At 52.1% G+C, this 107,751-nt stretch carries 103 protein-coding genes and 6 pseudogenes; 66 read left to right on the forward strand and 43 right to left on the reverse strand.

Going from position 1 to position 107,751, the window contains the following annotated elements:
- The 25 genes from AC0IXI_RS23560 to AC0IXI_RS23680 all read left to right on the forward strand — a co-directional run.
- The coding region (locus AC0IXI_RS23560; RefSeq protein WP_471683291.1) for a lytic transglycosylase domain-containing protein at positions 1–348 on the forward strand (348 nt) is incomplete at its 5' end.
- 2 nt (positions 349–350) lie between these two features.
- The gene (locus tag AC0IXI_RS23565) at positions 351–989 is read left to right on the forward strand and encodes a prepilin peptidase (RefSeq protein ID WP_471683292.1); all 639 of its coding nucleotides are present in this window, start codon (positions 351–353) and stop codon (positions 987–989) included.
- Positions 986–2,428: a shufflon system plasmid conjugative transfer pilus tip adhesin PilV gene (gene pilV, locus AC0IXI_RS23570; RefSeq protein ID WP_471683293.1), complete on the forward strand. Its 1,443-nt coding sequence runs from the start codon at positions 986–988 to the stop codon at positions 2,426–2,428. The genes AC0IXI_RS23565 and pilV overlap by 4 nt, the downstream gene beginning before the upstream one ends.
- Before the next feature lie 195 nt (positions 2,429–2,623).
- Positions 2,624–3,076, forward strand: a complete 453-nt coding sequence (locus AC0IXI_RS23575) for a DotD/TraH family lipoprotein (RefSeq protein WP_471683294.1) — start codon at positions 2,624–2,626, stop codon at positions 3,074–3,076.
- Positions 3,073–3,858 (forward strand): type IV secretory system conjugative DNA transfer family protein, encoded by a 786-nt coding sequence (locus tag AC0IXI_RS23580; protein ID WP_471683295.1) that lies wholly within the window; start codon positions 3,073–3,075, stop codon positions 3,856–3,858. Before AC0IXI_RS23575 ends, AC0IXI_RS23580 begins: the two co-directional genes overlap by 4 nt.
- The gene (gene traJ, locus AC0IXI_RS23585) at positions 3,855–5,012 is read left to right on the forward strand and encodes a plasmid transfer ATPase TraJ (RefSeq protein ID WP_471683296.1); all 1,158 of its coding nucleotides are present in this window, start codon (positions 3,855–3,857) and stop codon (positions 5,010–5,012) included. Before AC0IXI_RS23580 ends, traJ begins: the two co-directional genes overlap by 4 nt.
- Positions 5,009–5,269 carry an IcmT/TraK family protein gene (icmT, locus tag AC0IXI_RS23590; RefSeq protein ID WP_471683297.1) on the forward strand — a complete coding sequence of 87 codons (261 nt, stop codon included), beginning with the start codon at positions 5,009–5,011 and terminating at the stop codon, positions 5,267–5,269. Before traJ ends, icmT begins: the two co-directional genes overlap by 4 nt.
- Positions 5,270–5,280: 11 nt before the next feature.
- Positions 5,281–7,098, forward strand: coding sequence for a hypothetical protein (locus AC0IXI_RS23595; protein ID WP_471683298.1), 1,818 nt, complete (start codon positions 5,281–5,283; stop codon positions 7,096–7,098).
- Positions 7,082–9,328, forward strand: a complete 2,247-nt coding sequence (locus AC0IXI_RS23600) for an LPD7 domain-containing protein (RefSeq protein WP_471683299.1) — start codon at positions 7,082–7,084, stop codon at positions 9,326–9,328. The genes AC0IXI_RS23595 and AC0IXI_RS23600 overlap by 17 nt, the downstream gene beginning before the upstream one ends.
- Before the next feature lie 7 nt (positions 9,329–9,335).
- Positions 9,336–9,767, forward strand: a complete 432-nt coding sequence (locus tag AC0IXI_RS23605; protein ID WP_471683300.1) for a hypothetical protein — start codon at positions 9,336–9,338, stop codon at positions 9,765–9,767.
- A gap of 87 nt (positions 9,768–9,854) precedes the next feature.
- Positions 9,855–10,469, forward strand: a complete 615-nt coding sequence (locus AC0IXI_RS23610) for a DotI/IcmL/TraM family protein (RefSeq protein ID WP_471683301.1) — start codon at positions 9,855–9,857, stop codon at positions 10,467–10,469.
- A gap of 23 nt (positions 10,470–10,492) precedes the next feature.
- The gene (locus AC0IXI_RS23615) at positions 10,493–11,509 is read left to right on the forward strand and encodes a DotH/IcmK family type IV secretion protein (RefSeq protein WP_471683302.1); all 1,017 of its coding nucleotides are present in this window, start codon (positions 10,493–10,495) and stop codon (positions 11,507–11,509) included.
- Positions 11,510–11,511: 2 nt separating this feature from the next.
- Positions 11,512–12,720 (forward strand): conjugal transfer protein TraO, encoded by a 1,209-nt coding sequence (gene traO / locus AC0IXI_RS23620; RefSeq protein WP_471683303.1) that lies wholly within the window; start codon positions 11,512–11,514, stop codon positions 12,718–12,720.
- A 300-nt stretch (positions 12,721–13,020) separates the two neighbouring features.
- Positions 13,021–13,473, forward strand: a complete 453-nt coding sequence (locus AC0IXI_RS23625; protein WP_471683304.1) for a hypothetical protein — start codon at positions 13,021–13,023, stop codon at positions 13,471–13,473.
- Complete coding sequence (traQ, locus tag AC0IXI_RS23630) at positions 13,473–14,000, forward strand: conjugal transfer protein TraQ (protein ID WP_471683305.1); 528 nt, start codon at positions 13,473–13,475, stop codon at positions 13,998–14,000. The genes AC0IXI_RS23625 and traQ overlap by 1 nt, the downstream gene beginning before the upstream one ends.
- A gap of 25 nt (positions 14,001–14,025) precedes the next feature.
- Positions 14,026–14,418 carry a DUF6750 family protein gene (locus tag AC0IXI_RS23635; RefSeq protein ID WP_471683306.1) on the forward strand — a complete coding sequence of 131 codons (393 nt, stop codon included), beginning with the start codon at positions 14,026–14,028 and terminating at the stop codon, positions 14,416–14,418.
- 61 nt (positions 14,419–14,479) lie between these two features.
- Complete coding sequence (locus AC0IXI_RS23640; protein WP_471683307.1) at positions 14,480–14,680, forward strand: hypothetical protein; 201 nt, start codon at positions 14,480–14,482, stop codon at positions 14,678–14,680.
- Positions 14,677–15,621 carry a hypothetical protein gene (locus AC0IXI_RS23645; protein WP_471683308.1) on the forward strand — a complete coding sequence of 315 codons (945 nt, stop codon included), beginning with the start codon at positions 14,677–14,679 and terminating at the stop codon, positions 15,619–15,621. The genes AC0IXI_RS23640 and AC0IXI_RS23645 overlap by 4 nt, the downstream gene beginning before the upstream one ends.
- 12 nt (positions 15,622–15,633) lie before the next feature.
- A complete protein-coding gene (locus AC0IXI_RS23650) occupies positions 15,634–18,711 on the forward strand; it encodes an ATP-binding protein (protein WP_471683309.1) in 3,078 nt (1,025 codons plus the stop codon).
- An 11-nt stretch (positions 18,712–18,722) separates the two neighbouring features.
- Positions 18,723–19,919: a conjugal transfer protein TraW gene (gene traW, locus AC0IXI_RS23655; RefSeq protein WP_471683310.1), complete on the forward strand. Its 1,197-nt coding sequence runs from the start codon at positions 18,723–18,725 to the stop codon at positions 19,917–19,919.
- Positions 19,916–20,038, forward strand: a complete 123-nt coding sequence (locus tag AC0IXI_RS23660) for a hypothetical protein (RefSeq protein WP_471683311.1) — start codon at positions 19,916–19,918, stop codon at positions 20,036–20,038. Before traW ends, AC0IXI_RS23660 begins: the two co-directional genes overlap by 4 nt.
- A complete protein-coding gene (gene traX / locus AC0IXI_RS23665) occupies positions 20,035–20,421 on the forward strand; it encodes a conjugal transfer protein TraX (RefSeq protein WP_471683312.1) in 387 nt (128 codons plus the stop codon). The genes AC0IXI_RS23660 and traX overlap by 4 nt, the downstream gene beginning before the upstream one ends.
- A 58-nt stretch (positions 20,422–20,479) precedes the next feature.
- Entirely contained in the window at positions 20,480–22,621 is a 2,142-nt protein-coding gene (locus AC0IXI_RS23670) for a DotA/TraY family protein (RefSeq protein WP_471683313.1), read from the forward strand.
- 67 nt (positions 22,622–22,688) lie between these two features.
- Entirely contained in the window at positions 22,689–23,360 is a 672-nt protein-coding gene (locus AC0IXI_RS23675; protein ID WP_471683314.1) for a hypothetical protein, read from the forward strand.
- Between the two features lie 95 nt (positions 23,361–23,455).
- The gene (locus tag AC0IXI_RS23680; RefSeq protein ID WP_471683315.1) at positions 23,456–24,715 is read left to right on the forward strand and encodes a secretion/conjugation apparatus DotM-related subunit; all 1,260 of its coding nucleotides are present in this window, start codon (positions 23,456–23,458) and stop codon (positions 24,713–24,715) included.
- A gap of 11 nt (positions 24,716–24,726) precedes the next feature.
- Here AC0IXI_RS23680 and AC0IXI_RS23685 read toward each other — a convergent pair whose 3' ends face one another.
- Positions 24,727–25,062, reverse strand: coding sequence for a hypothetical protein (locus tag AC0IXI_RS23685; RefSeq protein ID WP_471683316.1), 336 nt, complete (start codon positions 25,060–25,062; stop codon positions 24,727–24,729).
- Between the two features lie 48 nt (positions 25,063–25,110).
- Here AC0IXI_RS23685 and AC0IXI_RS23690 point away from each other — a divergent pair, with 48 nt between their 5' ends.
- From AC0IXI_RS23690 to AC0IXI_RS23705, 4 genes are all read left to right on the forward strand, one after another.
- A complete protein-coding gene (locus tag AC0IXI_RS23690; protein ID WP_471683317.1) occupies positions 25,111–25,716 on the forward strand; it encodes a DsbC family protein in 606 nt (201 codons plus the stop codon).
- 12 nt (positions 25,717–25,728) lie between these two features.
- Positions 25,729–28,062, forward strand: a complete 2,334-nt coding sequence (trbC, locus tag AC0IXI_RS23695; protein WP_471683318.1) for an F-type conjugative transfer protein TrbC — start codon at positions 25,729–25,731, stop codon at positions 28,060–28,062.
- Positions 28,004–28,522 carry a phospholipase D family nuclease gene (locus AC0IXI_RS23700; protein ID WP_471683380.1) on the forward strand — a complete coding sequence of 173 codons (519 nt, stop codon included), beginning with the start codon at positions 28,004–28,006 and terminating at the stop codon, positions 28,520–28,522. Before trbC ends, AC0IXI_RS23700 begins: the two co-directional genes overlap by 59 nt.
- 594 nt (positions 28,523–29,116) lie before the next feature.
- Positions 29,117–29,314, forward strand: coding sequence for a hypothetical protein (locus tag AC0IXI_RS23705; protein ID WP_064519576.1), 198 nt, complete (start codon positions 29,117–29,119; stop codon positions 29,312–29,314).
- 131 nt (positions 29,315–29,445) lie between these two features.
- On the opposite strand, the gene traI is transcribed toward AC0IXI_RS23705, so the two are convergent.
- Positions 29,446–31,362 (reverse strand): TraI/MobA(P) family conjugative relaxase, encoded by a 1,917-nt coding sequence (gene traI / locus AC0IXI_RS23710; protein ID WP_471683319.1) that lies wholly within the window; start codon positions 31,360–31,362, stop codon positions 29,446–29,448.
- A gap of 1 nt (position 31,363) precedes the next feature.
- On the reverse strand, positions 31,364–31,708 hold the full coding sequence (mobA, locus tag AC0IXI_RS23715) for a plasmid mobilization protein MobA (protein WP_064556358.1): 345 nt from the start codon (positions 31,706–31,708) through the stop codon (positions 31,364–31,366).
- Positions 31,709–31,991: 283 nt separating this feature from the next.
- On the opposite strand from mobA, the gene AC0IXI_RS23720 reads away from it, so the two are divergent.
- Positions 31,992–32,327 (forward strand): molybdopterin-guanine dinucleotide biosynthesis protein MobC, encoded by a 336-nt coding sequence (locus AC0IXI_RS23720; protein ID WP_471683320.1) that lies wholly within the window; start codon positions 31,992–31,994, stop codon positions 32,325–32,327.
- Between the two features lie 90 nt (positions 32,328–32,417).
- Here the strand turns inward: AC0IXI_RS23720 and AC0IXI_RS23725 are convergent, their stop codons facing one another.
- The 4 genes from AC0IXI_RS23725 to AC0IXI_RS23740 all read right to left on the reverse strand — a co-directional run bounded on the left by AC0IXI_RS23725 (position 32,418) and on the right by AC0IXI_RS23740 (position 35,127).
- A complete protein-coding gene (locus AC0IXI_RS23725) occupies positions 32,418–33,251 on the reverse strand; it encodes a DUF932 domain-containing protein (RefSeq protein ID WP_471683321.1) in 834 nt (277 codons plus the stop codon).
- Positions 33,252–33,695: 444 nt separating this feature from the next.
- Positions 33,696–34,259 carry a DUF5983 family protein gene (locus AC0IXI_RS23730; RefSeq protein WP_471683322.1) on the reverse strand — a complete coding sequence of 188 codons (564 nt, stop codon included), beginning with the start codon at positions 34,257–34,259 and terminating at the stop codon, positions 33,696–33,698.
- Positions 34,260–34,368: 109 nt separating this feature from the next.
- A complete protein-coding gene (locus tag AC0IXI_RS23735; protein WP_471683323.1) occupies positions 34,369–34,614 on the reverse strand; it encodes a hypothetical protein in 246 nt (81 codons plus the stop codon).
- Between the two features lie 84 nt (positions 34,615–34,698).
- Positions 34,699–35,127, reverse strand: coding sequence for a hypothetical protein (locus AC0IXI_RS23740; RefSeq protein ID WP_471683324.1), 429 nt, complete (start codon positions 35,125–35,127; stop codon positions 34,699–34,701).
- 726 nt (positions 35,128–35,853) lie between these two features.
- On the opposite strand from AC0IXI_RS23740, the gene AC0IXI_RS23745 reads away from it, so the two are divergent.
- Positions 35,854–36,123: a helix-turn-helix domain-containing protein gene (locus AC0IXI_RS23745; protein ID WP_471683325.1), complete on the forward strand. Its 270-nt coding sequence runs from the start codon at positions 35,854–35,856 to the stop codon at positions 36,121–36,123.
- A 44-nt stretch (positions 36,124–36,167) separates the two neighbouring features.
- On the opposite strand, the gene AC0IXI_RS23750 is transcribed toward AC0IXI_RS23745, so the two are convergent.
- The 10 genes and pseudogenes from AC0IXI_RS23750 to AC0IXI_RS23795 form a co-directional block, all read right to left on the reverse strand.
- Entirely contained in the window at positions 36,168–36,470 is a 303-nt protein-coding gene (locus tag AC0IXI_RS23750) for a hypothetical protein (protein WP_471683326.1), read from the reverse strand.
- An 82-nt stretch (positions 36,471–36,552) separates the two neighbouring features.
- Positions 36,553–37,059 (reverse strand): antirestriction protein, encoded by a 507-nt coding sequence (locus tag AC0IXI_RS23755; RefSeq protein WP_471683327.1) that lies wholly within the window; start codon positions 37,057–37,059, stop codon positions 36,553–36,555.
- A gap of 482 nt (positions 37,060–37,541) precedes the next feature.
- Positions 37,542–37,664 (reverse strand): type I toxin-antitoxin system Hok family toxin, encoded by a 123-nt coding sequence (locus AC0IXI_RS23760; RefSeq protein WP_471683381.1) that lies wholly within the window; start codon positions 37,662–37,664, stop codon positions 37,542–37,544.
- Positions 37,606–37,758: a DUF5431 family protein gene (locus tag AC0IXI_RS23765; protein WP_471683328.1), complete on the reverse strand. Its 153-nt coding sequence runs from the start codon at positions 37,756–37,758 to the stop codon at positions 37,606–37,608. The genes AC0IXI_RS23760 and AC0IXI_RS23765 overlap by 59 nt, the downstream gene beginning before the upstream one ends.
- Before the next feature lie 169 nt (positions 37,759–37,927).
- Positions 37,928–38,737 (reverse strand): plasmid SOS inhibition protein A, encoded by an 810-nt coding sequence (locus AC0IXI_RS23770; RefSeq protein WP_471683329.1) that lies wholly within the window; start codon positions 38,735–38,737, stop codon positions 37,928–37,930.
- Positions 38,698–40,011: a DGQHR domain-containing protein gene (locus AC0IXI_RS23775; protein ID WP_471683330.1), complete on the reverse strand. Its 1,314-nt coding sequence runs from the start codon at positions 40,009–40,011 to the stop codon at positions 38,698–38,700. The genes AC0IXI_RS23770 and AC0IXI_RS23775 overlap by 40 nt, the downstream gene beginning before the upstream one ends.
- Before the next feature lie 716 nt (positions 40,012–40,727).
- Positions 40,728–41,030 (reverse strand): annotated as a pseudogene (locus AC0IXI_RS23780) (antirestriction protein ArdA); the annotation flags it as partial.
- Positions 41,031–41,521: 491 nt separating this feature from the next.
- Positions 41,522–42,640, reverse strand: a complete 1,119-nt coding sequence (locus tag AC0IXI_RS23785; protein WP_471683331.1) for an NADH-dependent flavin oxidoreductase — start codon at positions 42,638–42,640, stop codon at positions 41,522–41,524.
- Between the two features lie 6 nt (positions 42,641–42,646).
- A complete protein-coding gene (locus AC0IXI_RS23790; RefSeq protein ID WP_471683332.1) occupies positions 42,647–43,711 on the reverse strand; it encodes an alpha/beta hydrolase in 1,065 nt (354 codons plus the stop codon).
- 192 nt (positions 43,712–43,903) lie between these two features.
- The gene (locus tag AC0IXI_RS23795) at positions 43,904–44,794 is read right to left on the reverse strand and encodes a LysR family transcriptional regulator (protein ID WP_471683333.1); all 891 of its coding nucleotides are present in this window, start codon (positions 44,792–44,794) and stop codon (positions 43,904–43,906) included.
- 812 nt (positions 44,795–45,606) lie between these two features.
- On the opposite strand from AC0IXI_RS23795, the gene AC0IXI_RS23800 reads away from it, so the two are divergent.
- The 3 genes from AC0IXI_RS23800 to AC0IXI_RS23810 all read left to right on the forward strand — a co-directional run bounded on the left by AC0IXI_RS23800 (position 45,607) and on the right by AC0IXI_RS23810 (position 48,164).
- Positions 45,607–46,287, forward strand: coding sequence for an SOS response-associated peptidase family protein (locus tag AC0IXI_RS23800; RefSeq protein WP_471683334.1), 681 nt, complete (start codon positions 45,607–45,609; stop codon positions 46,285–46,287).
- A gap of 174 nt (positions 46,288–46,461) precedes the next feature.
- On the forward strand, positions 46,462–46,890 hold the full coding sequence (umuD, locus tag AC0IXI_RS23805; RefSeq protein ID WP_154156200.1) for a translesion error-prone DNA polymerase V autoproteolytic subunit: 429 nt from the start codon (positions 46,462–46,464) through the stop codon (positions 46,888–46,890).
- Positions 46,890–48,164 (forward strand): Y-family DNA polymerase, encoded by a 1,275-nt coding sequence (locus tag AC0IXI_RS23810; protein WP_471683335.1) that lies wholly within the window; start codon positions 46,890–46,892, stop codon positions 48,162–48,164. The genes umuD and AC0IXI_RS23810 overlap by 1 nt, the downstream gene beginning before the upstream one ends.
- Positions 48,165–48,999: 835 nt before the next feature.
- On the opposite strand, the gene AC0IXI_RS23815 is transcribed toward AC0IXI_RS23810, so the two are convergent.
- Positions 49,000–49,962 (reverse strand): ParB/RepB/Spo0J family plasmid partition protein, encoded by a 963-nt coding sequence (locus AC0IXI_RS23815; RefSeq protein ID WP_471683336.1) that lies wholly within the window; start codon positions 49,960–49,962, stop codon positions 49,000–49,002.
- Positions 49,962–51,128, reverse strand: coding sequence for a plasmid-partitioning protein SopA (gene sopA / locus AC0IXI_RS23820; RefSeq protein WP_471683337.1), 1,167 nt, complete (start codon positions 51,126–51,128; stop codon positions 49,962–49,964). Before sopA ends, AC0IXI_RS23815 begins: the two co-directional genes overlap by 1 nt.
- A 744-nt stretch (positions 51,129–51,872) precedes the next feature.
- On the opposite strand from sopA, the gene AC0IXI_RS23825 reads away from it, so the two are divergent.
- The 3 genes from AC0IXI_RS23825 to AC0IXI_RS23835 all read left to right on the forward strand — a co-directional run bounded on the left by AC0IXI_RS23825 (position 51,873) and on the right by AC0IXI_RS23835 (position 53,609).
- Positions 51,873–52,601, forward strand: a complete 729-nt coding sequence (locus AC0IXI_RS23825; RefSeq protein WP_157092126.1) for a replication initiation protein — start codon at positions 51,873–51,875, stop codon at positions 52,599–52,601.
- Positions 52,602–52,710: 109 nt separating this feature from the next.
- Positions 52,711–53,154 carry a type II RES/Xre toxin-antitoxin system antitoxin gene (gene parS, locus AC0IXI_RS23830; protein ID WP_471683338.1) on the forward strand — a complete coding sequence of 148 codons (444 nt, stop codon included), beginning with the start codon at positions 52,711–52,713 and terminating at the stop codon, positions 53,152–53,154.
- Complete coding sequence (locus AC0IXI_RS23835) at positions 53,151–53,609, forward strand: RES family NAD+ phosphorylase (RefSeq protein WP_471683382.1); 459 nt, start codon at positions 53,151–53,153, stop codon at positions 53,607–53,609. Before parS ends, AC0IXI_RS23835 begins: the two co-directional genes overlap by 4 nt.
- Positions 53,610–53,635: 26 nt before the next feature.
- Here the strand turns inward: AC0IXI_RS23835 and AC0IXI_RS23840 are convergent, their stop codons facing one another.
- From AC0IXI_RS23840 to AC0IXI_RS23860, 5 genes and pseudogenes are all read right to left on the reverse strand, one after another.
- Positions 53,636–54,391 (reverse strand): tyrosine-type recombinase/integrase, encoded by a 756-nt coding sequence (locus AC0IXI_RS23840; RefSeq protein WP_471683339.1) that lies wholly within the window; start codon positions 54,389–54,391, stop codon positions 53,636–53,638.
- A gap of 399 nt (positions 54,392–54,790) precedes the next feature.
- Entirely contained in the window at positions 54,791–56,806 is a 2,016-nt protein-coding gene (locus AC0IXI_RS23845) for a hypothetical protein (RefSeq protein WP_471683340.1), read from the reverse strand.
- Between the two features lie 101 nt (positions 56,807–56,907).
- A pseudogene (locus AC0IXI_RS23850) lies at positions 56,908–58,613 on the reverse strand (YobI family P-loop NTPase).
- A gap of 640 nt (positions 58,614–59,253) precedes the next feature.
- A pseudogene (locus tag AC0IXI_RS23855) lies at positions 59,254–59,715 on the reverse strand (IS6 family transposase); the annotation flags it as partial.
- A gap of 198 nt (positions 59,716–59,913) precedes the next feature.
- The gene (locus AC0IXI_RS23860; protein WP_471683341.1) at positions 59,914–60,258 is read right to left on the reverse strand and encodes a hypothetical protein; all 345 of its coding nucleotides are present in this window, start codon (positions 60,256–60,258) and stop codon (positions 59,914–59,916) included.
- A 526-nt stretch (positions 60,259–60,784) separates the two neighbouring features.
- Between AC0IXI_RS23860 and vapB the strand changes: the two genes are divergently transcribed.
- Positions 60,785–61,015, forward strand: coding sequence for a type II toxin-antitoxin system VapB family antitoxin (vapB, locus tag AC0IXI_RS23865; RefSeq protein ID WP_471683342.1), 231 nt, complete (start codon positions 60,785–60,787; stop codon positions 61,013–61,015).
- Positions 61,012–61,428, forward strand: a complete 417-nt coding sequence (locus AC0IXI_RS23870; protein ID WP_471683343.1) for a type II toxin-antitoxin system VapC family toxin — start codon at positions 61,012–61,014, stop codon at positions 61,426–61,428. The genes vapB and AC0IXI_RS23870 overlap by 4 nt, the downstream gene beginning before the upstream one ends.
- A 40-nt stretch (positions 61,429–61,468) precedes the next feature.
- Here the strand turns inward: AC0IXI_RS23870 and AC0IXI_RS23875 are convergent.
- The 3 genes and pseudogenes from AC0IXI_RS23875 to AC0IXI_RS23885 form a co-directional block, all read right to left on the reverse strand.
- Positions 61,469–62,371: pseudogene (locus AC0IXI_RS23875) on the reverse strand (restriction endonuclease).
- 721 nt (positions 62,372–63,092) lie between these two features.
- Positions 63,093–63,308 (reverse strand): hypothetical protein, encoded by a 216-nt coding sequence (locus tag AC0IXI_RS23880; RefSeq protein ID WP_471683344.1) that lies wholly within the window; start codon positions 63,306–63,308, stop codon positions 63,093–63,095.
- A 287-nt stretch (positions 63,309–63,595) separates the two neighbouring features.
- Complete coding sequence (locus AC0IXI_RS23885; protein ID WP_471683345.1) at positions 63,596–63,730, reverse strand: hypothetical protein; 135 nt, start codon at positions 63,728–63,730, stop codon at positions 63,596–63,598.
- A 520-nt stretch (positions 63,731–64,250) separates the two neighbouring features.
- Here AC0IXI_RS23885 and AC0IXI_RS23890 point away from each other — a divergent pair.
- Positions 64,251–64,490, forward strand: a complete 240-nt coding sequence (locus AC0IXI_RS23890) for a biofilm development regulator YmgB/AriR family protein (protein WP_471683383.1) — start codon at positions 64,251–64,253, stop codon at positions 64,488–64,490.
- A gap of 844 nt (positions 64,491–65,334) precedes the next feature.
- Positions 65,335–65,994, forward strand: a complete 660-nt coding sequence (locus AC0IXI_RS23895) for a helix-turn-helix transcriptional regulator (protein ID WP_471683346.1) — start codon at positions 65,335–65,337, stop codon at positions 65,992–65,994.
- 98 nt (positions 65,995–66,092) lie between these two features.
- On the opposite strand, the gene AC0IXI_RS23900 is transcribed toward AC0IXI_RS23895, so the two are convergent.
- The 3 genes from AC0IXI_RS23900 to AC0IXI_RS23910 form a co-directional block, all read right to left on the reverse strand.
- Entirely contained in the window at positions 66,093–66,596 is a 504-nt protein-coding gene (locus AC0IXI_RS23900; RefSeq protein ID WP_471683347.1) for a YciE/YciF ferroxidase family protein, read from the reverse strand.
- A 69-nt stretch (positions 66,597–66,665) separates the two neighbouring features.
- Positions 66,666–67,880 (reverse strand): zinc-dependent alcohol dehydrogenase, encoded by a 1,215-nt coding sequence (locus AC0IXI_RS23905; RefSeq protein WP_471683348.1) that lies wholly within the window; start codon positions 67,878–67,880, stop codon positions 66,666–66,668.
- 253 nt (positions 67,881–68,133) lie between these two features.
- Complete coding sequence (locus AC0IXI_RS23910; protein WP_471683349.1) at positions 68,134–69,129, reverse strand: hypothetical protein; 996 nt, start codon at positions 69,127–69,129, stop codon at positions 68,134–68,136.
- 266 nt (positions 69,130–69,395) lie between these two features.
- Here AC0IXI_RS23910 and AC0IXI_RS23915 point away from each other — a divergent pair, with 266 nt between their 5' ends.
- Together AC0IXI_RS23915 and AC0IXI_RS23920 are read left to right on the forward strand one after the other, a co-directional pair.
- Entirely contained in the window at positions 69,396–70,271 is an 876-nt protein-coding gene (locus tag AC0IXI_RS23915; protein ID WP_471683384.1) for an SDR family oxidoreductase, read from the forward strand.
- Positions 70,272–70,391: 120 nt separating this feature from the next.
- Positions 70,392–71,357 carry a magnesium and cobalt transport protein CorA gene (locus AC0IXI_RS23920; protein WP_471683350.1) on the forward strand — a complete coding sequence of 322 codons (966 nt, stop codon included), beginning with the start codon at positions 70,392–70,394 and terminating at the stop codon, positions 71,355–71,357.
- A gap of 147 nt (positions 71,358–71,504) precedes the next feature.
- Here AC0IXI_RS23920 and AC0IXI_RS23925 read toward each other — a convergent pair whose 3' ends face one another.
- The 7 genes from AC0IXI_RS23925 to AC0IXI_RS23955 all read right to left on the reverse strand — a co-directional run bounded on the left by AC0IXI_RS23925 (position 71,505) and on the right by AC0IXI_RS23955 (position 79,557).
- Entirely contained in the window at positions 71,505–71,732 is a 228-nt protein-coding gene (locus tag AC0IXI_RS23925) for a hypothetical protein (protein WP_471683389.1), read from the reverse strand.
- Positions 71,733–71,758: 26 nt separating this feature from the next.
- Complete coding sequence (gene treY, locus AC0IXI_RS23930) at positions 71,759–74,314, reverse strand: malto-oligosyltrehalose synthase (RefSeq protein WP_471683385.1); 2,556 nt, start codon at positions 74,312–74,314, stop codon at positions 71,759–71,761.
- A complete protein-coding gene (treZ, locus tag AC0IXI_RS23935) occupies positions 74,314–76,101 on the reverse strand; it encodes a malto-oligosyltrehalose trehalohydrolase (protein WP_471683351.1) in 1,788 nt (595 codons plus the stop codon). Before treZ ends, treY begins: the two co-directional genes overlap by 1 nt.
- A 127-nt stretch (positions 76,102–76,228) precedes the next feature.
- The gene (locus tag AC0IXI_RS23940; protein ID WP_471683352.1) at positions 76,229–77,149 is read right to left on the reverse strand and encodes a manganese catalase family protein; all 921 of its coding nucleotides are present in this window, start codon (positions 77,147–77,149) and stop codon (positions 76,229–76,231) included.
- Positions 77,150–77,214: 65 nt separating this feature from the next.
- Positions 77,215–77,721 carry a ferritin-like domain-containing protein gene (locus AC0IXI_RS23945; RefSeq protein WP_471683353.1) on the reverse strand — a complete coding sequence of 169 codons (507 nt, stop codon included), beginning with the start codon at positions 77,719–77,721 and terminating at the stop codon, positions 77,215–77,217.
- Positions 77,722–77,803: 82 nt separating this feature from the next.
- Positions 77,804–78,277 carry a YciE/YciF ferroxidase family protein gene (locus AC0IXI_RS23950; RefSeq protein WP_471683354.1) on the reverse strand — a complete coding sequence of 158 codons (474 nt, stop codon included), beginning with the start codon at positions 78,275–78,277 and terminating at the stop codon, positions 77,804–77,806.
- Positions 78,278–79,047: 770 nt separating this feature from the next.
- The gene (locus AC0IXI_RS23955; RefSeq protein WP_471683355.1) at positions 79,048–79,557 is read right to left on the reverse strand and encodes a DUF1003 domain-containing protein; all 510 of its coding nucleotides are present in this window, start codon (positions 79,555–79,557) and stop codon (positions 79,048–79,050) included.
- A gap of 332 nt (positions 79,558–79,889) precedes the next feature.
- On the opposite strand from AC0IXI_RS23955, the gene AC0IXI_RS23960 reads away from it, so the two are divergent.
- The 3 genes from AC0IXI_RS23960 (at position 79,890) to AC0IXI_RS23970 (ending at position 82,644) form a co-directional block, all read left to right on the forward strand.
- A complete protein-coding gene (locus AC0IXI_RS23960; RefSeq protein ID WP_471683356.1) occupies positions 79,890–81,212 on the forward strand; it encodes a cation:proton antiporter in 1,323 nt (440 codons plus the stop codon).
- Positions 81,213–81,537: 325 nt separating this feature from the next.
- Positions 81,538–82,113: an SDR family NAD(P)-dependent oxidoreductase gene (locus AC0IXI_RS23965; protein ID WP_471683386.1), complete on the forward strand. Its 576-nt coding sequence runs from the start codon at positions 81,538–81,540 to the stop codon at positions 82,111–82,113.
- 141 nt (positions 82,114–82,254) lie between these two features.
- The gene (locus tag AC0IXI_RS23970) at positions 82,255–82,644 is read left to right on the forward strand and encodes a YdeI family stress tolerance OB fold protein (RefSeq protein ID WP_471683357.1); all 390 of its coding nucleotides are present in this window, start codon (positions 82,255–82,257) and stop codon (positions 82,642–82,644) included.
- 1,072 nt (positions 82,645–83,716) lie between these two features.
- On the opposite strand, the gene AC0IXI_RS23975 is transcribed toward AC0IXI_RS23970, so the two are convergent.
- The gene (locus AC0IXI_RS23975) at positions 83,717–84,028 is read right to left on the reverse strand and encodes a hypothetical protein (protein ID WP_471683358.1); all 312 of its coding nucleotides are present in this window, start codon (positions 84,026–84,028) and stop codon (positions 83,717–83,719) included.
- Between the two features lie 1,022 nt (positions 84,029–85,050).
- On the opposite strand from AC0IXI_RS23975, the gene AC0IXI_RS23980 reads away from it, so the two are divergent.
- The 6 genes and pseudogenes from AC0IXI_RS23980 (at position 85,051) to AC0IXI_RS24005 (ending at position 90,693) form a co-directional block, all read left to right on the forward strand.
- Positions 85,051–87,672: a TrlF family AAA-like ATPase gene (locus tag AC0IXI_RS23980; protein ID WP_471683359.1), complete on the forward strand. Its 2,622-nt coding sequence runs from the start codon at positions 85,051–85,053 to the stop codon at positions 87,670–87,672.
- Positions 87,673–87,903: 231 nt separating this feature from the next.
- Positions 87,904–88,515, forward strand: coding sequence for a DNA-binding protein (locus tag AC0IXI_RS23985; RefSeq protein WP_471683360.1), 612 nt, complete (start codon positions 87,904–87,906; stop codon positions 88,513–88,515).
- Complete coding sequence (locus AC0IXI_RS23990) at positions 88,512–89,132, forward strand: hypothetical protein (protein WP_471683361.1); 621 nt, start codon at positions 88,512–88,514, stop codon at positions 89,130–89,132. Before AC0IXI_RS23985 ends, AC0IXI_RS23990 begins: the two co-directional genes overlap by 4 nt.
- Positions 89,129–89,320 (forward strand): annotated as a pseudogene (locus tag AC0IXI_RS23995) (hypothetical protein); the annotation flags it as partial. The gene AC0IXI_RS23990 and the pseudogene AC0IXI_RS23995, both read left to right, overlap by 4 nt.
- Before the next feature lie 15 nt (positions 89,321–89,335).
- Entirely contained in the window at positions 89,336–89,917 is a 582-nt protein-coding gene (locus tag AC0IXI_RS24000; protein WP_471683387.1) for a DUF2971 domain-containing protein, read from the forward strand.
- A 35-nt stretch (positions 89,918–89,952) separates the two neighbouring features.
- The gene (locus AC0IXI_RS24005; RefSeq protein ID WP_471683362.1) at positions 89,953–90,693 is read left to right on the forward strand and encodes an abortive infection family protein; all 741 of its coding nucleotides are present in this window, start codon (positions 89,953–89,955) and stop codon (positions 90,691–90,693) included.
- A 140-nt stretch (positions 90,694–90,833) separates the two neighbouring features.
- On the opposite strand, the gene AC0IXI_RS24010 is transcribed toward AC0IXI_RS24005, so the two are convergent.
- The gene (locus AC0IXI_RS24010) at positions 90,834–91,418 is read right to left on the reverse strand and encodes a hypothetical protein (protein ID WP_471683363.1); all 585 of its coding nucleotides are present in this window, start codon (positions 91,416–91,418) and stop codon (positions 90,834–90,836) included.
- Between the two features lie 348 nt (positions 91,419–91,766).
- Between AC0IXI_RS24010 and AC0IXI_RS24015 the strand changes: the two genes are divergently transcribed.
- Both AC0IXI_RS24015 and AC0IXI_RS24020 read left to right on the forward strand, forming a co-directional pair.
- Positions 91,767–93,104 carry a HEPN/Toprim-associated domain-containing protein gene (locus tag AC0IXI_RS24015; protein ID WP_471683364.1) on the forward strand — a complete coding sequence of 446 codons (1,338 nt, stop codon included), beginning with the start codon at positions 91,767–91,769 and terminating at the stop codon, positions 93,102–93,104.
- Between the two features lie 251 nt (positions 93,105–93,355).
- Positions 93,356–94,045: a DUF4145 domain-containing protein gene (locus AC0IXI_RS24020; RefSeq protein WP_471683365.1), complete on the forward strand. Its 690-nt coding sequence runs from the start codon at positions 93,356–93,358 to the stop codon at positions 94,043–94,045.
- Positions 94,046–94,198: 153 nt separating this feature from the next.
- On the opposite strand, the gene AC0IXI_RS24025 is transcribed toward AC0IXI_RS24020, so the two are convergent.
- The 4 genes and pseudogenes from AC0IXI_RS24025 to tap form a co-directional block, all read right to left on the reverse strand.
- Positions 94,199–94,771 carry a hypothetical protein gene (locus AC0IXI_RS24025; RefSeq protein ID WP_471683366.1) on the reverse strand — a complete coding sequence of 191 codons (573 nt, stop codon included), beginning with the start codon at positions 94,769–94,771 and terminating at the stop codon, positions 94,199–94,201.
- 155 nt (positions 94,772–94,926) lie between these two features.
- A complete protein-coding gene (locus tag AC0IXI_RS24030) occupies positions 94,927–95,322 on the reverse strand; it encodes a ProQ/FINO family protein (protein WP_471683367.1) in 396 nt (131 codons plus the stop codon).
- Between the two features lie 873 nt (positions 95,323–96,195).
- A pseudogene (gene repA, locus AC0IXI_RS24035) lies at positions 96,196–97,214 on the reverse strand (plasmid replication initiator RepA).
- Positions 97,207–97,278 carry a RepA leader peptide Tap gene (tap, locus tag AC0IXI_RS24040; protein ID WP_471683388.1) on the reverse strand — a complete coding sequence of 24 codons (72 nt, stop codon included), beginning with the start codon at positions 97,276–97,278 and terminating at the stop codon, positions 97,207–97,209. Before tap ends, repA begins: the two are co-directional and overlap by 8 nt.
- A 1,081-nt stretch (positions 97,279–98,359) precedes the next feature.
- Here tap and AC0IXI_RS24045 point away from each other — a divergent pair.
- From AC0IXI_RS24045 to AC0IXI_RS24100, 12 genes are all read left to right on the forward strand, one after another.
- Positions 98,360–98,923, forward strand: coding sequence for a transcription termination/antitermination NusG family protein (locus AC0IXI_RS24045; RefSeq protein ID WP_471683368.1), 564 nt, complete (start codon positions 98,360–98,362; stop codon positions 98,921–98,923).
- On the forward strand, positions 98,907–99,131 hold the full coding sequence (locus AC0IXI_RS24050) for a TraR/DksA C4-type zinc finger protein (protein ID WP_471683369.1): 225 nt from the start codon (positions 98,907–98,909) through the stop codon (positions 99,129–99,131). The genes AC0IXI_RS24045 and AC0IXI_RS24050 overlap by 17 nt, the downstream gene beginning before the upstream one ends.
- 53 nt (positions 99,132–99,184) lie before the next feature.
- Positions 99,185–99,409: a hypothetical protein gene (locus AC0IXI_RS24055; RefSeq protein ID WP_471683370.1), complete on the forward strand. Its 225-nt coding sequence runs from the start codon at positions 99,185–99,187 to the stop codon at positions 99,407–99,409.
- Positions 99,406–99,684: a hypothetical protein gene (locus AC0IXI_RS24060; RefSeq protein ID WP_471683371.1), complete on the forward strand. Its 279-nt coding sequence runs from the start codon at positions 99,406–99,408 to the stop codon at positions 99,682–99,684. Before AC0IXI_RS24055 ends, AC0IXI_RS24060 begins: the two co-directional genes overlap by 4 nt.
- The gene (locus AC0IXI_RS24065; RefSeq protein ID WP_471683372.1) at positions 99,684–100,448 is read left to right on the forward strand and encodes a TcpQ domain-containing protein; all 765 of its coding nucleotides are present in this window, start codon (positions 99,684–99,686) and stop codon (positions 100,446–100,448) included. The genes AC0IXI_RS24060 and AC0IXI_RS24065 overlap by 1 nt, the downstream gene beginning before the upstream one ends.
- 8 nt (positions 100,449–100,456) lie before the next feature.
- Positions 100,457–100,888: a type IV pilus biogenesis protein PilM gene (gene pilM, locus AC0IXI_RS24070; protein ID WP_471683373.1), complete on the forward strand. Its 432-nt coding sequence runs from the start codon at positions 100,457–100,459 to the stop codon at positions 100,886–100,888.
- A 29-nt stretch (positions 100,889–100,917) separates the two neighbouring features.
- Entirely contained in the window at positions 100,918–102,567 is a 1,650-nt protein-coding gene (gene pilN / locus AC0IXI_RS24075) for a PilN family type IVB pilus formation outer membrane protein (RefSeq protein ID WP_471683374.1), read from the forward strand.
- On the forward strand, positions 102,536–103,813 hold the full coding sequence (gene pilO2, locus AC0IXI_RS24080) for a type 4b pilus protein PilO2 (RefSeq protein ID WP_471683375.1): 1,278 nt from the start codon (positions 102,536–102,538) through the stop codon (positions 103,811–103,813). Before pilN ends, pilO2 begins: the two co-directional genes overlap by 32 nt.
- A complete protein-coding gene (gene pilP / locus AC0IXI_RS24085; protein WP_471683376.1) occupies positions 103,800–104,309 on the forward strand; it encodes a type IV pilus biogenesis protein PilP in 510 nt (169 codons plus the stop codon). Before pilO2 ends, pilP begins: the two co-directional genes overlap by 14 nt.
- 5 nt (positions 104,310–104,314) lie before the next feature.
- The gene (locus tag AC0IXI_RS24090; RefSeq protein WP_471683377.1) at positions 104,315–105,832 is read left to right on the forward strand and encodes a GspE/PulE family protein; all 1,518 of its coding nucleotides are present in this window, start codon (positions 104,315–104,317) and stop codon (positions 105,830–105,832) included.
- Entirely contained in the window at positions 105,822–106,937 is a 1,116-nt protein-coding gene (locus AC0IXI_RS24095; RefSeq protein ID WP_471683378.1) for a type II secretion system F family protein, read from the forward strand. Before AC0IXI_RS24090 ends, AC0IXI_RS24095 begins: the two co-directional genes overlap by 11 nt.
- A 93-nt stretch (positions 106,938–107,030) precedes the next feature.
- Positions 107,031–107,612: a type 4 pilus major pilin gene (locus AC0IXI_RS24100; RefSeq protein ID WP_471683379.1), complete on the forward strand. Its 582-nt coding sequence runs from the start codon at positions 107,031–107,033 to the stop codon at positions 107,610–107,612.
- Positions 107,613–107,751: the final 139 nt, after the last annotated feature.

Here is a 107,751-nt window from a genome sequence, read left to right on the forward strand (position 1 = left end):
CGCCAGGAAAGCAGTCTGAATCCGAAAGCCGTCAACATTAACCGGGATAAAGCCGGGAAGGTGGTGAGCCGGGATTACGGTGTCATGCAGGTCAATGACACGCATGTGCCCAGACTCATCAGCATGGGTGTCCTGAAGTCAAAAGACGAGTTGCTCACCAACCCCTGCCTGAATGTGCAGATTGGGGCGTGGGTACTGGCCACCCATCTGCAAAAATGTGGTATCAGCTGGTCATGCCTGGGCTCCTATAACGCTGGCTTTGCCGCCACGCCGACACAGGAAACCCGGCGCATGAACTACGCCCGCAAAATCTATGACCGGTATCGCCGGGAGCTGGGTCAGGGGTGATGATGAATGACCTGCTGCTGTCGATGCTGGGCCTGCCATTACTTTACAGCGCCGGGCATCAGGTGCTGCGCCTCGCGGCCCGCTACATTGCCCGGGCTGAGAACGGAGCCCTGCCTGACCTGCCACTGCGATCAGTGTTGCTGGCGTGTTGGCTGACATTGAGCATCGCCGTACTCAGTGCAGGCCTGGCGGGATTACTCACGCCGGTGCAGATGGTCCGGGCATTGATGGTCGGCGCCTGGTGCCTGCTGCTGGCATCGTTAGATCTGGCCCGTTACTGGCTGCCGTTTGCTTTCACCGCCCCGATGGCGTTTACCGGGGTGGTTTTTTCCCTGACGGTGTTACCCGACCGGGCCGCCAGTCAGTTACTGGCTGAAGGGCTCTGTGTATTTTTCCCGTTATTACTGATACGCCAGATAGCGGGCCGTCTCTGCGGGTATGAAATGTTTGGCCTGGGGGATATCTGGCTCATTACCGCCCTGGTGATGTGGTATCCGCTCGATGATGTCCTGACCGTCACCTTACTGGCGTTACTGCTCGCCCTGCCGGCGGCACTCAAACAGCGTGACCTGCCGTTTGGTCCGTTCCTCTGTCTGTTCGCCGCGCTGCCGGCGTTCATTTCGCTACAGGAAGTCTTATGAAAACCAGAAAGATCCACCGGGGCGTACTGAGCATCGAACTGGCCATCGTCCTCGCGGTGGTTGTCTTTGTCAGTATTTTTGGCCTCACCCGCTACCGCCAGTATGTTGATGAAATTGAGTGGACCCTGCAGGCCCGGCATATGAACGCGGTCACCGCAGCGGCCAAAAGCTATGTCCGGGATAAACGCAATACGCTGATCAGTCAGGTCTCCGGGGGCGGCACGGTGAGACTGACCGGCGCCCAGCTGCAGCAGGCCGGCTATTTACCCGATGGGTTTTCGCTGACCAATACCGCAGCCCAGACCTTCGAAGTGGCCATCACGCGTAACCCGAAAGCCACACAAAAATTGATGGCGTTTGTCTTCACCCGGGGCGGGATAGCGCTGCCTTATAAAGGGATGCGTTATATCTCTCAGGCCCAGGACGGTGCCGGTGGCTATATCCGGACCGCCAACCTGGCTGAAGGTGCGCAGGGGGGCTGGAAATACAATCTGGCCACTTACGGTCTGACCGGTGAGTCCGGAAGGCTGGCCAGCTTCCTGTCCTCGGACGTGCTGGGCACCGATGACCAGGAAAGTGACCGCCTGTACCGCTACGCCATTACCAGCCGGCCGGAGCTGAACCGGATGTATACCGCCATCGACATGAACGGCAATAACCTGAATAACGCCGGTACGGTCACCGCCGGCACCGGCACGTTCTCCGGGAACGTCAACGCCCGGGACGGCGTGTTTTCAGGGAATGTGACGGGCCAGAACGGTGCGTTTTCGGGAAATGTTACCGGCAGGAACGGCACCTATACCGGCACCCTGTCGGCCCCCACCATCACGGCAACCAACCTCAATGCACAGACGACCCGGACAACGGGTGAAACCTATACCGGCGGCTGGTACAGGACGACCGGTGATACGGGTTGGTACAACGAAAAGCACAACGGCGGTCTGTATATGTCCGACAGCCAGTGGATCAGAAGCTATGCCGACAAAGGGTTTTACACCGGCGGTCAGGTTCAGGCGGGTTCCCTTCAGTCCAACAGCACCATTGTGGCCAGCGGGAGTATTCAGGCAAACGGCAGACTGACAACCGGCGAGTTTGTGCAGGTGAATGGCGTGGCGGTGGCGGGCACCGCGTGTCCGTCAAATGGCCTGATAGGCCGTGATGCAGCAGGTGGCGTACTTTCCTGTCAATCCGGTGTGTGGAGCAGTTCGTCATCTTTGGGAAGTCTATCCACCTACACAGTGACGTACAGGGACCCAAGCGTGACAAAAAACATAGGACAGCATTCATTCTGTTCCTTGCTCGGCGTCCAGTTTTATGATGGAACAAGTTCAGTTGCAACATCCTGCCTGCTGTCAGTTGACACGCAAAAAAACTGGATACTGAAAGGATCACCCGCGAACATGACGACGACTAAATGCGACGCAGTATGTATTAACTGAGCCATGTTGTACCTGGCTGTCAATCTGGTGCGTGGAAAGGCATCGGTTCAAACGCACCTACTGTAGATAGATTTTCGATCATGCCCATCCCCAGCGACATGATATCGGCCGGCTACCACTACACCATCATTTCGCCTCTTTCATCACAGCGCCGGCCTGCGTGCCGGCACTCATTAGCCTTTCACGGACTTCACCATGAAACGACACGTACTCGCGGCGCTGTTGCCGCTGCTGGCTGGCTGTCAGTCAGCGCCAGTCAGTTGTCTGACTGACACATCCGACTCGATCAGGCAGGCCACCCAGGCTCGCCAGACTGACCTGTACCGTCTTCATCAGGCGGGCGCCATTAATCAGATTTCCAACACGCTGCCGGGGCAGATAACGGCAAACAGCCAGCGGATCACGCTGTCGTGGGAGGGCGATGCAGTGGAATTGCTGCACACGCTGGCCAGACAACGCGGATACCGTCTGGCCTATTCAGGCACCCGCCTGCCTCTGCCCGTCAGTGTCCATGTGACCGACATGACCTTTAACCAGGTGCTGGATTTGATACGCGTTCAGACAGGCTGGCGCGCCACACTCACTCAGGATGGTATCGAGCTGCGCCTGCACTTTTCCCTGCCGGATAAAGGAGATCGCACCGTATGAGGCCTTATCTGTTGATTGCCGCCTTACTGCCTGGCGTAGTGTTGCCGGCACTGGCGCTTGAGGCTCCGCCGGATATTTCGACCTACCTCAGTCCGCAGAAGAACGACTTCAACGGGCTGAGCGAAACGGAATGGCAGATGATTAATGACGCCGGGCACACCGTCGGCTTCCAGGGTGGAAAAGCCCAACGCGCTTACGAGCTGCGTCAGGCCCTGGTCAACCGGGACGATGTGCTCAGCCGGGCCTATGACTTTCGCCCCCTTATCAGCCGGCAGGGGTATCTGCCCCCGGTGATTGTGACGGCCAAAGACACCGCCCACATCACGCCCGACCAGATACGCACCGCGTACCGCACCTACAACATTCTGTCTCCGGCCCGTTTTGTCAGTAACCCGCCAGGCTGGCGTACCTGGCTGTTAACCGGTCTTGCCGTGCAGCCTGAACGACCGGACCCGGGGGTTATCCCGAAAAACAGCAAAGAGCGTGATGTCTGGCAGACGGCCATTCGCACCGGCTGGGAGGAAGGCCGCCAGAGTGCCGACCGCACGCTGGAGTCCAACTTTAACCGCCTGACGAGGGATTACACCGGCATGCTGCGTTATTCCACCCTGCGCCAGCAGGGCATGATCAGCGCCCCGGATGTGAAAGAAACCCAGCAGACCGTGACCGGCACACATGAAGAACTGATGCTCGGCGACAAGGTGAAACAGATTGAGAAACACAGTGGTTTTGTGCTGGACAAAAAAGCCTGGAAACCTGCGGTCCGTAAGGAGAGCCAGTGACCTTTATCCCCTTTGATTTTCAGGCACACGGCGGGCTGAACAGCGAGACGTTCTGCCAGTTTCTGGTCCACTGTGCCCGCCATCATGTATCAGACATCTTTATTCAGGGCGGCGGGCCGCTGGTTGTGGATTTTTATGGCCGTAAGGTCAGGGCCAGCGCCTTCCGCGTCGAACCACCGCAGTTACAGCGCCTGATGGATGAGGTTTTTTCCGAACAAATTAAAGGAGAGCTGAAGGCCGGTCGGGGTATCGACCGTACCCTGCAGCTGACCGGCGATATGGCGCAGCGACACGGACTGGCGCGCGGCGAGCGGCTGCGTTTTCGCTGCAACTTCGTGCAGGCCACCATCGGGGATTACGACACGGTGCCGGCACTGACGCTGCGAACCATTCCGACCGTGATACCGGCGCTGGAAACACTGGGGCTGGAAACCGATTTGTTTCCGGCCCTGCTGCCCCATAAGGGGATTGGCCTGGTGGTCGGTGAAACCGGCTCCGGCAAATCGACGCTGCTGGCGGCCATTTATCAGTACTGTGCCCTGAACGACCCGGACCGCAAAATTGTGACGGCAGAAGATCCGATTGAGTTTCTGCTCAATTTCCCCGGCGCCGTGCTGATGCCCGAACAGTCCGAAATTGGCCGCGATATCCCGACCTTTGCCGAACACCTTCGCCTGACCCTGCGCCGTGCGCCTGGCGTTATCGGCGTGGGCGAAATCAGGGATCCGGAAACCCTCAGCGGGGCGGTGATGAATGGTCAGTCCGGTCACCTGTGTCTGTCCACCATGCACACCAACTCACCCGGTGAAACCATTCCCCGTGCCCTGATGCTGGTTCCGGAAGGACAACGTGAAGCGATGGCCGGCAACCTGCTGAGCAACCTGCAGTACGTCATTGCTCAGCGACTGCTGCGCACCACGGACGGCAAGCGTCAGGCTGTCCGTGAATACCTGGTGTTTGATGACCACGTCCGCCATGAACTGGGGAAACTGCCTTACACCCAGTGGCGAAACTGGATCGATAACCATCTGGCCGGACTGGGGCGACGCATGAGTGATGTTGCCTGGCGTCTGTACCGGGAAGCGCGTATCGAACGCCGCGAGCTGCTGACGGTTATCAGCGAGCGGGAAATAGCACGGAGGGAAGCACAATGAATATCTGCCCATGGCGGGATGCGGGACGGCGCCTGGAAGTATTCGGGATACCGGTGATGCTGGGTGCGCTCTACTTCGCCTGGTTTCAGTGGCCTGAGACGATGACGCTGTGGATAGTCACCGCCATCATCGCCTTCTTTAAAGTCATCTCCTTGTTTGGTTTCACCCTGACGGTGCTCTGGCAGCGTCTTTTCTACTTCCTGCGGGGCCAGCGTTTGTCCGGTCGGCCGTGGTGGTATCGCAAATTCTATGAATAGCGGAGGTCGTTATGGAAAAACGCACGTACCTCACCATTCTGCCGGACAACCGAACTGTGGCGCTGCGGGCCGCAGGAAAGCTGGCAAACGGTGAAAATGCTCTTGAATATGATCGCTCACAAAAACTCTGGTTTGCGAAAGACGGCGCGGACCTGGAACGGATAAAAGATTGGTTGCCGGAAAACACAACCACCGGTAATACCGTCACGGTGGGGACAGACCTGTCTCCCCGGGAAGAGTTCGCTAAGGTTCTGGAAGAGGCCGGGTTCGTTCTCAGTGACCTTCCTCATATGGACGGCAAAATGCACCGGGTGGCCACGAAGGAAGATACCCACGGTAAAAAATCGGGGGTGTATCGGGGTTATCTCGATGGCCGCCCGGCAGGCTGGTATCAGAACCACCGCGCCAGTGAAGGCAAGGTGAACTGGACCTCCACCGGCAGCTTCACCTGGGACCCCGCCGACGCCGTCCGCCAGAAAGCGCTGCAGGCACAAAAGCGCTGGGACCGGGAACAAAAGGAGCAGACAGACTTTGCCCGTATGTCCGCCACCCTGACCCGCCAGTGGGAAAAAATGCCGCCCCCCGCCCCTGACCATGCTTACCTGGTCAGAAAAGGCGTCCCGGCCACCGACGGTGTCAGACAGGATAAGTACGGCAATCTGGTTATCCCCCTGCGCAACACCCACGGCGATATTCGCTCGCTGCAGTACATCGATCCGGAAGGCAAAAAGAACCTCAAGAAAGACGCCGAGAAGACCGGCAACTTCTTTGTGGTGGGAGGCGCGCTGGTCCCGGGGATGCCGGTGCTTTATGCAGAAGGTTATGCCACGGCCGCCAGCCTGAATATGGCCACCGGCCTGCCCGTGGTGATGACGGTCGATGCCGGCAACATGGTGACAGTGTCACAGAAAATCAAAGATGCTCACCCGGATGTGCCACACATCATTCTGGGTGAAGACGACTTTACCCGTAAGGACAACAAAGGCCTGCTGAAGGCAGAAGAAGCCGCCCGCAATATTGGCGGCATGTACGTCATCCCGACGTTTACCGACAGTGAACGCGCCCAGGCTTTTGCCGGCACCGCCTCCTTCAGTGACTTCAACGATATTCATGCCGCCCGGGGACTGGATGCTGTCCGGGACCAGCTGGCACCCGTTCTTGACCCACTGCTCCCCCAATGGCGTCAAATTTTCTCAGAGGAAAACACCATGCCAGGTAATTTTAAGGAAGGTCAGCCTGAAACGCCTGTGTCTGAAACGACTACAGGTCTGGAGCCGAATAAAGTAGAGCTACCGAAAGCTGAGCATGAAACGATAACTTTGTACCACGGTTCACCTGCCACCTTTAGTGCCATTGACTCTGAAAAAATAGGGTTAGGTCAAAACTTTGTGGGGCGAGGTTTTTATACAGATACGTCGATTTTAGGCGTGCACTATGCGATGGAGGAAATAAATCATAAGGACTATCACGTTTATGAATTAGAAATCCCTTCTACTGCGATTATTTTAGATCGTTCTGATAGTTCATCATTAACAGATGAACTGCGTGAGCGAATCAGAGAGGCAGGGAAAACGGTTCATCAACGACTTACAGAGAATGGTGAGGCTTCACGCTCAGAGCTCGGGGAAAAACTCGCTGACAGCAAGAATATAGATGAAACATTTCTTATGTTCGCCAGCAGCCCCCAGGGTATGAGCATTCTTAAAGAGGCAGGGATTGATGCATTGAAAGACAATAGCTATGTCGCCATTGTCAACACAGACCTCATTGATAACGTTCGTTTACGCTCTGCGGGGGAATATAAAAGCAGAAATGACGCAATATATTGATAAGGCGTTAGGTGATGTCGCTCAGGACGACTCAAGATTGTCAAATATCTTGCAAGAAGAACCGATTTTTTCAAAACACTATGATGCCATCCGTTCAGAACTCGTAACGCTGGCCACGGCTCAAAATAAGCCAGAAGAAGCTGAAAGGTTGACGTCTCTACTTACACACACACTCGTTGAAACTATTGATAGCAACCCTGACAGAAAAACACATATTACCCCGTTAAACCGACTTTATGCGGAAGCAATAAGAAGCCTGGACCTGAATCATAATAATAGTGCTGCAACGCTTGGTCACTTGATTGATAGCGCTGTTGTAAACATGAGCCCTGACCCAAAACGAGTTGCTGAACCTGATAAACCAGAACCAGCGGCACCTGAACCAGTACCACTCGCAGAACCCGATAAACCCGAACCAGCGACACCTGAACCAGTACCACTCGCAGAACCCGATAAACCCGAACCAGCGGCACCTGAACCAGTACCACTCGCAGAGCAAAATACACAAGAATCCACGCCAGAATCAGAAGTCCCTGAACAACCACGTCCAGATCCAACACCTTTATCCGCGCCAAAAACTGAAGACCTCAAACCATCTGAATCCGCAACATTAGCGCCTGAAAATGTGTCGCCGGTTGTAGAAAACGGTTTTGCCTTCACTTTTGGCCGCCAGCCGGGTGATGTATCCCCGGACACGGACACCCCGGTCGCCACCCGTCTCGATCTGGATGAACTGCTTCAGGGCCTGACCAGCCGTCAGGACGGTAACACCTGGATTTACGCGCTCGACGGACAGGATGCGTTCCGTGATTACGGTGACCGTATTGTCATGGCCACTCCGGAAGCCAGCGACAACGACCGCATGATTGTGGCCGCCCTACTGTCTGCGAAAGCGAATCACCGGGGCGCGGTGGAGGTGACCGGCTCGCCGGAGTTCATTACCAGAGCGCTGACCCTGATTGCCGATAACAACATTGAGGTCCACCTCAAAAATCCGGAGCAACGGGCACAGTTTGACGCGTTGCTGGCCAGCCGGGATGAACAGAAGGTCCCGGAAAATGGCATGACGATGACACCACAGGAACCCGGCCCGGTCAGTGAGGCGGCACCGGCACCGGCTACACAACCTGTCACCGCCCCGACGGCCACCACCGCGCCTGTGGATACCGCGCCTGTCGCACCGGTGGCCGCTGACACGCCTGCGCAACCCGTACCACCCATGAGCGTCATCGAGCGTGAAACCCTGCGCGCGGGACTGACCGGCAAACTGATGGAGGCCGGCCCGGCGCCTTATCAGTTTGATCCGAAGAACACCCCCAGCTATTACGTGACATTGCGGACAAAGCAGGGGGCGAAAACCTACTGGGGAGTGGAGCTCGGGCAGGCACTGGCGGACAGCGGCAAGCAACGCGGCGACATGATCAAGCTCCAGCATCTGGGCAAAAAGCCGGTGACCGTTAACGTGCCGGTGAAAAATGAGCAGGGCGTGGTGACCGGCTTTACGCCCCACGAAACTCACCGTAATCAGTGGACCATCACCCCGGCGGTCAATAACCAGTTACTGACCGACAACCCGGACAAAGTCGCCCCGGCTCAGCTGGCGGCGTATGACGGTAACGCGTTCTGGCAGGTTCAGGCGCAGGTGGTGCAACAGGCTAACCTGCCATTGGCCACGCCGGACGCACAGGGACACAGCCTGCTTTATACCGGTCCGGATGGCAAAGGCCAGCCCGCACCTGAGCAACCTCCGGCTAATACTCCGGTTCCCGCGCCGTCGAAAGCCGCCGGCTCGCTGGTCATGCAGGCTTTTGATGACAACGGTCAGCTGCTCGCCCATCTGGTCAAAGGCAACGGTGATTACCTGCAGGGCGTGGTGCGCCATGAAAATGAACTGCAGCATGTGCTGGCCCGTCTGTGTACCGCATCAAACGGCGATCGCTTTCTGGCGCTTAATACGGTGCGCGACGACGGCTCACTCTCGCTGATAGGCCACGCCTCACCGGTCAATCAGCTCAAGGGCGCCGAGGTGAATTACGACACCTTTGCTTTCCGGCTCACCGGTAAGGACGCACCGAAATTTGCCGTCCCGCTGGTCAGCCCGGAAAAGATCCCGCCGGCACTGCACAGCAAACTGGGGTTCACGCAGGCATACACGCCACCGAAAGCGGAAGAGGCTGCCCCACAACCGCGTCAGCAGGCTAAGCCGGCCATGCAGCATCAGCCCATGTGAGGAAATGATGAACAAATTACTGATAACGACACTCGTTCTGGCGTTAAGTCCGGCCGCAGAGGCGGCCTCCTGCCGGGCCGCGACCGCCGCGCAGGTGGGCAGTGAAGCCGGGTATAACCGGGCCAAAGCCGCCGCCGATGCCTGGGCTCAGCGCCAGCAGACAGTGTCCAAATCTCTGGGGGACTGTCTGGGAAATATCTCGACCACCATTACCGCCCCGACGTTCCCGAACTTATCAAACGTACTCAACCAGATTGGCCAGAAAATCTGTAAGACCGCGCGCGATAAAATTAACGACTATGTGCCGTCAACGATTGACCCGTGGGGCAACCTCCCCACGGCCTCGCTGTCCTCGTACCGTGTGCAGACCACCCCGGTGGCCACCCAGGCCGCGCCGGTGAGTCAGGCCGTCGGCAACACGTTTATTTCCCTGAACTGAAGACACCACTATGGATAAACATCAGGCCTCCCCCGGGGAGGCTTCACCCCGGATGACATCGTCACCAACCCGTTTATGGACGCCCTTGTGCTCCAGCAACAAAATCAGCTTAACGCCGGCTTTGCCCGCCGTTCGCTGTCCGTCGCCCTGGTGGCCAGCACACTGTGTCTGCTGCAGTTGCCCGTCACCGGCTTTCTCGCCTGGCAGGTCGCTCACCCGCCGGTGAAATACTTTGCCACCTATAACGGCAGTATTCTCAAGCAGGTCCCCACCTCAGAGCCGGCCTACCGGGATGATGAGATTGTGGCCTTTGGTGACCGGCTGATACGCGATGCCTTCCAGCTCGACTTCCGCAATTACCGCACCCAGATAAGCGGTCTGCAGCAGAAGTTCTCAGAGGCTGGTTTTGCCAGCTACTACAGCGCCCTGACCAGCTCAAACCTGTTCACGGCCGTGAAAGACCAGAAGATGCTGATGTCAGCCAACGTCACCCGCAAAGGGGTGATACAAAAACGCGGCCGACTCGGTGATGGCCCTTACATGTGGGAAATCCAGTACCCGGTCACGTTAAGCCTGGACGGTCAGACCCGCAGCCTGCCGGCGCAGAACTTTATCTTTACGGTCCGTATTCAGCGCGCCGACGTCAGTCAGAAGCCGGAAGGCATCGAAATGGCCTCCATCGTCACCCGCGACGCCCGCTAGTTCATTTTCACAGGATAAACATCATGTTCAGACACTCCCTGATGGCGGTGGCCCTGCTGCTGCCTGCCTTTACCGTGTGCTCAGCAGACTGGGAGCCGGCCCGTACCGCAAGCTCCGGCCAGAAACCCACAACGGCACTGCCCGCTGCACCGGCAGGCGCACAACCCACCACTGCCAGCGCAGCCCCGGCACCGGGGGCCAACGGGGCAGATATCACCGCGCCGCTGCGCCAGACGCCGCCACCACCTTCACCGTCGGAAGCGGAAGCCTGGGCTAAAGGTCAGGTTGCGCCGCTCAGTCGTGCCGAAGTGGAGAGCGTGAGCCAGGCCATTGATGAAGGTGTGCGCGGTCGCGCCTGGCAGGCCGCCGACGTGGTCCCGCGTATATCCACCCAGACAGTGAATCTGTCGCCGGGCGGCTCACTTCCGGTGGTCCGCACGGCCATTAACCAGGGCAGCACGGTGATGTTTACCGACAACACCGGTGCCCCGTGGCCGATTTCTGTCCCGCCATACAACAGCAATGAAAAAGGCTTCAGCGTCACCTACATCCCTGAGAGCAGCCTGATGACCGTGCAGGCGCTGCGTCAGTACGACAAGGGCAATATTACGGTGTACCTCAAAGGGCTGGCGGTGCCGGTCATCATCAACGCGATGAGCGGTGAGCCGGAAAATGCCGCCGCCTCACGCATTGTGGACAGCCGACTGGATCTGCGCATTCCGCAACGGGGCCCGGCGGCCCGTGCCATGCCGTCCGGTCAGACCAAAATAGACCTGAATAACCCGACGCTGCAGGCGTTTCTCGATGGCGTCCCACCCGCTGGCGCTAAGCGGCTCAAAACACAGGGCGATGTCCCGTCCACGCAGGTCTGGCAGATGGGCGATGACCTGTTTGTCCGTACCCGCAGTGAACTGCGCGATCAGTTTGAACTCACTCAGGCGTCCGGCGACGGCACGCTCTTTTACAAATTGCCCCTGGCACCGGAGCTGGCCTTTTCTGTGGCCGGTAAAACGGTCTGGCTGGGCATTTCTCTGGAGTAATTATGGCTGCTGAAAAAGACGTGGGCCGGGACATGAAAAAAACCGGTCTGGTAATAGGCGGTGTGCTGTTTGCCGTGATTGCCGGCGGGTTTCTGCTGGCCACCTGGCTGAGCGCCCCACCGGAGCAGGCCTCACGCATTGCGGTGGATAAGGCGGCGAACGGCACCGGCACCGCCACCCCGGAAAGCCCGCAGTACAGCAAAGTGCTGAAGGCCAACAATGAAGATGGCGCCCGACAGGCGCATGAAGAAAATGGCAGTTTTATTGCCTCAGTCGGCAGTGGCAACGTGCATGAGGAGCCCATTGCGCCTCCGCCACCGCCCCCACCATCTGAGCCGGTCCAGACCGTGCAGCAGGTGAATTATGTGCCACAACAGACGATGGATCCGGACAAGAAGAAGGCGCTGGAGACATTACTGATGGCGCTGATGGAGCAGCGCCAGCCGGCCACCGGGCAGCTGGCCAGTGTGGCTGGCGCGCCGGCAGGACAGTCCGGGCAGGCACCGGGAGGGGCGAATGCACAGAACACCGTCTGGTCAGCCTGGACCGACAGCCTGTCAACGCAAACGGCCACCGCCGGGGTGACAGGTGCGCCGGCCACCGTCACCGAGCGGGTGCTTATTCCTGCCGGTTCACGCCCGGGTGGCGTGATAGAAACCGCCATTGACTCGGACAACACCCGTTCACAGGTGCTGGCGCGTATTCCCTCCGGGCCTTACGCCGGGGCGACATTGCTGGCCAACGGGGTTCAGTTGGCAGGCGACGGGGTGAGCATTAACTTCAACCGCATGGAATGGCAGGGGGACACCTGGAATGTGGACGTGTGGGCCGCGATGCCCGACACCCTGCAGTCTTCGGTCGCCAGCGACGTCAACAACCGTTACACCTCACGCATCATCGTGCCGGCCCTTGCCGCCGGCCTCGGGCTCGGGGGTCAGCTGTATGCCAGCGCGAACACGCAGATCCTGAGTAACGGCTTTAACAATATTGAAGGGCGCGTGGGAATGCCGGATGCGACTGCCGTGGCCGGCACGGTACTGGGTGGCGCTGCCCAGCAGGGAGGACAGGTGATTGCCAGCGATGCGCAGCGTCTGCCAGTGAAACAGGTACTGGTCAACCGGGGCCAGACAGTGGCCCTGCTGTTTATGAGTGCCGTCAGAACCACAGACAACGTGACCCGGGCGGCGCAGGCCGCCACTCCACAACGTTAAGGATACCCCATGAGTCAGCCATTTTTTGACACCGGCCCTGAGCCGGAGGCCACCCCATTGCCGGAAGACACGCCAGAACCTGCCGTCACTACACAGGAACGTGTGGCACCCGCGAAACCGGTTAAGCCGAAGCGCCAGATTTTCGGTTACGACCTGTTCACCCTGCTGGGAGGGGCTGGCGCCATTATCGCCCTGCTGGTTTACGCCTTCTGGCCGGAGCCCTCCCCTGTGCGCCAGCTGACGGAGGAGCCGGTGATTCAGCAGGCAGCCCCGGAGGAGCCCTTTGCCCCGGAGCCCGTGGTGTCACCGCCACCGGTCACGCCGGAGGTGATAACACCTGAACCGTCGCCGCTTCCGGTCCCGGAAAGCAACCCGGCACTGGAAGCCTCGGTAACGACGCTGTCCGGGCGCCAGGACAACAGCGAAAAGCGTATTGAGGCACTGGAAGCCCGCCTCAAAGCCCTTGAGCAACAGCCCCGACCGCAGGCCACACCGACCGCACCGGCACGTAAAGCCACGCAGCCCAAACCGGTGGCCAGAAGTGCGCTGGCACGGACAACCCCGGCACAACGCAGCGGCGTGAAAGGCTGGCGCATTAACTCGGTGTACCCGGGCATGGCGTGGCTGTCAGACGGTAAAAGCACCTGGGCGGTCTACCCGGGTGACACCCTGCACGGGATGCGTATTGAGGCCATCGATGCCGCTCGTCGTGAAGTGCGAACCAGCCAGGGCGTGATACGCCAGGGGGACTGATGGACGTCGTTCAGATACTCGTCAGCGTCGCCGGCGGACTGAAAACCAGCGGGATCAACCTGATCCTCTCACTGGGGGTGTTTGTCGGTCTGGGGGGCTGCATCGTCGCCCTTGTCTCCACCATTACCCGCACCCGGTCCGGTAAGCCGGTCAACGGCATGAAAGCCCTCATCGCTGCCGTCACCGGGGCGGCACTGATTGCGCTGCAGCAGATGATGAACAAAGCCGCCCACACGCTGGGGTTCGGGGATGTGTCCTTTGACGCCATCGCCTACGCCCCGGAGTCCCTCGGTTACGCAAAGCTGTCGGTGGATGCGGTTCTCACCCTGCTGCGGGCCGTCGGCGCGCTGTTTTTTTACATGGGCCTTGTCAGGGCCCGTCGTGCCCTGGTGGATGGCCACACCGGCCTGTCCGCCCGGCAGGACATCGGCACGGGCATGGTGATGGTTATCACCGGCATCCTGCTGCTCTGCAATCCCCAGTTACTTGATGCACTGCAAAAAACTCTGGGTCTGACCTGGAATTAACCTTTAAAACAATGGAGTAGTAAATATGCGTAATTTCATTCTGTCCGTTTCTGTTCGTCTGTGGGTCCGTATCTGGCTGGCACTGGACGCGCTGCACACCCGTCTCGCACTGGCGCTGACCGCCCTGCTCGGCACCGTCACCTTACCCGCTCATGCCGCTGACGACGTGTTTGGCATGTTCGATAACGTGGCGAAAGGGGCCGAAGGCTCCACCAAAAGCCTGATGATGGTGGCCAAGTTTGGCGGCGTCGCTTTGGTGATTCTGGGGATCGGTCTGTGGGTGGCCAAAAAGAAAAACCCGCAAATCACCTGGGGCTGGATCCTCACCCCGCTGGGTGCCGGCTGCATCCTGATTGCCATCGACCAGTTCATCAAGAAAGGTCAGTCCACCCTGCAACTCAACCCGGTTGACCTCTGAGTTAACGCTCATCCTCCCGGCAGCTCTGCTGCCGGGTCTTTCTTATTACCCCGGAGTGCCTATGGAAATCGTCATTTACCATTCAGAAAAACATGACCTCATCTTCGCCGCTGAAAAGGGCTCGCGTCGGGAAACGGACGTCACCGACCAGGTGCTGCGGGCGGTGGCGGACCATATCGGAATGGGGTTTAAGATGCCCTTGCAACAGCAGGGGCGTGTGGTGGCAGAAATCGGTGTCTTCACACCAGGGCAGGATAAATGAGTACTTTCTTACGCCATGCCCTGCTGCGCTGGCCCGTCACCCTCGCCCCCTGTACCGAAGACATGGACGAGCCGGTGTTGAGCTGGGAGGCACCACACAACGCCGCCGGTGTCGCCCTGCTGGCCCCGCTGGAGACTGACTTTTACCATTGCGGTCGCATCGCGCATGACCACGGTTATGACGCCGACGTCTGGCTCATTCCCGTGGACCGTCTGTGTGAACTGCTGGCCCGGACCTTTCCGGCTGGCGATGTACGCGAAGCCGTGCGCAAACAATTGCACAAACCCGCGCTGCGCTGGCAGCAGAGCCACACGGAGATGGTCCGCCTGACCGTGGCGCACCGTTATGAAACCTTCAGTACCGAACAGCAGGTATGGGGACATGAAAGCGAACCCCATCCACCGGCACTGGTGAAACGTGCCCGCGAACTGACCGCCGGTCAGTGTGACACCTGCGGGTGTGTCCATGAGGCGAACACCCTGGTGTTTCGCGACGGTAATCCGGAACACCACGGCGACAGCAATCTGGGGGTGAGTTGCCCCGTCTGCCACTTCAGCCATCGGCTGAACACCCTGGGGGCCAATGACGGCGTGATGGTGTACCTGCCGGAACTGTCCGCCGCTGATGTCAGCCTGCTGCTGCGCGCCGTGATTCTTGCCCGCGCACACGGCAATGCCCGCCAGAAAGAGGGCGCCACGCAGATCCTGAACTGGCTCACCGGTCACCGGGAAGAAACGGAAGCCTTCTGGGGCACCAGTCATCCCGGTGAGTTTGGCCAGGCGCTGATGCAGGCCAGTCCGCCGATGCGGGAAGATTTACAGCAACGCCTGCGCCATATGGCCCTGATTATTAACCCCACCCTGCTCAGCCACCCGGTCCTCTCCGGTCCGGCACCGGACACCTGGTCTGACACGCTGAACACGTACCACAGCCAGAACTGACGAGAACACGCCATGAAAAACCCGTTAATCACTGCCCTGGAAGGGGTGGAGAGTGCCATTGCCTGGGCGTCACGTTACGCACTGGGCCAGGACTTTGCCCGCTACTGCGATTTACGCACCACCATCGGCCTGACAGACGACGACCGCAAACGCCGACCGGACATGAGCTCTCCGTATATTTTCGTCACGAACGATGGCCACTACGCCAGCGTATTTGAAATTGAGGGAAGCTACTGTCAGTTTAACGAGCAGGAGGCCGTGACGGAGGAAGAACGCCGCGACCCGGCGCTGTTCTCCGCCTACATTGCCCGTCTGCACACCATCCTGAGCAGTGAATTTCAGGCGGTGGGCCATAAAGTCAGCTTCATCTTTGAGCGGGATCCGGAAAAAGGACGCGAAGAGCTGCGCCGCCTGCTGGCACACCAGTACCGGGGCCTGAAGCGCATGGGGCTTGACCTGTCCGATATTCTGGATGAGCGCATTGAGAAGCTGGCCCCGTTTATCGCCCGGGAGCGCGCGTTTATGGTGGTGTACACCGCCAAAAACGCCCTGAGCACCACTGAAATTCGTGATGAAGAGAAACGCCGCGAGGCCCTGCTCAAAAAGGCACCGGGCGCGCGCTTTGGCCAGAATCCGGAATTTCAGGCACTCGAAGGGCTGAAAATTCGGCACGATGCCTTTATCACCACGCTGGAAAACCAGCTGGCGCGCGGGGATTTCAGCACCCGTATCCGCCTGATGACGGCGCATGAGTTTGGTGGCCATCTGCGTCAGCAAATTGAGCGTGAAAGTACCTCATCCGACTGGCGTCCGTTCCTGCCCGGTGATGTCCGCTGGCCTCACGGCCTGCCCAAAGGCGAGGATCACTCCTGTCTGCTGGCCCCGCACCTGAACTACCAGCTGTTTAACTCAGAACCAGAGCCTGCCGGTAATCTGATGCACCTCGACGGATACTGGCATGCCACTCTGGCGTTATCCCTGGGGCCTCAGAAACCGGAAACCTTCAGCCAGCTGTTTGCCAAAATCAGCCCGAAACTGCCCTGGCGGGTCCGGATGGACATCATGCCGGGCGGGCTGGATGTCCTTGGCGGCAAGCGCATGGTCCTGAGCCTGGCCGCCCTCGCCCCGCCGCTACGCAGAGTGTATGAATCCGTACAGTGGCTGGAAGGCACACACCAGAGCGATCCGGTTTGTGCCATGGCCATCAGCGCCAGTACGTGGGGACGCACCACGGAAGAGGTGAAGCGTAACCGTACTCTGCTGAAAAAAGGGCTGGAGTCCTGGGGGGTCTGTGAAGTGACGACCACGTTCGGGGATCCGCTGCGCGCATGGGTGGCCACACTTGCTGGCTCCAATGCGCTCAGCATTCCGTCCCTGCTCTTCCCGCCGCTGTCTGCCGCCCTTGCTCTGCTGCCGCTGCAGCGTCCGGCCACACCGTGGGACGATGATGCGAGTATTGTGTTCAGCAGCACTGACGGCAAACCCATTCCGGTCCGTCTGGCCAGCAGCCTGCAGACCAAATTCACCGAAGTGGTCGCCGGCGAACCCGGCACCGGGAAATCGGTGATGCTCGGCGCGCTCAGTGAGGCCATTTTGTTCTCAGGCCAGAATCAGCTGCCGTACCTGTCGTATGTGGATAAAGGCTTCTCAGCGCAGGGACTTATCCGGCTTATCCGTGACGCCCTGCCCCCTGAGCGCCAGGACGAAGTGGTGGGGGTGGTGCTGGAGAACAGCCGCGAGTTCTGTAAGAACCCGTTTGATGTCCAGCTCGGTGCCCGCTACCCGCTCTCACCGGAGAAGGAGTATCAGCTCAATATCTGCGAAACACTGTGTATCGATCCGGAAACGGGGATGCCGCCCAATGCCCAGGACTGCCGGCAAATTCTGAGCAAGGTTATCGATATCGCCTTTAAAAATAATGCCGAGGTCACCCCGATACGCTATGCGCCGTCGGTGGAGCCGGGGGTGGATGAGGCGCTGGAGAAAACCGGCCTCAACAGCGAGTTTGATGCGTCATGGTGGGCAATGGCGTCCTGGTATGAAGTGCGTGACCTGCTGTTTGCACGCGGCGAAATTCAGGCGGCCACCCGCGCGCACTACCAGGCGATGCCGGAACTCAGTGATCTGCAGGCACAGCTGAACAGCCAGGATATCCGTACCGAGTACGGCAGTATCACCCGCAAGGGCAGCGATGAGTCGCTCATCTCCTATATTGGCCGCTGCCTGTCCGATGCGCTGCGCTCCTACAAAATGCTCGCCGGTCGTACCGCTTTTGAACTCAACCCGAACACCCGGGTGATTGCCATTGACCTGAACAACGTGGTGGGAGGCAAAACCCGCGCCGGTCAGTTACGTACCGGGCTGATGTACCTGTTTGCCGGGCAGATTGCCGCCGGGCATTTTGAGCTGCCGCAGTACCGTAACGAACTGAAGGATCTGCTCGCCCCGGCCTACCGTGAATTTCATCATGACCGGCTTACCCAGCTGGCGCAGGAGGTGAAAACCAAAATCTATGATGAACTGCACAACGTAAAAGACATTCCCTTCATCATGGAAAAACTGGAAACACAGGATCTGGAGAACCGGAAATTCTTCATCCGTACCGTACTGAGCTCGCAGTACCTGAACCACTTCCCGGCATCGATACTGAAATCGGCTAACTCCCTGTACCTGATGCAGGTATCCCATGAAGATCTGCCGTTGCTGACAGAACATTTTGGCGTTCCCCTGCATACAGCGGAAGCCTTCCGCCGGTTGGGCAGTGGCGCTGCACCGGACGGCAGCGGCACCGCGTTTCTGGCGTGTTTTCGTCTGAAGACGGGCAGGATGGTACAGATACTGAAAAACACGCTCGGCCCGAAAGAGCTGTGGGCACTGAACTCCACCCCGGAAGATGCCGCCCTGCGTGACCTGCTGTATGACCTGCTCGACGGGCGCACGGCGAGGGCTATCCTCGCGGAGCACTTCCCGTCAGGCAGTGCCGCACGACTGATTGCGCTGCGCAAGAAAGAAGCCCGTGAGTCCGACCACACAAACATCATTAACCGACTGGCCAGTGAGCTGATTGCTTCCCGTGGCCTGAACATCTGACAGGTAACCCTATGCGAAAATTGTTACTGACCACCTGTGTGGCCAGCCTGATGCTGCCGGCCGTTCAGGCGCTGGCGTACACGGTCAACGTCAACAGCAGTATCCCCATCACCACCCAGGTGGTGCCCCAGTTAACCACCGCGAACGGCACACTCACCGGTATCCTGACCACCACCCGCGAACTGGGTGGTGCGGTCAGTTCGGGTAACGACAAAATTGCCGCCATGATCCAGCAGTCAAACGAGAACATGCAGCAGTTCGCCACCTACGCGCAGCAGGCGCAGAGTCTGGAAACGGCCCGCCGCAGCTACACCGTGCCGGCGTCCATCTGCAGTGAGTCCGGCTCCGGACAGGCGGCGCAAATTGCCCGTCAGTCCGGATCAAAACAGGGCCAGCTGTCCAGCGGCAAAGCCGTGAGCAATACAGCGGTGAAAAAGGTGCTGGAAAACAAGGCAGCGGCACCCGATCAGGACCTGTTTGCCACCACCAGTGTCCACAGCCAGTACTGCACGGCCGCCGATGTCCAGGCCTGGGGGGAGCTGTGTAAACGGGAATCGGACCTGCCGGGCGGGGACAAACAGCTGCGCTCGGTCCTCGCCGGGGCAGGCAAAGAGGACAAAGCCCCTGAGCTGACGTTCACACCTGAACAGACCGATGCCGCGATGATGTACATGAAAAACTCCGTGCGTAAAAGCGTGGGGCGCACGCTGAAGAAAGGGGAAATTAAAACCGACGTCGGACGCCAGTATCTGGGACTGGTCACCCAGCATGACGCGATACAGAGTGCGGCCGAGCAACCGCAGCTGGCGATGATTGCCGACAGCCAGCCGAACGAGGCGACAAAAGCCGTGCTGGCTGAAGCCCTGCAGTCACCGTCAAGCCAGGCGTGGTTTGATGAAAACGCCTCTCCCGAGGCAAAACGCACCGGCATGATGTCCCGGCGTGAATTTGAAGCCTTTGAAGTCAACCGCCGCTATGCCAACACCGATTACCAGACGGACTTACAGGAAATGGACGGCGACAATCTGGTGCGCGAATCCATCCGTATCCAGAGTCTGCAGAATGCCCTGCTGCTCAGCATCCGCCAGCAGCTGCAGGAGAACGCCATTCTGGCCGGTCAACAATTGAGTCTGGCTGGCGCTGATTATTACGAACCCCGCCTGGTGCAGAAGCTGCAACAGGTATCAACCGGAGCGGCCCGCGAATGAAACCTGAAACCGTCAAGAAAGTCAGCTGGCGTGCGGCCAGCATCCTGCTCCCGCTGCCGGAAGCCCGCACCATAATGCGCACCCTCAGCTACGCCGGGGAAAAAAACTGGAACAGGTGAAAGAACTTCGCCGCCGACATCGTGAAGAGAAAGCCCTGGAACTGACCTTTGATGAAGCGGTGAGCGCCAGTGGTCGCACCCGGGAGGAACTGACGACCCGCTTTCGTCTCGGAAAACGGCTGTGGTTACTGCTGTTTGTCCCGACTGCGCTCTTCACCCTGGCGTTGCTGTTTGCCGTACTGGTGAACGCCGCCACCCTGGACAGTCTGATCCTGTGGCGCGCCGGCAGCATGGTGTTTGCCCTGACGGGCTTCAGCGCCCTGCTCTTTTGCGGTGCGCTCAGAAGCCAGCTGCGACTGTGGCAGCTACAGACCGGTCACCTCGGCACCTTCCAGGCATGGCGCGCAACGGGTCGCTGGCTGATTTCCACCCTGAGCTGGTAACCCCTCAAACCTTTTTCTCTGCCCCGATAGACCGGGGAACTGCTATCAGGAAATCCCTATGAAACTGCTTCTCAGACTGCTGCCGGTCATCGCACTGGCGGCATTGTCGTGGCCTGCACTGGCCAACAGCATTGGTTATGACTCCATTAACTCGGCCGCCACCCGTTCGACCGACCTCTCCCGTCAGATGATGGTGATGGTCTTCGGGGATGTAGTGAATAATCCGCTTCAACCTGCCACCGCCAGCTTTATCGGCGTGCTGTACGGGGTGTTTAATGGCATCGTCTCCGGCATGGCGTTTATGTGGTTTGTGGCCATTGCCCTGCGGGCAACCGTGCTGTCCGGCAACCGGGGCCGCGTATTCGGTGAAGGCAACACGGTGATGGCCCCCGTCTCCTCCCTGGTGGGGTTTATGTCGCTCATCCCCACACCGTCAGGCTGGTCCATTTCCAATCTGGTGTTTCTGTGGACCGCCAGCATCATGGGGGTGGGCAGCGCCAACCTCCTGGTGGACAGTGCCGCCGACACGATACTGTCCGGTCAGTCCATGATTGTTCAGCCCGTTGCCGGACAAACCGTGGACGCATCCCGGGGTATCTTTGGCATGTACCTGTGTCAGGAGGCCACCAACACTGAACAGGCAGATATGCACCAGTACGGCAGCAGCAGTACGCCGCCGATGGGCACCCAGACCTCCGGTGACGGGCGTGAAATTCGTGTCACCAATGGCAGTGCCATATGCGGCACCGCCCGCATTCCGGCATCAGCGGATGACAGCACCTGGTACAATTTTAAAACCACGGCCACCACGGCGCCGGTCGAATCCGCCCAGCTCAGTGCCTTCCGGACCATGAACGCCACGCTCTCTGCGGCCGCGAAGAACTATGTCAGTGCGTACCGCAGCTACCAGGACGGTAATGGCACTAAAATGCCAGATTCAGAGAAAATCATTTATCAGGCCGCCCAGGAATATGAAAACACCATTAACCGGGCGATTACCGGAATTAATGATGAAAACAAAATCCGCAGTGAGATGAATGACTATATTAAGAAGAATGGCTGGATAGTGTTAGGTGCGTGGTATCAGTCATTTGCCACCGCCAATAATAAGGTCAATGAAATCGCAAAGAAAAGCCCGATAGTTTCCGGGATGTCGAACATCGGTGAAATTGGCGTCAGCGGATTAAATAAAGAATTAAATATGGTTGTCGCGACACAGCGACAAAATTCCACTTACACGCCGCCACTGGGTTCAGCAAACCACCGGATTAATGATTCTACGGGTGAGGCAAGTACAGCCAATTCTGCATTGATAGAATTAATGCCGTTTGGACAAAAGCGTACAAATTATGTCATACAGTCGGTAATGACAGACAGTGGCAATCCATACGGGCAACAGGTCAATCCGTTATTAAAAATGAAAGCTATTGGTGATTACACCTTAACCTCGGCTGAAATAGTATTTGCCACGTTTACGACTGCAAAGGCTATCGTAAGCGGGGCCACTGGTAAAAACCCAGCTGCTATTATAATAAATTCATTAACAGGTGCCGGTGATATCGCAAGCGGCGTACTCTCAGCAATTGCACCCGTGGTGTATTTCATTCTTTTTTTACTGTTAAGCATTGGGTTTTCACTGTCCATTTTTCTGCCTTTTATTCCGTTAATTTACTGGATAACAGCGTGTACCTCCTGGCTTGCCACGGTACTCATTGGCACCACGGCAGGCACTCTCTGGGCCTGGACACACATCGGAACGGAGTCGGATAAAGGCAGCAGGGCAACCTATGGATACATCTTTCTTATCGATGCCGCGATTCGCCCCGGCCTGATGGTGTTTGGCTTTTTCTTTGCAAGCCTCGTGGTGGTTGCCATCGGAACCCTGCTCAATATCCTGATTGTTCCGGCGATGGCCAACGTACAGGTGGATTCAATTACTGGTCTGGCGAGCTTCATCGGGATCCTCATGATCTACGCCCGCATTTGTACCATGCTGGTTTCCTCTGCTTTTAGCTTACAGGTTTATATGCCGGACTACGTTATTGCCTGGCTGGGTGGAAGAGAAGCAGCACAAATAATGAAAGGTGCGGTGGAATCTACAAAAAATATGTTTGTAGGCTTTGGTGGAAAAATGGGTTCTGCACCGGGACTTAAGAAAATAGGCGATAACTCACCAGAGTCACAAGATGGCTTTAAATAATGATGTAATTTGTTTATTTCCCTTAGCAATAATTATATAATCGGAGCATATACATAAGGAGATTTGTATGGCGATAAAACACAGCAATCCCTATTCAGGAACTTTTACGTACAAATTATCAAGAGCATTACTTGGAATGTATGCAGTCTTTATTATTCCCTATTTGATGTTTGATACTTATTTCTTATATATTTTTAGCCGTGAGGGGCATAAAGACTCTGTGTTTTGGTATCCTATATATTCCAGCGCCTTATTAATAAGCATGTTAACTATATTGTATGTAACCTATAAGCAGAGAAGACATATTAATTCCTTCCTCAGTCATTTTAAAAATGTTGAGGCATTTTCTCCTTTAAAGAGCTGTGAATGCACGTCGCTGTTTGGCACCAACTACGCGGGTCTGGATATTGATAAAGGGGTTCTGTTAATTATCGCGCATACAGAATCAGGAATGCGAAACCTGCTGGCACCTAAAGACATTGTGGTTATGGGGTTTGACGTCAAAAGCTTCAAATCGGCTGAACTGTCCGGCCAGAAGCTGACGATTTATACTGGCAAACCTGACATTCCGTTCCTGGTCATCAGCCACCGTAAGATGCCGGCTCTGTTTGAAAGCCTGTCAGCCATGCGTAACCGTCCGTATGGTTATGATCACAGCTTCCCGCACTATGTGACCCACAGTGCCAAACGTATCGCGGAAGAAAATAACCTGAACCTGGTGCTTTCACGCTTCAACTGATATCCCGCATCGCTATACCCACAATCTCCTGAACACAGGGCGCCTCTTCGCAGGTGCCCTTTCTTTTGCCTTCAATACATACACCGGAACCTCTTATGGCGCCTCCCAACCGTGAAGTCCAGTCTTCTAACGACTGGTCGCTGGCCGCTGTCGGCCTGATTGTTGTTCTGATTGTCCTCGCCATCTTCTTCAGGGAAACCGTGGTCGAGTACACCTCCTGGCTGCTTTATTTTCTCTGGACGCTGGCCGATATCCCCCAGACCCACCACCTGGCTGCCTGGCGTATTAACCTTCTGGCCAGTACGCACAATAATGCGCAGAACGTCTCCTGGTCTGAGTTCTTTACCGTCATGGACCTGACGGCCGGCATTCTGCTGCTGTTCCTCGTCCCGATGGCGCTGGCCGGTGTGAAAGCCGTGCGTGACCATCAGGCCAGCAGAACGCGGCGTGACCTGTCCATCAGCACCCTGCCCCGCATAATGTCGGCCTTTTCACCCGCCATTATTCCGGCACTGAGCTACGGCGATAAAAAGACCCAGCTGCTCAACGTGGACCCCGAAGAGCACCGAAGCGCGGCCTCCTCGGAAGAGTTTGCAAAAGAGCATCGCCTTGTCGTGAACCGGCAGTTGCGCCACGACCTGGCAGAAGCCTGCTTTCTGGCGCAGCTCGGCCAGCCGTTTTCACCCGGCAGCACACCAGCTCAGCGATTTGCGCAGTTCACAGACGAGGAACGCGCCATGTTCGCCGCCTTTGGCCTGCAACACTTCCTCGACAAGCGTAAAGAGGCAGAAGCGCTTATCGACACCCTGAACCGCTCCACCCTGAAAAGGGATCGTAAATACCGCAACAAAGTCGGTTACCCCAACCTGTCTCTTGCCGGTGAAGCCTTTAACCGCGTCACCGCAACACAGGAGGCCACTGACTGGGTAAAGCGCTACCGCTATCCCCGAACCGCGATACAGGCACTGCATGACAACGACCTGCACCTTCCCATCCGGCGTTATCGCTGGCTGAAAGGCCTCGACCGGACACTCTGGTATGCCCTGGCGTCAACCGGGCGACCCTGGCCGTTTATTGAAGGGGCCGCTGTCGTCAGTCAGGCCCACTGGGAAACGCTGGCAGCACAGTACGGCATTCATCTGGACCGCCCCGTTCTGACACTGGCCATCGAAGGACTGGAAGCTGACCTGCGCAACCTTGGCGCCGTGGCAGAAGAAATGAGCGCCCCACCGGTCACTGCTGCACACGCCAGTGATGAAGATGAAGAAGACGATGAAGACGAGTCGCTTTCCGCCTCAGATCAGGAGCCGCACGTTCACCGCCATGTCCACACATTCAGACCAAAGATGAGATAACCATGACCGATTTAATCGATACCTGGACCACCCACACATCTGGCCGCCAGGTGCGTGTACTGAAAAATAACACCGAACAGTTCACTGTCTCCCGCCTCCATAAAGCGCCTTACCATCTGGTCATTGAAGAGCAGGAGGGCAAATACGGGCTGTGGTTGATGGAAGAATATGCCCACACCCGCCTCTTTTTGGCCACCAGTGAAACGCAAGCCCACCAGGCACTCACCAGTACGGCCGATGCTTTTGGTCAGATGGACGCCCACAGCCGGCTGCGCCGCAGAGGGGTCCCCGTTGTGGTGCTCACCCTCACCCTGCTGGCCGGATTTGTCGCCGGTCATATTTACCATGACTCACTATCACTCCTCCCGGTTCCGACCGCTATCTCAGCCAGGCCAATGACAGAGCCCGCCCTGCGCCAGCCGGTTTTAGCGCCGGCACCTGCGACGCCGTCCACGCCTGAACCGACAGCGGGTGAACCTGCCCGCCTGACTGAGCAGGATATGACAGAAGCCCGTCAGTTACTGGCACAGCGCCTGAGTACCGCTGCGGCGAACGGCAGCTATACCGTGTCGCTGTCCACCGGTCACGCCCGCACGCTGTATCTGTTCTCCGATCCGGAGTGTGGCAACTGCCGTATTTTCGAACCGACCATCCAGGCGCTCGCGCAGCAGTTCAACGTGGTAATTTTCCCGGTCACCCTGGTAGGAAAATCTGTGACGGCCGCGCGCGTGGCGCCGTTACTGTGCGCACCGGCAGACAAACGTGCCGCGCTCTGGCGTGACCTGTTTGACATCGGTGCCGGAATGTTGAACCCGGCGCAACAGACCGCACCGACTGCCTGTGACACAGGCCTCGACGCGCTGGCGCGCAATGATATGGCAATGGATATGTTCGGATTGCCCGGCACCCCCACGGTTATCAGTGACGATGGACGCATGATCCCGCTACAGGCCATGACCAGTGATGAAGCGCTGAAGGCGTTTCTTGACAGTAACCCATAAGGAAGACACCCGATGGAAACCCGTAAACGTAACGCCCCACTCAGGGACAGCCTGATAAGCCGCCAGGTACGTGGACAGATGGCCGAACGCATTATGCTGGCGCCGTTCACCGTCCAGTTCACGCTGGCAGTATCGCTCATCATGGGCGTGCTGTGGCCCGCCACCCTGCTGGTATCGGTGCCCGTCTGTATCGTGCTTCTGGTCGGCTTCAGTGACCAGTTGTTCCGCCTGCCCCTGCGCATACCGATGGATGTCGGCGGTCTGGATTTATCCACCGAGCGCGAGCTGAGCCGCAATATTCCGTGGCTGAACCTGAACCTGCCAAAGCTGATACGCCGGAAAGCGGCCGGGGTTTTGTGCCTCGGCACCGGACGTGGACGCGACCGGGGACGTGAGTTGTGGCTGGAGGCAGATGATGCGCTGCGCCATATGCAAATCATGGCCACCACCGGCGGCGGAAAAACAGAAACCCTGTACTCGCTGTACCTCAACTCCCTGTGCTGGGCACGGGGTTGCTGCATCTCGGACGGTAAAGCACAGATTGACCTCGCCGTCGCTACCTGGTCGATGGCCAGACGTTTTGGTCAGGAAGATGACTGGCATGTGCTCAACTTCATCACCGGCAACGATGACAAATTCCGCAAACTGCTGGCCGGGGACAAATCCCGACCGCAGACCAACTCCACCAACCCGTTCGCCCACGGCAGCCCGACGTTCATCACGCAGCTGATGGAATCCCTGATGCCTGCCGGCAACGGCAGCGATGAGGGCTGGAAAGACAAAGCCCGCGCCATGCGAAACGCCCTGATTTATGCCCTGTGTTACAAACGTGCCCGGGACAATATCTCGCTCACTCAGGACGTTATTCAGTCTTACTTCCCCCTGGTGAAATTCGTGGGCCTCTACCGGGAAGCGCTGGAGCAGAACTGGCATGAGGAAGGCTATAAGCCGATGGAAAACTACCTGTCGAACCTGGCCGGTTTTGACATGCGTCTGGTTAACCGCCCGGCAGAGTGGGCACAGGGTGCGCTGGACCAGCACGGCTTTCTTATCCAGCAGTTCACCCGAATGCTCGGCATGTTCAACGACACCTATGGCCATATCTTCCCCAAAACCGGCGGCGACATCGATATGCAGGACATCCTGCATAACGACCGTACCCTGGTGGTGCTGATACCCGCACTGGAGCTGTCCGATAACGAGGCATCCACGCTGGGTAAACTCTTTATCTCAGACATCCAGATGAACATCGCCAAAGACCTGGGGAACCATATCGAGGGCTCACCGGAACACACGCTGACCGTGAAGAAGTTCGCCAGCAAGTTCCCGTTCATGGTGCTCTGTGATGAAGTCGGTTACTACTTTGCCCCGGGGCTGGCCAAACTGGCGGCCCAGATGCGCAGCCTGAAATACATGCTGGTTATTCTCGCCCAGGATATTCAGGCGATGCTGCGTCACGGCAAGGAGGTCTATTCCGTCAACGCCAACCTCGGCACCAAACAGTTCATGAAGACGGAAGATACGGAAGACACCCTGAAGATGATCCGTGCAGTCGGCGGCACCGGTCACTATGCCGAGCAGGTCCGTATGGATAAGAACACCATGGGGGGCTATGAGGATGCCAGTACTGTCGAGTTTCGCGAACGCGACAACATCCAGCTGTCAGAGCTGAAGGCGCTGGCCTCCGGCGAAGGCATTATTGTGTTTGAAGACCGCCAGGTACGCAGTAATTCAATCTACATCCCGGATGAAGACAAAATCTCGAAACTGAAGGCCAGGATCAACCGCTATGTTCCGCTGCGGCGTCCGGATTTTAATGATTTGTGTAAGGAAGTGCCGGCAGCAGAACGCCGCCGTCCGGTATCTCAGCAGAATATCCACGCCATTCTTGAGGTCTGCGCCACGACGCCACCGGAAGCGTGGAACAGCCGACTGAATACCTGTATTGCCGATGAGACGCTGACCGCCCTCACCACACTGACCACCGATATCGATACCCGAGATGACATCGAATTAACGCCAGAAGAGCGTGGCATTTTGCTGTTTGAAACGGCGGTATCAGTCCTTTCAGCAACCCATGGCCGCTACAAAAAAATAAAGGGACACGAAAGGATCCGCATATCGCGCAAACGGGTGGAGGAATCCCACCGTAACAAGGAAAGTTTCAGCCGGACTGCACAACAGAGGGAAATTCCCCCGCCCCAGGAAAGCAGTACACCACCTGTCTTCACGCCGGAAATGTCACCCCCACAGGAGTATTACAACAATGAAAATTTCTATGCCGATCTTGAGAGTGCTTACGCTGAGCGTGACTTTACTCCACCTGACGACCGCATCAGCATCTGAACCTCAAATAACCGTCGGCTTTTCGCCCGGCAGCACGGCCACAGCCAGCGTACTGAGTGTCATCAACAGTTCGCGACGCTCTCTTGATGTCGCGGCCTACCAGTTCACCAGTCGCCCGGTGGCTGAAGCTCTGCTGGCCGCACAGCGGCGGGGGGTCAACGTCCGGGTACTGGCGGATGCAAAAGACAACGGCGGGAAGTACTCCGCCGTGACCTGGTTGCAGAGGCAGGGTGTGCCGGTCAGGCTTAACGGGCAGTATGCCATCCAGCACAACAAATTCATGGTGTCCGATAGTGTGACAACGCAGACAGGCTCGTACAATTACACGTCCAGCGCCAGCCGAAGGAATGCTGAAAACACCCTCGTAGTCTGGAACCATCAGCCAACAGCAGCAGCCTATCAGCAGGAATTTAACCGGCTCTGGAGTGAGTCTTTCACACCCGATAACCCAATGAACTGAACCATGCAAAACCATCCGGAATCGCGCCAGTATTGCGCGGAATAGACATAAAAAAGCCGCTCGGACAGAGCGGCGAAATCGGGCAACACCAGGTATCACACTTCTCTTAGATTTTAGAACCAGACGATAAATTACGCCACTTTCTGCTCTTTATTTCAGCGGCTTGAGCATGTTTATATAAGTTAATTCCGATAGACAGGTACTCGCATTGGGGGCAAAGTACACCACGAACGAATATGCAATTGCATGGCATTCATTGCACTGGGTTTCCCGCGTTGAATGCTCTTTTTTATTCTTCTCCCTCATCTCTTTGCTTCCGAACTGAATAATCAGGTCACGCTTCAGTCGCTGATACCAGCCTGACAGCCCCTACTCAATTTATAGGTTTCAGTCATCCCGCCATCGCCCCCTTCCTGACCCACAACAATCATCATTCTGATTTCACTACAAATTAACAGTCTGAATAACGATCAGAATATGCCGAATTTGTAGGTGTAACCCGACATTTGAAAAGGAAAAGTACGCAGGGTCTTTCATCTGACAGGGGCTTGACGCATTATTTTAGGAAATATCCCTTTATAAGCATAAAACCTCATGAAAAATCCTGAAGAACTCGTCCCGATGGATGGCCCGATTTTTAACATGACCGATTATCTGGCCGCTATTCTTGACCGCTACAAAGCGGATGCCATCACACGTAACCAGGCCGTGACGCTGCTGCTGGATTTTATGGCGGATATGGCGGCGGCTGAAGAAGGGCGATTTGGTGGGGATGAAGACGAAATCCACTGACTGAACATTCAGCTCCGTTTCTCACTCAGGGTATCAGGGAAAATGCCAGGGTCAGTAGCAAGCCTACACTGCCCTGGCATCCGGAAGGTATGCAAGCCCCCGTACTCCCTGATCCTGTTATCACCACCCCGTTAATGCGGTTTCGGTGGTGTGTAGCGCGGCGCAGGAGACTGCGGCGCGGGTTGTATTTCGTCTTTCGGTTTATGAGCATCATAACCCGCCCACTGGCGCTGGAACGGATGCGTCAGAGGAACCTGTTTACCACTGCCTGCACTAAACTGGCGGATAAACGCCATCGTGTTTTGCACGTAGTCTTTGTCACCACGAACCTCCACACACTCCCCGCTTTTCAGGCCAGAGATATGCATGGCCATCGCAACATGTTTACCTTTCTCCGCAGGGGCATCTGCAACTTCGACATAGCGTCCACGATCAATAAGTACAGGTTTACCGTCTGAAGAATACACCACGGCACCATCACGATTGACCGTAGTGTCATACCCTCTTATCCGTGGCGGTGTGATGTCATCGGCAACAGAATGCAGGAACATGTTCTGCGAAACCGCAGGAGTTCTGTTCTGCCTTTTCTCCCGGTAAGCCCAGCCACGTAACTGTGAAATCGCCGCACCATCCAGATGCGTCGCCTGCACTTCCACCCATGCCCGGTACGATAATGGTCGGGCGTCAGGTGAGGACTTGATGGCATCACGCTCCGTGCGTATCTGGATCTTCAGTGCGGACATGGCCTTCAGCTTGTCCACTTCCAGCGCGCGGTACATCAGCTTACGCAACAACGGATCACGTTGCACCAGACGAACATGATTCTTGCGGATACGGTATTCCGCTGCCAGTTCCCGGAAACGGGTTCGCATGTCCTCTTTTGAAATCCCCGGACGCACAAAACCCTTTTTATAGGTCTGATATCTGCCGATTAAATCTTCCCGGGCTTCCGCACGCGCGATACGGCGTTCTACCCGCGCACCCCGGTCACGACAGTGCAGCAGACTGTCATAAAGAGATTCAATGGCCACACAACTTTGCACCAGACGACCGGGGGCATCATCACGTACAGGAGCCTGACGGTAGGCACCAATCTGTTCCTGTTGTTCATCCAGTGTCAGCTCCGGATGCAGACGGCTGGCACGTAACGGAATGTGGCTGTCATCGTTCAGATCATAAATAGCCAGCCCGGTCCCTTTTTGGCGTAACTCCAGCCCCGCCGCATGAAACACATCATGAATGTCGCCCCAGTTGTACTGGTCCCCTGACATAAACAGGGTGTCAATTTTCTTCCGGCAGTGGTCCACGGCGTAGGTATGCAGGCTTTCCTTGTCGCTAAAAAACTCCAGGCGACGGGCCGCAGCCGGTGCCGGTTTATAGAACTGCTTGTTACGCACAACCATACCCTGGTCGTTCACACGATACGGTCCGTTATCATGTTTCCACTGGTGCTTCAGCTCCAGCTCACGACAACAACGGTCCAGCACAAAGTGGTCGTTATACAACGAGGCCGCTTTATAGGTCACCGGGTTCACACGGTTAACCGACAGGTGAACATGCAGGTTATCGGTGTCATCGTGGATAGCAAAAACATACTGATGGTCAGCCATACCCAGCCCTTTCAGGCAGTGACGGGCAGACTCAAAAATCTGGTCAGGTGTCGGACGCTCGCCTTCAGGCCACGACAGGATGGTGTGATAAACCGGATCCTGACAGCGGGTGTTCTGCATCGCCACCATGTTCATTTCACTGGCAGCAGACGCCAGAGAAAAGCAGTTGGTTTCACAGATAACCTTGTCAAATTTCACCTGCTGGCGACCGTCCGGGAAGGTGGCAATCACATCCTCAGAATCCGGCAGCGCATTGCGGGTGGCATAACCGACCAGGTTATTAAAGATGGCTTCTTCAGAGCGGGGACGGCGGAACGTCGGGTTATCCGGGGACAGGGTTTCGCTCAGGCTCACATCCTCACGACAGACGGTATACGACACCAGCTTCACAAAGCTGGAGTTGCCGTCACGACGTTTAGGTGGAACCACTGCAAGCATATCAGTCCTCAGTATTATTCAGGCTTTTCGCATCAAACTTCATCAGGGCAATCTGCAGGGCGGTCAGTGTCTCGGCAAACTGTTTGCTCAGCTCCGTGGTCATCATCCCCTGCTTTTGCATCTCCAGATACAGATGCTTTTGCAGACCACCGAGTTTCATAATTTCTTTCATCTGGCGTGAATCCCCTTTGGCCACAATGCGACGACCGAGGGCACAACGCCGGAGATATTCTCCTGCACTCAGACCTGCTGAGCGCGCACTTTCCACTACCTGTTCTTTCTCTTCGGGATACCAGCGTATGCCCAGAAATAACACGCCACGCTGGCGTTTTTCACTCTTACTCATCATCCACTCCACCACCACTTCTGAGGTGGGCACGATTGATAGGGTGTCGGGACGGAGTCCTGACCAGGCCGTTTTGGGGGACCGTCTGCGTGCAGGCGGTTCAACAAAACATACCCTGTCCCACGTTTTACATCAGTTTTCGATTTATGTTCTGAAGTATAGGTGATTTTTGCGTTGCCGTCACCGGCTCACGCCAGAAAAGCGGGGGTTTGGTTTGTCTCACCAGAACGGGTTATAATCGGCCTGGATTGTTGACCCTCTGAGTAGCAGGAAACGGAAAATAATGGATACCAAAACAGACAAGAAATGGTTTACCGCAGATGATGTGGAACTGGCAAAATCGGCGCTGGATGAATTACCCGATTTGACAGAAAAAAGACTGACAAAGGCGAGCGTGCTCGAGCAGCTCATGCCGCAAATTATTCTGCTGTCAGAATCGAAAGGATATAGCGCGGAAGATATCAAAACGGCGCTGGAATCGGTGGGGATCACTGTCGGGATTAAAGCGGTTCGCGACATCCTGAACAGCAAAAAGAAAACCGGGAAGAAAGTGCGACAGGCCAGAACGGTCACCACTCCGGCAGACAAACCGGCGGTAAATGGTCAGCAGACTAACTGAAACGCTAATGTGTGACATGCAGGTTCAATACCTGTATGCCACACACCTGCACAATCAAAAAAGGCAGGGATTATCCCTGCCGCTTTCCCATCATGATTTCAGTTGTTTCATTCGTTCCGCCATTTCCCACAGCACCCGGTTCAGTTTCACATCCCCGTCGATACCGGTCACCGGGCGTGTTCTCTGACGCTTCCCTTGCGCACTGCGTCCCGTCACACCACCTTTGATCATGTTTTCCTGCACGCGCTGATAGGTGGTCCACAAATCATCTGATTTGTCTTCATGACGACGCACATTAAGCACCGCATCCGGTGTCACCGGGATGTGCTTACCGTCCCCTTTCCCGTCATATTTCCAGTCAAGCGCCAGCTCCGCAAAAATGCGCTGCTCTTCCGGTTTGAGCGTAATGGACTGCATTTCTTCACGCGACTCAGTGACACGGTCAAAAATCCCCAGCACCTCATACGCGCCCTCAATCACTTTCCCGACGACATCCCCTTTGTGCGGCACCCGAATTTCCCCGAAGCTCTGACCGCAGACCATGCCGTTCGCGCAGACGAAGCGGAACATGCCAGGGATCATCTGATAGCTGCTGCTCCCGTCATGACTGTTCAGCAAAATAATTTCCGGCACTTCTTTTCCCATGATCTGACCTTCACGGCGCAGGCGCAGCATGTGTTTGGTATGCTCACGCTTTCCGCTGTCACGCACGCGGGTCTGGCAGGCAAAGAACGGCTGGAACCCTTCCGCGCGCAGATTATCCAGCAGGGTGATCGTCGGTATGTAGGTATAACGGTCGCTGCGTGATTCATGTTTTTCTTCTGAAAATACACTTGGAACGTGTCTCATCAGCTCTTCATTGGTCAGGGCGCGTTCTTTGCGGATCACATTCATGGCACGGAAACGGGATGCTAAACGGGTCATTTTTTTCTCCTTTTGGGTATCGGGTTTCTTCTGGCGTGGGCTGCTTCAGATTATCTGTCGCGGTGGCCGCCTGCCGTGACACAAGAACATCCCGGGCCTTCAGGGAATGACGCAGGGGCGATGACGAGGCCGCAGCGCAAGCGCACGACCGGAGGGAGAAAGTGCGAACGGGGGAGACAGCGGGCGCAAGCCTTTACCCTTGTGGCATAACCGGTCCGGGATACGTTCTGTCACGAAGCAGGCAGGCGGGTACAGCGACAGATGAAAAGGAACACGCCGGAAGGAAATCATCGGGGTGTTATCACCCCGGCCTTACACTGACGTGGCCGCGGCAGTGCCGGGGCGGCGCAGGCCTGTGGCCTGCTGCAAGCCCGGACGGTGGTGGGGGCGAATACCGGAACGGTGATCGGACAACAAAACGGCCCGGCCTCTGCCGGGCCGGTGTTACCAGTCAAAGGTGGTAAACGGCTCCAGTTCATCACCCGCCTGCGAGAAATGGATCATGCTGATATCCGCATGTTTCATGCACCAGGCTATCAGCCAGCGAGCGTCGCGGGATAAACCAAAGCGCTTCAGATGCATCAGTGAGTGCATCCGTGCATCCAGGCGGATGAGATACCCGACGCCCGTATCCATGATCCACTCCCCTTCAAATTTTTCCCGGCACAGCTCCGTCAGCAACGTGTTGTCATCAGCGGTGATATGCGAGATACAGCACTCCAGCACCGGCCGCATCACCATGCGGCCCAGCTTCACGGTTTTACCCCAGCCCAGCGCCTCCACGACTTCATTCCAGCACCACTCTTCATGCGCCGGTACAGGCAGCGTCAGCAGCGTGAACGGCACGCCCAGCACCTCCGCCAGACGTTCACCCGTAGCAATCACGGGATCGTCACGCTGTTGAAAATCGGCAAGGGCAAGGCACTCGCCATGCAGATAAATGGCTTCATCACCGTTGTCCAGTTGAATAGCAGTGACGCCATAAGGGGCATTTAAAGTGTGGTTCATCATCGTTCTCCGGGCAGTCAGGAAGGTATTTCTGTCTGCGTCCGGCTCAATGCCGGGCGCAGACAGCAGCAGGTTAAAAACCGCCCCCGGTCACAGGGGCGGCAACACATCAGGCATAAGCCCGTTTCAGCTCCAGCGTCCGGAGTACCTGACCCCATTCCGCTCCGTTGAGTGCCGGAATACGCACCGGCTGGTGACGCCGCTCACTGCGGGCAATAACTTTAGCCAGTGTGCGCAGGCGTTTCGTGATGGCCTCTTCCGGTAGCGTTTCGCGGATCTGCCGCTGATGCGCCCTTCTCTCTCCCTGCTGCTTTACAAAATATTCCTGACATGCGACGATGAATTTGTCTTTCATGATTTGTCCTCATAACTGACATCTGAATTATCCGACCTGCTCGAACAGGCCGGAGTGAATAAGCAGAGCGCCCGCTCTGCTTTTTTATTGCGCCCGCGCCTCGGGTTTCAGCACCTCCTCAGTAATACGGCTGACAATCTGCTCATGGCTCAGGCTGCTTTTATCCGTCAGCGTGAAAAAACGCCCGTCCACTTCCGCATAGATATCGGTGATATCCAGGCAGGTCATTTCCCTGAATTTGAATGACTGGGAATGCACCCCGGCGTGCCAGCCCATCGGCGGCAGCACGTACAGCTTTTCAGTGAACTCCGCTTGGGTAATTTCACGCACCGGCTGACGGGCAGCAGCACCGATACATTCACGCGCCTCATCCAGAGGGATAAGCACGTACTCGCTGCTATGGGCATTCAGGGCTTCCAGTGTCTGGCCCCAGCCGTTGGTGTACACGCCGTCATTCAGATACGCGTCTTCGTAGTGAAACGCGCCTTTCGGGTAAAAAACTAATTCGCTCATCACGTTATCTCCGACAGATTCAGGAAGGTTCCCCGGCTTCTTTCTGGCGTTTCCCTTTTCATTCCTTCTTCGGAAGCGGGGAGCCTGGGGCCGTGACTCAAGACCGCCCCGTCCCATTAGTGACAGGCACAAGGGCGTGTCCGAGGCCGCAGCGCAAGCAACTGACCATCGGGAAGGCGCGCGAACGGGGAGGAAACGGGCGCCAGCCTTTACCCTTGTGAATGGCACGGGTCGGGGCAGCGTCTGTCACGGCCACAGGTACACCGCAACACAGGAATCAAAAGGGACGACAGAAGCGGGCTACAGGCCCGTTATCCTGAGCGGCCGCCGCGCGGCCAGTGAAAGCGGCTGCTGCCTGTGGCAGCTGCAAGCGGGCAGTTCAGGCATCGCTTGCTATCCGCAAGGACAGAGACACCCCGGTGGCTCGGCGGAAGTTGGCGGGGCTGCGCGCCGCCCACTGGAGTGCAGGCGACGACCCGGCCTCCGGACGGGGAGCCGAAGGGGCCACGGGGTGGCATGCATTTTTTCAGGCCCTTACTGCTGTCCGTTAAGCCAGGTTTCGCGAATTAACACCGTAAAAATAAAGTGCAGTTTTTGCCCTTTTTCATGCAATGAAACACTCAATTTTTACATCTAATTAAGTGCATTTTTGCCCTTTTTTATATTGAATCCTTTGCATAAACCCTTTAAATTAAGTGCAGTTTCTGCACTTTTCTGGATATCACAATGACCGGTTATGATCTGCGATTATGGCGAAAAAGTTTCGGCTGGAGCCGGGAGAAAGCGGCGGAAGAGCTGGGCGTGAGCCTGCGAACCTACAAAGATTATGAAAACTGTGCTCAGGTAAAACGCATGGTAGCGCTGGCCGCCCTCGCGCTGAGTAGCGAAAATTTACTGGCAACCATGGTGCAAAAGAAGCATCAGGAGCCGCTGCTCACCCTCCTGCGGACGATGCACAACGCCAGTCGTTCGCCGGGGTCACAGGCCGGGCACTGAAGATCCCGCGCTCGATGCGCGGGGTCTTCAGCAGGGCCGCCAGACTAGCAACGTCCTCCGGCCTCATCGTCATAGTGCATCGTAGCAACCGTCAACAGACTGGCCATGCCCTGTGTGCTCAGTCTGTCGCTCAGATGCATCAGGTTAGCCAGCAAATCGACTAACATTGTTTCGGCGGTTTCGCCGCTCTTATCCAGGCCGCTTGCGCGCGCAAACAGACACAGAATCTGCGCGGCAATGGCGGCCCGATCCGCATTATCCGGTTCGCGCCCCGACTGATAGCCGCCCTCACCTGCAATTCTCACCAGTTCATTCATGCCAGCCATGCTGTTTTCAGTGTGCATCACGTTCTCATCCTGTTCTAAATGGCCACGGCGTGGCCATTATCATGTTTTTCGTTTAGCCGGGCGCCTGGCGTCCGGCGGCGGGTCAGTCGATTGCGCGGAAAATCAGGCTGCTTTCCGGGTGCCTGATGATGCTGACATAATCCTTCAGTGCATCCTGGCGATCGATAAGCCCCTGGCAGGTCTGCGCGTACTGGCTCCCCATCTCTGACACTTTCCAGCACAGCTGGTTAAGCACAAACAGCGTCGCGATAATCCCGGCCGCATCGGCCGAAACCTCGGCATCAAAATAGTTTCCCGGGATGGTCAGCCGGTATGTGCCGTCTGGCGGGGCGATGTAGCCGGTCGGGCAGGTGGTGGCCATATCGGTCCACGCCGCAACGTGCCCACTGATACCGCGCGGGACTTCATAGAAACGCCACAAACCGCCATCGTAATCGCTGTGTTTACGCAGGAAGGTCGCGGCCATGCTTTCCCCCAGTGCGGTGGCAAACAACCGGGGCACAAAGGCCAGGCGGCGACGGGGATCGGTAATTTCAGTGCGGGTGACCTGGGCGGTGTCAGTCTGTGTGGTCTGAGCTGGGGTCGTCATTTTTATCTCCTTCGGCTTATTTCTGGCGTCCCCTTTTTCCGGCTATGGAAGGCGGGGAGCACGTTGCTGTGACACATGACCGCCCCGGCCATCCGGGCCATAAACAAGGGCGATGCAGGAAGCCGCAGCGCAAGCGACCGGAGGGAGTGCGAACGGGTGAGTGCAGCGGGCTTTAGCCTTCCCTTGTTGATGGACCAGGACGGGGCAGCGTCAGTCACAGCAAAAGTGAACACCGCAGAACAGGGTGCAAAGGAGACGCCGGAAGAAGCCGGTTGACCGGCTTTCCTTAGCGGTCGCCAGTGGCGGCCAGTGGAAGCGGCGCTGCCGTCAGGCAGCTGCAAGCGCACGCAACCCGGCGCAGGTGCTGGAGGGATACCCGAACGGAAAAAGGGCCGCCCGGTGACCCGGACAGCCCTTCATAAAGGCGCTTGCTAACACTATCAACCTCCTGAAAAGCGGGGGTTTCCCCCCGCTCCAGGTTGCTACTTGCCAGATTCGTAAGCCAGAGTTGCAGTAACCTCCCGGTTTCCGTCCTTCAGCCTCAGTTCACACAGTGAACTTCGGGTCAGATAGGTGAATATCAGCAGTGTGAGACACACTATCAGTACACACCAGATCACGGGTTGTTGCGGCAGTTTCATGGCTTACTCCTCCTTGCATAACGCATGGCAAGAGGCTATCCTGATGGTGTCGAATCATGCAGGGGCCTCGTGGGTTAATGAAAATTAACTACGGGGCTTTTGTCTTTCTGCCGCACGACATCCTGATAACTGAAACATCATGAGGCAAAAAGCCTCAAGCGCCACGGGTATTATACTGCCAACCGCCTCACTCTGACCAGGAATACCCGTCAAAAACTGTAGAAAAGTCAGACACTTTTTGACGCCTGCACCGTCAGTTTATTCGGGACATACAAGCGTTCCTGCGCCCGGATGACCGCCGGGGTATCCTGCACCAGTACCTGCAAATTCATCGCAATCACCTGCGGCTCATCACGGCTGTACTGAAACCACGCCAGCGACCGCAGCGACGGGAACCGGCGCTGCCAGTGCCAGAACATGGCCAGCCAGTCCTGTTCTTTCAGTTCCGGATGGCGCTCATGCCACTGCACAAAGGTATCCGGACTCTGAAAATTCAGCTCGATGCGCGCCCGCTCAGCATAATGCTGATACTGCAATGCCTCCCGGGCATGACGCCGGGCGTCCTGGCGGCTCCAGGTCGAATGGTATTTATGCGCGGCCAGTCTCACCCGGTGCTTGTTACGTTCGCGGCGGCAAAACGCCGTTTCCGGGAACAGCCAGTCGCCGTCAGAGGTGGAAAGGGGTGACGGACAGTATTCGCCACGGGTCCGGATCAGTGTGTTAAATGCCATGTCATAATCACTCAGGGTGGCCAGTCGTTCCGCCGGGTCCCAACGGATGCCGGGGATGAGTCGCAGTCCCCTGCCCGACGCTTTCCCGCGCCCGGTTAGCCTGCGAAAAAATGCCGCCGCATACGGGTAAAACTCCAGACCGGAACGACGTGGGGATTCTTCAACGTCGATAATGGCGCCAGTGGCCGCCTCCTGCTCAGGTCGTAAGCACACCAGGGCAAGGTGGGCCGCCAGGGTCTGGCCGCCCGTCTGGGCGGCCTTATCCGTTACGCCTTCACATCCTCCGGATACTGCTCCTTTGCCCACTGACGCAGCTTGCGCATATGGTTGAGCGTCTGCAAAAATTCCCCTTCACTGCGGGCAATCATCAGCGGGATATCGGCCTTCAGACTGTCCATGGACAGATTTTTCTCGGCGGCCACTTTCTCCACCTTGCCGATCATCTCTGCGATGGCTTCATCGCTGACTGACTCGTCACAGGCTTCTCGCAGCCACGCATGGGGATTGGCCGGATCCAGACCGAACAGCGCCAGCAGGTGCATGGCCGCCCGGCTCTGTGCCGCCGCATCACATTTCACCGTGCCACTTTGCGCATCAACACAGATACCGTGCCAGCGTTCGTGACGGAAAGTCTGCGAGCGGTCCTCACAGGTTGTATCCTGCTGACGGTGCGCACGCAGCTGCTGCGCGATAGCCTCCGCCTCATGGTGTTCAAGCATCATGGCCGTCGCCAGACCAATGGCATTGACCATCACCCCATGCGTACCGATGGCCATCGTGCGGTAGGTGGACGCCCCCAGCATTTCCGCCACCCATTCCCAGTGCAGCGCGTCCGCCCAGGCACTCCACAACGTCACCGCCTCATGGCGCAGCGCGGCCGGAACCTCATCACCGGCACGCAGGCCAAACATTTTCCGGGTCGCATCATGCAGGGCCTTAAAGCTGACCAGCAGGTCACTTTTCCCCGGCACCACGTTGTGTTCGTAGTCCACCCGCATCGCCAGGGCGCGGACGCTGGAGGCAATGTGACGCACCAGGTCGTTGACCGGATCTTTATGGTTGTACGCCATTGAAATGGCCGTCGCCGGTTTGGTGGCGTTGTTATTGATGTCAGAGAAAAACTGCTGGCGGGTTTCCAGCGGCAGACCCACGGTCAGCAGCAGGGTGATCATGTCATTCGCATCAGGGCGGGCGTCGATATATCCATAAATGCCCCCGCTGCGGTGCTGGCCATCGAACAGCTTGATATCCGCATCCATGGGAATGGACAACATGCCCACATCGCCTTTTGTGCCTTCGGCAGCGTTAAAGATGACCGCTTTATCGATATTTCCGGTCAGCGTACCCAGGATCCAGTCGCGCTTTGTGTCATGTCCCCCGGTCAGATAGTTCGTGATTTTGCGTGAACGAACCTGGTTATGTTCGCGCTGCGAACGGGACATCACATCCCCGCTGTTATCGCTGGCCAGAATGCGCTTGAGCATATTCATCGGCACAAATAGCACATACTGCTCGCGGCCTGCCTGACGGCCACGAATGGCGGGAAATTCAAAAAAGTACTCATGGGTCTGGGTGGTCATCATTAGTCTCCTCCGGCTTCATTCTGGCGTCCTCTTTTCCGGTTTATTTCCGGTTGCGGAACGCCCCTCATTGCGCAGACTTTTTGACGGCGAAACGACGAAAAGCAGGGGTGGAGGGCTGATTTTCTGAAGCCGGCGAAAGAAAATCTGACCGGAAAGCGCGAGCGGCCCTTGCTGCGCGGAGGTGCGCTGTCAGTCTGCATCAGCAATGAGAGGGGTTGCGCCGGAACACACAGGGTAAGGTGGCAGGCAATGAAGCCGGTTCACCGGCTGACACCTTAGCGGCCGCCAGGGCGGCCAGTGAGAGCGGCTGCTGCCCGTGGGCAGCTGCAAGCGTGGTGTTCAGGCATCGCTTGCTATCCGCAAGGACAGAGACACCCCGGTGTCTCTGCGGAAGTGGGCGGGGCTGCGCACCGCCCTCTGGAGTGCAGGCGACGACCCGGCCTCCGGACGGGAAGCCGAAGGGGCCACCGTGTTTTCATGCCCTTCTGGTTTGTCCAGTCCCCGAAACAACACCAAAAAAAGCAACGGCACCGGCAACACCAGAACAACCGGCACCGCTACAGATAACATGACAGGGTTCAGCTTATGGCGGGAGAGGTACAGCGTCCGGGACCCGGCACACCCGCCGCAGGCGGGGTGTTGCCGGTTCCGGCAGGCGGAAGGCCTGCCAGGTTTTTTTGCGGGCTGACAGTCAGGAACACAGCCAACCGGGAAACAGTCAGCCGGGCGGCCGTCTGGTGGTTTTCCTCTGCGGATTTATACGCCTCCACAAACGCCCAGTTGATGTGACATTCCGAGGCCATAGCGGAAGGAAAACCCTCATTGTCCTGGAACATCAGCTCCGGCTCGGCCTCGTCGGCGTGAAGCGCACGACAGGCGTCATAGAACTCCGCCTCATCATCAAAATCCGTCACATCCAGCCACCGACCGGCCAGGCTGCCGCAGTTGTATTTATGGTATGTGCCAACGTAAACCGCAGGGGTGTAACTGTGTGCATAAAATCCTCCGTCGTGAATGTTATCTCAGCGCCGGCTTTCACCGTGACGGCACGACAGACGGGCGTAAAGCGGAGAATGCAGGGGCGGGCCCGCAGGCCGCAGCGCAAACGACAACGCGCAGGCGGGCCGGACGGTGAGCGCGTGAAAACTGAACGCGCGAGCGACGGGAGGAGCGGCAAACGCAGACGTGCGAACGGGTGAGCATTTGTGTTTGATGTCAATGAAAACAGGAAGAAGTAATCAGCTACTTACAACAGAGCGAAGTAGTTAGCGGGAGATAAAAACATTTTTAAGAGGTTCATTAGTGCAACGTCCGCTGTGAGCGACAAGCGGATGTTATGCCTGAAATAATGTCCCTATAGTTTGAAGAGGACTTAAAGGAATAAGATAAAATTTACATGGCCGTAACCCAGTTAATCCCGAAATCCGGCCATGTAAGAACTGTCCAGGTTCTGAAATGAAATTAATGGCAAGTTGATTCTAATTGTCATATTACGGTCAGGCCGTATTTAACGGATGTTAAACCAGCCAGTCGTTTCCTCAATTACACGCCACAGTTTCTGGGGTATAGCAAGTTGCTCTACGTCTGATGCAGCAATATTGAGAGCAATTTTTCCTTCAGCTTTGCCATCTACGAATTTAACCCAGTCTGGGTTCATCACCATACCCTGACCTACTGCCGTCAAAGATACCCCTGCTTTAACAGCATCCTCGGCTTGCTCTGGTGTTCGCAACTGCCCGGCAACAATCAGAGGTATACGTCCAGCAAGGTGATCGCGCACGATTTCGATGACTTTGGGGCCATTCGGTGCATCAACGGGTCTGGCTTCAAGTGCATTACCGAGTGATACATGAAGATAATCAATACCCTCATCGACCAGGCGGTCAACCAGCTGAAGCGACTCATCAATGCGCAACCCATCTTCGTAATGCTCATCCAGTGAAATGCGGTATCCCATCAGGAAGGGATTGGTTGCATGCTCAGCAATCGTTTTACGCACACTCTCAATGACGCTGAGTGGGAAACGCATACGGTTTTTAAGAGAGCCGCCCCATTGATCCTCTCTACGGTTGGAATGAGGTGAGAAAAAGTTCTGAAGTAAAAAGCCATGAGCACCATGTAACTCAACACCATCAAATCCTGCTTCTATTGCACGGCGAGTTGCTTCCCCGAAATCCTGAATAACAGTTTCGACTTCTGTGCATGTCAGTTCACGAGGGGTAACGGACGGTGCGAAAGGACCGGCGTCACCGGGAATAGCGCTTGCAGCTACAATATCCGAAACCAGTTCAGGGCTGGTTTTCACACCTGCATGGAATATTTGTAAGATTGCCGGTGCTCCACCGCTTTTTGCAGCAATAGCAAGGCGCTTTAAACCGGGAATAAATTTGTCGTCATACGCAGCAAACTCTCCCGTAAACCCAATGCCGTTTTCCTGAACATGTGTACAGCCAGTAATGACCAGTCCGATGTCCTGAACGCGTCGACGATAATATGCTTCTTCCTCATGAGATACCGTGCCGTCATCATGACCCGCCCAGGTCGTCATCGGGGCCATCACAATACGGTTGCGCAGCGTCACACCTTTACCGAGTGAAAATCTTTCAAGTAGTGGAGTTTGTTTCATGGATAGTTATACCTGTACGAGATTTTTCTTGAAGAAAGGAGCCAGCTGACTCGCTGCAACCGTTGCACCCTGACCATCATAGAGGTCCATATGTGTGGCACCCGGAATGATATGCAGCATTTTTTGAACAGAGGCCGCAGTGTTGTGTAATTCCTGGCTGTGCCAGAGCGATCCTGCTTTACTACCGGCAACAATCAGAAGTGGTTGTGTTAAATAGACATCCGCTCCTTCAAATCCGGTGAAAGACGCTAGCGTACTGATACTTGTCATCAGCATTTGATTGGTAGAAGTCGGATATTTTCCGCGTTCGGTCAGATAGTAGTCCGCAGCTTCCTGAAGATCTTTTGGGGCACTGGTATCACCTAATTTGGGCACGTAGTTAACATAAACCGGTGCGCCGCCTGCTGCTTCGATTGTGCGCTGTTTAGCAACCGCATCCAGAGTTGGAATGAGCTCAGATTCTGATGTTGTTCCCTCCCAGCCTTTACGGGTCGCCGCTCCAACATCTACGGCACTGACCGTTGCCAGCGCTTTGATTCGGCGTTCCGTCATCGACGCTTTAACCGTGATACCACTGCCTGCACAAACGCCTAATGCACCGATTCGATTATTATCGACATAAGGGAGAGTCGTCAGGTAATCGACTGCGCTATAGAAATCGACGACTCGCTTCATGGGATCATCAACAAAACGCGGTAATCCGCCACTAGCCCCCTGATGGGAGGCATCAAACGCCAGGGTGACAAAGCCTTCTTTAGCCAGTTTGAGGGCATAAAGGCCAGCTGTCTGTTCCTTAACGCCACCACCAGGGTGGACAACGACAATAGCAGCGTATTGACGGTTTTCGCTGAAATCCGGGGGGACGTAGACATTTCCGGACATCATTATCTCATTGTTCCGGAACAGGACGCTGGTGACTGTGATGCCATCTACGTGTGTCGTGGTGCCAGATGTATTAGGTGTAGGTGAGAGCATGGCTGAAGCATGACCCGCCATCAGTAATCCTGCTGAGGCCACTGAACTCGTCAGGATAAAATTTCGGCGGCTTAACCCACCTGTTTTATTACTCATTGCAAGACTCCTTCATATACATGATGGCGGCCCTGGCCGCTGAAAGCACATGGATTGTTTCAGCGGCCATCTTAATCTCTTTAGTATTGAGAAATTAGATGCTTAATTTCGCATGGGCTTAGAAGGAGGTTTTATTAATAGGGTTATAAGAAACTGAGTTCGATATGGACCAGGACAAACAACGCTCAAAGGTTATGGGTTGCGGAGCGCATCGAGCACAAGTGCAAATGCCGGAGAATGTTGTAGACGGCTGGGGTAGTAAAGATGATAGGGGGGACGCGGTGGACACCAGTTTGTCAGTACCTGGACTAACATCCCGTTTTCAAGATAAGTCTCGACGGTATCTAGCGGCAGATAAGCAAGTCCCAGTCCATCCAGGGCGGCTTGCCTCATCATATTTATTGTGCTGAAAGTCGCTCGTCCATCAATACGGACCTTAATTTCCGTCTCATCCTTGCGAAACTCCCAGGTATAGAATCCGCCATGAGTGGGCAGACGTAATCTGATACAGCTATGGTCGTTTAAATCACGAGGCGTTACCGGATGGGTTTTTCGCTTGAAATAAGAGGGCGCTCCGACCACTGCAAAACGGAAGTCCCTGGCAAGAGGCAGGGAAATCATATCCATATCGACCTGTTCGCCCAACCGAACGCCAGCATCATAACGCTCAGCGACAATATCTTTGAGTCCGTACTCGCTGATAATTTCAATGTTGATATCGGGATACTCAAGCATCACCGGGGCGAGTTTAGGCCAGAGAATTGTATCGGCTGCATGTTCAACGGCAGTAATACGCACAGTACCGGCTGGTTTTTCTCTCAACCCGCTGAGTGCGGCGATCTCACTTTCAATTTCGTCAAAATGTGGTCCTATACGGGAAAGTAGCCGTTCGCCAGCTTCTGTCACAGAAACGCTACGCGTTGTACGGGTAAGAAGACGAAGGCCAAGATCAGCTTCAAGAGTCCTTACCGTGTAGCTCAGTGCCGACTGCGAGACACCTAACTGAGCAGCCGCTTTTGTGAAACTTTTTTCACGGGCAACTGCGATAAAAGATTGATAATCGTTCACATTTCTACGGCGCATTTATTGACCAGGTTCTTTTGGATTAATATTTCTTACGTATAAAATAATTCCTGGCATGGAGGTTTGTCTATTGGTAACGATCCAATGTTCCTCATCCACGACAAGTAACCATTAGCACTCACTAATGCTCAATAGAACCAAGGCTTACCAACTTCCGCTTTTGGCACAAGGCGGACTATCAAGTGTTCCCCCTGAAAGGATACGAAACATATGCCGAACCTTAATATTTCAAAGAATATGAGAACTAAAAGTTATCCCGCTTTCCTCTTCCTTCTCATACACCCAGTCTTTTTTTCGTCACGGAACATCGCATTCAGGATCGTAACAAATTTTCGTATACACGCAGTGAGAGCTACCTTTTTCGGCTTTACCCGTAACAGCAGCCCGGTATAAAAACTCTTGATTTGCCGTTAAAACGTACGGCTGAAAGCATTGCCCTTCCCGTTTTTTTCATCTGTTCACGCAGCTGATTATCCGGTACACCGCTCTTCCTGAGCAAACCGGTAACGATTGTCTCAACCACGTTCCTGAACTGAGCCATATTTTACCCTCCGGGAAATTTTGTGCCTGTATTCAGAGCGCTGACCAAAACCAGATGTTTGATAAGATCTGCGGGCCTGAAGACGGGTTCGGGTGGTTTTTGTCACTTCTCTGCCTTGCGAATACCCGCTGTCTGAGTGAGGTATGGCCAGCCTGCATTTTCCATCGCAACTGGTTTTCTAAATAATCATAGCGGAGCGCAGCGACATCCGTTTCTCATGTTCCTTCTGCAGTGCTCATCTATCCTTAGAAGACCATTGTGCGGAGGCAATATGTGCGGAAGATTCACGCAGTACAACACACGCGAAGAATATCTTAGCTGGCTTGCTGACGAGTCTGAGCGGGATATCCCCTATGATCCGGAACCCCTCGGCCGATACAACGTCGCACCCGGTACGAAGGTTCTGCTGCTCAATGAACGGGATAACATTCTGCATCTCGATCCGGTGGTCTGGTCTTTTGCGCCAGCGTGGTGGGGTAAACAACCCCTCATCAATGCCCGGGTTGAAACGGCCGCAACGAGCAGGATGTTTAAGCCGTTATGGACACATGGACGGGCAATCGTTTTTGCTGATGCCTGGTATGAATGGAAAAATGAAGGAGGAACTAAACAACCTTACCTGATATATCGAGAGGACCGGCATCCACTTCTCTTCGCCGCTATTGGCCATCCCCCGTTTGAGCGAGGAGATGAACACGAAGGTTTTGTTATCGTTACCGCAGCCGCCGATAAAGGTCTCATTGATATTCATGATCGTCGACCTCTGACACTGACGCCATCAGCCGCCAGACGCTGGCTACGACAGGAGACGACAAGCCAGGAAGCAGAAGAAATAGCGCGGGAAGGAAGTGTGACGGCAGATGAGTTTACGTGGCATACCGTCACTCGGGCTGTGGGGAATGTCAAAAATCAGGGGGCCGGGCTGATTGAGCCGATCGATAAATCGCCATAGCGGATCTACAAGGAATCACACAGAGTTATCCCCTGAAAATGTGGATAAGTCATCCAACTATTTTTCACGACAAAACAGGAAACTACCAGAAAGAGGGGGCATAACGCTTGCAACCGCGCATAAACAGTAAATAATACTGTATATAAAAACAGTTATATTTTCCGGAGTTCGTTTATGTTGCGCTTCATTCCTTCAGCCACAACCCCAGACATTGTCAGGCTTCCGCTCTTTACAGAGCGTTGTGCTGCCGGCTTCCCCTCCCCTGCTCAGGATTATGTTGAAGCAGAACTTGATTTGAATGAGTACTGCATTCGCCGAAAAGGATCGACTTTCTTTGTCAGGGCAATTGGCAGCTCAATGACAGATATCGGGCTTAATGATGGTGATTTGATGGTTGTGGACAAGGCGGAACGGGCACAACACGGTGATATTGTTATTGCAGAAATAGAGGGAGAATTTACGGTAAAACGTCTGTTACTGAAGCCCCGACTGGCCCTGCAGGCGATGAATCCCGCCTTTCCCACCTTATACCCCGACCCGGAACAACTTGAGATTTTCGGCGTAGTGATGGCCTTTGTGCACAAAACGCGGAGTGGTGACTGATGTATGCCCTGGCGGATGTGAACGCATTCTATGCCAGTTGTGAAAAGGTCTTCCGGCCAGACCTGCGAGGGAAACCGGTAGCCGTGCTCAGCAATAACGACGGGTGTGTGATTGCCCGCTCGGCTGAAGCGAAGCGGCTCGGGATAAAAATGGGGATGCCGTGGTTCCAGCTCAGGCAGATGCAACTGCCGGAAAAGCTTCATATCTTTTCGAGTAATTATGAGCTCTATGCGAGCATGAGCAACCGAGTCATGTCTCATCTGGAGGAACTGGCTCCTCGCGTCGAACAGTACAGTATCGATGAAATGTTCCTGGATATTCGCGGCATCGACAACTGTATTGATTTTGAAGATTTCGGCAGGCAGCTGCGTGAGCATGTCAAAAATGGTACCGGACTGACCATAGGGGTCGGAATGGGAATTTCAAAGACTTTAGCAAAATCAGCACAATGGGGTTCTAAAGAGTGGCCACAGTTTCATGGTGTGCTGGCGCTGTCCCCTGGAAACAGACAGAGAACGGCTAAATTGCTTTCTCTTCAGCCCGTCGGGGAAGTCTGGGGCGTGGGTAACCGACTGACTAAAAAACTACATGCCATGGGGATCACCACGGCCCTTCAGCTGGCGCAGAGTCATCCCGCCTTTATCCGACGGAACTTCAGCGTGGTTCTCGAGAGGACAGTTCGGGAGTTGAATGGCGAGCCGTGTATTTCGCTTGAAGAGGCTCCGCCCCCAAAACAACAAATCGTGTGCAGCCGCTCGTTCGGAGAACGGATCACAACTTACGATGCGCTGCGACAGGCGATATGTCAGTACGCTGAGCGGGCTGCTGAAAAATTACGGGGTGAACGCCAGTATTGTCGACACATCGCAGTGTTTGTAAAAACGTCACCCTTTGCTGTTAACGAAACCTATTACGGTAACGTTGCGAGTGAAAAGCTGATGAATCCAACTCGAGATACCCGTGACATTATCGCTGCTGCCGTGAAGTCGCTCGACAGGATTTGGCTCGATGGATACCGTTATGCAAAGGCTGGCGTGATGCTGAATGATTTCACACCGACGGGTGTGTCTCAACTTAACCTGTTTGATGAGATACAACCACGTGCTCACAGCGAGCAGCTGATGAAAGCACTGGATTCGATTAATCATTCAGGACTGGGAAAGGTCTGGTTCGCAGGGCGTGGTATCGCCCCGGAGTGGCAGATGAAACGAGAAATGCTTTCACCTGCCTACACAACACGATGGTCTGAACTACCGGTAGCTAATATCCGATAATCGGTCCCGATTTTTTTCAAAGGAATATCTATTTCCAAGCAACTCAGATCTCGTATTACCAATATCCAAGTTATCCCATAAACAGGTTGGGACCATGGTCTCAGTTAGCAGGTTGGGACCGTGGTCCCAGTTAGCAGGTTGGGACCGTGGTCCCAGTTAGCAGGTTGGGACCGTGGTCCCAGTTAGCAGGTTGGGACCGTGGTCCCAGTTAGCAGGTTGGGACCGTGGTCCCAGTTAGCAGGTTGGGACCGTGGTCCCAGTTAGCAGGTTGGGACCGTGGTCCCAGTTAGCAGGTTGGGACCGTGGTCCCAGTTAGCAGGTTGGGACCGTGGTCCCAGTTAGCAGGTTGGGACCGTGGTCCCAGTTAGCAGGTTGGGACCGTGGTCCCAGTTAGCAGGTTGGGACCGTGGTCCCAGTTAGCAGGTTGGGACCGTGGTCCCAGTTAGCAGGTTGGGACCGTGGTCCCAGTTAGCAGGTTGGGACCGTGGTCCCAGTTAGCAGGTTGGGACCGTGGTCCCAGTTAGCAGGTTGGGACCGTGGTCCCAGTTAGCAGGTTGGGACCGTGGTCCCAGTTAGCAGGTTGGGACCGTGGTCCCAGTTAGCAGGTTGGGACCGTGGTCCCAGTTAGCAGGTTGGGACCGTGGTCCCAGTTAGCAGGTTGGGACCGTGGTCCCAGTTAGCAGGTTGGGACCGTGGTCCCAGTTAGCAGGTTGGGACCGTGGTCCCAGTTAGCAGGTTGGGACCGTGGTCCCAGTTAGCAGGTTGGGACCGTGGTCCCAGTTAGCAGGTTGAGACCATAATCCCAGTTAATAAGTTAGGTTTAGATCAGCGGTAGCTACTTACAGGTAAATTCAAGTTCCAGAAGAATGGCTTCGACACGTTCGACAATATCTACAGGGAGCACTGAGGTATCCAGACTAAGGATAAACTGGTTGCCTTTAACTCTGCTGATAGCACCAGGCGCATATTGTCGTTTAGTTGTTTGTATCCTCTTTGCGCCTGATGAAGCTTTCGCACCATTCAATTCATTAAAAATTTCTTCCGCATCCAGTTTTTCACCGGCAGCTTTTCTTTGCGAAATTCGTTGAACGTGAGCAAGAATATCTGCTTCATGGATGGCAAAAATTTTCGACAGCGCATCTCCGGATCTTGCAGATAATTCACCAGGATGGGAGAAGAGGGCCATCAGTTCTCTCGGTAATTTGGCTGTATTCATGCATCGTGAAATGATTTTACGTGAAATATTTTCTGCCTCAGAGAGAGCAGAAATATTGCCACCAAACTCTTTATTCAGCCGTTTGATATAACGATGACCACGTTCGTAAGCACTCGTAGGGCGATAATCATTCCCTAACTTACTTAACGACCCCATCTGTTCATCATCCAGATCCCCGACCAAAATTCGGAAATCACAAGCAGTTAGCATCGCAGTCATTCGGCGTCGGCTGCCATCAGCCACCTCTATAACATCAGCAACTTTTCTGCCGAACGCCGGACTTTGTTGTCCGGAAACCAGGAAGGAAGGGATAAGGTCATCCAGCGCTTCTTCCGTTAACAGAGTCTGGTCACGTTCATTATTGACCCAGACTTTTGATTCCGTCTCAATTTTGTCACCGGGTATCGTTTCGAGTGTGAATCTGACATCACGACCACAAACAGGTAACGTAATTGTATTACCTCGAGCCATTGCACTGACTCGGGCGATAAGAGAGTCAACAACGGGTGCAGCAGGCGTTTCAGATGCATATTTTGCTGTTGGTGTCGTCACGACCTTCGGAATAATTGGCGCTCGTTTCATTATCGAATCTCCCAGTGCGGTTTGATCAGCCGATCAAATATCTCCGTACAAACTGGTTCCCATATAGACAACGCATTTCTCCATGCCCCTGTTGATGAACGTTGGTCGATAGCCTGTTCAAAAACGGTACGCATACGAATTTGCCCTTTTCCTACTTCATCTGTTTCACGAACAACATTCTTTAAAACCATGCTACCCCATGCATCGCGGATCTGTTCTTCCATCCACGGAGACTGGGAACCGTTGTTATTACTGTATTTGGTCAGCAGAATTCGCACGTCTGGTTCAAAACCTTTCAAATCCACATTTTTTAGCAGGTCACGCAGCATGTCGAAGAATTGCAAAGCCGAGGTGTAATCGAACAACTCAGCAGGAGTAGGGACAATAAGTACATCCGCAGCGCATACAACATTGATCGTCCCAATACCCAGGTTCGGAGCACTATCGATAACAACCACATCATAATCATGTGCAACTGTTTCGATGGCCAGACGCAACATCATATGGGGCTCTGTCGGAAGTTTACCTTCGTCGTATCGTCCCATCATTTCTGTTTCAATCCGATGGAGTGCTAAGCAGGAAGGAATAATATCGAGGCCGGGCCAACAGGTTGGCTTTACTGCATAACTTGCATCGTCACGTTCTCCCAGGTAGAAGGGCAAAAGCGTATCATCAGCATGAATATGAAGATCCGGTACCCAACCGTGATACATCGAGGCTGTACCTTGCGGGTCATTTCCTTCGACTAACAAAACCCGTAGTCCTTTTAGGGCCAGGTGCTGTGCAAGGTGAACGGAGACTGAGGTTTTATAGACGCCACCTTTATGTGCTGCTACGCCTACAACAGGGGGAAGAGTATTTTCTGGTCGACGCAGACGAGTATTAAATACGTCACGCATATGATTGATTTGTTCAATCGTATATCCCGCTCGCTGCTCAACACGTCCACGCATTTCCAGATCAGGATGGGGCAATCGACCACTTTTTTCTGCATCCCGAATGGCTTGTGATGATACACCAACCAGGTCTGATGCTTCACCAATGCGCCAGCGACGCGTAATTTTACGAGCTTCCGGGCTGTCATCATTAAACTGAGCAACTGCAATAGCTCTTGTCATTTCATGTCCAGCGAAAATGCACTGGTCGAGAGTATCCATTAACCCCATGTCGTAAGTCCTTCGTAGTTTAACTTTGCAATAATTAATTAAATCTTGGAATTTATTGCAAAGCAACAAAAATATTGCAAAGTACGTTAGTTATTGCAAAGTTGATCACTTATTAGTCGGAAAAAATTTCTTATTTATCAAAGATAGTTATTTGTAAAACGTAGTGCTCGCCGCAGTCTTTGACTAGCGAAGTCTGTCAAAGCGAGGAAGCGCAATATCACTGAACCGAAAGAGGCACGGCCACTCAGTTTGTTCAGACTTCACCGCCAAACTTTAGCTCTTTCCCATAGTGGTTGTTTTGTGCTCATAACATCCTCTTTCTTCAGGTGTTTCCCACAGTGGCTGTTTTGGGCTTATAACGACCTCTTTCTTCAGGTGTTTCCCATAGTCTTTATTTCAGGCCGTAAACTTTAGCCATTTCCCATAGTTATGCGCTTATCAACAGGTTATTTTTAAAGAGTTTTATTCTTTTTTCTTTTTAAAAGCTTTTTAGATTGCGCGTAAGCCTTTAATCACGGGGCTTCTGGCGTAGGTAGTGTGGGAAATAGCCTGGGTTACTATGGGGAATACATATAGATGGTGTGGGAAACAGCCTGGGTTTGTGTGGGAAACCGCTAAAGTAACTATGGGAAACACCTGAAGTTTATTTCAGCCTCACAAATTTGTGGGAAATAGCTGAAGAAGACCTTGACGGTCGACGGGTATCTGCCACTATGGGAAGAGGAAAAACATCCCATAACTGGCATGGACACCTGTAAAATGACGGATATAGTCGAACCGAAGCCCCATAATGCCTTAAAAATCTCTCAGTCTAATGAGTTGACGGAAGCTGCATACTATTTGCCATTACAGGCAAAACGCGTGTTGTGGTTGTGTCTGATGCAAACCTACTATCAACAGGAACACCCAGGTGTTTTCACGGTAAAGGTGGCTGATTACCAGCGCTACTTTAAGGTCAGCCAGGCCACGGCCAGTACCGATGTCCGCAAAGGCATTGATGAACTGGGGAACCGTCAGGTCACATTTTTCCCGTCAGAAGGGGAATATGAAGAAGTGCGTCGCCCGTGGCTTTCTGAGGCTGGGCTGAAACGTGGCAGGGGCCAGTGGAACATCGAGATCAACCCGAAGGTCATGCCGTATCTGACAGGGCTTACCAGCCAGTTCACCACCTATACTCTGCTCGATTGTGGACGAATCAACTCTGTTCGCGTGATACGCTTGTATGAAAGCCTCTGCCAGTATCGTTCTTCCGGTATCTGGATCACTTCAGCGGCCTGGCTTGCCGACCGTTATGAGCTCCCGGACTCTCAGCGTGCTAACTTTGCCGAGATGAAGCGCACTTTTTTGCTGCCTGCCATCGAGAAAATCAACGCACTGACGCCGATAAAAGTCTCAATGAAAGAAGAAGATAATGGCAAACTGCTCTTTTCAATTCTGGCACGGCCACTTCAGTTACCTCCCCTTGAGGGTTAGTGACAACTTCAGGTGTTTCCCATACCTCCTGATTCAAGACAATCTACTGGGCATAATTTGCCCGCAACCTACCATATGGTTATAATAAAAATACCATCCGGAGGTGCTTATGAAAGTCTTTACACCCACAATATCCGCTCACAGCCCTGACAACCTGTGGAAACACGTCGGCCTGAACGTGTCCGACAGCCTGATGCTGGTTGACGAGATTGATAAAGGGCTGGAAGGCGAAGTGGCCAGCCGCATCGTCTCCTGGGCGCACATCACCCAGGCCGATTTGCGCCGCATGACCGGTATTCCCGGCACCACGTTTAACCGCAACAGTAAAACCCGTTTCAGCCCGGCACATAGCGAACGTCTGGTGCGGTTCATCCGCGTGCTGGATAAGGCGGTGGATCTGTTTGAAGGGGATAAAGCGGCGGCCCAGCAGTGGCTCAATGAACCCAGCCGTGCCCTGGGCTGGAAAAAACCGGCCGACCTGCTGGCCTCCGAGTCCGGTGCCTGGGAAGTGATGAAACTCATCACCCGGCTGGAGCACGGGGTATACTCCTGAAGCTCTGGCGTCTGACCAAAACCCGTTACCTGATGACCGCCTGGACCGGGCAGGGTGCCAAAGAGGCGGGCGGCCGCTGGAACAGCGTCGGGACCGCCATGGTCTACACCTCGGAAGCCGCCTCGCTGACCATGCTCGAGACCCTGGTGCATCTGCATGCCGCAAATCTGCTCGATTCGTTTACCCTGCTGTCGGTGGACGTGCCGGATGCGCTGATTCAGGTGATTGAAAAAGAGAGCCTGCCGCAGAACTGGGCGGCATCGGAAGCCCCTTCGCTACTGGCTGACATCGGCGATCAGTGGGTACGTAGTGGTGAAGCGGTGGCACTGCGCATTCCCAGCGCGCTGTCACCGGTGGAGTACAATTTCCTGCTCAGCCCGGCCCATACTGAATATGCGAATATTATCAGCCAGGCCGTCACCGTGGATTTCCGCTTTGATGAACGCCTGAAGTAGTCATTTTTCTTTTAGCCACTTCAGGTTCAACAGTTATCGCGCAGCAGCTGCAGGGCATCACCCACCGGCAGGGTGAATGTCACGTTCTGACTGGCGGCGACATCGAGCGCAAATACCTTCGTATATACTTCGGTACTCTCGTACTTTTCATGCCCCATCAGTGACTGCAGCACCTTGGGTGGGGTATGGCCATACAGCAGGTGCATCGCAAAACTGTGGCGGAATGTGTGCGGGGAGATCTCCACCGTAAAGGTGACGCCGTCACGCTCCGCCTGGTTCACGGCCCCTTTCAGCCAGTTCCTCACGGTCCGGTCCGTGACACTCCACACCGGCATCGCGCGTTTTTCTCCCGTCAGCGCATCCACCTCAAACTTCTCCCGGGTACTGGCAAACAGATTGCGCATCTCCCGGACGTAATCCGCATCGGACAGCACCACCACCCGGTTAGCCGACTTGCCTTTCTGCGGACGACCGCCGCCAGTACGACGCTGCTTGGCGGTGCGGATCACCACATGCGGAATGTCATCATTCAATCTGAAATCGCGCCTTCTTAAGGCCAGCGCTTCATTGATCCGTGCGCCGGTGTTCCACAGCGTATTGACCAGACCATGTTGTGTCCAGTCCGGCAGATAGTGGAGCAGGGCTGCCACTTCCGGTGCCAGCAGATATTTCGGCAGCTCGGTGTAATGCAGGGCCATACGCCGCAGGGCGATCGCCCGCCCGTAATCCGGTTGGCCACCCGGCTGAGTCGGGACATTCAGGGTGACAGGATGTAACGACATGGCACCTCATTGCGTAAGTTGCGCTACGTGAATTCTGCAGGAGTTTACCCCACAAAAACAAAAAGAATTCACGTAGCGCAATCTGGTGGAAAACTGGGTCTATTTTCGCCTTCATGGCGCCGCTTCGCCACTGAAAAAACCCGCAGAGGCGTGCACGCTGGTTTTCCGACTTAAGTAAATATACCAGAAAACGGAAAAAGAAAAATGTCAGACAGGATCGGAAAAGGATCCGGAGATGATCCTTTTAGCCTGGATGATGGGGTGGAAAGCAGGTAGGAACACAACATCCTGGGGAGATACGTGAAAATGCCCCGAACTGCACGGGTTGCCGGGAATAGCAGAAAACGGAAAATCGCCAGGGCAAAGACCTGAGGGTCTCAGCCTGGAAACAACAAACGGCTATTCTTCCTCTTCTGTGCCAGGATTAATCATAACGGTGATTTTTCCGTCCTCACGCGCCTGGAAACTTTTTATCATGTGTACCGACTGTAGCTTCTCAAGGATCAGAATAACGTGCTCCTTTTCCGTCACAGTAATTGTCGCCTGCGTACGCTTGATGAATACATTCTGTAATTCATTTTCATCAATTTGATGACAGAGTTCTGCTAAGTCAGATTTGTTTCGATAACCCATAGAAATAAGTTTGACGAATAACCTAGTTTTGAATAATTTATTCTCACTGGTGTTAAGTACCGTTAAAATTACATCATGGGGCAAATTCAGTTGTGTAGTGTCAAGATTACCGTAGTAATCAATAAAGAGTGAAACCAGGTTGGCTCTTTCCGCTACCGTAAAACGGGAGTCGTGCATTAGCCTGGAAAGTAACGTTTTAAAGAAATATGTATCCGATATTTTTCTCAAATAGAATTCAGGATTTCCCAGGAAAACATCATGATACTGACTGAACCAGCAAACAAAGGCCTCACAGAGTTCTTCATCCAGTACGCAATATTGAACCGCAATACGTTCATATGTTTCAGCATCGAGGGAAAGCTTCAGCAATGTAATTAACCTGCAGAAATTACGGGCACTGAGTTTGTTATCAATTTCATCCATATTAATCTGAATGGGTGAAACAAGCTGCTGATAGGTATATTCATTCAGGTTTTCATTGCATATAATTTTCATATACAGAAAATCATAACGGTCGCCGTCATAAACTTCCAGACAAGACTTACTGAATTCGCTCGCGTGTTTAGTCGCATATGCCGACAATATATTCATGTTACAGTCTTCACAGATATAATCCATCAGTGATTCCCATCCCGGAGTGACGCGATCATAATGGTAAAAGAGATCATGAAAGGAGAGTATTTCATTATCTTTATTAAATGATGGCGTGACCGGTATACCAGATAAATCCGGGAGAGAGAAGTTCATTTCTCTGAGAATCATCTCTTTTGATTTGGCATTTAACGGCGTGTCAGTCAGTATATCTCTGATACACTCTGCATCTTCATTCGATGAAACGAATACGTTAAAAACAAACTCATTAATATTCGCAATAAAATATTCTCGTAAGGTCGTAAGGTGATGCTCAGTTGATAGTGTCCAGGGTTTTTTCTGGGCCTCCTCAGGTGAGAGGTTGTCGTTTTCCAGCAGGCATGAGATGACAATGCCCACGTTATTTTTTGTGATCCGATAAAGACTATGATTTGCGATGAACTGCAGACAATAGAGTTCTGTTGGTGTAAAAGGCCGGAACAATTCTTCATAGCAGGTACCAGCCTGAAGAATATGTTTCATAAAATACTCACATTTATCGTGAGGAAGTTGAGAAATAATACGACTACCAAGCAAATGAATAAAACTGCGATACTCACTTTTATCAAGTGCCTTAACAGGCGACAGGCCGGCAATGACACTGATTGAAATATCATTTACAAACAACATCTCCCTGTTAATTCTCAATACGACAATCATTCTGTCAAGATAATCGTTGAGATCCAGTGCGTTGACGATAAGCTTATCAAAAGTGTCGGGTTTGCTGAATCTGGTATAAAGGACAGAGAAAACAGTAAAGATGGCTTCATCAGACTGGCGGAATATTGAAGCTATCATGCCAGTAAAATATTCATTACGAGTGTCAATAAGATGAGTCATCAGCTGATGATGCCATGCACCATGAGCATAAATACGATTTTGTTCAACCAGTTCGTTAATGACCATTGCTTCATCATCGATGTAATACTCGCTGTTAGAGGTTTCGCAGTTGAGATCCTGGCCAACCGCTTTGACGAAGTCATTATCATTAACCGACATGGCACCTTCGTGGAAAATAGAGCGATAGGACATGTAATCCTGCATCACCAGGCCATCCGATAGCAGCACATACAGGGCATCAAGCCCTCCATAGTGCATATCGGTGCGTAAAACAGAGTGTTGCTGAGCAGTAATAAAGTCATGGTCTTTCATTTCTTCGAGATATTGTTTCGCTATTCCATCGAAGTTTTCTCGCCCAATGGAATGGATGAGCTCATTTAATGGAATGGCATTTCTTGACCTTATGGTGCTATTTACGTCGTGAAGTTTTTGATGTAATTTTCTGAATGATTTATTTTTATCCTCACCAAGTATTTTTTTCTTTCTAAATATTCTTCCAATAAATTATCTATTACGTCCGTTCCCATTGGCGTATACATGTTCTGAATTTGGTTATAATTGTAGAAGTGATAACCGACATATAAACATTCATGCGTAGAAAAATTAGCAATGAAGTATTGTTCATCACTGACCAGTTGTGAACTGTCAAATGGACTGTACTCGTTGTTATTGATTCTAATCGCGAAAAACACCTTACCCCACAGTATTTTTGGTATGAATCTTGATATAAGATCCAGTCTTATTTCTTCAGGGTATAATAACGTTTCTTCTTCCAGTTTTTTGGCTTCAACTTGAAGTTCTGACAATTCATCATCAAGAGCACTAAAATGTGAGGTGTGAAGTTTTTGTGTCCGATAGTTATGGATAAAAGAGTAGAGTATGCCTGTTTTTTTATCAGCAAGGTAATAATCCAGAGCATAAATATTTTTATAAAAGACCAGTGAGAACAACCTGATTTGAACTTTTGTGTTGTCCACGACCTCACTAAATATGAGATATTCATTGATGATATTTTGCAGGCTGCGCATGTCTCCAATATAGGAGGCGATTTTCTTGAGATGTTGATCACCTTTTTTGTCAAATTCAGGTAATTTATTTTTTAATAAAGTGAAGGCATTTCGGGTGTCCATAAACGGAATGACGGGGATGATAAAATCAAAAAATTTCGTTCGAGAGTCTGCTCCTAAAAATAAATCATCCCTTACAGCATAGATAAATCTGACTGGTTTATCATGCGCAATATTATTGTTAACGATTTTATTTATTTCACGCAATTTTACGAAAATTTCAGGTGTGCCCAGGCGATCAAGGTCTTCAAAAACAACGACCTTGTATTCCAGTCTTGAAAAAAATAGACTATCTCATCAAGGCAATTATTCAGTAAGGATGATGATTCCTTTTCACTCACTTCCACATCACCACTCAGAAAAGCAACCTTACTGAGTTTTATTTTTTTATCAAATATACCAATCCGTGATGCACATTCTGTGATGAAATAGAGTGCGGCAAGGGCTGTCAGGGCTAGCCCCGCACTCTTGATGATAAAATGTTCATTGAGGAATGCACTCCATGTTGAAGGCAAACCGATGAAGTCTGTGACTGTTTTAAAATACAGGAGACCGATAAATCCAGCTGTCGGAATGGCGACCTTTAGAAAAGAGCCATACGTTTTTAATGTATGCCCTGGATTTCTATTCAGTATCCGGTCTATTCTCGAATCAGGAAGTGAATCCCTGTTCTCTTTATACAGGATCTGTTGCAGGATGCTCAACTCCACTTCCTGATGAGGGGGAGCGACGGTATCTTTATTTTCCGTCATGTCAAACCCTGCCAGAGAAACATTTATGAATTTTTCATTACAATGATATTTCATAAATGAAGAGACAACCGTGCTTTTACCTGCACCATAATTACCGGTAATAGCTATGTTTCTTACGTCCTTCTGGGATAACGCGTACTTCAGTGCGGTGAAGTATTCCTGCATGCTTTCATCATTAATGGTTTTTGGCGCCAGGGTGTCATAGTGGCTGTTTGCCACTTCCTGTTCCCGCGTTTGAAACTGGACCAGCCATGCTTCTGCCTTCCTGCATAGTCGTATTATCCGGCTTAACACACTCATTTAGTGACTCCATCTGTGCAACGTAAAGAGGAGATGATCTGAAACTCCTTTCTGCATAACGTGCAGATCAGATTCATCCTGTTAGATGATATTTTATCGACTTAACATTATGACAAAAATGCAGTTTTTATAATGTTTTAGTCTTTTACATTAAAACTCATAGCTATCGACTCTCAGCAGAGCCGACGGTATTGTCCAGCCCCTATACAGCTAATACATAGTTCATATTGGGTCATATCTTCCGTGAATTACAGAAAACGGAAAGGGCTTCAGCGCGCGTGAAGCAGAATGCCTGTCAAACCTTACACAGAGGGTAAACTTAACTCACGCAGGAAAACACATGGACTCAGGAGAAATATCTGTATTGTAAATATACCGGATTAAATAAACAGGGACATAGAGGATGTGAAATTATGGGCAAAGCAAAAGAGGCTCGGTTATTAAAAATAAGTTTATGGAAAATACCCACGAAAATTAACCTATGATGTGAAATTATACATCATACTCACTTAAATAACGCTGTAAGCACTGAAAACTAACATCAGTTAATCACATTAAAAATTGCAGTGTCTGGCGATATATGTCGATCAAGATTGGATTTGTCTCACTTTTCATTTTATTAGTGATTTTTTAATGTTTATCCTTCCTGCTTCAGCAACGCCAGTGCCCACCCGTATGTCGGAGCTTTAACGATATTAATCAACCGTGGAATTTGCCAGCGCTTCGTATTATTCAGGAGTTTCCCCATAAAACGGTATGCGGCTTTACTGTTGCGGCGTGAGGAAAGATAAAAATCAACAGTACAGCCTCTGCTGTCGACTGCGCGGTACAGATAAGCCCATCTGCCGTTAACTTTTATATAAGTTTAATCCAGATGCCATGAGCAAAACCCGGAGGGTTGACGCCAGTACCAGCGAAGACGTTTCTCGATTTCAGGGGCGTAGCGCTGAACCCAGCGGTAAAGCGTGGTGTGGTCGACACTGACACCGCGTTCGGCCAGCATCTCCTGCAGTTCGCGATAACTGATACCATATTTACAGTACCAGCGTACCGCCCACAGAATAATGTCACGACTGAAATGCCGGCCCTTGAATACGTTCATGATTAGCGTCACAGGTGAAAACTACAGCAAAGCTTATCAGCGCTGCGATCTTTGCAACAGTGCCAGAATCTGCGGCCAAAGACTGGCGCTGTCCTTCACCACCTTCACGCCTTCAGTCGCAATAAACCAGTCAGCCATGTTTGTTCCTTATTGAAAAATCCCGCCATCTAATTACTACGGTTCTTTCCGTAGTGAATCTTAAAGCCTTCCTCCTCCCTTTTTTCGGGGACCTGTTTTCACATGCCACGACAGCTTTCCTTGGCACATAACCATTCTCAATATCTGCTGCTGAATTCGTGCCCCAAGAGATACTATGTCGGTACAGTTCTGAAGATCCCCTGTAGGACGTGGACGCGCCAGCAGAGACCATGCGTTATCATCATCATCCCACTCAGCAACTTCCTCACCCTTTGAATTGAGGATCACAAAGTAGTCTTCACCATTACTGTCGATTGTCCTGCGGTAATACACGCCACCATGCTGCACACTAACAATGAAAATAATTTCCTTTATCTGGTTCTCACTGCCGGGGACTTCAACCATATAGAGTCCTTACCATTGCATGATTCATTATCACACTCCGCAATCATCCCTTCCCATCACTGCCGCAATGCTGATCGCCCTTGTATTTCCTTTCCGTAAAAATCACTCACCTGATAATTAGCCATCATATAGTCATGATATTCAATTACCGGACGGCACTTTTCAGCCGATCCGACTTTCTTGCCTATTCAGACTTTCCGGAAGTATCTCCCGGCGTTAAAACAGGTAAAACGGCTATATTCCGGCGATTAGCTGAACCACCACGGTCAGGACGACCGCGGTTAACAGCCTGTCATACTTGGATTATATGGCGTAAAGGAAAATTGTTTCAGGAAAGTTTCCAGCGACAGAAGAGAAGATCCGTCACTACCTTTTTTCGGATCCTGTCAGAGAGAGCATCAAAACAGGATATGTGTCACATATGCAGATGTATGGCATATGTGACACATATCCCTGGCCTATACATATGCCTTGCATCTGCATATACTTAGCCTATGCATAAAGGCCTGCCGGCCAGGAGAAGATCATGAGAACCGTATCGATATTTAAAAATGGCAATAACCGTGCCATCCGCCTGCCTCGCGATCTGGATTTTGAGGGCGTCAGCGAACTGGAAATTATCCGTGAAGGTGACAGCATCATTTTGCGGCCCGTTCGCCCGGGCTGGGGATCATTCGCGCAAATGGGAAAAGCCGATGCGGACTTTATGGCAGAGCGTGAGGAGATTGTCAGCGATGAAGGACGATTTGAGCTGTGAATAAAACCTACATGCTGGACACCAATATCTGCTCATTCATCATGCGTGAGCAGCCCGACGCGGTACTGAAACGACTGGAACAGGCCGTATTGCGTAACCACCGCATCATCGTCTCGGCCATCACCTATGCCGAAATGCGTTTCGGGGCAATCGGTAAAAAAGCCTCGCCACGCCACGCACAGCTGGTTGAGGCGTTCTGCGCCCGCCTCGATGCCGTGCTGGCCTGGGACAGGGCTGCCGTGGATGCCACTGCTGAGATTAAAGCCGCACTGGCTGCAGCCGGCACACCAATTGGCCCGAATGACACGGCCATTGCCGGGCACGCCATCGCCGCCGGCGCCATTCTGGTAACCAATAATACACGGGAGTTTGAGCGGGTACCGGGCCTGGTGCTGGAAGACTGGGTTAAGTAAGCTGATGGTTCAGGGAGCACCTCTCATAACACACGGTATGTTATTTCAGCGTGCCGGGTATTTTATTTGTAAGGGTGAAAAGTCTGTCAAATTCCGCATAAGGCTCTCCCGTTTGGGCTGCATGCCGAAGTTTGGCTTCCAGAAGTTCGGGCACTGCGATCTCGTGACTGAGTGAATGATAAAGATCATAACCACTGCCACAAATAACCCGTTTCCCTTTACCGGAGGAAGTCAGACATTGAGCAGTAAAACCCATCCAGCTGATGAAAACGTCTCGTGTCCAGGTTGCCTTGGTGCTGAGTTTCCCTTCAAATATATGAAGATTTGCAGCCGGCGTCCTGTTCTGATGCCACTTCGCCTCCATCAGGTAAAATTCATCATTCAACCGAAAGCTGCCATCGTTCTGTTCGCCTGTATTTCGGAAAGACGAACGGGGAGCAAGCTTAAAGGTACTGACAGTTCAGGAAGCCAGCTTTCAAACCTGAGCCCCGAGGATGCGGCGTCAGCGTTTTCACCTCGTTCATATCGGTTATAAGAGAAGGCCAGTCCATTTCGTGCCATACCTGGACAGGTTTAACGCCTTTGGCTGTATCATCGTATGTATTTTCAAGACGGGAAATTAATGCAAGACAGTCATTACGACTTTGTTCAGCCAGCTCTGACATAGACTCCGTTTTATATTGCCAGAGGGTATCTAGAACCCGCAGGGCGGTCTCACGATCCACCTGTTTCAGCAAATATCTGAACCGTTTAGCTTTTGACGTTCCCTCCTCCTGATAATGTTCATTATCAATATCAATGTTGAGTTCTCCATCAAAAAAACCGTCAACGTTCGATTAGAGAAATCCAATATCCAGCCCGGGTCGCTTTCAAATACGAGATTTATCAGTCTAAGATCCTGAGGTAAATGCGATAACTGGCACTTATCTTTGTAACGTGTCACCTATCGAGAATAATACTGTGGCGAAGAAAAACACCATACAAAAAAACAGGCAAGAAATAACCCCGAGTAACCAACCTGTTGCCATTACCACACTACCTCGAAATTATTTTATGAGTTCCTCCTATTTACTAAGACGTAGCCTGTCATAGTGTATACCAAACAAGAAACTTCTTAATTAGTCTGGCGAATTTTTTTCGTAAATAATTACAGAAGTAATGGTAATGGTATAAAAAATTATCGAAAAATTACCATCCTTTCGGATACATCAATCTAGCAAAAAAAGTAAAATGCATATTTATTAAACCGAAGGCTGCCCGCGCCAATATTATATCACACCTCGCAATGGTTCCTATTTTATGAAATAGCCAACATTATATCCTTTAAAAAGATATAATGTACCTCATGCAAAGCATGGAATGTTGATATCATGGTCGTGTAACCATGCCATTTTTACACATGTCTATTGGTATTAGCTGATGGTTGCGCTTCAGGAAGTTGGACAGTTTACACTTTCATTAATCATTTCTGAAAATACATTTAACAGGGATTCTGTCAGCCTTCGATGGGAGCACCGTTTAATATACTGATATTGTGGATGAAACCACTTTTTTGTTCGTCTATAAAAACAGTAGCTTTTCTTTTAAAAGTTAAAAATGGAGAGAGTGAAAAAATATAAATTATCAAGATGGTTGTTTCTTCAGCGATTTAAACAGGGGGCTATTTAGCGCAAAGATCCTATAATTTGTCTGTATATATCGACAAGAATAGGATTAGGTTCTTGCTGCATTTGTTGAGAAAGCGCACTTATGAGCCCAGGAGTCGTGATCGCCCCTTTTTCGCTAATAAGCCGCTGTTTAATACAATTAACCAAAACTGAATTTACTAAAAATTCATGGGGAATAGTATGAACCACGTTGTGCGGGACAATATCAGTCATTTTAACGCTCTCTCTGTCAGAATGTTTGTAGGAAAAGATAGACACAGCTTTCAAATTTGTAAAATTTAAAATTCATATTTCTCTCTTTCTTTACTCAAGGCGGGAGATAATTAAAACAAAAGCGGAATTTTCTTAATTTTAAGAGCGACCTCATACTTTTGTGATTTTTATTGGTATGGTTGCTGTGTAACGAATGTGCATTTGCATACACTCAGGAGCAGATGGGGTTTCCAGCTCCTGAGTGATTTTTTTAATCGTAAAAATCGCCACGAGATTATGACCAGTGATTAATTTCTCGGGTCGATTACATCGGTTTCTTCAGGATCACCAGGTTCAACTACCTCAGGTAAATCAGGATCGACATCGTTCGGAAGCGGTTCATCAACCGGTACCGGATCGATCAAATCAGGACGTTCAGTCATAGCAACTCCTACAATTCAAAATGACAACATGCCAGAAAAACATTACTTCTGATTTTGTTTCGGCTTGTTTTCATCTTTTTTTGGTGTTTTTTCAGGGTTTTTTGGTTGATCCTTAGAAACATTCATTGTTATGCATTTCATGGATAACTCCAGTCGGGTAAACAGCGGTTTGCTGTATAAAAATTATAGATTTTTTTTATGATCCCGCGAGCGAAGCGGTATTATATTTATTGATTAAATGAATTAATATCCTTTAATTTCAAATAGTAACCAAATATCCTATCGATTTTTTATCATCTTTTTTTAATTTTCGCATGACTTTGCTTGCCCGAAAGGCATTCCATCCATAACTGCACCGCAGAGTGGTTTAAACAGTATGTTTTTTCTCCACAATGCAAGTGAGCTCTGAATTAATACGTTATTCAAGTTAATTACTTGTAAAAATTGTGATCCGCATCTACTTTTATCAGGCGACAAACGAACCCGCAGATATCCTTTTGAAGAGAGCTTAGTGTCACATATGCGTACCGAAGAACAACTCAGCAATTATTTATCAACGATTAATGTATTCCAGGAAAGTGAAGTTCTTACCGTGAAAACCATCACTTTACAACTTCTTGAAAGGAAAGCCTTTGTCAGCAATAAAGATGTGATTATGGAGCTGATAGAACGTCTGGAAACGGAGAAGGATGAAGTTCAGAAAGATATCTTAAGAAACGCTCTGGAAATGCTTCTGCAACGAACTCCGGATGATATCTGAATGAGCTTAAAATAATTCATGCTGGTTGAATTCTTGCAAGAGTACTGAATGACAGATAAATAAGGATATGTGGGTAAACCAGGAGTTTATAAGCTATCAAACCCGCATCTCATCTTTCCTCATACCCTGTTCAGTCATTATTACCACTTCATGTGATGATCCTTGAAGCACCGGGCGTATCCATTCAAAACTTAATATGTAAAAATTCTCTTCTACGGATGCCTCCTTTAATAACATTTAATTTCTTTGCATGTTTAAACACATTAACTTTCATTATACGTCCAAGCTTGTATGATGATTTGTAAAACCCAAGAGAATGCCTTATTGTCAGGGCCATGCATTTCGGGAATACGCTCCTTACAGAAATTAAGTTAATTTTTTTAATGCATATCAGGGATCATTTTTAGCTTTTCCAACTAGATTGCCAAAAATGTAACAGGCTCGCTTGCTCTGGTGCGCGCTCATTCGAATGGTATATACTTATTAGTGAGTAGTGTGTTATTGACATAATGAGTGAGCCAAACTCAGCAAGCATGAAGAAAGGATGATGAAAATAGGATATTAATTTTGCCAGAGTAAATGGTCATTAGCTGGCAGGAGAATGGTGCAAGCCGCGCCAGGATGTTTGCCATTCTCTATCACCACACTCGTGCGTAATATGCATTCGAGTGGTGCAATATTCCCCGGTGGAATCTGTGTAAGAACATTTCATTTTTTATAAAAATGCAAATAACCGTAATGTAACGTTAAGTATATTTCGATTTCTAGTCAGAGGAATGGTTGTAACTACAGGAGCGTAGAAAACGAATATGTAATTTGTTACGCTGTTTTATCTGGAGCAAGCATGGTTAACCTTAATACTAGCGACTATCCAAGTACCTATACGTCTTCTTTTCTGATAAAGGATTCATGGCTGAGATTAGGATTACTAAACTTAGTTGAAGAGTATGTCCATAATAAAAGATTAAAAGCCAATTTTGTGTTTTTTACAGCCGAATACTACTACCAGGTTCTGGAAAGAAAAGACTCCTTTTATGATACGGTGTTCATTTTTTTTATCAGAGACAACGCCTATTCATTTCTCAGTGAGCTTCCTGCCCATCGTGTGTCCATCTCCGTCTCACCTCAAAAATTGATTGGCTTACTTGATAACATCGTCCCTACTCGTTTTATTTTAGACAGTCAGAACCCACATTTTCACCTCAGTGAACGAGAAGCCACCTTTATTGCTTTTTCTACAATGGGGATGTTACCTGCTGAAATCAGTGTAAAAATGGACCTTCACATTAAAACCATTTATGATCTTCGCCTCAGTGTCTTAAAGAAGTTTGGCTGTGCCACGTTTAACAGTTTCAGTGTGATGATCCATAACCCGTTTTTTAAAACCTGGATGGCATCTCATTATCATAATATCAATAAACAATGTGACCAAAATTGTATAACCTCAGGAAAAAGCAGGGAATTTGCTTACCTGAACGAGGATTCAACCCGTTTTTTCTCTTAAGACAGCGCTACCGGATTGAAGGTCTTTTCAGTGCCATGCCTCAAAATACAGGCATGGCATTTCTTACTTTGCCATGATGATAAAATCAGATTAAAACATTAACCGGGATGTTTCTCTGCATCCGGATTGACGGCTGATTTCGCAATTGTGCTCAGTTTGCTGTCTGCGGTTTTCTCTTCCTCAAGTGTGGCACCCAGCAGATTTTTGGCTTCTGCATAACCCAGTTGATGTGCCAGAGTACATAAAGTGCCATATGCGGCAATTTCATAATGTTCAACTTTCTGCGCTGCTGCAATGAGTCCTGCGTCACGGACGGCCCCTTTATCCACCCCGTCAATAACCTCCTGACCTTCTTCTATCAGCCCTTCCATTGCCACGCATTTAATCCTTGAAAGCTTAAGTCCTTCAATACTGTCTACTACCTGATCGATGCGTTCTATCTGACCACGAGTCTCTTCAAGGTGGCCGCGGAATGCTTCAGCAAGTGACGGTTCAGCTGCTGCCCGGGCAAGTGTTGGCAACGCGCGGGTCAACTGCTTCTCAGCACTGTACGTGTCTGAGAGCAAATGTCTGAATAACTCTTCAAGCGTTTTAATTTGCATTGATTGTTCTCCACAGTCGAGTTTCTTTAAGTCATTTAACTGCCACACCTCATATCGGAATTGCAGTGCTCAGGGTTTATAAAATTTATCGGAAAGTTCGGGCTGATATGTTTTCATGCCCGGAATGAGAATAACCTTGCGACAGTCTTCCTCTTTCTTTTCAAACATCTCATAACCACGAGCAGCGTCTGCCAGCGGCAGATGGTGGGTAATTATTTCTTCAGGATGCAATAAGCCATTTTCAATCAACTCAAGTAACTCCGGCAGAAATGCGTGCACATGAGTCTGACCCATTTTAAAGGTCAATCCTTTATCAAACGCATCACCAAAAAGAAAACCATGTATAAAACCGGCATAGACACCGGGAACGCTGACGGTACCCCCTCGTCGGACAGCAGCAATACATTGTCTGAGTGCCTTGCCGCTGCTCCCTTCTAATTTCAGACTGGTGAGAACGGTTTCTGTCAGACTACCTTTTGCTTCAAAGCCGACGGCATCAATCACCGCATCAACCCCCCTGTGGCCTGCGGATTGCTCAATTATCAATGCAGCAGGATCGTCGGTTTCATCAAAGTTAACGGGGATAACCCCATAACGATCTTTCGCAAAGGCAAGACGATAGGGGTGGTGGTCAATCATGAAAATTTGATCTGCTCCCGCCAGACGCGCACAGGCAGCACTCAAAAGGCCTACCGGACCTGCACCAAAAATAGCAATGCTTGAACCTTGCGTTACACCTGCGTTTTTAACAGCCTGCCAGGCCGTGGGAAGAATATCTGATAAAAACAAAACCTTATCATCGGCCAGCAAATCCGGTACTTTGAATGGGCCTGTATTGCCCTTCGGCACACGAACGTATTCCGCCTGACCGCCAGGGATGCCGCCATACATTTTGCTGTAACCAAACAGGGCCGCTGGAGGGGTAATTTGCTTTCGATTCAGCGCAGCGCCCTTTCCTGTATTCGTCGTTTCACAGGCGGCATATTGTTGCATGTGGCAGAAAAAACACTCCCCGCAGGCAATCACAAAGGGGATGACAACACGATCACCTTTTGCCACCGCAGTGACATCCTTTCCGGTCTCCACCACTTCGCCCATGAACTCGTGCCCGAAGATATCACCCTGTTCTGTCGTGGGAATTTTTCCACGATAAAGGTGAAGGTCTGAGCCACAAATTGCTGTGGCCGTCACCCGCAGAATAATATCGTCTGAGGCTTCTATGCCGGGGTCAGGATGAGTATCAACACTCACTGAGTGGGGGCCGTGATAAGTCAGTGCTTTCATAATTTCTCCTGCGCAAGCCGGTTCAGGCACAGGAGAAGTGTAGTTGCTCTGAACGAGAATGCAGGGGCGGCTCAAGCACATCGGGCAGAAGTTATCCCCAGAAAAAGTGCATAACCCTGTGCACAATACTGGGAGAGAGCATGTAGCAGTCTGTTTCAAATGAGGATCCGGTGAACACTGGTGTGAACCTGATGCGGGTTGCAGTGCTCACCGGAGAGCAGGTTAAAATATCTTAAAAATAGTCACTGAAAATTCAAAGCGCGCGCTTATCAATGGCGAGGCGACGAGGTTGATGACGATGACCCAACATCCCCATGGCACCGGCAAGCACAGCCTCAACAATCAACATGAAAAAGCTAAACCAGCTCGCTTTAGCTGTGGCGGCTGCGGCTTTCTCTCCCGCTTCACGTGCTTTTTGTTCCGCCTGTTTTTTCAGCTCTTCATATTTTGCACGGGCCGCCTGATAATTTTTCTCTGTCTGAGCGACGATTTGTTCGGCCTCAGCATCACTTTTACCGGTGCGGGCAACAATGATATTTTTCAGTGCATCTCGGTCGGCCGCCTGGAAAGTTGCACTGTTTCTGTCAGCAAGGCCTTTTAAAAACTGCGAGATGTCGCCACCCTGAGCCATCTGGCTTTTGGCTCTGTTCCCTTCAGTTTGTGCCTGTTGCTGCAAGGCTCCGGGTTGTAACTCCGGTTTCCCCGTCTGGCGCAAAGTGGTTTCCAGTTGATTCTGTAAATCATCAAGACTGAAATTGCTGTCGTTAAGGTTTTCTTTTGCCATCTGCGTGACAGAAGGCGCTACCGCCGCCACACCACTACCCAGCGTCTGAAGACCACTTCCGATCGCACTCATCGCACCTGTGACCGCGCTGTTGGCGACAATGAGCAAAAAACCGGTACAGATAAGTGTATTAACGCCAAACATCAGTACGCCATGCAGGGCTCCTTCACGAAAAGCAAGTCGACCGCTGGCATAGCCCCCAGCGGCAATAGCCAGCAGCATGCTCAGACCCGTCCAGATAGCCGCTCCGGTTGCAATGCCTTCCAGTGGATCCTGTTCTTTCAGAGGATCGATGGTACTGGCGCCGATCGCTGTCCCGAGAATGACCAGTAATAAATACACCACCATAGAAATAACCACACCGGCGAAAATTGCACTCCAGGAAATACGTTTTAAGGGCACCTCATTCAACGTGTTAAAGGTCGGGTCGTAATGTCTTTCATCCGGAGCATGATAATTTGTCATTTTAACTCTCCAACGTTTTCAGGGTAATAAGAGACATGCAGTGTTAAATATTATTCGATAAAACACATGATGAATATTAAGAATAGTCTCACCCTCGATGAGATGAATTTAAATATTTACCGTACCGATATTATTGTTGATCAGTCGGCATATGTTTTTGCGTCTGAAATAACTCAGGATCGGCGATATATTGCGACAATGACTATGCTTGATGGGTATTCATTTCCTGAAGAGGCTGAAAAATGTCAAAAAAAGACCAGTATCAGATGCAAAACCCATTAACGCAGTATGACAATGGTGACTATCCGAAACAGAAGCAACCCGCACCGGGATTGCAGCATAAAATGAAACCGGTCCCCGATTGTGGCGAAGAAACGTATCGGGGAAGCGGTAGATTGAAGGGTCGTAAAGCCCTGGTAACCGGTGCAGACTCCGGAATTGGCCGTGCGGTCGCGATAGCCTATGCCCGTGAAGGCGCTGATGTGGCCATTAACTATCTTGAAACTGAACAGTCTGATGCAGACGATGTTGCTCGCTTGATTGAAGAGGCGGGACAAAAGGTGTTCATGTTGCCTGGTGATCTCAGCGATGAAGTTATCGCACGTAAAGTCATCGACGAGGCAGGAAAAAAGCTGGCTGGTCTGGATATTCTTGCATTTGTTGCGGGTAAACAGGTCGCCGTGGAATCTCTGGTAAATCTGACGACGGAACAACTGACGACAACCTTTGCAACGAATGTATTCTCTCTTTACTGGATGGTTCAGCAGGCTCTTCCTGATCTCCCTGCTGGGGCCAGTATCATAACAACTTCTTCCATCCAGGCTTATCAGCCCAGCGCACATCTGCTTGATTACGCCGCGACAAAAGCAGCTATCCTCAATTTTACACGAGGACTGGCGAAGCAGGTTGCAGAAAAAGGTATCAGGGTAAACTGTGTTGCTCCCGGCCCCATATGGACTGCTTTACAAATCTCAGGCGGACAGACTCAGCAAAAGATCCCGAAGTTTGGACAGCAAACCCCACTTAAAAGAGCAGGTCAGCCTGCCGAACTGGCACCTGTTTATGTCTATCTTGCTTCGCAGGAATCTAGTTATGTCACAGCAGAAGTTCATGGTGTGACAGGGGGTGAACATCTGGGATAATTGCACTTGAATGAGAAAGACCAGAAACTGGCGGGTAAAAACAATAAGAAATAATACGTTGTGATTTTTTTGAGGCTGAAATAATTTTGCTATCACCCGTTGAATAAGGACATGATTTTTATGATAGTTAACAGCATGGTTTATCGTCCGGGGCGCGCTGGTGAGGTCGTCAATGTCGATGACATCAGTGAAGTGATAAAGGAGCCAGATGCTTTCATCTGGCTTGGGTTGTGGCAGCCTGAACCCGAATTTATGTATAAAGTGCAGGAAGAATTTTGCCTGCATGAGCTGGCAGTCGAGGATGCGCTTAATGCGCATCAGCGCCCCAAAATTGAACAGTATGGCGATTCTTTATTTATCGTGGTCAAAACAGCGCATCACGATGGTGAGCTGGTTGCATTTGGTGAAACGCATCTTTTTGTCGGTAAAAACTTTCTGATCTCAGTCCGGCATGGTGCTTCAGATAGTTATAGCCCCGTCAGAGAGCGTGCCTCACAAAGACCCGTGATGCTGGCATATGGACCGGGCTTTCCTCTTTATTGTCTCCTTGATTTCATCGTGGATCATTATGCTGAGATGACAACATCGCTGAGTGTAAAAATCAGTGATATGGAAGAAGCCATGTTCCGTAGTGAGTTTGACCGCGAAGCCGTTCAGAACGTTTACACAATGCGCCGACAACTCCTTTCACTGCAAAATGCAGCGGCACCCGTTGAAGAAATCTGCACTCAGCTTATACGACTGCACGAAGATATTATCCCTAAACCGCTACGTGCCTATATCCGCGATGTGCAGGACCATGCTCGTCACGTGGTGAACGATGCGGAAGATATGAGGGAAATGCTGACAAGTGCCATGCATGTCAATCTTGCATTAGTGACAGTCCAGCAAAATGAAGTCGTAAAGAAATTAGCAGGATGGGGTGCCATTCTGGTTGTGCCGACTGTGGTATTCAGCATGTACGGAATGAATTTCGATCACATGCCAGAACTTCATACCCGTTATGGATATCCGGCTGTTACAGGTTTTACCGTGATAGCGTGTTTCGCGCTCTGGGCACGGCTCAGACGATCAGGTTGGCTGTAGGTGGGTAAGAAATGCTGCCTTTTTAAATCTCCTGCTCGTAAACCCAACAGCTTTTATAAAAAGTCTTACTTAGCTAATGAAATTCTCTGAAAGCTTAAGTCGCTATAACTACAACAGTTAGCTGAAAGCCCGGTGATCATAACGAGTTTACCGTTGGCAACACCTTCTAAGAATGAGGTTGATTACCATGTGCACGAGTAAAGGTCCCCGCTCCCATCTGCGAGAACTCACGCGAAATAGGACAAAATAAGATGATGGTTCCACCCGCTCCGCATGTGCCGAGAAAAGCGCAAAATTGACGCCTTCGCCATCGAAATTAGCCCCAAGTAGCTGACTGTTCCCCGCCAGGATTTCAAAACTTTTCACCAGTTTCATGACTATTTCCTTAATAACGAAATCAATCAAAAGCAGCGGCTTTCAGAATCCTTAATCAGCATTAACAACACGGGTACGCCAGAGTTGAAGGAATGAAGGTCGATGCTATCCGTAAGAAGCCGCTCATTTCCGCGCAAAATATCGTGATAACGCCGGTTCGCCAGGGGGTCAGGCAAAGGGATTTCCGTCTGCGCCCACAGAGCCGTCGGGGGCAAAGCGAGGCCGCTATGCAGCGCATCAAAAACCAGCCGTGGGGCAATCATAATGAACGCATCACTGTCGTTCATCCGGGCAAACGCAATCACGTTATCCGCCTGTTTCCCGTTTGCTAAAAGCGGCAGATAACCGCCCTTACGGAACAAATCTGGCTTGCCCTGACGTAAGCGCAGCATGCAGGCTGTGGTTTGCAGCTTCACTTTTCCGTCAAGCCAGTCCTCATCTACGCTGAAATTCGGCAAGGCATCGCCTGCAAGCATGTGCTCCAGGAGGGCGAAATTAGGTTCACGGCGGTTATCGGGATCGACAAGACTGAAGTTCAGAGCCTCACTCCCCTGATAGATGTCCGGCACGCCAGGAGCCGCAAGTTTGATAACTGCCTGAGTCAGGCTGTTCACCAGCCCAGCGCGGATAAACGGCTGTAGCCCGTCATTAAATGCCTGAAGAAACGCCTCATTTTCCGGGCTGAGCAAATACCGGGCATAGTCCAGCACTGCATTTTCATATGCTTCATTGTTATCGACCCAATCCGTGCGCAACTTGGCCTCTCGTAATGCCTTTTGGACGAATTCAACAAAACGGGCTTCCAGGGCATGAAGTGCTGTTTCATCGTGCAGGTTCATCGTGGCAGGCCAGACCCCGGCCAGCGCCTGATACAACATCCAGGTATCCACGCCGCGCGGCGCGATACCATCATTAAGAAAGATGACTTTTGTCTGATTCATCTGACGCCATCGCACGACGAAGTCAGCCCACATTTTCGGAGCTTCGGTTAGCGTATACAAACGCGCACGGGCGTCTTCGCCGCGTTTTGTATCGTGTGTAGAGGTACTGGTCATCGCATCAGGCTGGCGCTCAAGGCGGGTTTTCATCTCTTTATGAAAACGGGCCGCTGAGAAGGCTCGCTGCACCGGTTCGGCCCCTACTTCATTCAGCGCGAGATCCATGTGCTGGCGGAAAAACAGCGTGTCTTCCACCGATTTTGCCATCAACGGGCCGGTCAGTTGCTGGAAGCGGGTGAGAAATTCTCCCGCGATTTTTACCTGGTCTGGCGCGACGTTACCCGTGAGAAGTCGGGAAAGGAAATCGAGCGCTTGGGGATCAGCGGCATGTTCGCCAGCCTGGATTTTTGCCGTAATGGCGTTCAACAATGCACGATCTTTTGCCGGCAATCCTAATGGGGTGCCGTAGGTGCGATATACCGGGAAGGCGATCAGCAGTTCACGCAATGCCTGTCGCAGGGCTAGTACCTCAACCGCCACACCTTCGGCCTGCGCTATATTGATGACCAGATTCAGCAGCCGGGTAAATTCCCCTTCAAAATTGCAGTCCACCATCAGGAGTTTGGCCGCACGCAATTCGGCTCCCATATCCATTGTCTGGCCTGCCACGGTTTCATAGGCTTTGCGCAGCGCGTCAAGCTGCTCATCATCAACCAAGACTTCGGATAACGAGGAGATAAATTCATAGCCCGTGGTGCCAGAAACTGGCCAGTCTGGAGGCAACTGCTCACCCTTGCCGAGAATTTTCTCCACCGTAATATAACAATCAGCGCCCGCTTCCTGACGCAGGGTTTGCAGATACCCTTTCGGGTCGGCAAGTCCATCGACATGATCTACCCGTAACCCGTCCACCACGCCGGTTTTCACCAATTCCAGGATCAACCGATGGGTATCAGCAAACACCGTTTCATCCTCTACACGTATGCCCACCAGTCCGGTAACTTCAAAGAAACGACGGTAAGATAATTCACGTGGCGCATCCCGCCAGGACATCAAGCGGTATGGCTGAAGTTTATGTAAATCGGTAATGGCTTTTTTATCATTCAGATTTAAAATCACAGCCTCACGGCCCCGATAACTCTCAGGCGTCAGCGGGTAAAAATTATCGGCGTAAAAGAAAGCGGGTCTGTCGGTTTGTGGGTCTGGCCTGATGCCAATTTCATCGTTTTCCAGCAGTATTTCAAACGTATCGCCAAGAAACGGTAACGTCAGCCGGCGTGTCCAGTCGATATCAAAGTGTCTGGCAAAGCAGGAATTTTCGCCATGCTCAAGCACGTCACGCCACCAGGTATTTTCCAGCGATGACGCCATATGGTTTGGCACAATATCAAGAATCAAACCCAGCCCATGTTCCTTGAGCGTATGCGCAAGGCGATCAAAGCCCTCCCGCCCCCCAAGAGCGGGGTCAATCTCGTTAAAATCGGTAATGTCATAACCATGGGTAGAGCCGGATGTGGCAGTAAAAACGGGAGAGGCATACAGATGGCTGATGCCAAGCTGCTTAAGATAAGGCACCAATGCCGCGGCACGCGCGAACGTCATGCCGTTACGAAACTGAAGGCGATAAGTGGCCGTTGGGATCATCACTTTGTCTCCCCTGATGCAAGACGAACAATGATGGAATGCGGGGGCAAATCATCTGTTGCTTTCGGCCAGGCAAAAAGCGTCTCGCCGGGCAGATTTGGCAGTGTGCGCGTGGCTTTGCCTATATTCAGCGCCATCGATAGCGTGCCAGCCGGAAAGGCCCAGGTGACAACTATAAATCCTTCGTCCGTTTTTATTATCTTTCCAGCGTCACCGCCTGCGGAGCCCAGCAACGGCACAATAAATTTTTGCCGCAGCGCCAACAGTCGTCGGGTGAAATCCAGCCACTGTTGACCTGATTCATGTTCCGTCTTGTTCCAGTCGAGTCGGGAGGCGTTGAAGGTCTTATCCGCGTTCGGATCGGGAACGTCCTCGCCATCGTGTCCGTGATGGCCTTTAAATTCTTTTGTACGGCCTTCTCGCACAGCTTTGGCCAGCTCGCCATGAAAATCGGTAAAGAACAAAAATGGATGGGTTTCGCCATATTCCTCGCCCATAAACAGTAACGGAATGTGTGGCGAGCACAACAGCATGGCGAGCAAGACCTGGGTACGCTCAGGCCCTGCCAGTACGATAAGCCTCTCACCCTGGGCGCGGTTGCCCGTCTGATCGTGGTTCTGGATGAAGTCTACAAAGGCGACGGGCGGTTGAGCGGTGCTTTTCACGCCGCGCGGTTTGCCTGCGTGTCCGGAGTGCTCTCCCTGCCAGGCAAAACCCTCTGCCAACGATCTGGCAACATGTTTCGCCGGGTTAACGGCAAAATCCTCGTAATACGCGTGCGTTTCCCCGGTGGCAAAAACGTGAGCCGCATTATGTAAATCATCGTTCCATTCCGCCGTAAACAACGGCACTGAGCCATCTTCTTCACGGGGGTGAAGGAAAATCACGTTGCGACTGTCTTCGGTCGTCAGGTGAATTTTCCGGCTGGTAATTTCTGCGCGGATACGCCGCGCAATCTCAATCAGCACATGTTTATCTGATGCGTCATCGATATGGTCTATCGCATCAAAGCGAAGACCGTCGAGGTGATATTCTTTCAGCCAGTAGAGCGGAGCTTCAACGATATACCGCCGCACCGCATCCACGTCATAGGCGATACCCGGGCCCCACGGCGTCATCCTTTTTTCGTGGAAAAATTCCGGCGCGAACAACGGTAAATAATTACCTTCTGGGCCGAAGTGGTTAAGAACAATATCCAGCACCACTGACAGACCCAAACCGTGGGCAGCATCGATAAACGCTTTAAATTCTTCAGGCGTACCGTAGGCAGAATGCGGGGTATACAGCAACACGCCATCATAACCCCAGCCTCGATTACCTCCGAATTGCGAAACCGGCATCACCTCAATCATAGTGATACCCAGTTCGGCCAGATAAGGCAGCTTTTCCCTTGCCGCGCTGAACGTGCCTTGCGGGGTAAAAGTGCCGAAATGGAGTTCATAAATGACGCTTTCTTCCCACGGGCGACCCTGCCACTGGGCGTTCTGCCACGCGTAATGTTCGGGGTCGATAACCAGCGATGGTCCATTAACATCAGTTTTCTGTGCTCGGGAGGCAGGGTCAGGCACTTCCCTGCCGTCAGCCAGCACGAACTGATATTCTGCGCCCGGCGAGATCCCTGCCACTTCAAGTTCGAACCAACCATCCTTCGCGATTCTCATCGCCCGCGTTTCGTCATCCAGTCTCAGCGAGATGCTTGTCTGCCCGGGTGCCCAAAGGCGAAAGCGCACAACGCCGTCTTCTATAAATTCACTGCCCCAGCTTTTAATAAATGTGTTGGCTTCCATTTTACGGCCTCGTTTAACAAAATGAGCTCTTCATTCTGTACGGTAAAACTTGTCGAGTTTTGAGGAGAGATGAATGCCAGTACGAGAATGGTCTCAAAGGCGAAGGCGACCGAAAGGTCGCCTGATATTATTTTTTCGAAGTTTTGTGTTTCACTGTTTTCATCTTGGCAGCTTCATTCTCGATAGGAGGAACGCTACCGAGATCGGTACCGGTGACCGGATTCACTTCGGGGTCGGAAGCCGTACGATTCGCCAGATTGTCCAGATTCACTTTTTGAGCGGCAGAAAGCGTCACGCTGGCTGAGCCATCACCGCCATCGACAGCCGGTTCGGGATTCGCCACGAAGGTAAAGTTCTCGTCAGAATTCCAGCTCCCGCGCATATCGTTGCCTTCTGACATGTTGTAATAAACGGTGGCGTATTTTTCGATTGGAGGCAGTTTCCCCGGCGGGAAGTTATTACTGATGGCATACAGGGCTTTTTCAAAGGATATCTGGTGCGCCACTTCACGGGTCATTAAAAAGCCCAGCGCATCCTTCACCCCCACATCATCCGTCAGATTAATCAGTCGCTCATAGAGGATTTTGGCACGGGCTTCAGCAGCGATATTGGAGCGTAAATCAGCGGTAACCTCACCGATAGTGTCGACATACGCTGCGGTCCATGGGACGCCGGCAGAATTTGTTAATGCCGGTCCGCCTCCGTACAATAGCGAAGTCAGATGGCTGTCATTACCGTTACCCGTAATGGTACGGTACAGTTCGCCTTCCTTTTCTGTTCCTTCCGCCAGCGAGCCTTTCGCCCCTTTATTGAGCATTCCAACCAGAGAGCCGATAATTTCTAGGTGGCTTAATTCTTCCGTGGCGATATCCATCAGCATATCTTTGCGACCAGGATCTTCGTCGCCCAGTCCCTGGGTGAAATACCGGCAGGCTGCCGCAAGTTCACCCTGCGGGCCACCGAACTGTTCAAGCAAAAGATTGGCAAGACCGGGATTAGGACCCGCAACCCGAACGGTATATTGTAACTGTTTAACATGTCTGAACATAACTCACTCCACTTAAGGGAAAGCCTCAGGGCCGGTTCCTGGTCCGGTCTCCCGTTGTGAAAATTCTATTTTTTTGCTTCCACACCCGGTGCCGCTGAACGCACCATGAACTGTTCAGTCACGTCCGGAAGATGCGTCAGCAACCACTCAGCCATTGCCACTTCCTGATCACGGATCTGAGTAAAAATCCGTACACCCTCGATGTCTCCCACCACTTCAGCGGCAGCTATTAGCGAGGTATAGCTGGCAATTTCCATGTTTTCAAAGACGAATCCACTGATCGCGCCTTTAACGATTTCGTCTTCCGCCAGCATGCCACCCATCGCCTGTCCCATCGCAGTGAGTTTCCCTACGGCATCTTTAATCACCGAACTGGAAGTGTCATAACGGTCAATGACCGACTGGACAAGAGCCTGTTGCTGTCGGGTTTCTTCAATGTGTTGCTCAATGCGGGCTTTCAGATCAGGATAATGCTCAATACGGCTGGCCATTTTTTCAAGCATACTTTCTGCCTGTTTTTCCATGGCATAAGCATCTCTTACCCAGTCAAGGTAGTTCTCTTCGTGTGTCATAAGGCACCTCTTGAATTAGTAAAGTTTCGTATCGTAAACGGCTTAATATTCAGATCGTTGAAACCGATGCTTGATAGCGACATTAAGATTGTTCGGCAATGACGGTTAATTTTTCGTCCGTGGCTTTTTCTTCCTGCAGTGTTTCTGCAAGCAGTTTCGCGGCTTTTTTATATCCCAGTTTCACAGCGAGGGCGTGGAGTGTCCCGTAGGTGGCAATTTCGTAGTGTTCCACTTTTTGGGCGGCCCCTATCAGCCCGGCATCCCGAATCGGGCCAGCTTCGACAGAATCAATGATTTCCTGCGCTTCTTCGACGAGACCTTCCAGTGCGTGGCATTTCATTCGTTTGATTCGTACACCTTCGGTGTTTTCAACTAACTCATCAAGGCGCTCAATTTGCCCGCGAGTTTCTTCCAGATGCAAATTAAACGCGGCAATAAGCTTCTCATCTGTGGCTGCGCGCGCCATTTTAGGCAGGGCACGCGTGATTTGTTTTTCGGCACTGTACACATCTGAAAGATCATGAATGAATAAATCTTCGAGTGTTTTGATCGTCATACAAAGTCTCTCCGGCTGTGGTAAGTGGCAATAGAACATTCATCTTATTTTTAACAATATAAATCCTGGCATAATTTTTGGGTCTTAATCTTCATCACGAAAAAAAGGTGAGCAGTGTTGTATTTCATTGTAACGAATACGGCTGTGCCATGTGGATTGAATCTCGTTAACTTATTGAAAAATAAATTAAACTAAATCTTTTAGAAGGGGTGAATTAAGGGGAGGGGTTAACGAGGAGGAAAAGTCTTAAAAAGATCAGCTTAAGATTGGAGTGAATGATATACAGAAAAAGTAGCCCCTTGCCACGCTGATTTTATCCGCAATAATGAATCTGAATAACGTCGCACTAATCTTTCTGGCAGTGAAATGATTAAGTGCTACAATAAAAATGATGTTGAGGATTCATATAAAACATAAGGATATGTCAACATAATGACTCTCTGCTTGACCAGATTTCTATACTGGTCTTTTTTTATCATAAACTCCTCCTGTAACAATCTCTCTATCTTAGCTAATATGAATAAAAGGACAAATCTTCAAAAGTACACCTTGAATATCAAATGCTGAGTTATAATTTCATTTAAATTTATTGTCATATGATTTATTCAACGAATGCTGGCAAGTGAAATTTAAGTCACTCATTAAAAAATTTCCTCCCCTTAATTTAGCCGGGAATTTTTATAACCTTGACAATCCGTAAGTATTCTTAGTGGCGCAGCACTAAGAATACGCGTGCCAACTATTTGCAACCTCGTTTGGAGACTTTCAGGTTATGAAACATTTTTAGTCTTTAGAACTATGAGCCTTTCCAGTAAATTATTTATATTAGCTATTTGGTTTTTTAATTCAGCCAAGTCATCTGAAGAAATTTCATCGATTTTTTCATGTAATCGTGTAATTTCGAGGTCCGCCTTAACATTAACATCGGATTCCATCTCATTTCTAATTTGATCATTTCTGGCCTGTCTTTTTTGGTTCATCATAATTGCGGGTGCTGTATAAGCAGACTGGAAAGATAAAAAAAGATTAAGGAGTATAAAAGGGAAAGGGTCGAATGCCGACTTTTTGATAATAATATTGTAGCTGGTCCATCCAATAATGATACCGGTCTGGAAGATAATGAATTTCCACGTTGCTATTGCGCTGGTTATTCTTTCTGCGAGTCGGTCTCCAAAAGAAGTTTCATTCTCTGTATATTTTGGGTCACGAATAAGAGCCTCATGTGCCTCGGGGATCTTCTCCCTTAAAATAGATAAGTTTTTCCTATCGTTAGTGCTCATTTTTTGCATGTTCATGTTCTCATATATTTATAAAGTGTAGCCTTCAGAAATTTTCTTCGCGGGTTATGAATAAATGATAAAATTTAAACATACTTAGATACATTTTACACATTAGTTAGTCGAAACCCTAAAGCATTATCGGTATTAGCTAGCAGCTTCAGATCGGAAATTTCTGAAAACAAATGTCGTGTATACATATTTTTTTGCATCACCTATTTGAAAAACTCAACCAGACTACTTTTATGCACTGAATGATGAATAATTATCAATTCAAATTGAAATATACTATGCTCCATATGAGGTTATGAAATAAAAACTTTAAGAGACGAAATATGAATTATCTTTCCTGGGTGACTGCTATGGGTTGCCTGATGCTTTTTATGTCCTTAATCTTTGGATGGTTGAATCGTACACCTGTTCCTGTGTTTGGCATCTATCTCCTTGTGGGAATTGCTTGTGGGCCATGGGTATTCGGCATACTTAACTTGGATATTCACCGTCATTCAATCTCTATCAATCGCATTACCGACATCGCTATGGCTGTATCCTTATTCATCACCGGACTGAAGATGCGCCATTCTTTGAAATCTCCTTTCTGGAAAACAGGGATACGCCTGGCTATCCCGTCAATGTTAATAACGATCGCTTTAGTCATGATTGCAGCGCATTTTTTTATGGGATTATCATGGCCATTGTCACTGATCCTGGCTGCGATTATTGCGCCAACAGATCCCGTTCTGGCTAGCCTTATTTCAGTGAATGACGCAAGAGACAATAATGAGCTCAGATTGTCCCTGTCCTGCGAAGCTGGGTTGAATGATGGGACAGCTCTACCATTTTTAATGTTGGGAATGTTATGGCAAAAACATGGGAGCACTATCACTACCAGTGATTTGTGGGAGTGGTTCGGTAAGGACTTGATATGGGCTTTACCGGGCGGCCTCATTATTGGATATATTCTGGGTAGGAGCATTGGCCTGCTGGCAACACACTTCCGGCATACTCAGCGAGTAGTTGCACCGAGTGATTTCATTGCACTGGGACTCATTTGCCTGAGTTTTTCATTGGCGATGACAGTCCATGCTTCAGGATTTCTTGCAGCTTTTGCTGCGGGAATCGGTCTTCGCAGTGCTGAAATTCGAGTACAAAGACGTCAGCCTTTAAAGGAAAAATCAGAGGAGGATACACCTGCTGAAATGCAGATAAATCCACATACTCGCCATGCAATAGAACACAAAAGTTCTGTTAAATCGGTCGGGCTGGTGATTGGGGATGCATTGTCCTTTGGTGATACTGTTGAAAGACTCATGGCCGCAGCACTGATCATTATGTTGGGTGTGACTCTTGCCTATCACTGGAATATGCCTGCGATGCTCCTAGCCCTGCTACTGTTTCTGTTGATAAGGCCACTTGCAGTGTATTTTTCGACTGCGTGTACCGGAATACCGGCGCAAGAGCGACTGATGATGGGCTGGCTGGGTATCAGAGGAATTGGTAGTCTTAATTATATTGCCTATGCATACTCCCACGGGCTTCAAGGCGGCGCGATTGAATTAATGACAAATATTGCGATTACCATCGTCACATTAAGTGTATTAATACATGGGATCTCTGTTTCACCACTTATGAATTTGAGAAAAAGTAAACGACATTGATGTCATAAGCTGGCCGTAACACTTCGCTGTGCCTCGTTATATCTTTATTGAGCACAGTCGGGCTATTTGCTTAATAAGCAACTTTGTGTCCGGTAAAAATTCACGAGTGAGAACACGACGGGAGAAACATATGCCTTTAGTTGTAGTGAAAGGTGGGACTGCAGGTGTCGGGCGAGCCAATGCGGTATGTTTTACGCGCCACGGTTACGATGTGGCGGTGATTGCGCGTAGTCCATAAGAGCTGACTGAAACGGTGAATGAACCCGGGCAAATGAGACAGACGGCCCAGCAGATATTTAATACGCTGGGTTAGGTTGACATCTGGATCAATGTCGCCATGTGTACCGTTATTGCGCCTTGTACTCAAATGAATCATTCCGAATATCAGCGAGTGACCGATGTTACCTATCACGGCGTAACCAACAGCACCCGCGAAGCCTTAAAATTGATGGAAAGTCGTAAAACCGGTCACATCATCCAGATAGGACCCGCTTTAGCCTATCGCTCCATTCCCCTGCAATCGGCCTATTGTGGTGCGAAATCCGCCATTCGGGGGATTAGCGGATTAAAGGGCCAACCCATCAGCGCTGGCCCTGAGACATGTGTGGCAGTTTTTATCGAGCCGGGTGCCTCCCGGAGAAACAGAAACCGAGCCATTCTGTTCCGCGTGCTTCTCTGCAAAAGCCTACTCAGTCCACCCCGCCGCTTAGGGGGATTCTCTCTAAAAACCTATGCCTCACCAGACGTGTACTGGCAACTACATATTAGTAATTCTTATAATATTTTTCCATTTTCTGGGCACTACTCAAGCAAGAGAATTACTTCTATTTCTTGGTGTGACAAGTCAGAAACAGACGCCGAGGCGGTGTCAACCGCCAAAATCGCTCCACCCTTGACTTAATAGCATGTTAATACTGGATGTAATATTTCATAGACAGTATATATACAGCAATGCTGCTATGCTTAATATTCTGTTATTTTTTTGTCACTAGCTTTGAACACTTAAACGATATGTGAAAGTTAATGAGATACAGGTGAAATTATGAAATTAATTTTAAGTTTATTAGTCTTACTGACCATTTCTCCGGTTTATGCTGACGATCAGGGAGGGTTAAAAGAAATTGTCGCGCCCCCTGCTCCTCACAAAATCGAGGATGGCTATCGTGGAACTGAAGATGCACGCGTGATGACTGTTAAATTTGCTAAAACCATGCACGATGGGGCAACTCTTTCGCTTCGAGGAAACCTCATTCATCATAACGGAGGTGACCATTATATTTTCCGTGATAGCACCGACCAAATAGAAATCATCATTCCAAAAAATATTTTTGATGGTAGGGAAGTTAAACCCGATCAAATGATAAGCATCAACGGTACACTTGATAAAAAAGGGAAACCATTGGTAATGAAGGTTGATCGCTTACAAAAATAAAAATATAAAATGTGTCTTATTGAAAGGGGCATCTATCAATAAGGCACTAACCAGAACTTTCTCCGTTATCAAAAAGCCTTTGAACTTATCACCTCCTTTTTTCATCACAATATAGTCTGTATTGCTGCGATACTGCAGCCCGGTAAACCATTCCTACTCGCTGCAAATAGAATACATATTTGCACATCATTTTTACGCAGGTAAATAATGAGAGACAGGAAATTTCGCGATGACAAGCACATGCTTCGCCCCCCTATAATCTATTCAGTTCCTCGTGCCAATTACCTTTCTCCGGCGTTGTCTGATGTGATGTTACAGGGAAACTATGCTCAAAAGAGGCTTAGCAGCAGGTCTACGTCCTGGTAGGTGGAGATTATTCCGGCGATTTGCATACCCTGCTTAGATTAGCATAGTATTGTCGCCCTCCATGCCCTTTCGGGAATATATAACTTGACGGGAAATTACTGATATCCTGGTGACTAAAAAATCGGGACACTTTTGTACATGTCCTTGTTCATCTGAATATTTATTATTGGGTCAGTTTAGATATCGAAAATTATTGTACGGCAAGCCTGTTTTTTGAGCAGGCTGACTTATAGCAATAGGGTGTACTCCAATGCTATACGGTGTTTCCGGGGATTTTTGCCTTAATCGGATAACCTAAATGCGATACCGCAAAGGCGAGCACTTAAATGCGAACATTCGTAACAGTGACGGAATTTATTCGGCAGCAGGTAATTTTCCATGAGCTATAAGCCACTCGCGGCGTTATGCTAGCCACTGTTGAAACCATGGGTTCTCAACCCGCCGCACTTCCTTCTGCGTCCACGCCATTATAGGGCAAGCTTTTTGAGGCTTTCCAAGGAACTGAGATATTGCTTTTTCAGTGCAAGACCGAGCTTTCAGTCCACTTCTGCTGATCCAGTTATCGTGCCATTCAGTGCTGGCTCGGGAATCGGCAGCATTGTAATAAAGCCTTACCGCCATTACTCACTCCTTACACGATAGATTTTTATTGTTTGTCAACTCATTCGCATTTTAAATCGTCGCGTTTGATTGGTCAAATTATAAGCTAAACGTACAATAATTCGCTATATCTAAACTCACCCCGAGTATAACCCTGAGCATCAGTATGCCCTACGTCAGTAGCCACCCGGGCACAACCTTCTACAGACTGCTCCAGCAAAAAAACCAGTTCTGTGGCTACGTACAATCGTTCTTCTTCACGTTTAGCAGCCTTTGCATTTTCTTCCCTACGTGATATCAGCCACTGTCCGAACCAGACACCACCGAATTCAGCGCCAGCAGTAAGAATCTGCGGCCACAGGCTGGCGCTGTCCTTCACCACCTTCACGCCTTCAGCGGCAATAAACCAGTCAGCCATGTTTGTTCCTTATCGAGAAATCCCGTTAGCACTACGTCTTTAGTCTGTTTGCGTTCAGTAACCTATTAAAGAGAAACTAAATGCCTCTTCATTGCTCAGATGAATACCATCAGGCATCGCTGCCCTTGTTCTATCGCAGGGTAAACAGCGGGGATTGCTGCCTGAACACACCCAGCTTTGTTTGTGCACATCAAACGTGGCCAGAATACGGCCTGACTCGCTGTAAATGGCTAACTGATATTTATAAGCTGTACCGCTGTATCCTTTCGGCAATGAGTTCTCTTTTACCCACAAAAATGTGTGGCCGCACTGGTGCGTCAAATAATCCCTTGTCTGGATAATGGTTTTATGCAATTTAACACCCTTTAAAATAGTTCTATTACGTAATTATCCACCACTGAATTACCTATCCGTAACTTCAAGTGATTTTACCCGCCGCAATCATCACTCATGTGATAATAACCTCAGATATAACCACTCCGTTAAATTACCGGTCGGCACTCTTCAGCCGATCCGACTTCCTGGCTTATTCAGACTTTCCGGAAGTATCTCCCGGCGTTGAAACAGGCAAAACGGCTATATTCCGGCGATTAGCTGAACCAGCACGGTCAGGACGACTGCGGTTAACAGCCTGTCACAACTGAATTATATGGCGTAAAGAAAAATTGTTTCAGGCAAGTTTCCAGCGACAGAAGAGAAGATCCGCAACTTGGAGTTTTCGGATCTCTGCGAGAAGAGAAAGAAACTAATACTACTGGAGCAATAATTATCAGTTATTGTTGCTTTGATTACATTATTGTCTAAAAGACAACAATCATCACACTCTGTTGCAGTTATCAGCACGCCGGAAAAGAAAGCCGCCCCTCTCATGCGTAACCCGTTACATGCGCTTCGGGTTCAGATCAAATATTGATTGACCCTTGACGCAAATAAAATGAAGCCGGTACGGGAACGCCGTAATATGAATAAAATTATTTAAAGCCTTCGGGCATTCATCAGCAACTGAATAAAGGTATCAAGGAATGTATCCCGTATTTGAGAATGGCTCCTGCTGGATCAAGGTGGATTTTCATCTTCATACCCGTGCAGATAAAGAATTTCGTTATGCCGGGGAACCCGACGAATATATTCGCGACTACGTCAGTGCCCTGAAAGCGGCTGATGTGGGAGTGGGCGTGATCACCAATCACAATAAATTCGATCCCGGCGAGTTTAAGGCATTGCGCAGAGCCGCGCGCCGTGAAGGCATAGGGCTGCTTCCCGGCGTTGAGTTGTCCGTTAATGATGGTCAGGCTGGCGTGCACACGCTCGTGGTGTTTGCCGATGACTGGTTTATCAATCCGCAGCAGACGAACCATATTGAAAGTTTCCTGACGGCCACGTTTGCGGGCGTTGATAATTTTGAGAACGAAAATGCCCGTTCAACAGAAAATATCACACAGACCATCCAGCGCCTTGACCGGTACGAACGGGATTACTTTATCGTGTTTGCCCACGTTGAGGCGGATAACGGGTTATGGGGAGGGCTGAGCCCTGGCCGGATCGGGGAGCTTTTTGATAATGACCTTGTCCGCCGGCGCGTGACGGGATTTCAGAAAGTAATGACCCATGATCTGCGGGTCAAAATTCAGGGCGTGCTCGGTGCGCGCTATCCTGCCGAAGTCCAGGGATGCGATGCCAAAACGCTGGATCACATCGGTGCCAGAAAAGTCGCAAGTTACCTGAAACTGGGTGATTACAGTTTTGACGCTGTCCGCTTTGCGCTGCAGGATTTCCCGCATCGCGTCGGCCCGGAGAAACCGGCCCTGATCCACAGCCACATCCGCCAGATAGCCTTCGAGGGAGCCGGTTCGCTCGGTGGAACCGTGGTCAAATTATCTCCGGAGCTGAACACCCTGATTGGGATCCGCGGCAGCGGCAAATCCTCCATTCTTGAAGGGATCCGGTATGCCCTGGACATTCCGTTTGGCGAGAAGGCCTCTGACCGCGACTACAAAGAAAATCTGGTCAGTAATCTGCTCAAAAGCGGGGGGAAGATTACCGTTGACGCCGTGTGCCGTCACGGACGGGCCTATCAGATAACCCGCATCTTCGGTCAGGAGCCGCAGGTTATTTTTGACGGTCAGGCCCGGCACGGGGTGGCGCTTCGGGAAACGGTTCTGCACAAGCCGGTGTATTTTGGCCAGAAAGATCTGTCCAATACCGGCGCGGGATTTGAACACGACCTGATTGAAAAACTGGTCGGGGAGCGCCTGACCGCCGTGCGGAACAAAATCCGGCAGCAGAATGAAGTCGTCCTCGACAGGTTACGCGAGTATCGTCGTCTGAAAACAACAGGAGAAACACTTTCCGAATGGCAGGCGAAAGAAAGGGATGCGCAGTTCCGCCTGCGCTTTTATGCCCAGCACGGTATGGAAGAAAAACTGGCGCATCAGACCACCTTCGGACGGGATGAGCGCTACCTCAGCAGTACCACTGCACGGGCAACCCTGGCGCTGGACAGTCTGCAGGACGGGATCAGAGAAACACTCGATGAGCTGAAGCAGGAGCAGAAACATGAGTCAGCGCATAACCAGGCAGACATTGATGATTACAGTGCGGGATATGAACGCTTCACGGCCCATCTCGACTCCCTGAACACCATCGTGGACGGCGCCCGCCGGCTCCTCACAGAACTCGATACGAAGCAGCAGGCCTTCCTGGAGAAAAAGCTGGCGCTGACGGAGGAATTTGCCGAAATAGAGCGTGGACTGGCTGAAGAACTGCGGCTGGCAGGCGTGGAAAACGCCAATCCGGCTGACTTTCTGAAGCTGAAGGCCGGGCTGGAACTTGCGGAACAGAAAATTGCAGAACTGACCCGGGCTGAAAGCAGTCAGGCGTTACTTGAGAAAAGTCTGACAGAGGCGCTGAGCCAATTGTATGAACTGTGGGTGGAAGAATATCAGGAAATTGAAGCCGTGCTGGCCGGCATCAGCCAGGCCGGCTCGCCCCTGAAGATCGTGCCGTCCTTTGCAAACGACAAAAAAGCCATGCAGACCATTCTGAAAGAGGCCTTTACCGGCAGCCGGCTGCGGGAAAGTACCTACCAGACCGTGGCTGACGCCTTCAGCGACTTTGGTGAACTCTGGCTGAACAGGGACAAAATCCCGGGGATTATCAGCGGTTCTGCGGAGACGTTCAGCGAGTATCTGGAACAGCAGATTGAATCGCTGATTTCCTGGCAAATACCCAATACCTACTCCATTGAATTCCGTGGCAAACCCCTGGAACAGCATTCGCTGGGTCAGCGCGCCTCCGCTTTAATGCTGTTTGTTCTGAATCAGCAGGATAATGATGTGGTGATCATCGATCAGCCCGAAGACGACCTGGACAATCAGACGATTTATGACGACGTGATTAAAATCATCCGGGCAATGAAACCCCGCACGCAATTTATCTTTGCCACTCACAATGCCAACATTCCGGTGCTGGGAGATGCAGAAAATGTCTGTGCCTGTGAATATTCAGACGGGAAGATCCAGGCGGCCGGTGGGGGCGTGGATGCCTCCTCTGTACAACAGCATATCATTTCTGTGATGGAGGGAGGGCGTGAGGCCTTCGAGCGACGCAGGGAAGTTTATGGCTCGTGGCTCAGCAAAACCTGATTCCATCATGCTTAAGGGCATGCAGAAAAAGCCGCAATTGCGGCTTTTTCAATTTTCCGATTATGGGAGTTTTCGGATCTGACCGGGGAAACAGAAGAAGTGTATGTAGTTTCTGTATTGTATGTACGATATGTATTAATTGTATTGTATGTATTATCTGTATTTTGTGTATTGTGTATTTTTTACACCGGCGTACGATGACGCCATTCCCTGAGAAACCGGAGCCAGACCATGACCACCCTCTCCCCGGACACCGTCCGCCGCATTGAAGACGCCGCCGCCGCCCTGATCGCCGCCGGCACCCCGAACCCGACCAACGAGCAGGTCCGTCAGCACCTCGGCGGCGGCTCCCTGTCCCACATTTCCCCGGTGATGCGCGCGTACCGCGCCCGCCAGCGCGAGCAGGCCGCTGAACAGACCACGCCCCTGCCGGCAGAGCTGGCGCAGCTGCTGACCGGCCAGCTGGGGCTGCTGTGGCTGGCGGCGGTGAAACAGGCTGAAGCTGGGGCCCTGGCGGCGCGCGAGCAGGCCGACGACGACATTGCCCGTGCTGACCAGGAGCGGGATGAGGCGCTGACGAAGGTGGCCGCCCTGGAAAGCGAGCTGGCGGTGCTGCGGGAAGTGGTGGCTGAACGTGACCGCCTGCTGCAGGAGGTGCGCGAGCTGCGCGCGGAGGCGCTGCCGCTACGCGAGCAGGTGGCCCGCCTGACCGCCACCGGCGAACACCTGGCGACGCAGCTGCAGGACACGAAAGCGGAGCTGAAGGAATCCCGGGAGGACGACCGTAAACTTCAGGCCGAACTGCTGGCCCTGGCCCGCCATGACGGGAAGGTGAAAAAATGAGACAGGAAAGAACATTACGTATAAAGGCATTTCGACGGGTGCTGGAGCTTGGCGCCGGTGAGCGGGCTGACGAGTGCCGTCATTTTCCTCGATGGAAAACGGAACTGAGGAATTTCCCGCACGGCAGCTGCGATTTAGCCAGCAACACACTGGCGAAGTACCTGACAGATACTGAGGGATGCCACCCCTGCATCATTTTTATGGAAGGTAACGCTGGCTTTCATGAAGCGGAAAACTCAACGGTTCACGGGCATGTCATCGTATTGCTGGACGGGGAATATATAGATCTGACGCTGGATCAGTTTCCAGAATATCCGGAGTATATCCCGGCTGAAGCTGTCGAGTCAGGTGGCTCACTGGGAAAACTTCTGCGCAATATCATGAAGCATGAAGACCCGGTAAAAACCCGCCGGGTTGATCTCAATGGTGGCGAAGAGCTGTATGCCTGGTTACGCGATACCGCCGACGAAGTGCTGGCTGCGGACCCGGAATGGCAGGCCCGGGAACAGTCTATAGCGGAACAAAGGGAAGCGGCCCTTAAGCTGTTCCCATTTCTGTCTAACATGCAGAAAATTGAGTGCGAACAGGGCCAGGACAGTCAGGAGGCTGCCAGATGAAGATTTATCATTACACTGACCTGAACGGCCTGAAGGGCATCATCGAATCAGGCTCACTGTGGGCGACGCACTTTTCCTTCCTCAATGACAGCAATGAACTGATTCACGGCATGAACTGTCTTGAGAATGCCCTGCAGTACCTGAGGGACGACTTTAACCCGAAAACCCTCAAGTTCATCGAACAGGCACTGACGCACTTCAGAATGCATCGGGCTGCTCATGTCTATAACCTTTCTTTCTGTCTCGAACCCGACCTGTTAAGTCAGTGGCGGGGCTATGGCAGCTCTCAGGGCGTGTGTCTGGAATTTGATGATGAAGAACTGATTGCCTCCCTGGAACTCACGCACTACCAGGTGTTTAAAAACCGGGTGATCTATACCAAAGAGGATTCCACGGTTGAAGCCCGGAACGAAATCCTCGCCTTTTTTCGTCAGCCAGAGGTTCAGGCGGCAATCAATGCAGATGTAATGCATGAGATGATTCAGGCAACCAAACTGGCACACAGCCTGCCGCCTTTTTTCAAGAATGACGGTTTCAAAGAGGAGCAGGAGTTCCGGATGGTCATTCTCCCGGACAGACCTTTTAAGGGTGTCAATTTTCGTGTCAATGACAGCGGTCTGGTGCCATATCTGATCATTAAAGCAAAAGATAAGCTGCCACTAAAAAACATCAGAATTGGTCCCCGCAGTAACAGAGCAATGATGATGGATGGGATTTCATTCCTGTTACAGAGCAAGGGGTACACCAGTACACGGATTTCGTTTACTGAGACGCCGTTCCGGTAAACTCAATTAAGAAGTACAAACTTCAAAGGATCAGTATGTTGAATAAAGTTTCACAAATTAATTTGGCCAAAATCCTGGCTGAAAAATTTAACGAAGGTGACTGGCAGGAGCTGTTTGCTGTTACATCTTGTGAAGATGTTCCGGAAGGGCTTTATAAATTCTACCAGCATGTTTACTGGGGCAACCCGGAGCTGAAAGGGGTGGCCATCTCTGCCATAGAAAGCACTCTGGCCAGGGACGATGATAACCTTTCTAAAATCTGGGCGTTGGATAATGTTCAACACTTTATCAACAATGCCAATACTGAGTTATTCAATGAAATAAAGGGCATTGTTAATCAGAATGGGCAAAGAAATGTTTCCGCAGCTCCAGTGAAAAATGTGAACGAAAACATTTACCAGGCTTTAGAAGATGCGGAAGTGTTGCTTCAGAAAAATGGACCACACCGGGCTTATGATCGTGTCCATACAGCTCTTCATGCTTCATTAAGACAAATGTGTGCAAACCATGGAATTGCGACCGATATTACAAATAATAATGTTCCAGGATTGCTTTCCCTGATAACTGCACATCTCAAGGCCCTGCCGGATGATGGAAGAAATGAAGATGTGTTTAAAATGTTGAAGTCTTCTGCCGCAATACTTCATGGAATCAATAACCTGCGTAACCATTACAGTATGGCTCATCCTACCGAAACTTTGCTTAATGAAGCCGATGCGCGTTTTGCCATAAATCTGGTTCGTTCCATTATGACTTATATTGATGAATTGCTTTAATTTTAATAAAAATATGAGGTTCACAGCGAACAGATAGCGCAACAACGAAGAAGTGAAATACGGCCAGAATTTTGAACTCTGGTCGTACTCTTATGGTTTAACAATTGATGATCACCTGTGTAAGCGTTTAATAAACTTCTTTACTGACTTAACGCCTGCTGAATTTCCTGGCGCAATATCGTAAACGCATAAGGATCAAAGCGGTTGGCTACCAGTCGACTGGGGTTAGTGGGAACCTCAAAGGTATCCTCGGACTTCATGTCATTGTTATAGGAAAACAGGATGCTACCCGGATTAAATACATGGAAATAGGTAACACCCAACTCAAAAACAGGTAGGGAGGAATAAAGCTCAAACTGCTGCGCTTTATTATTATAGGCAAACATATAGATATTATAATTCTCTTTCTTAAAGAATTCTGCCAGTAATTCAATTGTGTTGCGGGCATTTTGTGCTATTCCATTTGCATTGGGTCCCTGGGCGTTGTGTTCCCTTAACTCTGCCAAAGCATATTGAGCGCCGCAGAATATGCTTGCTAAAAATTTCTTACGTTCCATCATATTGCCTCTGGCTAAATCCCTTCTGGGACTGTAAAGAGTTCCGTCAACAATGATCCAGTCATCGTTAACCCATTTTGTAACTTGTTGAGGGGTAACACTCATACTTTTAGCAAAAGCAGATTTATTCCCGTCAAAGAAAAGATCGATATGTTCAGAAAGCTTCATAACTAACCTGTTTGACTGTTTCAACATCAACAGCATAATCAATATTTGATTATGTATCAACAAAAAATGATTATATCTTTCGTTCAGCACCGGAACAGGGGGTCCGCTTGGAAAAAGGAAAACAAACCACGCTAAGAGTATTTTTTAACCAGCGCGATCTTGCCTGTCCCTTGAATTGCGGCGCTACTGCGTTTTTGTGTCCGAAACCGAACGATTAGGGGGCAGTTTGGATATAGAGAATTATTGTACGTTTAGTTCGTTGTTTGACTAATTTGATAAAGAATGGATGCGCTGCCAGCGTGTTGATAGTATTTGGACACTACAAAAACACCGCAGAAAGGTTGAACAATGGGTACTGAAATTTCTCTCGACGTGTCAGGCATGACGATGTGCTGGAGTAAGAACTCGTTAGGCATAGATCATGGTGGACTGTTTCAGAGCGGCGATCATTACATCGTACCGCCCACAGCCGAAGAAGTTGCGGAAGGGGGCGATTTCAACGAACCAGATAACATTCTTTTTCGTACCATTTTGCGAAAGCCATTAGGGCAAATAGTCCATCGTCTCGATCTGCTTGGTTTCACTATTGATAATGCAGAAAAAGAATATAATCTGATGGTGAAAAAAATCATCATTGAAAATGATGAGTTTGAAAAATTCTATCCAAAGTATGCAAAAACAAAAGTCGAATTAATGAGTTTTCCAGAATTTATCAATTTCATTAAAAATGTCAACCTTAAAGACTTAGATAGCGATTTTGTAAACGAAGACGACCCAGAAAAAGAAAAACAACTGATTAGAGGCAGGTTTACTAATGAACGCCTGCTACGCAGAATCCCACAATATGAAAGCAATTTTAATGATGCATGGTCTGAAAAATCCTCCTTCGGCTCATTGGTAAATATACTTCACCCCTATTCAGTGATCAGATTATTAGCTGAAAACAAAAATAATAGCGGTGAATTTGTCACCTGGGATTATGGTGCTTTAGTTTCCAATGGTTGGGCCAACCTAAAAGATATTGAGACAAACACTCGCAGGCATGACAAGTTTCTCATAGCAACTGAAGGAAGCTCTGATTCTCATATCCTCCAAAAGGCATTACGCCTATTGCGGCATGACATTGAGGATTTTTTCCATTTCATCGATATGAAGTCAGGACACCCTTTCCCCGGCACTGGCAACTTGATAAAATTTGCGGATGGTCTTGTGAAAATTGACATTCAAAATCGGATTGTTTTTGTATTAGACAACGATTGTGAAGGTATAGAAGCGTACAATAAAATCCGAGAACTTGCCTTACCTCAAAACATAAATTGTGTCCATTTACCAGATCTGCCTGACTTCAACGAATTCCCCGCAATTGGGCCTCACGGTATAACTAAAGAAAACATTAACGGTCGCGCGGTGGCAATTGAATGCTATTTGGATTTAACCTATTCAAATTATGATGAAGCAAAGATACGCTGGTCTAACTACAAAAAAGAAAGTGACGCTTATCAGGGGGCGTTAGAAAATAAAGACTATTACACGAAAAGATTTATGAAACTAAATACGGGTAGTAAAGCATATGAGAGCTATGACTTTTCAAAAATAGCCATAGTATTAAACGAATTAATAAAAGCTTGTTCTAAAATATCATCAGATATTCGAAGTAAACAGTTAGATGACCAGTATCCAGATTAAAAATGGGTCCGCTTGGAAAACGGAAAACAAACCACGCCAGGACTACTTTTTAACTTAGTTTGGGAAATGAACAATATTGTACATTAAGACTACATCTTGAAATTGTTCAGAAGAGAGGCTGATCATACCGTAGCTAAGATTGTGTAAAATACCGATACATACTTTGCGCGGAAAAATCACCTATGCCCGGCCCCTTTCCAACCGTTACGTTTACTGAGGACAGCATTCCGGAGTGGTGCTGCCCGGCGTGCATGGCGCCGTCACTGGAGCTGCTACCCGGCAGCTTTCACTCACAGCATTCTGCGTACTCGCTGCGCTACCGGTGCGAGGACTGGTATGACTATGATCATGAGGAGTTCGTATTCACCTGCATTCTGCAGTGCCGGCGCAGCAGTTGCAGGGAGTCCGTGGCGGTATCTGGCTCTGGCCGGGGCGAACGTGAGCCGGACGCACGGCAGGAGGCCATGGTTTACTACACCCTCTACCGAGCTAAATCTTTCGACCCACCGCTGCCGGTCTTCAGCCTTCCTGAAGCCTGCCCGGACGATGTGAAATCCCAGCTGAAGATGGCGGCGTCTTTGCTGCCCATAAGCGGCAGCGCCGCGTTAAACTCCATGCGCATCGCGCTGGAAATGCTGCTGGATAATATGAAGATACCCCGGTTCAGCACGGGAAGCGGAAAACCGTGGCCGATCAAGCTGGGAAACCGGATTGAGCGATTCAAGGACACGCTGGGGCCACACTATGAAACGTTCCACGCTCTGAAAGATATAGGCAACCACGCTAGCCACTCCGACGCCACGATCAGGCAGTCGCACATCGAGGGCGCCTGCTCGCTGATGGATGATCTGATAAGGCAGCTGTTTGGTCAGATCACTGACTTTTCCAAGATTGCACGCACGCTGCAGGCCAGCTACGGCAGGAGCCGGGGCGAAGAGTAACATTATCTGCGGGCCGGCAGATACCCGGCCTAAGTGCTTCAGTACCCCAGGAACGAAACCTCCTGTAAAGCTCAAAACTCTAACGTAGGATAATTTCCGAATTCCAAGCAGATCCCTATAAGGTTCCGGCGAAAAACGTCTATATGAAATATCTTATCCCAACTCGTACCAGGTCACGTTCTGCAAGATCCCAATCTTAGAAAGAAACATCTCACCAACTAGCATCGGTTTATATGCAAAACCGGTTATCTCGTCCGCTTTCTTCGTAATAACGCCACCTTGACCTTCCTTACGGCCCTGCAGAATGCTGAAGGTTGTGCTCAACGTCAGATCGATGATTTCCATGGTGGGTAACGTTAACCATGCATGAATATTGATAGTGTCATCCTGATGAGCATTCGCCAGTTTATTCGCAATCATGGCGTCATCAAATTTGTGAATTCCCTTCGGCGTACCATCATCAATCCAGCCAAGAGTAAAATACACCGGACATCCAAGCCATTCTTCAAGAACGGGGCGAGCCTTGAGATGAAGGGGCATACACTGTCCTGCAATCTGCGCATAATTCGTCATACCTTCGAATACTGGAGCCAGCACACTGTTCAAATGACGAACCCGTTTATCATTCATCATCCGCCCGGGAACTTCATTTACGCCTTTCGGTGGTGTAAGGTCAAAGGACGCCGTACGCTCTAGTGCCTTCTGAAATTCTTCGTTGTAAGACATACTCTTTTCTCCATGGTCATAAGTTTGTGAACCGATATTATTGCGGTTTAAGTAGGATAATTTCCGAATTCCGGGCGGACGCTAGCCGGACTCAAAAAATCATCCTGATGGTAATGACGCCTGATACTGTTGCTATGGCTTTGTGTTAACACCGCTTATTTCCCCTGCGCACCCTTTTTTGCCGTCTGCATTTTCTGGCGCACTACCTCTACCTGCTCCAGCGCGTGTTCTGCTTCTCCGGCGGTGACCACTCCGTCAGGCTGGCCGTCCAGACCGTAACGAACGGCGCCGGGTTTCAGCTGATGCAGATATTCCAGACGGGTGGTGACAAACCACATCGCCTTGTCGATGACCCGGACCGTCAGTCCGGACTCCGGATGTTCTGCCGCCCATGCCTTCATCTTCTGGCCAGTGCCGATGCTCACAGGTCGGAAGCGTCGCTGTGGCCATTCCGGCCAGAGCTGTGGCCAGACCGTACACACCGGGCCAAGAATTTCCCCGGACGTCAGTTTTTGCTTTTTCTTACTGGCCGGAGCCGGCGAAGATGTCATTACAGTACCCTTAATGCCTTTCATAAGATGGTTAATTATACCGCAATAAAAAGATAACATCATGTTTATAAAGCTATTTTTTGTGTCGCCTGCGACACCCAGGCGCCCGCTGTTGTGACAGAGATATTCTTCTGTTTACTGGCGCCGGTCACGCGGCAACGCCGCCCGGCTTTGACAGGTTTTGCCTATCGTCCCTTCCGCCCTGCTAAGCCATACCCGCTGACCACAATGTTGTCGTTTTGTGCGCGGTCGGAGTGGCCATGGCAAGGCTTCAGCCGCAGACAGGGCGTATCTCCGCGTGCGATGCGAAGCGAGCTACGAGCGTGTACGGCTCACTCACAGCAATACTTCTTTAAGCGTCACTGATGCTAGTTACAACATCCATCATTTAAAGCGACTCTGTTCCGGCCTTTCAGGCCGGGCGGCGGCGCTTTTCAGTGGTGGGTCTGGTTGCGGTGAGTGAGGTTGCCCCGTTGGGGGCCCGGCGCTGTGCGACGGGAGCTATTTCTTCCCTTTTCTGAGTGACGTGGCCGTTGGCCACTGTAAGCGAAGGCATTATCCCCACTGTTCACCGATTTTTCACAGACAACAGGTTGTTTGCCTGGTGGTTCAAAGGCAAAGGAAAAAGAAGGGGGTGTAAGACTATTTTGCAGCTTTCATTTTATCTGCTTGCAGGTTTCCTCAGTTATCTATTTGCGGATTTATGTGGATAACGCAGAGAACACCGCGTCAGCATGTCCCCGGTGTGATGATTTTTATGGGGTGATGGCCATAAATGGCTCAGGCAAAGGAAAGTCCCGCGAAACGGGCAGGCAGCAGGCAGCACAAAGCGCCCCGGCGGGGCTGGCTGCATTCAGGCAGGTAACTCAGGGGTCAGTGTGGAGGCGGTGACGCCAGTGCCAGCTCGAGCTGATACAGGCGCTGCACGGCCAGCTGCTCAAGGCGTTGTGGCGTACACCAGTAGGCCTCATCCGGCGCCATCGTCTTCAGCAGGAAGCGTGACATTTCATACACCTGGCTGTCACGGGGCAGTCTGGCCAGACGGTTAGCCCGTTTACGGTCAGCCCCACGCTGGCGCCGGAACTTCAGCGCCTCGGCACGTTTCTGAGCCGCCCAGCGCAGGCGGGCAGCATGAGGGGACAGTTCGTCATGCTCGCTCATTACCCCTTCGGCAATCAGCCGGCGGCGTTCTTCACTCTCACGCAGCTTCTTTTGTTGCTGGGCTTCGAGCTTCACCAGGTCCACACCCAGCATCGAGAAACCCAGTGCGGTGATCCAGACGTATTTAGGAAACCAGGTGCGGGATTCACGGTCCCAGGTCTTTTCTTCCGAGATGGCCAGTACGCCAAATCGGATCTGCTCATCAATAAGCCGGGACAGACGCGACACCGTCACTTCCTGTCCCGCCAGCAGTTGCCCTTTTTCATCTTTCGGGCTGATTTCATACGCCAGTCGTGAGACACACATGCCGACAGAGTGTTTACCGGCGTCGCAGAAACTCACCAGTGCTGGCCAGAGTGCATCCAACAGATATTGTTTCTCAGGGCGGAAGGCATATTTACGGCCGGCGCGTTCGCGCTCGCGGACATACAAAGGATGGCGGGACATGTGCATACGCAGACGCGGCAGGCCGGTCTGCGGATCTTTCATCACCAGACGATGATAGGCATGGCCCAGCTGTCCGCCGAGCGCCTTATAACGGGCAGGACGGAACCATTCAGGTCGGGCACATTTGGCTTTTGTGGAGTGTTCCCCACGTCGGCGCAGGGATTTTTTCTGACCGGTGCGACCAGAAACGCCTCTTCGCAGCGTTCACTGATGCCCTGCCAGAACAAGTCGGACTCGTCATTATCAGGGCAAAAACCCGGACGGGATAAAGATTGTTCAGGCACACCTTCCTGCGCTTATGTTGCACGGAAGGAGTACGCGCGAGAGGTCTTGAATTTCTCTGAGCATGAATCTATACTCCCCGCATAGAGCAACAATCTCTATGCAGTATTAGTGAACCCCGTTAATCTTCTCAGCCCGCCAAAGTTGAAAGAGATTCTCGGGGTTTTCGCTTTTCTGGCTCCGGACATTTCTCAGAACCATTCCCTGCCACCTTACGGCGTGGCCCACCTGCAAATTCTGTAAAACGATCAGTAATCTAGCACTGACGCCCGGTACGGGCAAGGTTCACCGCCCCGTAACAGGATCTGACCGACAACAGTTCGCCGTTGTTGCACTGGTCAGCGTTCTCAGCATGCTGCGTATCATACCCGATTTTTTCCCTGTGTGAATATCCATTAAAAACCGCCGCTAACACCTCGAAAAAACCACCTTATTCTTTCGGTATTTACATCATTCAAAAAATAAAACCTATATAAAACAGATCAATATACGAAAATTCACGTATGTAAAATTTCTTGTCTGTTCCCGCTAAAACACAACGAAAATCATCTTTTTTCAACTTTTTTACTGCTCAAAAAACGCACAGTAAAACAGATCGATATTCTGCGCCAAATTCTGGATTTAGCATAAAAGATCGTGCGCGAATGCCGGAACGATCTTTTATGCTGGTCTGGAAGAAAGTTATCCACAAGGGTTACAACTGACAACCTGCTGTAGCCCATTTACAAACAAATACATTTCAGGATATAAAACGCCATATTAAGATTCATACCAGTTATGTGTGCTGCCATATGTGATTAACCCGGTCTATTCAACTGGCCAGGATTCGCCAGTCTGGACGGCACGAATAGTTATCGGTTACTTAGCAATCAACAGTAGCATGGCAAAACAGGTATAAATAAAGCGGAGAAAAGCATTTTCTCCGTCGCCAGAAAAGGAATGGCTCGCCGGCCGTTCTGGCTTCACTGAGTTTTGTGTCCGGAGGGATAGAGTGAGTGCGCCTCGTCCACACCAAACGCCGGGCACAAACTTCAGTGAGGCGGGTTCAGGATTGAACATTTAATTTTTGACCAGTCACTCCACGGTCAAAAAATTCCGGGGCTCGCCCAAAATTTACCTCCCACCCAACTTTGCACAGGATTTCACCATGGAAGCGTGGTATCTCGTTTGCTATGAACCGGGGAAAGACAAACTGTATACGGCCCAGCTCAGTCTGAGCCGGAAAAACATCACGGTTTTCTGCCCCATGCTCAGAACCTGGCGTCCCCGAAGCGACTGTAACGGTGTCAGAGCCTTTATAGAGCCGCTGTTCCGGGGTTATTTGTTCGTTTATCTCGACCCGGAAGTGATTCATCCTTCCCGTATCGAAGATGAATGCAGCGCCGTCAGTACGTTTGTCCGTTACGGCCAGGAAATTAAGCCGCTGCCCGCATCCGTGATGGAAACGCTGATGACGCTGCCGGCCTGTGCCGATGAACGTGACTTTATCCCCAAAGCGGAAAAACAGGCGAAACCGCCACAGCGACCGTATCGCCCTGCGCGTAAACGCAAGCAACGGATGGAGAACCCGTCCCCCCTGCAAAGCGTACTGTACGAAAAAATCAGTCGTATCGTCAGTACGGATAACGAAGTTCAGCGCACCGCAATGTTCCTGGCGCTGACAAAATCGTTCCATGACCACGCGGAGAATCACAATGGATGTGCTGGATAGACTCACGGAAGAGGAAGAGTTTCTGTATGCCCTGCGTCTCGAAACGCGCCGACTTCAGGCAGCAAAACCATCGGCACTTGTCTGTTCGTGCGGCGAAGAAATCCCCGCACTGCGTCGTGCGGCCATCCCCGGCGTCCGTTTCTGTATTGACTGCCAGATCCTGAACGACCACCCGGCCCGGCCCGGGCTCTCCTCCCGGCTGCGCTGACAAATCCTCATTCTGAGCTGCCCGTGGGCAGCTCTTTTTACATGTGAGTCCCCATGACAACAAAAAATGCACATCATCACACCGTGCGGTTTAACCCTGCGCGCACGGAAGGTCTGGAGAAGTTAGCGGTGGATATCGGCTACCGACAATCCCGCCCGGTCACCGTCCACGCCCTGGTCAATGCCCTTACCGACTGTCTGCTGGACCGCCAGTTCGAGGTCCGGATTCTGGAAGATCGGGTAAAAATGAATGCCACCAAAAACCGGAGAGAATCATGAAGCGCGCGGCCCTGCTTCCTTTATTGTTAACCGGTTGTCAGCAGGGACATGTCAGTACGCTGCCGGCCGCTCAGAGTTACGTGGACAGTCTGCTGAGCGCCCAACTCCTTGTCGTGAAAGTTGAGCAGGAAAGTCTGGCGCTGGCCAGCGGGCTGAACTTCGCCCCGGTGAAACGCCCAGCCGCCACCCCACCGGTCAGTCTGCTGGCCAAGGCGGCAAAAAACCGGCACCGACCACCGGCAATTCGGTCCCTTTACCGCCGGGTCCACGTCTGATGCCGGGCCTGCAGCAGGTACGCTATACCGGTACGCCGGATGCGCTGCCGGTGATTGTCACTCGCGATGGTCAGCAAATTCGTCTGGATCAGGCCCTGACGGCTATCGTGCCGGCAGGCTGGAAAACGGTGTTGTCATCCCGACTTCAGAGCAGCAGCCTGCCGCGCGTCGCCTGGCAACGCGGCGACCAGTGGCCCTATGTGCTCGATAAACTGGCCCGTGAACAACAGCTGCAGATCAACATTTACTGGGCCTCGCGCCAGGTCACCGTGGACAGGGCTGATAAGTCCGGGGCGGCTCAGGTACTGACCGGCAAGCCGGTCACGCCTCCGGTAACGCCGCGCACCACGACACCGGTCCCGACACAGACACAGAGCAAACTGCTGCCGGGCCACGTCATACCGGCCACAAGCCCTCCGTCGCCATCCGTTGCCACCGCGAAGGTCACCACGCCAGTGAAAGCCCCGGAACCGGTCAAACCAGCACCCCGCCTGTGGCGCGCCGAAACCGGTAGCACTCTCAAGGACACGTTGTTTACCTGGGCGGCCACCACCGACTGTGAGGTGCAGGCGGGCAAAAAATGGAGTGTGGCATGGGTGACCGAAACCAATTACCGCATTGATGCCCCGCTGCAGTTCAGTGGGCCATGGCGCGAAGTGCTTAATCAGGTGTTTGCGCTGTATCAGAATGCCGCCATCCCGCTGTATGCCGGCACCAACTCCGCACAGTGCGTCCTGAAAGTGGATGACAAACCCATGAACTGAGGTGGCGTATGAGTTACCTGATACTGGCCTTCTTCTCGGCGTTCCTGCTGTTTTCTGCCGGTGCCCTGCAACGCGATAATCTCACCGATGCGCAGACACAACAGGCCGGGGTGATGAAATACCAGGCCGCCAGCACCCTGCGCTATATGAATGCCCTCAACAGTTATCTTTATTATCACCCGGTAGCGGACGGCACAATCAGTGACAGTCTGCTGGAGTCCGCCCCGCCTGCCGGGGTGCGACACCTCATCCGCCAGGGCCGTGTGTTTGTTTACCAGCCCGCCCGGACCGGGCTGCTCGATGCACTGGCCACACACTCCCGACAGTCTGCCCTGCTGGGCACCGTCAAAGCCCGCCGCCTGCTCGACCTGCGCGGCACCGATATGCAGATAACCGTCCCGGAGACTATCCCGGACGGCTACCTCGTTTACCTCAACTGAGACGGGGTTCGCCCCCTCGAGACACGCCCATGACACATCACCTGAAGACCCGGGTGGCAATGCTTATTGCCGTTCTGGGGCTGGCCGGCTGCGGCACGTTTGACCGGATAAACCAGTCAGATGCCACCGCAGACGCCGACCATGCCACCGCCAGTAGCCAGCTGAAGAGCATGAGCACCGGCAAGCCGGTGCAGGAAATCACCACCCAGTGGATAAACCCTGTCCCCCTGAACGCGGCGACGAAAAAAGAGGGATTGCCGGGGTGTGCGGTCACACTGATCCGCCCGGGCGAAGTGTCGCTGGCGGACATCAGTGCCTTTATTACCCAGGAATGCCGGGTGCCGGTCATTATTACCCCGGATGCACAAAGCCCGGGCATGACCAGCGGGGCCACGGAGAAAATCAGTGGACCGCTCCCGGTGCCAGCGCCGGTTCCGGACCCGACCGGCATGGTGCCGCTCAGTCAGATGGGCGGCTCCCCCGCCCAGACCAAAGTCCTGGTCAGCGCCAATGTGCTCAAGGGCATTAACTGGCAGGGTTCCCTGTCCGGGATGCTCGACTATGTGACTACCCGTCTGGGTTTGTCCTGGCGTTATGAGCAGGGACGTGTGGTGATTTTCTATCTCGACACGCGCAGCTTCCCGGTGACCTTCCAGGACTCCAGAACCCAGTTCACTTCCCGTTCGGTGTACGGCTCCTCTTCGGGTGGTAATGGTAACGGTGCCTCAACCGACGGCAACAGCTCCCAGACCACCGTCACGGACATGAACACCAATCGCTATAAGGAGATTGAAGACACGGTCAAGTCGATGCTGACACCGGGGACCGGGCGCATGTCCATTTCCACCGGGCTGCTGACGGTGACCGACACCACCCGGGTGCTCAGTGCGGTGCAGGCCTATATAGAAGGACGCAATAAAGAGCTGACCCGACAGGTGGTGCTGAACGTCAAGGTCTACTCGGTGACCAAAAAACGTCAGGACCAGCTGGGCATCGACTGGGATGCGGTGTTCACCTCCGGCAGTGTGGGGCTGTCACTGGGCAACGCCATGACAGGGGCGGCGAGCAGTGCCATGACCGGTGGCATCAATATCATTGACGGCAAATTTGCCAACTCGAATGCCTTTATCCATGCGCTGGCCCAGCAGGCCAATGTCTCGGTGGTGACACAGAACTCCAGCACGGCCACCAACATGAGCCCGGTGCGCGTGCAGGTAGTCACTCAGCAGGACTACATCAGTCAGGTCAGCACGGAAAACACAGCCAACGTCGGCTCCAGTACCTCCGTTGAAAAAGCCACCATCTCCACCGGCTTTAACATGACGCTGCTGCCGTACATTCTGCCGTCGAGCGACCAGATGGAGCTGCAGTACTCCATTTCGATGAGTGATGATCCGGACATGCAGCCGGAAAAAGTCGGTGACGTCACGCTGAAGCTGCCGAAAACCAAAATGCATAACTTTGCCCAGAGCACCATTCTGCGCTCCGGCCAGACGCTACTGCTCAGTGGCCATAATCAGCAGAGCAACAGCGTGAACCGTCAGGGTGTCGGCTCACCGGGCTTCATTGGCCTGGGGGTGGGGTGTCAGGTGAAAACGGTGATGCCATCCTGGTTATTCTCATCACACCGGTCCTGCTGGGGTAAGCATGAAACAACACTTCATTCTCACTGTGGATAAACAGGTCTGGGTAGCCGGCCTGCACTGGCTGGCCGCCGACAGTGACCGACGCCGCGACCAGCGCCTTCAGGCCCGGTCGGTGGGCGCCGACCATTATCTGGTACAGAGCACAAAAGGCGGGACGCTGATTGGGACCGCGACCCTGAACCTCACCACGCTCAACGCCCAGGAAAAACGCCGGGCGTATGCCCTTGCCCCGCCACTCACGGCGATGCTGGGGCCAGACGGCTGGGCGGTCTTCTGTGTCGGCGCTGACCAGTTCTGGTTTGTGGCCACCGCCGGCGGTGAACTGTCCCTGCTGTCTGATATCACCGGCACCCGCGAGGACATTCTGCAGGCTGTCACCCAGTACCAGGCCTACCACGGTCATGAGACGACGCGTGCGGTGTTCTGCCCGGCCGGTTTTCTGCCGGGGACCGATGCCCCGGAAGGCATTCTGGAAGAGCTGCTGCCGTCGGGCCCGGCCCGTAAAACATCCCGACTACAGCCGCTGTCTTCCCGTCGTCCGATGGTGTTGTGGTCGGTCGTTTTGCTGACCGCGTTTGCCGGCTGGTACGGCATCAACCTGTGGCAGGAGCATCAGATGGCGCTGCAACATCAGGAACAGGCAAAGGCACTGGCCAAAGCCCGCGAACTGGTGAAAAAGGACCCGCCAACACCCTGGAAATCACAGCCCCTGCCGGATGCTTTCATCCGGGCGTGCAGCGACAAATGGGATGCGCCCATCAGTCTCGCCGGCTGGCTGTTTCAGACCGCGATGTGCAGTCAGGATGATGATGGCCTGTCTCTGCGACTGGCCTGGAAGCGTCCGGAAGGCGGCACGCTGGGCCCTTTCCGGGCGCGGCTGGATGAAACCTGGCCCGGCCTGAAGCCGTTTTTCAATATTCCAGGCGCGGCTGATTCCGGTGGCGTACGCCTTCCCCTGCAGGTGGTGAACCTTCAGGCCCCACAGGACGGACCGGCAGACGCCGATGAAATTACCCAGCGACTGACCAACTATGCCCAGCAGCTGTCCGCCGGGCTGACGTTAAAGGAAGACAACACCCGGAACGTGATGGTTGACGGCAACCTGGTGGATTTACCCTGGCGTACCTTCAGCTTTGAGCTTCAGACCGATATCCCGCCCGGCAACCTGTTTGGCCCGGATTTCAACAGCGCCGGCATTCGCCTGAGTGGGATCACAATGACGTTAATCAACGCCCGGCTGCACTACAGCCTGGAAGGAAAACTGTATGCGACACGCTAAACCCATTCTGGCTGTACTGGCCGGCCTGTGCTTACTGACCCAAAGCGCGCATGGGGATGAGAAAACCGGCACGGTGGTCGCCCCATCACCCACGGCCACCCGCACCTGGACCGTCCATGACCTGGAGCGTATTCAGACCGAAACGGTGTTGTATGAGTTCCGCGCCGCCAGGGCCAAAGCCATCATGAGCTGGCAGCAGAACGGCAACGGACTGGATGCGCCGGTGCCGGTGATCCGTGAGGGTACAGACACTAAAAAGAGCGAGCGCGAGGTGGCACAGGTAACACGACGGGATACGGTCCCGCGCATCCTGGAAATTGCCGGCAGCGGTAATCGCCTGAAAAGCCGGATGCAGATGGGCGACGGGACCGTGGTGGAAGTGGCCAGCGGACAACGCCTGCCCGGCACCGTGTTTACCGTTGAACACATCACGGCCACCGGCGTTCGCCTGAAAGCTGACGACGGCAGCGTCCATTCTCCGACCTTCAGTGAGTGACCATCATGACAACACCGCACCTTTCGCCGGATGCACTGGCGGATATCGTGATCCCGGAGGGGATCGCCACCCAGGTCCATCTGCGGCGTGATGAACCCGCCCTGTTTATTGCCGATAACTACCGCCACACCGCCCACATTCAGGCGCTGGTTCGTGACATTACCGGACGTCTGCCGGACATCCCGCTCAGAGTGGTGGGGCTGGATGAAATTCACGCCCTGAACAAGGGAATGCCCACCGACATCAGGCTGGAAATGACACCGCCGCAGTTGAGGGTGGTGGCGCTCTTCCGACAGGCGGCCGAACGTAAAGCCTCAGATATTCATCTGGCCATCGGGGAGGACGGACTGACGCTGGTGAGATTTCGTATTCACGGCGAGCTGGTCAAAGTGGACTCCATGTCCCGGGAGGAAGGCGAGCAGCTGGCCTCCACCATCATGCTGTCCATGTGTGATGTGGCCGAATCTCAGTTTAACAGCAGCCGCCCGCAGGACGGGCGTATCAAGGCGGAATGCCTGCAGGGCATGAAGCTGTTTGGTGCCCGTTACTCCCACACGCCAACGGTATACGGGATCCACGCGGTGATGCGTCTGATTAAGGATGACAGCGATAACCCCCCGAGCCTGGCTGAACTGGGCTTTCTGCCGGAGCAACGGGAAGCACTGGAGGAGATGATCACCACACCGGAAGGCGTGGTGATCATCAGCGGCCCGACCGGCTCCGGCAAGAGTGCCACTCTGCGCACACTGGCCAACATGTACCTGGCCCTGCATCACTACTGCAAAAACCTGGTGACCTATGAAGATCCCCCCGAGGGTCGGATCATAGGGGCCGTGCAGTGCCCCATCATCGCGGATAAAAACAAACCTGACGAGGTACTGCGTGTCTGGCGCCAGCTTCTGTCCAATGCCCTGCGTATTGATCCCGATGCCATCCTGGTGCAGGAAATGCGCGATGCGTTCTCGGCCAATGCCTGTGTCACCAACGCCATGACCGGTCACCTGGTGTTATCCACCACGCACGCCAATGACCCGATTAATATCCTGGAGCGTCTGGTGACGCTCGATGTGCGCCCGGAACTGCTGGCCGACCCGCAACTGTTTATTGGCCTCATCAGCCAGCGCCTGGTGCAGGTGTTATGCCCGCATTGCTGTCAGGACTGGGACGCCGTGCAGGACACCCTGCTCCCTAAAGAGCGGGCGATGATAGCCGCCCACTGTGATACCGGGCGTGTGCGCTTTCGTCATGCCAGCGGCTGTGAGCACTGTGACGCAGGCGTGGCGGGGCGCCAGGTGGTGGCGGAAATCATCCGACCCGATGCGCGGTTTATGCAGCGTTACCGCCGGGAGGGCAAACTCGCCGCCCGCACTTACTGGCTGCAGCAACCCGGCAGTATTTCCCGTAACCGCCATGTGCTGAAACTCATTAATGAGGGATGCGTTGATCCCCGGGCGGCGCAGTCCATCTGTCCGCTTGATGAGGACCAGCGCCTGAGCACGGAGGAGCCGGCGCATGAACATTAACCGCGCGCAGCTGCTTGATGAGGTGCGCCTCTCACTGCGGCAGGCCAACCGCTGGATTTACCGCAAAACCTTTTCCACCGGGGACCGGCTGAAACTGTATGAGGAGCTGGGGTTTCTGCTGGGCAATAACCTGCGTCTGAATATTGCGCTGGAAAACATGCTGACCACGGCCCGCAACGGGGGCACAACCGCTGCCCGTGCCGCTGTCTGGCTGGAAGATATTCTGGATGGCATCAACAACGGCCTGTCGCTCGACCGGGCGCTGGCCAACTGGGTGCCACGCGCGGAATGCGCCATCATCAGCGCGGGTGTGCAGGACTCAAAAATGGTGGAGGCCCTCGAGCGCGCCTCACTGGTGGTGCGCGGCATCGATGAGATGAAATCCAGCGTCTTCAGCCAGCTGGCGTACCCGGCCACGCTGCTCAGCGTAGTGGTAAGCCTGCTGTTTATGATTAATGACTATTTTCTGCCGTCGCTTGAGCGTCTGCTTCCCCGGGAGTTCTGGACCGGCGGAATATGGTGGCTGGGAGCGAGTGCCAGCCTGGTGGCGGAGCAAGGCGTGTATCTGGCGTGCCTGACGATGCTGGTACTGGGCTGGGCTATCTGGTCACTGCCCAATGTGACCGGCCGCATACGGCGCGTGCTGGACCATCTCATCCCCTGGTCGTTGTACCGCGATTTTCAGGGGGTGGTGTTCTTGCTCAATGTGGCCGCCCTGCTCGGGGCCAACGTCAGAACTCTGGAGGCCCTGAACAAGCTCGCCGCCCACGCCTCGCCCTGGTTGCTGGAGCGCCTCAACGCGATCCGCCGGCAGGTCAATGCCGGTGACCATCTGGGGCTGGCGATGTTCAACGCCGGGTATGCTTTCCCGTCACGGGAGGCCATCAACAAACTGGTGCTGCTCACGGCCAGTCAGAACAACGATAACAGCCAGCTGGTCATTGACCGCTACGCACAGTACCTGCTCAGAAACACCATCAAGAGTATGAAACGCCGCATTATGCGCCTGTCCATGGCGTGTTTTGCGCTGTGTGGGCTGTACATGATCCTGCTGCTGCTTGTGCTTCAGGACCTCAATACCCTGGCCGATCAAATCGGTCAGTAATCCCTTTTCGTTCCAACCCGCTGCAGGGAGTCTGTTTCAGGCCTCCCGGGCATCTTCGCGGCTCATCCCGCAACTTAATATAAGGAAATCACCATGCGTTACTTGTCGTTACGATCTGCTGCACGGGAGCACAGGGGTGTGCTCTCTCTGGAAATGGTGGTCGTGCTGACCGTCGTGGCCCTCGTCGGTGTCGGCGTATTTCTCAATGCCGGTAAGCTGTTCGGGAAAAATGAAGTGAATGCCGAAATGTCGAACGCCCAGGAAATCTCGGTTAACACCCGCAGGCTGCTCAAAGACAACGGGCTCTATACCTACAACAATGCCACCGATATGACCGGCACCCTGATTAAGTTTGATGGCGCCCCGGGGTCGATGACGGTGATCGGGGATAAAAACAGTGGGTCGGCCACGCTGCAGAATACCTGGGGAGGCACGGTAACCGTCGAGCCATCCACCTCGGGCGGCGGTAAAACGGGCTTCACCATCACCTACAGCCAGGTGCCAATGGCCGCCTGCACCACCATGGGCTCCAAACTGTCCCAGTCCTTCGGGCAGACGTCCATCAACGGCAGTGCAACCGTCGGTATTGTTAATTCTGCCACGGCCGCGACCCGTTGCACGGCAGACAGCGGCTCCACCGGCACCAATACCCTGCGCTTTACCAGCCTGACCTGATCACTCACCACGCGGACAGACCTCGCGCTGTCCGCCGGAGGCACTGCCATGAACATCTTTTTCGGGGCACTGACACTGCTCCTGACCGCTGTCATGTCGTTACCCGTCCAGGCCTTCTGTTTTAACGAGGCCGGGGCCC

The sequence above is a fragment of the Buttiauxella sp. AC038 genome (assembly GCF_979253565.1).

What these genes read in the sequence shown, in the direction of transcription:
- AC0IXI_RS23860 (WP_471683341.1), bottom strand. Translation starts at nt 60,258, where the DNA reads ATGGTTGAAGTCCCCGGCAGTGAGAACCAGATAAAGGAAATTATTTTC.
- AC0IXI_RS23635 (WP_471683306.1), top strand. Translation starts at nt 14,026, where the DNA reads ATGCGTAATTTCATTCTGTCCGTTTCTGTTCGTCTGTGGGTCCGTATC.
- AC0IXI_RS23975 (WP_471683358.1), bottom strand. Translation starts at nt 84,028, where the DNA reads ATGGCTGACTGGTTTATTGCCGCTGAAGGCGTGAAGGTGGTGAAGGAC.
- AC0IXI_RS23645 (WP_471683308.1), top strand. Translation starts at nt 14,677, where the DNA reads ATGAGTACTTTCTTACGCCATGCCCTGCTGCGCTGGCCCGTCACCCTC.
- AC0IXI_RS23920 (WP_471683350.1), top strand. Translation starts at nt 70,392, where the DNA reads ATGATAGTTAACAGCATGGTTTATCGTCCGGGGCGCGCTGGTGAGGTC.
- AC0IXI_RS23915 (WP_471683384.1), top strand. Translation starts at nt 69,396, where the DNA reads ATGCAAAACCCATTAACGCAGTATGACAATGGTGACTATCCGAAACAG.
- AC0IXI_RS23595 (WP_471683298.1), top strand. Translation starts at nt 5,281, where the DNA reads ATGGAAAAACGCACGTACCTCACCATTCTGCCGGACAACCGAACTGTG.
- AC0IXI_RS23785 (WP_471683331.1), bottom strand. Translation starts at nt 42,640, where the DNA reads ATGAAACAAACTCCACTACTTGAAAGATTTTCACTCGGTAAAGGTGTG.
- AC0IXI_RS24015 (WP_471683364.1), top strand. Translation starts at nt 91,767, where the DNA reads ATGGGTACTGAAATTTCTCTCGACGTGTCAGGCATGACGATGTGCTGG.
- pilV (WP_471683293.1), top strand. Translation starts at nt 986, where the DNA reads ATGAAAACCAGAAAGATCCACCGGGGCGTACTGAGCATCGAACTGGCC.
- AC0IXI_RS23640 (WP_471683307.1), top strand. Translation starts at nt 14,480, where the DNA reads ATGGAAATCGTCATTTACCATTCAGAAAAACATGACCTCATCTTCGCC.
- AC0IXI_RS24030 (WP_471683367.1), bottom strand. Translation starts at nt 95,322, where the DNA reads ATGACATCTTCGCCGGCTCCGGCCAGTAAGAAAAAGCAAAAACTGACG.
- traI (WP_471683319.1), bottom strand. Translation starts at nt 31,362, where the DNA reads ATGCTTGCAGTGGTTCCACCTAAACGTCGTGACGGCAACTCCAGCTTT.
- AC0IXI_RS23790 (WP_471683332.1), bottom strand. Translation starts at nt 43,711, where the DNA reads ATGAGTAATAAAACAGGTGGGTTAAGCCGCCGAAATTTTATCCTGACG.
- AC0IXI_RS24060 (WP_471683371.1), top strand. Translation starts at nt 99,406, where the DNA reads ATGAAGCGCGCGGCCCTGCTTCCTTTATTGTTAACCGGTTGTCAGCAG.
- AC0IXI_RS23755 (WP_471683327.1), bottom strand. Translation starts at nt 37,059, where the DNA reads ATGACGACCCCAGCTCAGACCACACAGACTGACACCGCCCAGGTCACC.
- AC0IXI_RS23650 (WP_471683309.1), top strand. Translation starts at nt 15,634, where the DNA reads ATGAAAAACCCGTTAATCACTGCCCTGGAAGGGGTGGAGAGTGCCATT.
- AC0IXI_RS24090 (WP_471683377.1), top strand. Translation starts at nt 104,315, where the DNA reads ATGACAACACCGCACCTTTCGCCGGATGCACTGGCGGATATCGTGATC.
- AC0IXI_RS23840 (WP_471683339.1), bottom strand. Translation starts at nt 54,391, where the DNA reads ATGTCGTTACATCCTGTCACCCTGAATGTCCCGACTCAGCCGGGTGGC.
- AC0IXI_RS24025 (WP_471683366.1), bottom strand. Translation starts at nt 94,771, where the DNA reads ATGTCTTACAACGAAGAATTTCAGAAGGCACTAGAGCGTACGGCGTCC.
- AC0IXI_RS23580 (WP_471683295.1), top strand. Translation starts at nt 3,073, where the DNA reads ATGAGGCCTTATCTGTTGATTGCCGCCTTACTGCCTGGCGTAGTGTTG.
- AC0IXI_RS23730 (WP_471683322.1), bottom strand. Translation starts at nt 34,259, where the DNA reads ATGAACCACACTTTAAATGCCCCTTATGGCGTCACTGCTATTCAACTG.
- AC0IXI_RS23825 (WP_157092126.1), top strand. Translation starts at nt 51,873, where the DNA reads ATGGACACCTGTAAAATGACGGATATAGTCGAACCGAAGCCCCATAAT.
- AC0IXI_RS23725 (WP_471683321.1), bottom strand. Translation starts at nt 33,251, where the DNA reads ATGACCCGTTTAGCATCCCGTTTCCGTGCCATGAATGTGATCCGCAAA.
- AC0IXI_RS23615 (WP_471683302.1), top strand. Translation starts at nt 10,493, where the DNA reads ATGTTCAGACACTCCCTGATGGCGGTGGCCCTGCTGCTGCCTGCCTTT.
- sopA (WP_471683337.1), bottom strand. Translation starts at nt 51,128, where the DNA reads ATGGGGTTAATGGATACTCTCGACCAGTGCATTTTCGCTGGACATGAA.
- AC0IXI_RS24065 (WP_471683372.1), top strand. Translation starts at nt 99,684, where the DNA reads ATGCCGGGCCTGCAGCAGGTACGCTATACCGGTACGCCGGATGCGCTG.
- AC0IXI_RS23680 (WP_471683315.1), top strand. Translation starts at nt 23,456, where the DNA reads ATGGCGCCTCCCAACCGTGAAGTCCAGTCTTCTAACGACTGGTCGCTG.
- pilP (WP_471683376.1), top strand. Translation starts at nt 103,800, where the DNA reads ATGCGACACGCTAAACCCATTCTGGCTGTACTGGCCGGCCTGTGCTTA.
- umuD (WP_154156200.1), top strand. Translation starts at nt 46,462, where the DNA reads ATGTTGCGCTTCATTCCTTCAGCCACAACCCCAGACATTGTCAGGCTT.
- AC0IXI_RS23845 (WP_471683340.1), bottom strand. Translation starts at nt 56,806, where the DNA reads ATGAAAGACCATGACTTTATTACTGCTCAGCAACACTCTGTTTTACGC.
- treY (WP_471683385.1), bottom strand. Translation starts at nt 74,314, where the DNA reads ATGATCCCAACGGCCACTTATCGCCTTCAGTTTCGTAACGGCATGACG.
- pilM (WP_471683373.1), top strand. Translation starts at nt 100,457, where the DNA reads ATGAGTTACCTGATACTGGCCTTCTTCTCGGCGTTCCTGCTGTTTTCT.
- AC0IXI_RS24010 (WP_471683363.1), bottom strand. Translation starts at nt 91,418, where the DNA reads ATGAAGCTTTCTGAACATATCGATCTTTTCTTTGACGGGAATAAATCT.
- AC0IXI_RS23980 (WP_471683359.1), top strand. Translation starts at nt 85,051, where the DNA reads ATGTATCCCGTATTTGAGAATGGCTCCTGCTGGATCAAGGTGGATTTT.
- AC0IXI_RS23600 (WP_471683299.1), top strand. Translation starts at nt 7,082, where the DNA reads ATGACGCAATATATTGATAAGGCGTTAGGTGATGTCGCTCAGGACGAC.
- AC0IXI_RS23990 (WP_471683361.1), top strand. Translation starts at nt 88,512, where the DNA reads ATGAGACAGGAAAGAACATTACGTATAAAGGCATTTCGACGGGTGCTG.
- traQ (WP_471683305.1), top strand. Translation starts at nt 13,473, where the DNA reads ATGGACGTCGTTCAGATACTCGTCAGCGTCGCCGGCGGACTGAAAACC.
- treZ (WP_471683351.1), bottom strand. Translation starts at nt 76,101, where the DNA reads ATGGAAGCCAACACATTTATTAAAAGCTGGGGCAGTGAATTTATAGAA.
- AC0IXI_RS23675 (WP_471683314.1), top strand. Translation starts at nt 22,689, where the DNA reads ATGGCGATAAAACACAGCAATCCCTATTCAGGAACTTTTACGTACAAA.
- AC0IXI_RS23925 (WP_471683389.1), bottom strand. Translation starts at nt 71,732, where the DNA reads ATGAAACTGGTGAAAAGTTTTGAAATCCTGGCGGGGAACAGTCAGCTA.
- AC0IXI_RS23795 (WP_471683333.1), bottom strand. Translation starts at nt 44,794, where the DNA reads ATGCGCCGTAGAAATGTGAACGATTATCAATCTTTTATCGCAGTTGCC.
- AC0IXI_RS23950 (WP_471683354.1), bottom strand. Translation starts at nt 78,277, where the DNA reads ATGACGATCAAAACACTCGAAGATTTATTCATTCATGATCTTTCAGAT.
- AC0IXI_RS24050 (WP_471683369.1), top strand. Translation starts at nt 98,907, where the DNA reads ATGGATGTGCTGGATAGACTCACGGAAGAGGAAGAGTTTCTGTATGCC.
- AC0IXI_RS23745 (WP_471683325.1), top strand. Translation starts at nt 35,854, where the DNA reads ATGACCGGTTATGATCTGCGATTATGGCGAAAAAGTTTCGGCTGGAGC.
- pilO2 (WP_471683375.1), top strand. Translation starts at nt 102,536, where the DNA reads ATGAAACAACACTTCATTCTCACTGTGGATAAACAGGTCTGGGTAGCC.
- AC0IXI_RS23890 (WP_471683383.1), top strand. Translation starts at nt 64,251, where the DNA reads ATGCGTACCGAAGAACAACTCAGCAATTATTTATCAACGATTAATGTA.
- traW (WP_471683310.1), top strand. Translation starts at nt 18,723, where the DNA reads ATGCGAAAATTGTTACTGACCACCTGTGTGGCCAGCCTGATGCTGCCG.
- AC0IXI_RS23575 (WP_471683294.1), top strand. Translation starts at nt 2,624, where the DNA reads ATGAAACGACACGTACTCGCGGCGCTGTTGCCGCTGCTGGCTGGCTGT.
- AC0IXI_RS23685 (WP_471683316.1), bottom strand. Translation starts at nt 25,062, where the DNA reads ATGGTAAATATGACCGGCGACAAATCCGGCCAGCAGGGTGAGGGTGAG.
- AC0IXI_RS23705 (WP_064519576.1), top strand. Translation starts at nt 29,117, where the DNA reads ATGAAAAATCCTGAAGAACTCGTCCCGATGGATGGCCCGATTTTTAAC.
- AC0IXI_RS23940 (WP_471683352.1), bottom strand. Translation starts at nt 77,149, where the DNA reads ATGTTCAGACATGTTAAACAGTTACAATATACCGTTCGGGTTGCGGGT.
- AC0IXI_RS23910 (WP_471683349.1), bottom strand. Translation starts at nt 69,129, where the DNA reads ATGACAAATTATCATGCTCCGGATGAAAGACATTACGACCCGACCTTT.
- AC0IXI_RS23670 (WP_471683313.1), top strand. Translation starts at nt 20,480, where the DNA reads ATGAAACTGCTTCTCAGACTGCTGCCGGTCATCGCACTGGCGGCATTG.
- AC0IXI_RS24095 (WP_471683378.1), top strand. Translation starts at nt 105,822, where the DNA reads ATGAACATTAACCGCGCGCAGCTGCTTGATGAGGTGCGCCTCTCACTG.
- AC0IXI_RS24100 (WP_471683379.1), top strand. Translation starts at nt 107,031, where the DNA reads ATGCGTTACTTGTCGTTACGATCTGCTGCACGGGAGCACAGGGGTGTG.
- AC0IXI_RS23740 (WP_471683324.1), bottom strand. Translation starts at nt 35,127, where the DNA reads ATGAGCGAATTAGTTTTTTACCCGAAAGGCGCGTTTCACTACGAAGAC.
- AC0IXI_RS23605 (WP_471683300.1), top strand. Translation starts at nt 9,336, where the DNA reads ATGAACAAATTACTGATAACGACACTCGTTCTGGCGTTAAGTCCGGCC.
- AC0IXI_RS23985 (WP_471683360.1), top strand. Translation starts at nt 87,904, where the DNA reads ATGACCACCCTCTCCCCGGACACCGTCCGCCGCATTGAAGACGCCGCC.
- icmT (WP_471683297.1), top strand. Translation starts at nt 5,009, where the DNA reads ATGAATATCTGCCCATGGCGGGATGCGGGACGGCGCCTGGAAGTATTC.
- AC0IXI_RS23815 (WP_471683336.1), bottom strand. Translation starts at nt 49,962, where the DNA reads ATGAAACGAGCGCCAATTATTCCGAAGGTCGTGACGACACCAACAGCA.
- AC0IXI_RS24020 (WP_471683365.1), top strand. Translation starts at nt 93,356, where the DNA reads ATGGCGCCGTCACTGGAGCTGCTACCCGGCAGCTTTCACTCACAGCAT.
- mobA (WP_064556358.1), bottom strand. Translation starts at nt 31,708, where the DNA reads ATGAGTAAGAGTGAAAAACGCCAGCGTGGCGTGTTATTTCTGGGCATA.
- AC0IXI_RS23885 (WP_471683345.1), bottom strand. Translation starts at nt 63,730, where the DNA reads ATGACTGAACGTCCTGATTTGATCGATCCGGTACCGGTTGATGAACCG.
- AC0IXI_RS23775 (WP_471683330.1), bottom strand. Translation starts at nt 40,011, where the DNA reads ATGACCACCCAGACCCATGAGTACTTTTTTGAATTTCCCGCCATTCGT.
- AC0IXI_RS23800 (WP_471683334.1), top strand. Translation starts at nt 45,607, where the DNA reads ATGTGCGGAAGATTCACGCAGTACAACACACGCGAAGAATATCTTAGC.
- AC0IXI_RS23905 (WP_471683348.1), bottom strand. Translation starts at nt 67,880, where the DNA reads ATGAAAGCACTGACTTATCACGGCCCCCACTCAGTGAGTGTTGATACT.
- AC0IXI_RS23690 (WP_471683317.1), top strand. Translation starts at nt 25,111, where the DNA reads ATGACAGAGCCCGCCCTGCGCCAGCCGGTTTTAGCGCCGGCACCTGCG.
- AC0IXI_RS23880 (WP_471683344.1), bottom strand. Translation starts at nt 63,308, where the DNA reads ATGACTGATATTGTCCCGCACAACGTGGTTCATACTATTCCCCATGAA.
- AC0IXI_RS24000 (WP_471683387.1), top strand. Translation starts at nt 89,336, where the DNA reads ATGCATCGGGCTGCTCATGTCTATAACCTTTCTTTCTGTCTCGAACCC.
- vapB (WP_471683342.1), top strand. Translation starts at nt 60,785, where the DNA reads ATGAGAACCGTATCGATATTTAAAAATGGCAATAACCGTGCCATCCGC.
- AC0IXI_RS23900 (WP_471683347.1), bottom strand. Translation starts at nt 66,596, where the DNA reads ATGCAAATTAAAACGCTTGAAGAGTTATTCAGACATTTGCTCTCAGAC.
- AC0IXI_RS23945 (WP_471683353.1), bottom strand. Translation starts at nt 77,721, where the DNA reads ATGACACACGAAGAGAACTACCTTGACTGGGTAAGAGATGCTTATGCC.
- AC0IXI_RS24055 (WP_471683370.1), top strand. Translation starts at nt 99,185, where the DNA reads ATGACAACAAAAAATGCACATCATCACACCGTGCGGTTTAACCCTGCG.
- AC0IXI_RS23960 (WP_471683356.1), top strand. Translation starts at nt 79,890, where the DNA reads ATGAATTATCTTTCCTGGGTGACTGCTATGGGTTGCCTGATGCTTTTT.
- AC0IXI_RS23765 (WP_471683328.1), bottom strand. Translation starts at nt 37,758, where the DNA reads ATGATTCGACACCATCAGGATAGCCTCTTGCCATGCGTTATGCAAGGA.
- AC0IXI_RS23565 (WP_471683292.1), top strand. Translation starts at nt 351, where the DNA reads ATGAATGACCTGCTGCTGTCGATGCTGGGCCTGCCATTACTTTACAGC.
- AC0IXI_RS24005 (WP_471683362.1), top strand. Translation starts at nt 89,953, where the DNA reads ATGTTGAATAAAGTTTCACAAATTAATTTGGCCAAAATCCTGGCTGAA.
- AC0IXI_RS23720 (WP_471683320.1), top strand. Translation starts at nt 31,992, where the DNA reads ATGGATACCAAAACAGACAAGAAATGGTTTACCGCAGATGATGTGGAA.
- AC0IXI_RS24045 (WP_471683368.1), top strand. Translation starts at nt 98,360, where the DNA reads ATGGAAGCGTGGTATCTCGTTTGCTATGAACCGGGGAAAGACAAACTG.
- AC0IXI_RS23970 (WP_471683357.1), top strand. Translation starts at nt 82,255, where the DNA reads ATGAAATTAATTTTAAGTTTATTAGTCTTACTGACCATTTCTCCGGTT.
- AC0IXI_RS23895 (WP_471683346.1), top strand. Translation starts at nt 65,335, where the DNA reads ATGGTTAACCTTAATACTAGCGACTATCCAAGTACCTATACGTCTTCT.
- AC0IXI_RS23810 (WP_471683335.1), top strand. Translation starts at nt 46,890, where the DNA reads ATGTATGCCCTGGCGGATGTGAACGCATTCTATGCCAGTTGTGAAAAG.
- traO (WP_471683303.1), top strand. Translation starts at nt 11,512, where the DNA reads ATGGCTGCTGAAAAAGACGTGGGCCGGGACATGAAAAAAACCGGTCTG.
- AC0IXI_RS23735 (WP_471683323.1), bottom strand. Translation starts at nt 34,614, where the DNA reads ATGAAAGACAAATTCATCGTCGCATGTCAGGAATATTTTGTAAAGCAG.
- pilN (WP_471683374.1), top strand. Translation starts at nt 100,918, where the DNA reads ATGACACATCACCTGAAGACCCGGGTGGCAATGCTTATTGCCGTTCTG.
- AC0IXI_RS23955 (WP_471683355.1), bottom strand. Translation starts at nt 79,557, where the DNA reads ATGAGCACTAACGATAGGAAAAACTTATCTATTTTAAGGGAGAAGATC.
- AC0IXI_RS23660 (WP_471683311.1), top strand. Translation starts at nt 19,916, where the DNA reads ATGAAACCTGAAACCGTCAAGAAAGTCAGCTGGCGTGCGGCCAGCATC.
- trbC (WP_471683318.1), top strand. Translation starts at nt 25,729, where the DNA reads ATGGAAACCCGTAAACGTAACGCCCCACTCAGGGACAGCCTGATAAGC.
- parS (WP_471683338.1), top strand. Translation starts at nt 52,711, where the DNA reads ATGAAAGTCTTTACACCCACAATATCCGCTCACAGCCCTGACAACCTG.